The sequence below is a fragment of the Ignavibacteriales bacterium genome (assembly GCA_016700155.1).
GTDB lineage: Bacteria > Bacteroidota > Ignavibacteria > Ignavibacteriales > Ignavibacteriaceae.
Window position 1 is genome coordinate 3,748,221 of sequence record CP065001.1, and the last position, 115,343, is coordinate 3,863,563.

At 36.8% G+C, this 115,343-nt stretch carries 120 protein-coding genes and 3 pseudogenes; 38 read left to right on the plus strand and 85 right to left on the minus strand.

What is annotated here, in order from left to right; all coding sequences use genetic code 11:
- Nucleotides 1-211: 211 nt before the first annotated feature.
- The 5 genes from IPM56_15565 to IPM56_15585 form a co-directional block, all read right to left on the minus strand.
- On the minus strand, nucleotides 212-1,261 hold the full coding sequence (locus tag IPM56_15565) for a class I fructose-bisphosphate aldolase (GenBank protein QQS35642.1): 1,050 nt from the start codon (nucleotides 1,259-1,261) through the stop codon (nucleotides 212-214).
- A 103-nt stretch (nucleotides 1,262-1,364) separates the two neighbouring features.
- Nucleotides 1,365-2,342 (minus strand): YpdA family putative bacillithiol disulfide reductase, encoded by a 978-nt coding sequence (ypdA, locus tag IPM56_15570; GenBank protein ID QQS35643.1) that lies wholly within the window; start codon nucleotides 2,340-2,342, stop codon nucleotides 1,365-1,367.
- Nucleotides 2,343-2,453: 111 nt separating this feature from the next.
- Complete coding sequence (locus IPM56_15575; GenBank protein QQS35644.1) at nucleotides 2,454-2,849, minus strand: hypothetical protein; 396 nt, start codon at nucleotides 2,847-2,849, stop codon at nucleotides 2,454-2,456.
- Between the two features lie 38 nt (nucleotides 2,850-2,887).
- Entirely contained in the window at nucleotides 2,888-3,469 is a 582-nt protein-coding gene (locus IPM56_15580) for a hypothetical protein (protein ID QQS35645.1), read from the minus strand.
- 185 nt (nucleotides 3,470-3,654) lie between these two features.
- Nucleotides 3,655-4,074, minus strand: a complete 420-nt coding sequence (locus tag IPM56_15585; GenBank protein ID QQS35646.1) for a hypothetical protein — start codon at nucleotides 4,072-4,074, stop codon at nucleotides 3,655-3,657.
- Between the two features lie 309 nt (nucleotides 4,075-4,383).
- Between IPM56_15585 and IPM56_15590 the strand changes: the two genes are divergently transcribed.
- Together IPM56_15590 and IPM56_15595 are read left to right on the plus strand one after the other, a co-directional pair.
- On the plus strand, nucleotides 4,384-4,548 hold the full coding sequence (locus IPM56_15590; protein QQS35647.1) for a hypothetical protein: 165 nt from the start codon (nucleotides 4,384-4,386) through the stop codon (nucleotides 4,546-4,548).
- Entirely contained in the window at nucleotides 4,538-5,188 is a 651-nt protein-coding gene (locus tag IPM56_15595) for an HAD-IA family hydrolase (GenBank protein QQS35648.1), read from the plus strand. The genes IPM56_15590 and IPM56_15595 overlap by 11 nt, the downstream gene beginning before the upstream one ends.
- 1 nt (nucleotide 5,189) lies before the next feature.
- Here the strand turns inward: IPM56_15595 and IPM56_15600 are convergent, their stop codons facing one another.
- The 15 genes from IPM56_15600 to IPM56_15670 form a co-directional block, all read right to left on the minus strand.
- Nucleotides 5,190-6,008, minus strand: a complete 819-nt coding sequence (locus tag IPM56_15600; protein QQS38335.1) for a T9SS type A sorting domain-containing protein — start codon at nucleotides 6,006-6,008, stop codon at nucleotides 5,190-5,192.
- A gap of 17 nt (nucleotides 6,009-6,025) precedes the next feature.
- Nucleotides 6,026-6,286 (minus strand): hypothetical protein, encoded by a 261-nt coding sequence (locus IPM56_15605; GenBank protein QQS35649.1) that lies wholly within the window; start codon nucleotides 6,284-6,286, stop codon nucleotides 6,026-6,028.
- Between the two features lie 11 nt (nucleotides 6,287-6,297).
- Entirely contained in the window at nucleotides 6,298-7,518 is a 1,221-nt protein-coding gene (locus IPM56_15610; GenBank protein QQS35650.1) for a PQQ-like beta-propeller repeat protein, read from the minus strand.
- Nucleotides 7,519-7,552: 34 nt separating this feature from the next.
- Nucleotides 7,553-7,699, minus strand: coding sequence for a hypothetical protein (locus IPM56_15615; GenBank protein ID QQS35651.1), 147 nt, complete (start codon nucleotides 7,697-7,699; stop codon nucleotides 7,553-7,555).
- Between the two features lie 273 nt (nucleotides 7,700-7,972).
- A complete protein-coding gene (locus IPM56_15620) occupies nucleotides 7,973-10,669 on the minus strand; it encodes an immune inhibitor A (protein ID QQS35652.1) in 2,697 nt (898 codons plus the stop codon).
- A 57-nt stretch (nucleotides 10,670-10,726) separates the two neighbouring features.
- Complete coding sequence (locus IPM56_15625) at nucleotides 10,727-13,435, minus strand: immune inhibitor A (protein ID QQS35653.1); 2,709 nt, start codon at nucleotides 13,433-13,435, stop codon at nucleotides 10,727-10,729.
- A gap of 124 nt (nucleotides 13,436-13,559) precedes the next feature.
- On the minus strand, nucleotides 13,560-14,798 hold the full coding sequence (locus IPM56_15630; GenBank protein ID QQS35654.1) for a dicarboxylate/amino acid:cation symporter: 1,239 nt from the start codon (nucleotides 14,796-14,798) through the stop codon (nucleotides 13,560-13,562).
- Between the two features lie 17 nt (nucleotides 14,799-14,815).
- The gene (hemW, locus tag IPM56_15635; GenBank protein ID QQS35655.1) at nucleotides 14,816-15,946 is read right to left on the minus strand and encodes a radical SAM family heme chaperone HemW; all 1,131 of its coding nucleotides are present in this window, start codon (nucleotides 15,944-15,946) and stop codon (nucleotides 14,816-14,818) included.
- Between the two features lie 76 nt (nucleotides 15,947-16,022).
- Nucleotides 16,023-16,580 (minus strand): hypothetical protein, encoded by a 558-nt coding sequence (locus tag IPM56_15640; protein ID QQS35656.1) that lies wholly within the window; start codon nucleotides 16,578-16,580, stop codon nucleotides 16,023-16,025.
- Nucleotides 16,581-16,594: 14 nt separating this feature from the next.
- Nucleotides 16,595-17,476 (minus strand): hypothetical protein, encoded by an 882-nt coding sequence (locus IPM56_15645; GenBank protein QQS35657.1) that lies wholly within the window; start codon nucleotides 17,474-17,476, stop codon nucleotides 16,595-16,597.
- Nucleotides 17,477-17,801: 325 nt separating this feature from the next.
- Nucleotides 17,802-18,140, minus strand: coding sequence for a DHCW motif cupin fold protein (locus IPM56_15650; GenBank protein ID QQS35658.1), 339 nt, complete (start codon nucleotides 18,138-18,140; stop codon nucleotides 17,802-17,804).
- A gap of 33 nt (nucleotides 18,141-18,173) precedes the next feature.
- Nucleotides 18,174-19,877 carry a DNA repair protein RecN gene (recN, locus tag IPM56_15655; protein ID QQS35659.1) on the minus strand — a complete coding sequence of 568 codons (1,704 nt, stop codon included), beginning with the start codon at nucleotides 19,875-19,877 and terminating at the stop codon, nucleotides 18,174-18,176.
- A gap of 33 nt (nucleotides 19,878-19,910) precedes the next feature.
- On the minus strand, nucleotides 19,911-20,453 hold the full coding sequence (locus tag IPM56_15660; GenBank protein ID QQS35660.1) for an NUDIX hydrolase: 543 nt from the start codon (nucleotides 20,451-20,453) through the stop codon (nucleotides 19,911-19,913).
- Between the two features lie 26 nt (nucleotides 20,454-20,479).
- A complete protein-coding gene (locus IPM56_15665; GenBank protein ID QQS35661.1) occupies nucleotides 20,480-20,956 on the minus strand; it encodes a DUF1232 domain-containing protein in 477 nt (158 codons plus the stop codon).
- Entirely contained in the window at nucleotides 20,868-22,916 is a 2,049-nt protein-coding gene (locus tag IPM56_15670; protein ID QQS35662.1) for a S9 family peptidase, read from the minus strand. The genes IPM56_15665 and IPM56_15670 overlap by 89 nt, the downstream gene beginning before the upstream one ends.
- A 101-nt stretch (nucleotides 22,917-23,017) precedes the next feature.
- Between IPM56_15670 and IPM56_15675 the strand changes: the two genes are divergently transcribed.
- Nucleotides 23,018-23,764, plus strand: coding sequence for a methyltransferase domain-containing protein (locus IPM56_15675; GenBank protein QQS35663.1), 747 nt, complete (start codon nucleotides 23,018-23,020; stop codon nucleotides 23,762-23,764).
- Between the two features lie 141 nt (nucleotides 23,765-23,905).
- On the plus strand, nucleotides 23,906-25,360 hold the full coding sequence (gene rlmD, locus IPM56_15680) for a 23S rRNA (uracil(1939)-C(5))-methyltransferase RlmD (protein ID QQS35664.1): 1,455 nt from the start codon (nucleotides 23,906-23,908) through the stop codon (nucleotides 25,358-25,360).
- Between the two features lies 1 nt (nucleotide 25,361).
- Here the strand turns inward: rlmD and IPM56_15685 are convergent, their stop codons facing one another.
- The 4 genes from IPM56_15685 to rsmI form a co-directional block, all read right to left on the minus strand.
- Nucleotides 25,362-25,991, minus strand: a complete 630-nt coding sequence (locus tag IPM56_15685) for a hypothetical protein (GenBank protein QQS35665.1) — start codon at nucleotides 25,989-25,991, stop codon at nucleotides 25,362-25,364.
- A gap of 29 nt (nucleotides 25,992-26,020) precedes the next feature.
- On the minus strand, nucleotides 26,021-26,401 hold the full coding sequence (locus IPM56_15690; protein QQS35666.1) for a HEPN domain-containing protein: 381 nt from the start codon (nucleotides 26,399-26,401) through the stop codon (nucleotides 26,021-26,023).
- Nucleotides 26,394-26,717 carry a nucleotidyltransferase domain-containing protein gene (locus tag IPM56_15695; GenBank protein ID QQS35667.1) on the minus strand — a complete coding sequence of 108 codons (324 nt, stop codon included), beginning with the start codon at nucleotides 26,715-26,717 and terminating at the stop codon, nucleotides 26,394-26,396. Before IPM56_15695 ends, IPM56_15690 begins: the two co-directional genes overlap by 8 nt.
- Before the next feature lie 72 nt (nucleotides 26,718-26,789).
- Nucleotides 26,790-27,464 carry a 16S rRNA (cytidine(1402)-2'-O)-methyltransferase gene (rsmI, locus tag IPM56_15700; GenBank protein QQS35668.1) on the minus strand — a complete coding sequence of 225 codons (675 nt, stop codon included), beginning with the start codon at nucleotides 27,462-27,464 and terminating at the stop codon, nucleotides 26,790-26,792.
- Between the two features lie 107 nt (nucleotides 27,465-27,571).
- Between rsmI and IPM56_15705 the strand changes: the two genes are divergently transcribed.
- Entirely contained in the window at nucleotides 27,572-28,411 is an 840-nt protein-coding gene (locus IPM56_15705; GenBank protein ID QQS35669.1) for a hypothetical protein, read from the plus strand.
- A gap of 23 nt (nucleotides 28,412-28,434) precedes the next feature.
- Entirely contained in the window at nucleotides 28,435-30,426 is a 1,992-nt protein-coding gene (locus tag IPM56_15710; protein ID QQS35670.1) for an oligopeptide transporter, OPT family, read from the plus strand.
- Between the two features lie 79 nt (nucleotides 30,427-30,505).
- Here the strand turns inward: IPM56_15710 and IPM56_15715 are convergent, their stop codons facing one another.
- The 7 genes from IPM56_15715 to IPM56_15745 form a co-directional block, all read right to left on the minus strand.
- Nucleotides 30,506-31,096: an indolepyruvate oxidoreductase subunit beta gene (locus tag IPM56_15715; protein QQS35671.1), complete on the minus strand. Its 591-nt coding sequence runs from the start codon at nucleotides 31,094-31,096 to the stop codon at nucleotides 30,506-30,508.
- Nucleotides 31,097-31,168: 72 nt separating this feature from the next.
- The gene (locus IPM56_15720; GenBank protein QQS35672.1) at nucleotides 31,169-32,788 is read right to left on the minus strand and encodes an indolepyruvate ferredoxin oxidoreductase; all 1,620 of its coding nucleotides are present in this window, start codon (nucleotides 32,786-32,788) and stop codon (nucleotides 31,169-31,171) included.
- A gap of 86 nt (nucleotides 32,789-32,874) precedes the next feature.
- Nucleotides 32,875-33,813, minus strand: a complete 939-nt coding sequence (locus IPM56_15725) for a HipA domain-containing protein (protein ID QQS35673.1) — start codon at nucleotides 33,811-33,813, stop codon at nucleotides 32,875-32,877.
- 1 nt (nucleotide 33,814) lies between these two features.
- Nucleotides 33,815-34,144 (minus strand): HipA N-terminal domain-containing protein, encoded by a 330-nt coding sequence (locus tag IPM56_15730; GenBank protein ID QQS35674.1) that lies wholly within the window; start codon nucleotides 34,142-34,144, stop codon nucleotides 33,815-33,817.
- On the minus strand, nucleotides 34,141-34,353 hold the full coding sequence (locus tag IPM56_15735) for a helix-turn-helix transcriptional regulator (GenBank protein QQS35675.1): 213 nt from the start codon (nucleotides 34,351-34,353) through the stop codon (nucleotides 34,141-34,143). Before IPM56_15735 ends, IPM56_15730 begins: the two co-directional genes overlap by 4 nt.
- Before the next feature lie 137 nt (nucleotides 34,354-34,490).
- A complete protein-coding gene (locus IPM56_15740; protein QQS35676.1) occupies nucleotides 34,491-35,093 on the minus strand; it encodes an HAD-IA family hydrolase in 603 nt (200 codons plus the stop codon).
- The gene (locus tag IPM56_15745) at nucleotides 35,090-36,784 is read right to left on the minus strand and encodes a proline--tRNA ligase (protein QQS35677.1); all 1,695 of its coding nucleotides are present in this window, start codon (nucleotides 36,782-36,784) and stop codon (nucleotides 35,090-35,092) included. Before IPM56_15745 ends, IPM56_15740 begins: the two co-directional genes overlap by 4 nt.
- Before the next feature lie 274 nt (nucleotides 36,785-37,058).
- Here IPM56_15745 and IPM56_15750 point away from each other — a divergent pair, with 274 nt between their 5' ends.
- Both IPM56_15750 and IPM56_15755 read left to right on the plus strand, forming a co-directional pair.
- Nucleotides 37,059-38,357: a sodium:proton antiporter gene (locus IPM56_15750; GenBank protein QQS35678.1), complete on the plus strand. Its 1,299-nt coding sequence runs from the start codon at nucleotides 37,059-37,061 to the stop codon at nucleotides 38,355-38,357.
- A 10-nt stretch (nucleotides 38,358-38,367) separates the two neighbouring features.
- Entirely contained in the window at nucleotides 38,368-38,916 is a 549-nt protein-coding gene (locus IPM56_15755) for an inorganic diphosphatase (protein ID QQS38336.1), read from the plus strand.
- Nucleotides 38,917-38,967: 51 nt separating this feature from the next.
- Here IPM56_15755 and IPM56_15760 read toward each other — a convergent pair whose 3' ends face one another.
- From IPM56_15760 to IPM56_15800, 9 genes and pseudogenes are all read right to left on the minus strand, one after another.
- Entirely contained in the window at nucleotides 38,968-39,915 is a 948-nt protein-coding gene (locus tag IPM56_15760) for a calcium/sodium antiporter (GenBank protein QQS35679.1), read from the minus strand.
- A gap of 3 nt (nucleotides 39,916-39,918) precedes the next feature.
- A complete protein-coding gene (locus IPM56_15765) occupies nucleotides 39,919-40,194 on the minus strand; it encodes a zf-TFIIB domain-containing protein (protein QQS35680.1) in 276 nt (91 codons plus the stop codon).
- Nucleotides 40,195-40,277: 83 nt separating this feature from the next.
- A complete protein-coding gene (locus tag IPM56_15770) occupies nucleotides 40,278-41,519 on the minus strand; it encodes a U32 family peptidase (protein ID QQS35681.1) in 1,242 nt (413 codons plus the stop codon).
- A 92-nt stretch (nucleotides 41,520-41,611) separates the two neighbouring features.
- Complete coding sequence (gene pepT, locus IPM56_15775; GenBank protein ID QQS35682.1) at nucleotides 41,612-42,859, minus strand: peptidase T; 1,248 nt, start codon at nucleotides 42,857-42,859, stop codon at nucleotides 41,612-41,614.
- 50 nt (nucleotides 42,860-42,909) lie between these two features.
- A complete protein-coding gene (locus tag IPM56_15780) occupies nucleotides 42,910-43,413 on the minus strand; it encodes an OmpA family protein (protein QQS38337.1) in 504 nt (167 codons plus the stop codon).
- Nucleotides 43,390-43,536: pseudogene (locus IPM56_15785) on the minus strand (thrombospondin type 3 repeat-containing protein). Before IPM56_15785 ends, IPM56_15780 begins: the two are co-directional and overlap by 24 nt.
- Nucleotides 43,537-43,677 (minus strand): annotated as a pseudogene (locus IPM56_15790) (outer membrane beta-barrel domain-containing protein).
- Nucleotides 43,657-44,349 (minus strand): annotated as a pseudogene (locus IPM56_15795) (hypothetical protein). Before IPM56_15795 ends, IPM56_15790 begins: the two co-directional pseudogenes overlap by 21 nt.
- A 219-nt stretch (nucleotides 44,350-44,568) precedes the next feature.
- Nucleotides 44,569-46,176, minus strand: a complete 1,608-nt coding sequence (locus tag IPM56_15800; protein QQS35683.1) for a T9SS type A sorting domain-containing protein — start codon at nucleotides 46,174-46,176, stop codon at nucleotides 44,569-44,571.
- Nucleotides 46,177-46,241: 65 nt separating this feature from the next.
- Here IPM56_15800 and IPM56_15805 point away from each other — a divergent pair, with 65 nt between their 5' ends.
- The 3 genes from IPM56_15805 to IPM56_15815 are packed head-to-tail and all read left to right on the plus strand — an operon-like array spanning nucleotide 46,242 to nucleotide 51,302.
- A complete protein-coding gene (locus IPM56_15805; protein ID QQS35684.1) occupies nucleotides 46,242-46,799 on the plus strand; it encodes an RNA polymerase sigma factor in 558 nt (185 codons plus the stop codon).
- Nucleotides 46,800-46,852: 53 nt separating this feature from the next.
- Nucleotides 46,853-47,818, plus strand: a complete 966-nt coding sequence (locus IPM56_15810) for a hypothetical protein (GenBank protein ID QQS35685.1) — start codon at nucleotides 46,853-46,855, stop codon at nucleotides 47,816-47,818.
- 10 nt (nucleotides 47,819-47,828) lie between these two features.
- On the plus strand, nucleotides 47,829-51,302 hold the full coding sequence (locus IPM56_15815) for a CHAT domain-containing protein (protein QQS35686.1): 3,474 nt from the start codon (nucleotides 47,829-47,831) through the stop codon (nucleotides 51,300-51,302).
- 6 nt (nucleotides 51,303-51,308) lie between these two features.
- Here IPM56_15815 and gmd read toward each other — a convergent pair whose 3' ends face one another.
- From gmd to mgtE, 37 genes are all read right to left on the minus strand, one after another.
- A complete protein-coding gene (gmd, locus tag IPM56_15820; GenBank protein QQS35687.1) occupies nucleotides 51,309-52,436 on the minus strand; it encodes a GDP-mannose 4,6-dehydratase in 1,128 nt (375 codons plus the stop codon).
- A gap of 12 nt (nucleotides 52,437-52,448) precedes the next feature.
- Nucleotides 52,449-53,417, minus strand: a complete 969-nt coding sequence (locus IPM56_15825; protein ID QQS35688.1) for a GDP-L-fucose synthase — start codon at nucleotides 53,415-53,417, stop codon at nucleotides 52,449-52,451.
- A gap of 66 nt (nucleotides 53,418-53,483) precedes the next feature.
- Nucleotides 53,484-55,130 (minus strand): hypothetical protein, encoded by a 1,647-nt coding sequence (locus IPM56_15830; GenBank protein QQS35689.1) that lies wholly within the window; start codon nucleotides 55,128-55,130, stop codon nucleotides 53,484-53,486.
- Nucleotides 55,131-55,137: 7 nt separating this feature from the next.
- Nucleotides 55,138-56,307 (minus strand): DegT/DnrJ/EryC1/StrS family aminotransferase, encoded by a 1,170-nt coding sequence (locus tag IPM56_15835; GenBank protein ID QQS35690.1) that lies wholly within the window; start codon nucleotides 56,305-56,307, stop codon nucleotides 55,138-55,140.
- 143 nt (nucleotides 56,308-56,450) lie between these two features.
- On the minus strand, nucleotides 56,451-56,999 hold the full coding sequence (gene rfbC, locus IPM56_15840) for a dTDP-4-dehydrorhamnose 3,5-epimerase (protein ID QQS35691.1): 549 nt from the start codon (nucleotides 56,997-56,999) through the stop codon (nucleotides 56,451-56,453).
- A 30-nt stretch (nucleotides 57,000-57,029) separates the two neighbouring features.
- Entirely contained in the window at nucleotides 57,030-57,890 is an 861-nt protein-coding gene (gene rfbA / locus IPM56_15845) for a glucose-1-phosphate thymidylyltransferase RfbA (GenBank protein QQS35692.1), read from the minus strand.
- 206 nt (nucleotides 57,891-58,096) lie between these two features.
- Nucleotides 58,097-59,737 carry a hypothetical protein gene (locus IPM56_15850; protein QQS35693.1) on the minus strand — a complete coding sequence of 547 codons (1,641 nt, stop codon included), beginning with the start codon at nucleotides 59,735-59,737 and terminating at the stop codon, nucleotides 58,097-58,099.
- A gap of 402 nt (nucleotides 59,738-60,139) precedes the next feature.
- Entirely contained in the window at nucleotides 60,140-60,532 is a 393-nt protein-coding gene (locus tag IPM56_15855) for a GIY-YIG nuclease family protein (protein ID QQS35694.1), read from the minus strand.
- Between the two features lie 457 nt (nucleotides 60,533-60,989).
- Complete coding sequence (locus IPM56_15860) at nucleotides 60,990-62,648, minus strand: undecaprenyl/decaprenyl-phosphate alpha-N-acetylglucosaminyl 1-phosphate transferase (protein QQS35695.1); 1,659 nt, start codon at nucleotides 62,646-62,648, stop codon at nucleotides 60,990-60,992.
- Between the two features lie 128 nt (nucleotides 62,649-62,776).
- Nucleotides 62,777-63,184, minus strand: a complete 408-nt coding sequence (locus IPM56_15865) for a hypothetical protein (protein ID QQS35696.1) — start codon at nucleotides 63,182-63,184, stop codon at nucleotides 62,777-62,779.
- A complete protein-coding gene (locus tag IPM56_15870) occupies nucleotides 63,177-63,788 on the minus strand; it encodes a nucleotidyltransferase domain-containing protein (protein QQS35697.1) in 612 nt (203 codons plus the stop codon). The genes IPM56_15865 and IPM56_15870 overlap by 8 nt, the downstream gene beginning before the upstream one ends.
- Nucleotides 63,789-64,365: 577 nt before the next feature.
- Complete coding sequence (locus IPM56_15875) at nucleotides 64,366-65,115, minus strand: glycosyltransferase (GenBank protein QQS35698.1); 750 nt, start codon at nucleotides 65,113-65,115, stop codon at nucleotides 64,366-64,368.
- A gap of 380 nt (nucleotides 65,116-65,495) precedes the next feature.
- Nucleotides 65,496-66,044, minus strand: a complete 549-nt coding sequence (gene wcaF, locus IPM56_15880; GenBank protein ID QQS35699.1) for a colanic acid biosynthesis acetyltransferase WcaF — start codon at nucleotides 66,042-66,044, stop codon at nucleotides 65,496-65,498.
- Nucleotides 66,045-66,113: 69 nt separating this feature from the next.
- Nucleotides 66,114-67,037 carry a class I SAM-dependent methyltransferase gene (locus tag IPM56_15885; GenBank protein ID QQS35700.1) on the minus strand — a complete coding sequence of 308 codons (924 nt, stop codon included), beginning with the start codon at nucleotides 67,035-67,037 and terminating at the stop codon, nucleotides 66,114-66,116.
- A 14-nt stretch (nucleotides 67,038-67,051) separates the two neighbouring features.
- Nucleotides 67,052-67,765 (minus strand): methyltransferase domain-containing protein, encoded by a 714-nt coding sequence (locus IPM56_15890; protein ID QQS35701.1) that lies wholly within the window; start codon nucleotides 67,763-67,765, stop codon nucleotides 67,052-67,054.
- A complete protein-coding gene (locus tag IPM56_15895) occupies nucleotides 67,762-68,670 on the minus strand; it encodes a glycosyltransferase family 2 protein (GenBank protein ID QQS35702.1) in 909 nt (302 codons plus the stop codon). The genes IPM56_15890 and IPM56_15895 overlap by 4 nt, the downstream gene beginning before the upstream one ends.
- 1 nt (nucleotide 68,671) lies before the next feature.
- Complete coding sequence (locus IPM56_15900; protein QQS35703.1) at nucleotides 68,672-69,541, minus strand: class I SAM-dependent methyltransferase; 870 nt, start codon at nucleotides 69,539-69,541, stop codon at nucleotides 68,672-68,674.
- Nucleotide 69,542: 1 nt separating this feature from the next.
- Nucleotides 69,543-70,715 carry a glycosyltransferase gene (locus tag IPM56_15905; GenBank protein ID QQS35704.1) on the minus strand — a complete coding sequence of 391 codons (1,173 nt, stop codon included), beginning with the start codon at nucleotides 70,713-70,715 and terminating at the stop codon, nucleotides 69,543-69,545.
- Nucleotides 70,716-70,725: 10 nt separating this feature from the next.
- A complete protein-coding gene (locus IPM56_15910) occupies nucleotides 70,726-71,970 on the minus strand; it encodes an oligosaccharide flippase family protein (protein ID QQS35705.1) in 1,245 nt (414 codons plus the stop codon).
- Nucleotides 71,970-73,079, minus strand: coding sequence for a glycosyltransferase (locus tag IPM56_15915; protein QQS35706.1), 1,110 nt, complete (start codon nucleotides 73,077-73,079; stop codon nucleotides 71,970-71,972). Before IPM56_15915 ends, IPM56_15910 begins: the two co-directional genes overlap by 1 nt.
- Nucleotides 73,080-73,088: 9 nt before the next feature.
- Complete coding sequence (locus IPM56_15920; protein ID QQS35707.1) at nucleotides 73,089-73,814, minus strand: class I SAM-dependent methyltransferase; 726 nt, start codon at nucleotides 73,812-73,814, stop codon at nucleotides 73,089-73,091.
- A complete protein-coding gene (gene asnB, locus IPM56_15925; protein QQS35708.1) occupies nucleotides 73,807-75,669 on the minus strand; it encodes an asparagine synthase (glutamine-hydrolyzing) in 1,863 nt (620 codons plus the stop codon). The genes IPM56_15920 and asnB (IPM56_15925) overlap by 8 nt, the downstream gene beginning before the upstream one ends.
- Before the next feature lie 4 nt (nucleotides 75,670-75,673).
- Entirely contained in the window at nucleotides 75,674-77,083 is a 1,410-nt protein-coding gene (locus IPM56_15930) for a hypothetical protein (protein QQS35709.1), read from the minus strand.
- 31 nt (nucleotides 77,084-77,114) lie between these two features.
- Complete coding sequence (locus IPM56_15935) at nucleotides 77,115-77,471, minus strand: hypothetical protein (GenBank protein QQS35710.1); 357 nt, start codon at nucleotides 77,469-77,471, stop codon at nucleotides 77,115-77,117.
- A gap of 659 nt (nucleotides 77,472-78,130) precedes the next feature.
- Nucleotides 78,131-78,319 carry a hypothetical protein gene (locus IPM56_15940; GenBank protein QQS35711.1) on the minus strand — a complete coding sequence of 63 codons (189 nt, stop codon included), beginning with the start codon at nucleotides 78,317-78,319 and terminating at the stop codon, nucleotides 78,131-78,133.
- 108 nt (nucleotides 78,320-78,427) lie between these two features.
- Nucleotides 78,428-78,574: a hypothetical protein gene (locus IPM56_15945; protein ID QQS35712.1), complete on the minus strand. Its 147-nt coding sequence runs from the start codon at nucleotides 78,572-78,574 to the stop codon at nucleotides 78,428-78,430.
- A 65-nt stretch (nucleotides 78,575-78,639) separates the two neighbouring features.
- Entirely contained in the window at nucleotides 78,640-79,200 is a 561-nt protein-coding gene (locus IPM56_15950) for a hypothetical protein (protein ID QQS35713.1), read from the minus strand.
- Nucleotides 79,201-79,787: 587 nt separating this feature from the next.
- Entirely contained in the window at nucleotides 79,788-80,081 is a 294-nt protein-coding gene (locus IPM56_15955) for a GIY-YIG nuclease family protein (protein QQS35714.1), read from the minus strand.
- 553 nt (nucleotides 80,082-80,634) lie between these two features.
- Nucleotides 80,635-82,497, minus strand: coding sequence for an asparagine synthase (glutamine-hydrolyzing) (asnB, locus tag IPM56_15960; protein QQS35715.1), 1,863 nt, complete (start codon nucleotides 82,495-82,497; stop codon nucleotides 80,635-80,637).
- A 72-nt stretch (nucleotides 82,498-82,569) separates the two neighbouring features.
- A complete protein-coding gene (locus tag IPM56_15965; GenBank protein QQS35716.1) occupies nucleotides 82,570-82,914 on the minus strand; it encodes a four helix bundle protein in 345 nt (114 codons plus the stop codon).
- A 60-nt stretch (nucleotides 82,915-82,974) separates the two neighbouring features.
- A complete protein-coding gene (locus IPM56_15970) occupies nucleotides 82,975-84,258 on the minus strand; it encodes an O-antigen ligase family protein (GenBank protein ID QQS35717.1) in 1,284 nt (427 codons plus the stop codon).
- 114 nt (nucleotides 84,259-84,372) lie between these two features.
- Nucleotides 84,373-85,605, minus strand: a complete 1,233-nt coding sequence (locus tag IPM56_15975; protein ID QQS35718.1) for a hypothetical protein — start codon at nucleotides 85,603-85,605, stop codon at nucleotides 84,373-84,375.
- Between the two features lie 94 nt (nucleotides 85,606-85,699).
- Nucleotides 85,700-86,272, minus strand: a complete 573-nt coding sequence (locus tag IPM56_15980) for a nucleotidyl transferase AbiEii/AbiGii toxin family protein (protein QQS35719.1) — start codon at nucleotides 86,270-86,272, stop codon at nucleotides 85,700-85,702.
- Nucleotides 86,253-86,558, minus strand: a complete 306-nt coding sequence (locus tag IPM56_15985; GenBank protein QQS35720.1) for a hypothetical protein — start codon at nucleotides 86,556-86,558, stop codon at nucleotides 86,253-86,255. The genes IPM56_15980 and IPM56_15985 overlap by 20 nt, the downstream gene beginning before the upstream one ends.
- A 21-nt stretch (nucleotides 86,559-86,579) precedes the next feature.
- Nucleotides 86,580-87,635, minus strand: a complete 1,056-nt coding sequence (locus IPM56_15990; GenBank protein ID QQS35721.1) for a hypothetical protein — start codon at nucleotides 87,633-87,635, stop codon at nucleotides 86,580-86,582.
- Nucleotides 87,632-90,337 (minus strand): SLBB domain-containing protein, encoded by a 2,706-nt coding sequence (locus tag IPM56_15995; GenBank protein ID QQS35722.1) that lies wholly within the window; start codon nucleotides 90,335-90,337, stop codon nucleotides 87,632-87,634. Before IPM56_15995 ends, IPM56_15990 begins: the two co-directional genes overlap by 4 nt.
- Before the next feature lie 385 nt (nucleotides 90,338-90,722).
- A complete protein-coding gene (gene mgtE / locus IPM56_16000) occupies nucleotides 90,723-92,102 on the minus strand; it encodes a magnesium transporter (protein ID QQS35723.1) in 1,380 nt (459 codons plus the stop codon).
- Nucleotides 92,103-92,324: 222 nt separating this feature from the next.
- Here mgtE and IPM56_16005 point away from each other — a divergent pair, with 222 nt between their 5' ends.
- Nucleotides 92,325-93,458 (plus strand): 4-phosphoerythronate dehydrogenase, encoded by a 1,134-nt coding sequence (locus IPM56_16005; protein QQS35724.1) that lies wholly within the window; start codon nucleotides 92,325-92,327, stop codon nucleotides 93,456-93,458.
- Between the two features lie 32 nt (nucleotides 93,459-93,490).
- On the opposite strand, the gene IPM56_16010 is transcribed toward IPM56_16005, so the two are convergent.
- Both IPM56_16010 and IPM56_16015 read right to left on the minus strand, forming a co-directional pair.
- Entirely contained in the window at nucleotides 93,491-94,312 is an 822-nt protein-coding gene (locus IPM56_16010) for a TonB family protein (protein QQS35725.1), read from the minus strand.
- A gap of 18 nt (nucleotides 94,313-94,330) precedes the next feature.
- Nucleotides 94,331-94,846: a hypothetical protein gene (locus tag IPM56_16015; GenBank protein ID QQS35726.1), complete on the minus strand. Its 516-nt coding sequence runs from the start codon at nucleotides 94,844-94,846 to the stop codon at nucleotides 94,331-94,333.
- A gap of 126 nt (nucleotides 94,847-94,972) precedes the next feature.
- Between IPM56_16015 and IPM56_16020 the strand changes: the two genes are divergently transcribed.
- A complete protein-coding gene (locus tag IPM56_16020) occupies nucleotides 94,973-95,821 on the plus strand; it encodes a DUF2911 domain-containing protein (protein QQS35727.1) in 849 nt (282 codons plus the stop codon).
- 63 nt (nucleotides 95,822-95,884) lie between these two features.
- On the opposite strand, the gene IPM56_16025 is transcribed toward IPM56_16020, so the two are convergent.
- Nucleotides 95,885-96,775, minus strand: a complete 891-nt coding sequence (locus IPM56_16025; protein QQS35728.1) for a rhodanese-related sulfurtransferase — start codon at nucleotides 96,773-96,775, stop codon at nucleotides 95,885-95,887.
- Nucleotides 96,776-96,826: 51 nt separating this feature from the next.
- Entirely contained in the window at nucleotides 96,827-98,167 is a 1,341-nt protein-coding gene (locus tag IPM56_16030; protein ID QQS35729.1) for a deoxyribodipyrimidine photo-lyase, read from the minus strand.
- A gap of 98 nt (nucleotides 98,168-98,265) precedes the next feature.
- Here IPM56_16030 and IPM56_16035 point away from each other — a divergent pair, with 98 nt between their 5' ends.
- On the plus strand, nucleotides 98,266-99,552 hold the full coding sequence (locus IPM56_16035) for a T9SS type A sorting domain-containing protein (GenBank protein QQS35730.1): 1,287 nt from the start codon (nucleotides 98,266-98,268) through the stop codon (nucleotides 99,550-99,552).
- Between the two features lie 224 nt (nucleotides 99,553-99,776).
- A complete protein-coding gene (locus IPM56_16040) occupies nucleotides 99,777-102,467 on the plus strand; it encodes a T9SS type A sorting domain-containing protein (protein QQS35731.1) in 2,691 nt (896 codons plus the stop codon).
- A gap of 55 nt (nucleotides 102,468-102,522) precedes the next feature.
- On the opposite strand, the gene xth is transcribed toward IPM56_16040, so the two are convergent.
- The 4 genes from xth to IPM56_16060 all read right to left on the minus strand — a co-directional run bounded on the left by xth (nucleotide 102,523) and on the right by IPM56_16060 (nucleotide 105,134).
- Nucleotides 102,523-103,299 (minus strand): exodeoxyribonuclease III, encoded by a 777-nt coding sequence (gene xth / locus IPM56_16045; protein QQS35732.1) that lies wholly within the window; start codon nucleotides 103,297-103,299, stop codon nucleotides 102,523-102,525.
- Between the two features lie 9 nt (nucleotides 103,300-103,308).
- Nucleotides 103,309-103,923, minus strand: a complete 615-nt coding sequence (locus IPM56_16050; protein QQS35733.1) for a transporter — start codon at nucleotides 103,921-103,923, stop codon at nucleotides 103,309-103,311.
- 391 nt (nucleotides 103,924-104,314) lie between these two features.
- On the minus strand, nucleotides 104,315-104,653 hold the full coding sequence (locus IPM56_16055) for a hypothetical protein (GenBank protein QQS35734.1): 339 nt from the start codon (nucleotides 104,651-104,653) through the stop codon (nucleotides 104,315-104,317).
- Nucleotides 104,646-105,134 (minus strand): hypothetical protein, encoded by a 489-nt coding sequence (locus IPM56_16060; GenBank protein ID QQS35735.1) that lies wholly within the window; start codon nucleotides 105,132-105,134, stop codon nucleotides 104,646-104,648. Before IPM56_16060 ends, IPM56_16055 begins: the two co-directional genes overlap by 8 nt.
- A 98-nt stretch (nucleotides 105,135-105,232) precedes the next feature.
- On the opposite strand from IPM56_16060, the gene IPM56_16065 reads away from it, so the two are divergent.
- The 23 genes from IPM56_16065 to IPM56_16175 all read left to right on the plus strand — a co-directional run bounded on the left by IPM56_16065 (nucleotide 105,233) and on the right by IPM56_16175 (nucleotide 115,334).
- The gene (locus IPM56_16065; GenBank protein QQS35736.1) at nucleotides 105,233-105,400 is read left to right on the plus strand and encodes a hypothetical protein; all 168 of its coding nucleotides are present in this window, start codon (nucleotides 105,233-105,235) and stop codon (nucleotides 105,398-105,400) included.
- 67 nt (nucleotides 105,401-105,467) lie between these two features.
- Nucleotides 105,468-105,938, plus strand: coding sequence for a hypothetical protein (locus IPM56_16070; protein ID QQS35737.1), 471 nt, complete (start codon nucleotides 105,468-105,470; stop codon nucleotides 105,936-105,938).
- Between the two features lies 1 nt (nucleotide 105,939).
- Nucleotides 105,940-107,946: a transposase gene (locus IPM56_16075; GenBank protein ID QQS35738.1), complete on the plus strand. Its 2,007-nt coding sequence runs from the start codon at nucleotides 105,940-105,942 to the stop codon at nucleotides 107,944-107,946.
- Nucleotides 107,946-108,140, plus strand: coding sequence for a hypothetical protein (locus IPM56_16080; GenBank protein ID QQS35739.1), 195 nt, complete (start codon nucleotides 107,946-107,948; stop codon nucleotides 108,138-108,140). The genes IPM56_16075 and IPM56_16080 overlap by 1 nt, the downstream gene beginning before the upstream one ends.
- Nucleotides 108,137-108,352: a hypothetical protein gene (locus IPM56_16085; GenBank protein ID QQS35740.1), complete on the plus strand. Its 216-nt coding sequence runs from the start codon at nucleotides 108,137-108,139 to the stop codon at nucleotides 108,350-108,352. The genes IPM56_16080 and IPM56_16085 overlap by 4 nt, the downstream gene beginning before the upstream one ends.
- 2 nt (nucleotides 108,353-108,354) lie before the next feature.
- Nucleotides 108,355-108,840 carry a hypothetical protein gene (locus IPM56_16090; protein QQS35741.1) on the plus strand — a complete coding sequence of 162 codons (486 nt, stop codon included), beginning with the start codon at nucleotides 108,355-108,357 and terminating at the stop codon, nucleotides 108,838-108,840.
- Nucleotides 108,841-108,867: 27 nt separating this feature from the next.
- Nucleotides 108,868-109,776 (plus strand): AAA family ATPase, encoded by a 909-nt coding sequence (locus IPM56_16095; GenBank protein ID QQS35742.1) that lies wholly within the window; start codon nucleotides 108,868-108,870, stop codon nucleotides 109,774-109,776.
- Between the two features lie 8 nt (nucleotides 109,777-109,784).
- On the plus strand, nucleotides 109,785-109,979 hold the full coding sequence (locus IPM56_16100) for a hypothetical protein (protein ID QQS35743.1): 195 nt from the start codon (nucleotides 109,785-109,787) through the stop codon (nucleotides 109,977-109,979).
- Entirely contained in the window at nucleotides 109,976-110,170 is a 195-nt protein-coding gene (locus IPM56_16105; protein ID QQS35744.1) for a hypothetical protein, read from the plus strand. Before IPM56_16100 ends, IPM56_16105 begins: the two co-directional genes overlap by 4 nt.
- Nucleotides 110,163-110,360: a hypothetical protein gene (locus IPM56_16110; GenBank protein QQS35745.1), complete on the plus strand. Its 198-nt coding sequence runs from the start codon at nucleotides 110,163-110,165 to the stop codon at nucleotides 110,358-110,360. The genes IPM56_16105 and IPM56_16110 overlap by 8 nt, the downstream gene beginning before the upstream one ends.
- Nucleotides 110,347-110,556 carry a hypothetical protein gene (locus IPM56_16115; protein QQS35746.1) on the plus strand — a complete coding sequence of 70 codons (210 nt, stop codon included), beginning with the start codon at nucleotides 110,347-110,349 and terminating at the stop codon, nucleotides 110,554-110,556. Before IPM56_16110 ends, IPM56_16115 begins: the two co-directional genes overlap by 14 nt.
- A complete protein-coding gene (locus IPM56_16120) occupies nucleotides 110,553-111,158 on the plus strand; it encodes a DUF3164 family protein (protein QQS35747.1) in 606 nt (201 codons plus the stop codon). Before IPM56_16115 ends, IPM56_16120 begins: the two co-directional genes overlap by 4 nt.
- Before the next feature lie 10 nt (nucleotides 111,159-111,168).
- Nucleotides 111,169-111,396 (plus strand): hypothetical protein, encoded by a 228-nt coding sequence (locus IPM56_16125; GenBank protein ID QQS35748.1) that lies wholly within the window; start codon nucleotides 111,169-111,171, stop codon nucleotides 111,394-111,396.
- Nucleotides 111,389-111,634, plus strand: coding sequence for a hypothetical protein (locus IPM56_16130; protein QQS35749.1), 246 nt, complete (start codon nucleotides 111,389-111,391; stop codon nucleotides 111,632-111,634). The genes IPM56_16125 and IPM56_16130 overlap by 8 nt, the downstream gene beginning before the upstream one ends.
- 12 nt (nucleotides 111,635-111,646) lie before the next feature.
- Nucleotides 111,647-112,153 carry a DUF1018 domain-containing protein gene (locus IPM56_16135; protein ID QQS35750.1) on the plus strand — a complete coding sequence of 169 codons (507 nt, stop codon included), beginning with the start codon at nucleotides 111,647-111,649 and terminating at the stop codon, nucleotides 112,151-112,153.
- Entirely contained in the window at nucleotides 112,153-112,467 is a 315-nt protein-coding gene (locus IPM56_16140; protein ID QQS35751.1) for a hypothetical protein, read from the plus strand. Before IPM56_16135 ends, IPM56_16140 begins: the two co-directional genes overlap by 1 nt.
- Complete coding sequence (locus IPM56_16145) at nucleotides 112,454-112,624, plus strand: hypothetical protein (protein QQS35752.1); 171 nt, start codon at nucleotides 112,454-112,456, stop codon at nucleotides 112,622-112,624. Before IPM56_16140 ends, IPM56_16145 begins: the two co-directional genes overlap by 14 nt.
- A gap of 1 nt (nucleotide 112,625) precedes the next feature.
- Nucleotides 112,626-113,141, plus strand: a complete 516-nt coding sequence (locus IPM56_16150; protein ID QQS35753.1) for a hypothetical protein — start codon at nucleotides 112,626-112,628, stop codon at nucleotides 113,139-113,141.
- Nucleotides 113,142-113,143: 2 nt separating this feature from the next.
- Complete coding sequence (locus tag IPM56_16155) at nucleotides 113,144-113,536, plus strand: hypothetical protein (GenBank protein QQS35754.1); 393 nt, start codon at nucleotides 113,144-113,146, stop codon at nucleotides 113,534-113,536.
- 1 nt (nucleotide 113,537) lies between these two features.
- The gene (locus tag IPM56_16160; GenBank protein ID QQS35755.1) at nucleotides 113,538-113,771 is read left to right on the plus strand and encodes a hypothetical protein; all 234 of its coding nucleotides are present in this window, start codon (nucleotides 113,538-113,540) and stop codon (nucleotides 113,769-113,771) included.
- Nucleotides 113,772-113,858: 87 nt separating this feature from the next.
- Nucleotides 113,859-114,143 (plus strand): hypothetical protein, encoded by a 285-nt coding sequence (locus IPM56_16165; protein ID QQS35756.1) that lies wholly within the window; start codon nucleotides 113,859-113,861, stop codon nucleotides 114,141-114,143.
- Nucleotides 114,140-114,883, plus strand: coding sequence for a hypothetical protein (locus tag IPM56_16170; GenBank protein ID QQS35757.1), 744 nt, complete (start codon nucleotides 114,140-114,142; stop codon nucleotides 114,881-114,883). Before IPM56_16165 ends, IPM56_16170 begins: the two co-directional genes overlap by 4 nt.
- A gap of 247 nt (nucleotides 114,884-115,130) precedes the next feature.
- Nucleotides 115,131-115,334 (plus strand): hypothetical protein, encoded by a 204-nt coding sequence (locus tag IPM56_16175; protein QQS35758.1) that lies wholly within the window; start codon nucleotides 115,131-115,133, stop codon nucleotides 115,332-115,334.
- Nucleotides 115,335-115,343: the final 9 nt, after the last annotated feature.

Genomic DNA, 115,343 nt, shown 5'->3' on the forward strand with positions numbered 1-115,343 from the left:
TGTGGTGTTAAAGGCAAAGCAAAGAATTATTATGCAGTCAGTAAATACCCGTATATGTTTGCAAAGCCAATCACCCCTATTCATTATTTATACCTATTCAAACGTAAACTGCTTCCGGGTGATTGTCAACGCAAAAAACATATTTATTTTTTATCAATAAAAAACCCGCTAATTAAAGCGGGTTTTTATTACTAACAGTTTCTAAAAAGTTCTATGCTACAGTAATATCCTTTTCAAGATAAACATCCTGAATAACATTTAGCAGTTTAACACCGTCAGCCATTGGGCGCTGGAATGCTTTTCTTCCTGAGATCAATCCCATACCGCCGGCACGTTTGTTTATCACAGCGGTTTTAGCAGCTTCAGCAAAATCATTTTCACCTGAAGCGCCGCCGCTGTTTATCAGTCCTGCTCTTCCCATATAATTATTAATTACCTGGTAGCGTGTTAGGTCAATCGGGTTGTCGCTTGAAAGATCTGAGTAAACTTTCTTATGTGTTTTCCCGAACTTTAACGCATCAAAACCGCCGTTACATTCAGGAAGTTTTTGTTTGATGATATCCGCTTCAATTGTAACACCGAGATGGTTTGCCTGTCCGGTTAAATCAGCAGCAACGTGATAATCTTTTTCTTTTGTTTTGAAAGCATTGTTCCTTGTATAGCACCATAGGATTGTTGCCATACCAAGTTCGTGCGCGTACTGGAATGCTTCGCTTACTTCAATAATTTGTCTTCCGCTTTCCTCGGAACCGAAATAAATTGTTGCGCCGACTGCAGCCGCACCAAGATCATAACATTGTCTTACACCCGCAAACATAATCTGGTCGAATTTATTGGGATACGTAAGCAGTTCATTGTGATTAAGTTTTACTACGAACGGAATTTTGTGAGCATATTTTCTCGATGTCATTCCAAGTACACCAAGTGTTGATGCAACTGCGTTACATCCGCCTTCAATCGCTAACTTGACAATGTTTTCCGGATCAAAATAAGCCGGGTTTGGCGCAAATGAAGCGCCCGCGCTGTGTTCAATTCCCTGGTCAACCGGAAGAATTGAAACATAGCCTGAACCCGCTAATCTTCCAGCCATAAAAATCCACTGAAGATTTTTTAGTGTGTTTATATTTCTGTCAGTGTGTGAAAAAATCCTGTCCACAAAATCAGGACCCGGCAGGTGAAGTTGTTCTTTCGGAAATTTTGCTTTGTAGTTTAACAGCGAATCCGCTTCATTTCCAAGAAGCTCTTTAATTTTACTATTCATTCTTACTCCCTAATATTTTGAATTTTCTATAACAAATTTTGCCAGACAAAAATAGTCTTAAAAAAAGTTGAATTCAATTTGGCGGGTCAAAAAATGAACAATTTTATTTTAATTTTTCACTTTTCCCGATATGATCAAAAATTGATTGAGCGTGGAACCTTGAATTTTCAATAAACCATTTGCCCGTGTCCATTCCGCCGCAAACAACTCCCGCAAGGTAAATCCCTTTTCTGTTCGTCTCAAAAGTATCCGGATCAAAAACAGGGCTAAGATTATCGCCGGGTGAAATTTCAATACCTGAATTTTTAAGAAAGCTGAAATCAGGATGATAGCCTGTCATAGCAAATACCACATCATTTTTAATTTTAATAAGTCCGTCGGGAGTTTCAATTTCAATGGTGTCATCTAAAACAGTTCTTACGGTTGAATTAAAATATGATTTGATACTTCCTTCTTTTATCCTGTTTTCGATATCAGGAAGAACCCAATACTTAATACTTTTTTTAAGATTACTTTCGCGTACAATCATTGTAACTTTTGAGCCTCTTCTATAGGTTTCAAGCGCCACATCCACTGCTGAATTTCCGCCGCCGATTATTGCAACATCAAGTTCAGAATAAGGGTGAGCTTCTTTGAAGTAGTGAAATACTTTACCGGAATTTTCTCCTTCGACATTCAAAAGATTCGGATTATCGTAGTAACCTGTTGCGATAATTATATTCTTTGCCTGGTAGGAATTCTTATCAGTAATTATCCTGAAGCGATCGGTTTCGCTTATGACAGAATTAACTTTTTCATAAAAATTTATTTTCAGATCCCACGTTGTTTTAATACGTCTGAAATATTCAAGAGCTTCTCTGCGCGTTGGTTTATCGCCATGTGAAATGAATGGAACATCGCCTATTTCTAATCTTTCTGATGTGGAAAAGAAAGTCATATTAACGGGATAATTATAAATTGAATTTACAAGACAACCCTTTTCGACTATCAGGTAATTCATTTTACGTTTCACCGCTTCGATACCGCAGGTTAACCCGATTGGTCCGGCACCGATAATTATTACATCAAATAAGTTGTTCATTTATAATCCGAATAAATTTTACTTCAACTAAAGTGATTGCTTTAAAATAAAAAAAGCGGCAATCAATGCCGCAATGATATTAAAATTAACACTTGCTGAAGTATTTATTTATTAATATTGCTCACACATTCCGTACTGAGTAGTGATAGAAACAGAAGTGGGGAATGAAGCCAGTGTAGAATAATAATAGGTAGTACCATTTTTCCACACCCAATCATATTCCCTAAAATAACTCCAATAACCATTATTTGAATAACAACCAAAGTTGCCAAGGCTATTCCAACTTCCACTGCCTGCTTTTTTATATAATGTACTCCAACAATGATATGCAGGTGTTTGTTTCCATTCAATTTTAACTTGTACCTGTGGACAACCATTTACTAATTGACTGTTCCCAGTAAATGAAACACTTGTGATTACTTCCAATATCGGGTCAGCTTTTAGCTCAACGCTCAAAGCAAAAATTACGACAAAAACAAAAAACAATGACAAGAATTTTATCTTCATTTTATCCTCCTTTTTTATGATTCCACTTCAGCAAGTATTTAATTCCAAGTAATTATAATATCTTTGATTGTTTTAAGATTCTTAATAACAAAGGAATAAAAAATCCGATTATCCTTTTCCTCTGTCTTTGAAGGCGGATATGAAATCTTTACATTTAAAAACTTTTTAGGTACAGAAATAATGAACTTTGCATTTAAAACAGGATTTTCCCAATGTTGTGTAGTATATAATATATATTTAGCTGATTTATCATTAGTTTTTTGCTTATAACGAATATCGAAAGATTTAGTCTCACTTGAATCAAAAGCCATAGCCCAAGATACACCACTTTCCAGTGTCTTATAATCAAATTCTTCTAAATATATTTCATGAGGATAGTTGTACTTTTCATCAACTGGGAATGGATAAAATACTTTCGCAACGACCATATTCCCTTTATTATTCCTAAAAGTATAATTACCTGTAACTTCAAACTCACCGCCATAGCAATCAACTTGAACTACTTCGTCTATAAAATCAATCCAAGAGCTATCACTTTGAAAATCCTCTTGAGAAAAAACATTACTTTGTGTCAATAATAAAAATATAAATGTGAAAGGAAAAAAAATTTTGCTTAGCATTGATTCTCCTCTGTCATTTCTAATTAAAAGATTTTTATTTGGTTTTGTTGAGATAGAAATTGCCCCCATTCTGAATTAAAAATAACGATTCACTGATAAAAAACAAAATACTATTTTTAAAGTTATTTTTATTTAAAATAAAAAAAGCGGCAATCAATGCCGCTTTAGAAATTTATATTTTCCTTTTAATCAATAATTTCTATTAAAGCACTTGCTACTGTTTTATCTCTGTCGTCTAGAAGGAATACTCTGTAAAAACCGGGTTCTTCAAACTTCATATCGCTTTCATCATTTTTTGAGAAATAGATATAGTTCATATCCGGCTCAACATTGTAATGGAACTTCTTGTAATATTCGAATTTTTTAGATCTTGCATTGTATTTATCAAACTGAATTGATACGTCATCCAGATCCAATGCGTCATCGCATTTAACCATAACGGTTAAATAGCCGGTTGTAAATCTGTCACTAACACCTACTTCACCATTGTTGCCGTATTTTTCGCAAAAGTAAAGTACAGGTTCATTCTGTGCAAACAGGTTTTGATTAAAACCTATAAGAATGTATAACAGTGAAAGGGCAAAAAACAGTTTCGATACTTTCATAGATCATCTCCTTTTGTGTTTAGATTTTTGTGGAATACTACTCAAAAAATTATGCCAGAATCAGGCAGCAAAATAAAAGTACATTTTAGGATGTTATCCGTTTTCCGGAATAATTTGTCTTTTCTAAGGTATTTATTACTTTAATTTTAAAGTCGCACAATTGCGACACAGAAATTATTGCTCCCCATGTAAGCAGTTAAGATCGGTCTGAGTATAATTTTGTAATTTTTTTTATAAAAAGCACTGGTAGTTCAAAAAATAGTTGAAAATATTTTTTAAGTTAGTAACAACTGTTGAGGATATGTACAAATGAATAAAACCGAAATCTGTCCCTGGTGCAGCACAGAAACAAAGATAATCTGGGTTCATGGGCATGGACAGTGTTTGAACTGCGGAATAAATATCGATGAATGCAGCCGCGGCGAACAATGCAGCGAAAACAACTCACCGGCAGAAAATACTGATGAAGAATAAAATTTTACATGTCTGTTTTGACCTTGACGGAACATTAATAGACTCGCACTCCACCATTTATAAATCAACCACCACAACCCTGGATCATTTTTCTATCAGGCATGATATTGATGAACATAGATTCAACCGGCTGATTGGAAAACATTTTTCAGATATTTTTAATGAGTTCGGGATTGTAGTGGATGATCTTCCATCTTTTATAAAAGTCTATAAGAAAATTTATTTTGATTTTATTGATGAATCAAAATTATATCCGGGCATACCTGACCTGTTAAAATTTCTTAAAGAAAAAAATATTGCAGTAACATTGCTTACAACAAAGGCCCAGGATCAGGCTGATCTGATAATCGATCATTTCGATCTGCGAAAATACTTTTCGCTTGTTGTGGGAAGAAGAGAAGGAATGGCACACAAACCATCACCCGAACCGCTTTTATTTATTTGTAATGAACTGAATATAAATCCGGCAGAAACATTAATGACAGGCGACACTGAACTTGATATTCAATGCGGAAAAAATGTTGGCACAAGAACCTGCGCCGTTACTTACGGCTACAGAACAATTGAAACACTTAAAAAAGAGCAGCCAGATTATTTAATTAACCGGGCTGAAGAAATTATTAAAATATTTCAATGGTAGTTTACTTTATCATCAACATCTTTTTAGTTGAAAGAAACTCACCAGTTCTTAACTGATAAATATATGTACCACTCGCCAACGTAGATGCGTCAAAATTAACAGTATAGTTACCCGCTGTTTTTGATTCGTTAACCAATGTTACAACTTCACGACCAAGTAAATCATAAACTTTTAGTGATACTAACCCATCCGTCGGAATTGAATACTGTATGTTTGTTGTTGGGTTGAATGGATTTGGGTAATTCTGTTGCAATGCAAAATCATTTACATTTTGTGATTCTATAAATTCTTTTTCTAACCCCGTTCCTTGTGTTGTAACTACATTTGTCGAACTTGTTTCACTCTCTGATATCAATATTGCCGTGACATAATAATTTAAACTCGCACCTGTCGGCGAAATATTATATTCGTCATCAACATATTCAAAAACGTTATTAGTTGTTGATGCAATATGAGTGTAATTACCGCCTGCTACCTTTCTGTATATTTTAGAGCTATCTATTGCTTCATTTGGGTAGGGTCCCCAGACAAGTTGTGGATGGTTTCCTGTTTGAGATGGGATTAATACTAAGCAATTTTCCCAGAAATCTTCAAAGCAAGTAAAAACTGGATTGCCTGATTTTATCTCCCAAATATTTAGCACATACTTTGATGGAATCGAAACATAATTATCGATAGCATTGGCATAATAAAACTGATCAGCCTGTGCATCATATTTAATTATAAAATCTGTATTATAGTTAGGTGAATAGTCCTGATTAGCCCATTTACAATCCCTCAGGTTCAAATAAAAATAAATATTACTGTAGCTGTTCGTCATTTTATAAAATCCATGTGCTATTGGATCAAAATAATTATTTGTATTCTCCATCCTCTACCATAACTATTTACGTTACCAACCGTTGTATCTTTAGCAATTTTATAGTTATTCGTAATTGCGGAATTTGCCCAGACAGTTCCAATCGCGTCAAGTGCAAAAATAATTTGTGACTGACCAGGAACATTAGAGGTGTGTAAAGTAATCTCCTCTTCCATTAATGATTCTTGACAATAAATTGCTGATGCAGTTAAAAATAGAATTGTTAATAATTTATTCATTTTACAACCCATTATTTAATTAAATACAGTTTATCCGATCTATATCCGGGATAATAGATAAATCCATTTGCTAAAGCTGGAGCATCTGCCGGGTTAGTATCCTCAAGATTGATTGTCCAGTTCATTTCACCTCTATCATTAACCGAAATTAATTTAGTTCCCAAAGGCGTCCCTAAAGAAACATAAATATTTCCGTTAGCATCACACACTAAATGACTTAATATTTTATTATCCAAAGGTAATTTCCATTTTAATTTACCTTCAAAACTAAGAGCATATAAAGTATCACTTCCAAAATAGATTGAACCATTTTTATGAATTGTAGGTGAGGAATAAAATGTCTCTTGCCCATTACCCCAATAATAAATCCATTCCAAGTCACCTGAACCGTTTAATTTTTTTAAATATGATATTTCATGAGGTGGAATTTCACCTGTCAAATAAATATTACCATAGCTATCAACCATTTGCGGAGATGCTACAAAATATCCAGGATGAATCCATTTAATTTGTTTTTGAGTAATGTCGATTGCATAGAGAAGATTTAATGATCCTTTTACATATAAAACCTTTCCATCTGGAGAAAAAGTAAGAAACGCAGAACCATAACCAAATACTGCCTGTTCATACTGTAATGACCATTGATAATTTCCGTTAGAAGAAATTGCATAAAGTGTCCCGGTAGAATCCACAAAATAAATATTCCCTTGTAAGTCAATGTTTAAATTGCTTGTTATATAATTATTCGTTTCATACCTCCATAAAAGACTTCCGTTTTTATTTAACGCTACTATATCACCCAAATAAAAAGTTGAAAAAATTATTGCACTGTCTTTTGTAATGATGGGTGTAGATGTATTTGAAATATGATTAATATCATATGACCATTCTTCGAAACCTGAGAAAGAAAATCTCTTTAAACCACCAGTGCTATTAATTGTATGACCATTTAAGACATAACATTCATTCAAATAGCCTATAACCACACTATTGCTCATATATAATGAGTCATAGTTCCACTGTATATTGACAGAGTTTAAGCCGGAAAAATTCGAACGTCCAGTATTCTGTGCATCATGTCTATACATAGGCCAAGGACTATCAGCCAAACTAGGCCAGGGTATGTCTTCCTGCCAGCCGGGTGGTTTGTTGTCGGGCGGGGTTATTGTGTTTTCTTTACAACTTAATTGTAAAATTATTATTACAAGTATAAATAAAAATGATCTTTTCATTTTTCGCCTCAGTGCTAATGAGTGTTGTTAAAACTTAATCAATATTTGTTTTAGTTACTGCATAGTTTTTTCTCCTTTTTTTTGTAAAACTGGAATTGTGAAATGATATGAGATTTCTCTGGCTTCGCCATCGAAATGACTGACTGCTGTTTGTCTTAAATGCCGGGATTTTTACAGACATACTCTAACCCCCGTTAAATAAATTTTATCTACCTGCTGTAATAAAGAAAAAAAATAATGAAAGAAGCAAATTATTTTTAATTGCGATCTGGCAAATGATACCATATAGAAACTAATTCAAACCACAAGAAAAAATTGTTAGTAGTATTATTTAAAACTAAAAGAGGCGAATGGTTTCTTCGCCTCTTAATTTTTCTTTTAGATAAATTTTACTTCAACAAAAATTTCTAAGTGATTGCATCAATCCTTGAGGGACTTCTGCTCAAGTAAAAAGTTACTTGAGCATCAGCATTTTCCTCGTCTGTACAAAATCATTTACTCTAATCGAATAAACATATACGCCTGAACTTAAATTCAGATTTTCATTTTCTGAATTAAACTCAACGCTGTGTCTGCCTGCTTCTTTATATTCGTTAATGAGTGTCGCAACTTCTGCGCCGAGAAGATTATATACTTTTAGTGTTACGAAACCGCTCTTTGGTAAAGCGTACTTAATCTGTGTTGACGGGTTGAACGGATTCGGATAATTCTGTTCAAGCTCGTAGTTCTTTATTCCGTTAAAATCTGCTTCAACGCTGTTGAATAGTTTGAATGTTCCGTCAAAATCAATTTGTTTAAGTCTGTAAATATTTTTTCCGTTGAGCGGACTCTTATCTACAAACTTATATTCTTTTGCGTCTGTAGTTGTGCCGCTACCTTCAACATAACCGACTGTCATCCAGCCTGTTTCATCAGATTTTTTTCTGAGTATCTCAAAGCCGCGGTTATTGATCTCTGAGGATGTTGACCACTTCAGTAATACATTGTTCTCCGTAGCATTTGCAGTAAAGCTTGTAAGTTCAACGGGAAGTATTGTGTAATAAATCACCCCGATATCATCCACGTACCAGCCGTCTCTCTGCTGGCTTCCGTCTGTCTTCAATTCAAACCTGAACTTAACTGTACTGCTGATGTATGACGCAAGCGAAATTTCTTCTCTAACCCATTCAGCTCTTGTTCCGTCGTACAATGGTTCACCATTCGGCTGGAATGATCCTGTTCCCGGGTTCATATACTGTCCCTGTAAAGGTATCCAGGTACTTCCGTTGTTTGTGCTTATCTCTACCTGTCCGTAATCCCAATCGCTCTCTATATCCCATTTTGTGTAATATGTCAATCTTGGATTTGTGAATCCCGAAAGATTTATTGGGTTTGTCAATGTCATTGTCACCGTTGAGTTGGCAACGTAATTTCCGGAAGGGCTGTCTGTGTATGAATTTGGGGCTGTGTTAAAACTGCTTGTTGTCGCAGCCCACTTCGGTGCTGTTGTCGGTGTTCCCGCAATTGTCCATAGTGTTAACGGGTTGTTTGTTGTATCTGCAAATACAAATGTTGGTACACCAACTATTAAATTTAGTGTATCGTAATTCATTACCGTTCCATTTGTTCTTGCTGTAAGAAGCAGTTTGATGATTCCTTCAGATGGTGCTGAAGGTGATACGGTAAATGAAAGCGGTGATGAAACTGATGCGGTGCCTCGTGCAGGAATGGAATCAAATGACGCTGTTCCGCTTGTTACTGTTGCATATGAATTAAGTGCAGTCAGTTCGACAGTAATATTGTAACCGGATGATAATCCTTTGTTCTTGAATACCGGATTCATCAATACGTTATCACCGGGATTAAAGTACTGCTGACTGTAATTCCCGTTTACCATACTTACATACTCACCAGCTACCCAGGCATAATAAAGATTTGGCTTCAGGTTCTCTATTGCTAAAGGAAATATCTCAGCCTGGCTTGGCCAGAACCCTGTGCTTCCTACTTCCGGTGTCATTGCAAATATTTTTCCGCTGTTAAGCGCTACATCACCATCATAAAAATAATCATCGCTGTTGCCGCGTGTACTGTAACCTACTGTCTGCATATCCGTTCCGTATGTGTAACCATTGTATGCTGTCATATCAATCGCATACTCTCTGAATATAAGTGAGTCAGATGTTTCGTGACTTAAAGCTCCGTATGGATATATTAATAAATTACTGTATGTGTGATAGTTAAGTGCATTCTTTAATTTTCTTGTTGCAAGAAAGTTTTTAATGTTATTTGTTTCCGGTTCGGAGAATGGTGCAGTACCTCTGTAAGTGTCGCTGCTTGGTGATGTGCTTGAACCGCCGTTTGGAGCGTTCCAGTAAGTCATAGGTCCGTAATTCCTGTTAAGATCAACACCATAACTGCCGCTGTTATTTCTTCTGTTCTTTCTCCACATCCCTCCGCCTGATGGACTTGTTGAACGATTGTACTCATACCCATCCGGATTTACAACAGGAATAAAATATAATTCCCTGTTGTTTACCAGGTATTGAATTGAAGGATCAGAGTTGTAGTTTTCAAGAAGGTAATACATATAATAAATTAATGTCATCATTCCCTGCGGTTCTCTTGCGTGATGGAGAGCCGTGTAAAGAATTTCAGGTTCATTTTCATCAACATCCGGATTATCTGATATTTTAACCATATACATCGGTCTGCTCTCAATCGTATTGCCGATTGATACTTTGGTTGTAATAAGATTCGGGTACATCTGTTTCATACTGTCAAGTTCTGCAATAACTTCGGCAAGAGTATAAAATCCGCCCATTGAACCGTAACCAAAACCTGACACATTCATTTCACGTTTGCTTTGTTCAATGAATTCTGATTTTTCCAAATCAGTTAGCTGAGGGAGATTGTTATAATATTCATACCAGTCATCAATTAGTACCTCATAGCTGAAACCTGATGTTTGAATTTTCGCAAAGTCGTTATCGCTTAAATAAGCAACTACCGCGTTGTCTTTTGAAAGATTCGGATGATCAAATTCAAAGCCTGAATTCATGAGTGACTGAATATCGGATGGATGATTAAGATAAATTTTCACCTGTTTGTAGTTCTGTGAATATGTGGTGAATGAAATCATCAGAGCAAAAAGAAGCGTGAAAAGAGTTTTCATTTAGTTTCCCTATCAGATATAAATTATTTTATCAAAGTTAGTAATATCTATTTGCAATTACTTGAGCAAAATCATCTTTTTTGTTTGAATGAAACTGCCGGCTTTCATTTCATAATAATAAACACCGCTTGTAATGTCAGTTGAGTTGAATTCAACATCATAACTCCCTGCGGATTTATATTCATCAACAAGAGTAGTAACCACTCTGCCAAGTACATCATACACAGTTACCTGAACCCGCACCGGAGAAGCATAATTGGCGTCTCCCACAGTGTAACGGATTTTTGTTACCGGATTAAATGGATTAGGATAATTCTGCTCAAGTGAAAAATCTCTTAACACGTTAAATTCTGCTTCAACCGGACCGTAAACTTTATATGTTCCGTCAAAATCAATTTGTTTTAACTGATAAGAATTTTTTCCGGAGACTGGTGTCTGATCAATAAATCGATAATTATGTATTTCTGATGAAGTTCCATTGCCTTCAACAAAACCAATTGTTTTCCAATCCGTCTGACCATTCACATCTGACGTTTGACTTTTTTGAATCTCAAATCCCTGATTATTTTTTTCTGTTGATGTCTGCCATTGAAGTTCAATACTTTCTTTAGTTGATAATGCCGTAAAAGAATTTAATTCGACAGGTACTATTGTGTAATAAATAATTGATATATCATCAACGTACCAACCATCTGCAACTGTGCCGCCATCAGTCCGAAGTTTAAAACGAAGTTTTATCTGCTGGTTAATGTATGATGAAAGTGTTATTTCCTCTTTAACCCAGTTAGCCATTGTACCATCATAAAGTGGTTGTCCGTTCGGCTGAAAACTTCCTGTCCCGGGATTTGTATACTGACCCTGCAACGCAGTCCATGTAGATCCATTGTTTGTTGATATTTCAACCTGACCATAATCCCAGTTATTCTCAATAGCAAATTTTGTCCAGAAAGATAAACGCGGATTTGTAACTCCGGTAAGGCTAACTGCGTTAGTCAAAGTCATTGTTACAGTAGCATTGTTGACATAATTACCAGTGCGGCTGTCGGTATAAGAATTTGGTGAAGAATAATATGAAGCCGTCGTCGCTTCCCACTTTGGAGATGTTGTTGGAGTTCCTGTGATAGTCCATAAGGTAAGCGGATTGTTGGTTGTATCGGCAAATACAAAATTCGGAGTTCCGACAATAATTGAAATAGTGTCAGACGACATTGCCACACCATTGGTACTGACAGTCATCAGAAGATTAATTCTCTCTTCAAGTCCGGCATTCCCGGAAATACTGAATGAGAATGGTGAAGTTACAGAAACGGATTGCCTTGATTGAATTGAATCAAACTGTGCCGTTCCATTTATCACTGCGGCATTAACACTGAGTGATGTAAGCACGATAGAAATATTATTTCCTGTTACCTGCCCGCTGTTTTTAAATGAAGGAGATAGCTGCACAACATCACCGGGATTAAAATACGGCTGTGCAAAGTTTGTATTTTGAAGTTCAACATATTCACCTGCGACCCATGTATTATAAAGCATTGATTTTACATTTATTTGTGCAAGAGGAAAGATCCTGCTCTGAGGCGGCCAGAAACCGTCTGATGAACTGCCTATTTCAATTGTGTAACCGAATATTTTATTCTTTAATACCTGGTCACCATACAGCCAGTCCCTTGACGAACCATTTGAATTGTAACCAAGTATCTGTGAACCGGTTCCAAAAGCGTAACCGTTTCTGGAACAAATTTCAGAAGCATACTCATAATAAATACTTGAATCAGGAGTCTGAGCATCTATATAACCCCACGGATACAACAATGCATTCTGGTAAGTATGCATGTTGAAATATGTATAAATATTTTTCCCGATAACAAAATCTCTTATAGCCTGTACTTCAGGTTCTGAAAATGCTGCAGAACCTCTGTATGTTTCCGAGCCGGGATCAGGACTTGAACCTGAATTATCATAACCCCATGCAAAACCATAGTTACGATTTAAATCCACACCATAATCCCCGCCGCCGCTGTTGCGCCTGTTCTTTCTCCACATACCGCCGCCGCCGGGATTTGTGCTTCGGTTATATTCATAGCCATCGGGATTGTACACAGGTACGCAGAATATCTGGCGGTTGTTTACAAGGTATGTCACTTCGGGGTTAGTTCCATAATTCTCGAGAAGGTAATACATGAAATACATTAATGTTGCCATTGATTGCGGTTCGCGTGCGTGAATCAAAGCGTCATATCCTGCACCAGGTTCATTTTCAAATACATTTGGATTGTCAGAAATCTTTACCGCCCAGATTGTTCTTCCTTCAATTGAAGTACCGATAGAAAATTTTTGTGTGATTAAATTCGGATAGAGTGCAAACATTGAATCCAGTTCATTAATAACTTCCTGGTATGTGTAGTATCCACCCATTGATCCGAATTCAAAGCCATCAATTCCAAATTCGCTTCTGCTGTTTTCATATATGATAGACTTATCAGTTTCATCCAAAGCAGGTAATGAATTATAATATTCAAACCAATCGTTTATCAGTACTTCTGTTTGTAAACCTGATGCTAAAACAGACTGGTATTCCCCGTCACTCAGAAATAAAATAAGATGGTTGGCTTTCGTCCGTTCGGAGTGTTCTATATCAATACCCTTTTGTGCAAGAGTGATGATATCAGAATCTGAATTAAGTAAGATTTTTACCTGCTTAAAATTCTGTGCAAAGCAAAACGAGCCAAGTAAAACGAAAAACAAAAAAGTATACAATGTTTTCATAATTATTCCTGAAGGATATTTAGCGGACTGATAAAATTTATCTTATTCATATTGGGTTAAATTAGCTCATTCCGGTTTGAATCGGAAAGTATTTTTTAGACTTTTATTGTTAACTAACAAATATTTAATCCTGTACTAATGAACTAACATTCAATTTTTCACCTTCACTTGAGGCAATAATTACTGCACCGCATGAGTCACTCCATACATTTACGGTTGTTCTGCACATGTCAAGTATCCTGTCCACGGCAAGTATCAGTCCTACACCCTCTAGTGGCAAACCGACTGAAGAAAGGACAACTGAAATCATAACAAGTCCAGCCATCGGAATTCCAGCGGCACCGATTGACGCGAGTAAAGCAGTAACCACGACAATCATCTGTTGAACAAAAGAAAGCTCAATTCCGTAAGCTTGCGCAATGAAAATTGCAGCAACACATTCGTATAGCGCAGTACCATCCATATTCACCGTTGCGCCGAGCGGCAGTACAAAACTGGTAATCTTATTTGAAACACCAGCATTGTTTTCAACAGCATCCAAAGTCAATGGTAATGTTGCTGATGATGATGAAGTTGAAAAAGCAGTCAGCAGTGGTGTACTCATTGCTTTGAAGTGAGCCCAGGGGTTTGCCTTGCCAATTAATTTCAGAAATAATGGTAATGTGATAAATGCATGTACAAATAGTCCGGCTAATACTGCAGTCATGTAAAGCGCGAGTCCTTCTATCATCTTTACCAGAGCATCTTTATCCATTGCCTGCTCAGCAATTACTCCGGTTACAATTCCGAATATTCCTATCGGTGCGAACTTTATTACAAGTGAAGTTATTTTCATCATCAGTTCAAATGCTGAATTAAAAATATTTATCAGCAATTGTGATGATTCTTCCTTTAAGCGTGTGATATAAAATCCGGTAAGTATAGAAAAGAAAATTATCGCAAGCATATCTGCAGATGCGAGCGCTTCAAAAATATTTGTCGGAACAATTCTTAATAAAATATTACCCAGTCCGCCGGAAAGTGATTCAAGTTCATCAACATTTTTCTGAAGCCCCAGATCGGCACCAACACCAGGCTGAATTAGATTGACAAGTATAAGTCCTGATATGATGGCGAATATACTTGTTGAGAGATAATACATTATCGTTTTGAAGCCAAGTTTACCGAGACTTTTTGCGCTTCCAATATTACTTACACCGGAAATGATTGAAGTGAGGATCAGCGGAACAATTATCATCTTCAATGCTCTGAGAAAAATGTCCCCGAGCCATTCCACATAATCTGAATGTTCAGGCAGAAACAGCCCGTAAATAATTCCAAGCAACAGTCCAATTAATATCTGCCAGTGAAGTTTTATCTTCATTTTACTTTTTCTTTTTCTTAGTCAAAATTTTTTATGATCTCATCACACACCGCATAACCGTATTTAGTAAGTTTTATATAGTTATCATCTTCCATCAAAAAATTATTCTGCGATAACTGATTTAATTTTACCCGGTTTGTTTTCAGCCATCCCTCACCAAACTTATGACTCATTTCAATTTTATCAATACCGTTGCTTCTTAAAGCTAACATTATATACTCTTCAAACTGTTGATTTGCATCAGGTTCTTCATGACCTGAAACAGCGTTTCCCTTGTTATCTATTTCGGAGATATATTTTTTAAGACTTGAAAAATTCCACCAGCGTTTTCCGTTGACGAATGAATGTGCGGATGGACCAAATGACAGGTAGTCTTTATATCTCCAGTATGCTTTGTTATGCCGGCATTCAAAACCATCAAGAGCAAAGTTTGAAACTTCGTATTGATGAAAACCTTTTGATTCCATTAAATCAATTGTTGATTCATAGAGATCAGCATCGTGATCTTCATCCTGAATTGTCACTTTGCCGTCAATTACCATCTTGTTTAGAATTGTTCCGCGTTCAAGTATGAGGCTGTAAGCTGAAATATGCTTTACAGGTAAACTAACAGCTTGCTTCAGATTTTCAAGCCATAATTGTTTTGTTTGTCCGGACAGGTTGAAAATAAGATCGATACTTATATTGTTAAAACCAGCTTCTGCTGCTGCGTTTACGGTATCAATTGCTGTTTTACGGTCGTGAATTCTTGTAAGAAATTTCAGATCCGATTCTTTAAATGACTGAATGCCGATGCTTATCCGGTTAATTCCACTGCTATAAAAAGCTTTTAGTTTTTCTTTGTCAACTGTGCCCGGATTTGTCTCAAGTGTGATCTCTGCATCTCCTGTTACGGAAAAATTTTTCGAAAGTTCATTCATAATTTCAGAAATATATTCCGGCTTCATCAATGAGGGAGTACCGCCACCGAAGAATATTGACGTAAAATTTCTATCAACTGAATACAAACGCGAATAGTGCTGTATTTCTTTTTTAACGGAAGAGAGAAAATTATTAATATTATCTGAAGTGATGATGGAATAGAAATCACAGTAAATGCATTTGTGATCACAGAATGGAATGTGAATATATAGTGCTGATTCTTTCAAATATTTTTCCACATATAAAAAACAAATCCTTGCGGAGGCTCTCCGCAAGGATCAATTTACGGTTATTTAACTTTGATTAAAACTCTGTTTCCGCTTCAAGTACAAAATCAACAGCACCTTCAACAGTATATGGAGCAGCACCGCCGGATATATTCGATAAAGTATAAGTTGCGTCGAAACACATTGATGGAACCTGCTGGAAAAGTTCCAGATAGCTTCTTATCGCATCAAGTTCAACCTGGTCTAATTGAAGTACAAGCGGAGTACTGATAAAATCCGCAGGGCGAACATTTGGAATTGTATAATTAAATAATGTAGCTCCGCCGGGAATACTAACAATCACACTGATATCAGCAGTTATATTCTGGTTTCCTGTATTTACTGAAACAGTTCTGTATGCTGCTTCAACAAACGTAAGAGAATTAATTTTATCCCTGTATTCCTGGTAGGTTTCCGAATTTGTATCAAGGCATCCTGAACCATTGTCGGTGATCGTTGAACTGTTTCCGGAAGCAGTGAATGTTATTGTAAAAGGCATGTTCAATGGGAATGAATCAAAAGCATCACACCCGTTAGTTAAAGAAAAAATCAGAACAGTAAAAACAAGTACTGCCGATTTAATATATTTTTTCATAAATGTTCTCCTTATTAAAATTCAAAAGTTAATCCGCCTGAAAAAACAGTCTGCGAACTAAGGCTCACATCTGCATTAAGCACAATTATAGCAAGCTTTAATGCGCCGCCAAGAGTCGCGCGGAAGTTATTATCACCATCAATATCAACTGATACCGGTTTATCAACGCGCAGGTTGGGGTCGCCGCTGTTCGGATCGCCCTGTATTGTATACTTAAGTTCTACACCTGTAGATTCATATTGAAGTCCAAAGTAAGGAATGAATACACCGAATGTTTTACTTACGTGTACATTAGCTGCAAAATTATTTGCGTCGATAATATCCTTGAGTGAAAAATTACTGTACATTACCTGAACAGCCATATCCAATGGGAATAAAGGAATGTACTGGCTTATGCTGTGTTTCAATCCTGCGCCAAAAAATCCTATGCTTGTTTCACCTATATCCACACTTGGTAAATAGCGGATCAACAACTCTGTTCCCATAAAACTTCCAGTGACCTGTGGATAAGCTACCGGTACGGCAGATTCATTTATCCCCGGAGGAAAAGGTATATACCCATCGGGTCCTGCATAAGCGCCGCCTTTATTTCCATAAATTGTAGCTGTTGGTTTTGATGCGGTGTATCCGTTAGGTAACGACGGAGAGAATGTTAATTGATCATCAGGCACCATAATATACATCCCTCTGAAACTTAACGAGAATCCGAAAAATTTGGATACGGATGCAGAATGGTATCCGCCGGAATTAAATGCTGTTCCTAAAGTTGTTGCGAACGGCTTTGCATAATCAACGACATTTTTTTCTGTTAGAAAACTGAATCTGTCCTCAACCTGAGAGAAGAGTGGAGCTGAAAGGAAAAAAGAGATAACAATAAAAGTTAAAACTTTTTTCATACGCTATCCTCCTTTGTTTTGAATTTGTTTGATTAGATTATTTAGTTATTTAACTCTAAGGCTGAATTTATCGATTTGCAATCCAAATGCCAATTATTTTATTATGATACGATAAAATAAGCCTGATATGATGATTCAATTATGGAATAACATGCAGTTTATGTCTCATATTAACAGGTCAATTTTTATATAGTCAGCAACAATTTTTACGTGTTAATATTTTCAACAAACAAGGTTTTGTCAACTGAACTGATATCAATATACAGCCAAAAACAACTAATTGTCCATAACGTATTTGCGTTATTACAGGTACTGATATTAGCTGCTATGGCTTGAGGAAATCACCATCAATTATAAGCAGCTTCACTCCATTCTTTGTTGAAGATCGATGCGAACTTATTTCATCAGAGACTATATAGCTCATTCCTTTTGTCAGCAAATGCTTATCACCGTTTTCAAGTTCGCTGACAAATTCACCTTCAAGACAATAAACAATATGCCCCTTCTTACACCAGTGATCTGCAATATAACCTGAAGAATATTCGACCAATCTTATTCTTAAACCATCATAGTGAATTGTTTGCCAATAAGCGAAACCGCTCTTTCCCTCGTGTCGTGTTTTGGGGATCGCGTTCCAATCGATGTTATTATATGGTATATGCAAGTAACTATTCTCCCCGGGATTTTTAGTGATATATTAAAGTCCTATTAATTCTCTAGCACTTTTAAGACTTGCATCAGTTATATTTTCACCACTTAACAATTTTGCAATTTCTTTTACTCTTGATGTTTCATTTAATTTTGTGACAAGACTTACAACTCTTTCACCTATAATTTTTTTCTCAACTGCATAATGATGATCTGCAAGTCCGGCAATCTGCGGAAGATGTGTTATTGAAATTATCTGATGGAACGAGGCTAAAGACTTCATTGTCTGTCCGACTTTCTGAGCTATCTTCCCGCTTATACCTGTATCAATCTCATCAAATATCAGTAATGGAAGTTTATCATTCTTTGCAAGTATAGTTTTCATTGCAAGCATTACTCTTGATACTTCACCACCGGATGCTACTTTGATCAAAGGTTTCGGGTCTTCGCCCGCGTTTGTGGAAATGTAGAACTCAACTGAGTCTATTCCATGATTATCATACTTGAATTTCTTATTCTTTGATATTATAAAATCATTGACATTCTGTTCGGCTGATTGCTGTTCTATTTTTACTTTGAACACAGAATCTTTTATTCCTAATTCTTTTAATACTTCCTGAACTTCCTTCTCAATACTTTTGGAAATTTCAATTCGCTTCCTTGACAATTTTTCCGCCGCAGCACCGCAGGTTTCTCTTACAGCATTTATTTTATCTTCAAGCTGCTTGATTGATGCTGAATAATTTTCAGCAAGTTCAAATTCTTTCCCGATTTTATTTCTCAATTCGATGACTGCTTTTAAAGATCCGCCGTACTTTTTTCTCAGCATCGTGAGTGATGCAAGACGCTCTCTCATTCCTTCAAGCTTCTCAGGATCGAGATCTATTTTAGAATTATACTTTCTTAAAAACTCAGCTATGTCGCCAAGCAATGTAGATACTGTATTGCTTTCATCCCGTATTTCTGAAAATGATTTGTCAATACTTGCAAGTTCATCAAGCTTATGCTTTACTGAGTTGAAAGAATCAAATAGTGAATTCTCTGATTCATACAATTCAGAATATACCACAGATGTTAGTTCAAGCAATTTTTCTGAGTTTTCAAGAATTTTAAGATCATTGCTTATTTGCTCATCTTCATCTTCTACCGGGGAAATGGAATCAATCTCTTTTATCTGAAATGCATAAATATCTTTTTTCTCTTTTAAGGACTGCTCTTTTTGAATCAGCTGATCAAGATCGCTTTTCAATTTATTCAGGGAAGAGTAAAGCCATCGATAATTTCTTAATAGCTCATGTGTATCACCGAATTCATCGACAAATTCAATGTGAGTTTCATTTCTTAAAAGTGATTGATGATCGTGCTGCCCATGAAGATCAACCATAAGATTGCCAAGTTCTTTAATGATGTTCAGATTAACTGGTGAATCATTTATAAAGCACCTGTTGGAACCTTTGAGTGAAATTTCCCTTCGAAGAATTAACTCATTCTGAAAATCCAGTTCATTAGCTTCAAAAAAGCTTTTCACTTTATGATTTGATTCAACATCAAAAAATCCTTCGACAACCGCTTTGTCAGAACCCTTTCTTACAACCTCAGTATTTGCTCTTTCGCCCAGCAGCAAACCCATAGCATCAATCAATATAGATTTGCCGGCACCCGTTTCACCAGTAATAATATTAAGCCCTCCGCCGAACTCAATATTAATTTTTTCTATAAGTGCGTAATCTTTTATGAAAAGGGATTTGAGCATTAATTAAATCTTTGATGTGTTTTATTGTGATGTTTATTTGTTCCTGTTCTTCAAATATAACTGAGCAAGAAAAATTCCGGTTATGGATTTTGAATCATAAAGTTCACCTGTTCTGATCTTCATTTCTATTTCTTCAAAAGAATACTCGAACACTTCCATTCCCGCTTCTCCTTCTTCCCTGTTATGCTCGCCTGCAGTTAAATCTTCTGCAAGAAAAATATGAAGAAGTTCGCTGCAGAATCCCGGGGTTGTCGCTATCACTCCAAGTTTATTAATTGATTTTGCAGTGTAGCCTGTTTCCTCTTCAAGTTCACGTATTGCACAATGTTCGGGGTTTTCATTTTTGTTAAGTTTTCCGGCGGGAAGTTCAATCATATATTTTTTAAAGGGATACCTGAACTGGTTGACCATTACAATTTTATTTTGCGGAGTTATCGCTACGACAACCGCGCCGCCGTAGTGTAATGCTACTTCACGTTTAGCATTATTGCCGGACTCATATTCAATTTCATCAACCTGAACATCAAACACTTTTCCTTTAAAAACAATTTCACTTTTTAATAAAGAATAATACATCTTTTTGAAAGAACTATGTTATCAAATTATGATCTGTAATCCGGTTCATAGTAAGGAACCAGTTCACTGCCAAGATATTTCAGCAAAGCAGTGATAACGCCAAGGTCATCAAGATACCCGATTAACGGAGCAATATCAGGAATTGTATCTATAGGAGAAATAAAGTAAATCAATCCGGCAACAACAATTGCTTTTCTTTGCCATCTGACAAACGGATCTTTCATATAACTAAAGAGCGCAAGAACATCTTTAGCGAAAGATATTTTTTTACCCACTCTCTGTAATTTGGTCCAGAGATTATCTTCAACAAAAACCATTTGTTCTTCGGAAGTTTCTTTCTGCCCGAAATCTAGTTCATCAAGATTTTCAAGTCCGTCGAACTTAAGATCATCTTCAATTTCTTCTTTCATTGTATCACCCTTTTGTGTGTTTTTTGAACCAATCAAAAATAGTAGTCCACCACAATTTAGCATTCTGTGGTTTTGAAACGAAATGTGTTTCATCCGGGAAGTAAAGGAATTTACTTTCTATTCCTAATCTCTGTAAAGAAGTAAATAACTGGAATGCCTGTTCTTCCGGAACCCTGAAATCAAATGCTCCATGTACAACTAGCATTGGTGTTTTACAATTGTGAATATATCTATGCGGAGAAAATTTTTCATACAGTGCTCTGTTCTGCCAGGGAGTTCCGCCGTTTTCCCATTCGGGGAACCATGACTCTTCGGTAGTTCCATACATACTTTCCAGGTTGAAGACTCCTGCGTGAGAAACTAATGCATTAAACCTGTCAGTGTGTCCTGCAATCCAGTTAATCATATAACCGCCATACGATGCGCCAGCGGCAAATGTATTTTCACTATTAATAAAACTGAAATTTTTAACAGCATAATCATAAGCAGACATCAGATCTTCATAAGGTTTGCCGCCCCAGTCTCCGGAAATTTCATCTGTAAACTGCTGACCATAACCTGTGGAGCCTCGCGGATTCGGCGCAACTACAACATAACCTTGTGCTGCAAACATCTGCACGTTCCACCTGTAATGAAAATTATCTTCCCACGCACCCTGCGGACCACCGTGAACTAAGAATATCATCGGGTATTTTTTTGTTTCATCGAAGAACGGCGGTTTAATTAAAATCGATTCTACTTTATCACCATTTGCCCCGACACTCCAGAATGTTTCAACTGAATTCATTTCAAGTTGTGAAAGAAGTTCTTTATTAATGGATGTAATTGGTCGTAATGTATTTTTTCCATCAGTGCTTAGTGCAAAGATTTCACTCGGCAAATCAGAACGCTGTTTTAAGAAGTAAAGTGTTTTACCATCTTTCGAAAGCTGAACCGCCGTATTGTAATTTTGTTCGTGGAATAACGACACTTCTTCATTTGCAATGTCGAGTTTATAAATTGAATTATATATGCGATTACCTGAAGTAAAATAAATTGTTTTTGAATCCGGCGACCAGATCATTTCATCGACTGACATATCTTCATCTTCAGTAAGATTTGTGGTCTCGCCTGATTTCCTGTTGAACAGAATGATATCTTTTTTATCAGCCTCAAATCCTGCTCTTTTCATTGATGTCCAGGCAATCCATTTCCCGTCAGGTGAATAAACCGGCTGGCAGTCAACACCTTTACTTTTTGAAATGAGTTTAGGAGTTTTTAATGAAGTTATACTTGCGAGGTAAATTTCATTATTAGTACTTGTAGCTTTGGAAAATTCCGCGTTGTGAGTATAAGCTATCTCACTGCCATCAGGAGAAAAGTTAAAATCATTTGATGAGCCCAGTGCCGGAGGCGGAACATCTTCATTACTTCCTTCGATTAGGTCAGTAAAGTTTCCGGTTGCAACATCAAGTAAAAATAAGTGACTTCGTTTATGTCCGCGCCAGTCATTCCAGTGCCTGTACATAAGCTCTGTAAATATCTCTGCTTTTACTTTACTTTCTCCAAACGCTTTATCTTTCTGTTCATTACACTCCTGTGTTGTGCATTCAGGATAAACAGAAGAAATGAAAAGCATTTTCTTACCATCGGCTGACCATTCAAAATCAGAAGCGCCGGTATAAATCTTTGTCAATTGTTTTTCGTTTGAACCGTCAAGATTGCACGACCAGATTTGTCCGCCTCGAACAAAAGCAATTAATTTTTTATCTGGAGAAAATTTGGGTTCGCTTTCATTCCTATCTGAATTTTTTAATGGTCTTAAATTATTTCCGTCGGCATCAATTAAATAAATATCCGAGTTGCCTTTATTCAGATCATAATTAAATGAAGTAACGGTAAACGCTATAACCTTTCCATCAGGTGAAACATCATAAGATCCCATGCGTTTCATTGACCATAGATCATCAACCGTCATTGCACGTTTTGTTTGGGCAGTGGTAAGAAAAGAAAAGATTAAAATCAGAAAGAAAATCTTAAATAAGTTGTGTTTTGAATTTAGAGCTTTGATCATTTTTTTCTCCGATGTGTTCTTATTTCTTAATGAAAAATAAGTTAAGTAACAGCGAAAGGCAAAGAAGAAACAGAGAGAATTGAATGTGTTTATAAGTTTTTATGCTAATTTTACAATCAGCAGAAAAAATTTTTATGAATGATACATCACAAATATTTTTACCCGGCGGATTCAGACAATTCCGGATACTCAAAAGTAAATACATTCTGGATGGTAAATCCGTTCTGGTAATAGGTTCAGGCAGCGAACACGTATGCGAAAAAATTTTAGAATCGGGTGCAGCATCTGTTCAAATGATTGTTGATGATTATGATTCTTTATTGAACTCAAGACTGAATCTCAGCAAGACAAATAAAGTACAGATTAAAATAATGGAGTTTGAAAATACGGATTTCGCACCAGGTGAATTTGATTTGATTTATTCACAGGCTTCAATCTCTACTATAAAAAGAAATAAAATACTGAAAGAGATTAAACGTATTTTAAAACCTGACGGAACGTTTTGTGTAAGTGAAATAACAACCTTGCAAACAAAGTATCCGCCTTTTGTAAAAGATATTTTTGATTCATCGGGTATTATTCCCATTTTGCATAAGGAAATAGATAATTTTTATACGGAGAAAAATTTCAATATTAAATATGAAGAAGATATTTCTTCATCTTTAAATAGTTTTTATGAAAACACAATTGATTTATTGAAACAGAATATCGGTTCATTGAACGAAAGTGAAAAAAGTTATTACAAAAAACTTCTGAATAAGCTGAGTCACGAATCAAATGCTTATTTAAATCTTGGTGCTGATAAATACATCGGGTTGAAATTATTAATTCTTCAAAAAAATAATTAGTTATAAATAGATACCGACAGATCACTACAACTGTCAGACTGAGCATGCTCGTCCCCGTGGGACTGAAGTTTGACGATAGGAAAACATTTAAAATTTTATCACTCATCAATCAGCTTTGAGTAACATTGAGAATGGTTAGAAATGAATATAAAAAAAGGCGATGAATTCGAATTAAACATCAGCAGTTATGCTTTTGAAGGAAGAGGAATTGCAAGGATAAAAAGTTCTTTGTTCTTTCCAGATGAATTTCGTGAAGATGAAGAAGCAAACTATGTTGTGTTTGTTGACGGCTCTTATCCCGGCGATACAGTAAAAGCAAAACTTACTGCCATCAAAAAAAATTATGCTGAAGCAAAAGTCGTTGAAGTGATCAATCCATCGACTGACAGAATAAAACCTGACTGCAATTATTTTGAATATTGCGGCGGCTGCAAACAGCAGGATATAAATTACGAAACACAACTCCGTTATAAACAAATGCAGGTCAAAGAAGTTTTTCAAAAAATAGGCGGAGTTGAAGATCCTGTAATCGAACCAATCAAACCTTCTGAAAATATTTTCTTCTACCGGAATAAGATGGAGTTTTCGTTCACTAAAAAAAGATGGCTTACTCCTTCCGAAATAGAAAGCAAACAAAAATACAATGACCCGTTTGCGCTTGGTCTGCATGTGCCGGGTCTATATGATAAAGTAATCAACGTAGAAAATTGTCTTCTTCAATCTGAACTAAGCAACAGGATATTAAACTTCACTAGAAAATTTTTTGTTGAATCAGGAAAAGATGCGTACGATACAAAAACTCACACAGGATTTTTACGCAACCTTGTTATAAGACAATCACAACACCTGCCGGAAGTAATGGTCAACCTTGTTACATTTTATGAAGATGATGATCTTGTAAGAGATTATTCAAAAGAACTGGAAAGAAGATTTAAACAGGTTACAACCGTTGTAAACAATATCAATCTTAAAAAAGCTGCTGTTGCTGTTGGCGATTTTGAAAAGGTATTTATTGGTGATGGGATAATTCATGACAAGATCTGGAATTATAAATTCCGTATAAGTTCAAATTCATTTTTTCAGACGAACACAAAGCAAGCCGAGGTTCTTTATCAGACAGCGGTTGACTTTGCACAATTTAGCGGACGTGAAGTTGTGTATGATCTCTATTCCGGTGCGGGAACAATTTCAATTTTTATTTCAAAACTTGTGAAAGAAGTAGTTGGATTTGAAACTGTTCGTTCCGCAGTTGAAGATGCGCAGCATAATCTTGAACTTAACAACGTAAATAATGTTGAATGTAAGACGGCGGATCTGAATAAATCTTTTCTGAAACTGATAAATGAATACCAGCTTAAACTTCCTGAAACAGTAATCATTGATCCGCCAAGAAGCGGAATGCACAAAACAACTATAAGTGATGTCGTAACACTTTCACCTTTTAAAATTGTATACATTAGCTGTAACCCGGCTACGCAGGCAAGGGATGTAAAAGATTTTATTGCCGCAGGATATAAGTTAGTTAAGATGTGTCCTGTTGATATGTTCCCGCACACATATCACATTGAAAATGTTGCGCTGCTGATTAAAGCTTAAATTATTTTGCGTACAAGCCGCCGGTTTGTTCAAGCCAGTCGGCGATTTTTTCAACTGCGTTGGAAATGTTGTTATCTGAAACATCAACTTCTAAAACCGGAAGAATACTTTCATCAACAAGCCGTTTCATTAATTTTTGTTCTTCTGCAAAGAAAGAAAGATTATCATATTGTTCCGGTTTACCCGATACTTTTAAACGCTCTTCTCTTGCCGATGCGAATGATTCAGGAGTTCTGTTGCAGAATACAAGATGAAATCCCAACGCTAACAATCTCTCTTCAATCCACCTGAAGTCATATTCTTTTTTGTGATACTGAAGCTGATGAGCTTTGGTTGAAATGTGAAACCTGTCAACAATCCACGAATAATATTTTTGCAGTTCAAATAAACGAAGCCATGTGTGATATGTCTCCATTGCTAATGCTTCTTCAGCAGGATTAAAATTAATCAATCCTCTTCCCCAGGGAAAATTCGTGAACGCGCACCACTCAGCAGAAATAATTGGGGAATGATATCTATATTTTCTGGGACCAACAATCCGCGGGTGTTCATTCAGTTCAAAAGCAATTTCAGTTTTAAATGTCAGGCGTGTACCTTCAAGAATAATTTTGGGACAGAGTTTGGGAGGCATGATGTTTCGAAAATATTAGGTTAGTTATTTTAATTTTTCATTCTCAAATAATCACTAATAGTTTGAATGAAATATTTTGCTGAATCTAGTAGTTCCTCAGCTTCTTCTTTGCTGATAATAAATTCAAAATTGTAATCACTCAATTGTCTCCTGTCAAACGCTTTGTTAAAATCCTTGCCCATATCTTTTGAGAAGATTTCCGTTTTCACAAAATTTTCGCCGAATGCTAAAATAGTCATTTTATGTGAAGAATAGCTTAAGCCTTTGGAAAGTAATAATGCTTGTGCACAAAAAAACATTGCATAATATGATCGCGATACGGATGATTCAAAATCACCATCTTTGATTAACATTTGTGAGGATATTAAAAATCGGTCTGCTCTCTTCAGAAGTGAATCAATCTCACGCAACTTTTTTTCCTTCCTTTCTTATATTACATAAAAGTGGACTTTGAATTTTTATGTAATCCTGATAAGAAACCGGAATTATCGAAATCAATGTGTTGTATTTCAAATTGATGTCATAAATTACATCTACCATTCGGTCAATTTCACGCCCGGCAGATTGTAAAGATTTTAGAACAATTAATAAATCTATGTCTGAATTTTCATTCTGGTCACCACGAGCATAAGAACCGTAAAGTACAACTTCAGCTAACTCAGTACCATAAAGTCTTTGTAATACAGGTTTCACCTCTGCTAAAATATTTTTTAGATCACTTTGCATAAAGAATTAAATATTAAGTTTTTATTACTCGCTTATATCAAATTTAACATAAAAAAATATACAACGCATACTTTATTTACGATCTAATATCAAAACAAATTCACCTTTAAGGTTTTCTTTCTCAGCAATACTCAATATTTGTTCTGCCGTTCCGCGGTAAAACTTTTCATTTGGTTTTGTTAATTCGAATGCAAGCACGCAATGTGTGCCTGTGCCAATGATCTTAACCATATCAGAAAGCAATTGCTTTAACCTGTAGGGAGTTTCCATAAGCACAATTGTTTCGTTTCTTTTTTTCAAATGGAATAACTGGTTTCGTCTTTCTTCTTTTTTGGGTGAAAGCCATCCGTAATAGTAAAATTTTTCGAAGTCTAATCCCGAGCCTGTAAGTGCGGCAAGAAGTGAACTTGCACCGGGAACCGGTACGACATCTACTTTATAACCAATACATAAATCAACAAGTAAATGACCGGGGTCTGAGAACAATGGTGTTCCGCAATCTGAAATTAATGCAGCGGATTTTCCCTCCGATAATTTTTGAATAATCTCTTCGGCGGTTTCTTTTTCATTGTGCTCGTTAAGTGAAATTAATTCATTTTCAATTTTGTAGTGAGAAAGAAATCTTCTCGCTTCTTTGTACTCTTCACAAATTATAAAATCGCATTCTTTAAGAACACGAAGTGCGCGTAGAGTAATGTCCTCATAATTTCCAATCGGTGTTGATACGAGATAAAGTTTTCCATTCATAGTTCAAAAATAGTGAAATGATTAATCATTATTGGGGTATTATTATTTATAGTATTCCTCTCATTTTCTTATTAAGTTTGAAAAGCTTTTTTATAATACCGGAGTTTATGAAAAGAACTGTTCTGTTTTGGATTATTGCTGTTGTCATCACGCTTGCCGGAGTTTATTATCAGCGAACTACCGGTCCTACTTATCCTCTTTCCGGTAAAATTAATTTTAGTAATGAAGAAATCAATTACCGCTTTGAGCGCAGCCACAGCACCTCATCTGATTGTCCCGTTGAAATAAAATTTAACAACAATATGATCGGCGGGAAGCTGTTATGGAAAAGATTTAAGACTAATGATGAGTTTACAGAAGTAAATATGATATACAAAGAAGGTAAACTTCAGGCATTGCTTCCCAAACAGCCATCGGCGGGAAAGTTAGAATACTTCATTCAACTAAGTGAAGGTGAAGACGAAATTCAGATTCCAAAAGACGAGCATATAGTTATAAGATTTAAAGATGATGTTCCGATGTTCATTTTAATTCCACACATAATAGCGATGTTCGGAACAATGTTGTTATCAACAAGAACAGGTTTGGAGTTTTTTAATCCGCAGCCAAAATTAAAACGACTTACATTCGTCACATTATTTTTCCTCATCATTGGCGGAATGATACTCGGACCAATAACACAATACTATGCGTTCGGAGCCTTCTGGACGGGCTTCCCATTCGGTACTGATCTGACAGATAACAAAACCCTTATCGCTTTGATAGGATGGGTTATTGCGTTTATTGCTTTGTATAAATCACAAAAACCTGAACGCTGGACTTTTGCAGCATCAATTTTACTGCTTGTTGTTTATCTTATCCCGCATAGCATGTTTGGTTCAGAACTTGATTACAATAAACTTGACCAGAAAAAAACTGAAACTGAAAACATTAATCAACTTAACTAAAATAATTTCTGAAGGAATAAAGTATGAGTCATGACCATACCCCGAATGCAAGCTCAACAGGGCTTCCTTCCAATGCGTACACTGAATTAAAGCCGGGTGAAGAATATCTTCCAATAATGCCAGCAGCACAAACACCACGCGAGATAACACCATACTCCGTTATTTTCGGTTTACTAATGGCATCATTATTTTCTGCCGCCGCTGCATATCTTGGATTAAAAATCGGACAGGTATTTGAAGCAGCTATACCAATTGCAATAATTGCTGTAGGTGTTTCAACGTTGTTAAAGATAAAAGGCTCACTTGGTCAGAATATAATTATACAATCTATCGGACAAAGCTCGGGTTTGATTGTCGCAGGAGCGATCTTTACAATTCCCGCTTTATATATACTTAACCTTAATGTGCACTTCTACCAGATATTTCTTGCGTCCGCATTCGGAGGAATACTGGGAATATTATTTTTGATCCCCTTCAGAAAATATTTTGTTTCAGAGATGCATGGAAAATTTCCTTTCCCTGAAGCAACAGCTACAACAGAAATTTTAGTCGCCGGTGAAAAGGGCGGCAAGCAGGCTCTTGTACTTGTTGTAAGCGGACTAATCGGCGGCGTTTATGATTTTATAATTGCAACATTTGGTTGGTGGAGTGAAACTTTCACAACACGTGTTGTTGGTGTCGGTGAAATGCTTGCAGACAAATTCAAACTTGTTTTCAGGTTGAATGTCGGCGCAGCTGTAATGGGGCTTGGTTACATAGTAGGTTTAAAATACTCGGCAATCATAGCCGCAGGTTCATTCCTATCATGGTATTTACTTGTGCCTGTTGTATCATATATCGGGGCAGGATTAACAGAACCATTTGGAACAGGTGCGACAAAAATAATCTCAGCAATGAGTGCCGAAGAAATTTTCAGGCAGTATGTACGTCATGTTGGTATCGGCGGTATTGCCATGGCAGGAATAATCGGAATTATCCGTTCATCAAAAATTATTAAATCTGCTTTGTCATTGGGCTTTAAAGAAATTTTTGAAAAGAAAACCGGATTGGAAGGCGGCATTCGCACGCAAAAAGATGTATCAATGAAAGTGATAATGATTGGCATTATCGTTAGCGCTATTTTATTATTTGTATTCTTCCATCTTGGTGTTGTTGATAATCTTGGCTGGGCTATTACCGGTTTATTAATCGTACTTATCATTTCATTTTTGTTTACAACAGTCGCAGCAAACGCAATCGCTATTGTCGGTACAAACCCAGTGAGCGGTATGACATTGATGACATTAATTTTATCATCTATAATTTTAACATCTGTTGGATTAAAAGGTGAAGAAGGAATGATTGCCGCATTAATAATAGGCGGTGTTGTTTGTACAGCATTATCAATGGCTGGCGGATTTATTACTGACCTAAAAGTTGGTTACTGGCTTGGTTCAACTCCCAAACACCAGGAACAATGGAAATTTCTTGGTGTGCTTGTTTCTGCAGCAACCGTTGGTTTTGTTATAATGATTTTAAATGAAACTTATGGTTTCACTGGTGAAGGAGCGCTTGTTGCACCGCAGGCAAATGCAATGGCAGCAGTTATACAACCATTGATGGACCAGCAGCCGGCACCCTGGGCATTATACATCGTCGGTGCAATCCTGGCTCTTGTATTAACAATGATAAAAGTCCCTGCTCTCGCCTTCGCACTTGGTATGTATATTCCTCTTGAACTTAACACTCCTTTATTAGTTGGTGGATTGATAGCGCACTTCGTTTCGACTAGAAGCAAAGATGAAAAAGTAAATAATGCAAGAAGAGAACGAGGAACATTAATAGCTTCAGGATTTATTGCCGGTGGTGCGTTGATGGGTGTACTCAGTGCATTCTTGCGTTACCTGGATTATAACTGGGTTGACCCTGTTTGGGTTGAATCACATTCAGCAGAACTTATCGGTTTAATTATGTTCGCTTTACTTTGTGCTTATATGATATGGGATTCGTTGAGAGGTAAACCGGATACGGAATAAGTTGTTTTTAGTGCTCTTTGTGGTGACAATATTTAACCACAAAGAGCACAAAGTTTTTGTTGAAAAAATTATTTTTTGATCAAGAAACTCCCTTATGTTCCAGAGCAAATTCTCTTCCTGCCTTCAAAGCATCGATATTTAACTGAACAACCTTCTCACCTTTTCTTCCGAATATTTTTTGTATTCCGATTTCAAGTGATTCATAAGGAATATCAATAAACGGAGAAGCAGCGCCAAGCATTACAATGTTCGATGAACGGGGCGATTTTACGTGTCTTGCAATTTCATCTGCATTTATTGCAATATGCTGAGGAAGCTTTTCAATTTCTGCAAGTATGTCTTTCATTTCAGGATAGTCAGGAATATTTATGAATGGAGTTGTATTCGTTACAAGCCATCCATTCTCCGAAAGCCATGGCAGGTAGCGAAGTGATTCCATCGGTTCAACAGAAATTATTATATCTGCTCTTCCCTCGGGAATTAAGTCACTCGCAATTTCTTTTTCAGAAATTCTAAGATGTGATTGTACAGCACCGCCGCGCTGACTCATACCGTGAACTTCAGCTTGTTTTAGATATAGTTGATTTTCAAGTGCAGCCATTCCTATTGTTGCCGCAATTGAAAGTATCCCTTGTCCGCCAACCCCCGATAGTATTATGTCTGATTTCATATTAAGTCCTGTAATAACTTCGAATGTCATCCTGAACCTGGTTCAGGATCTATACTTTAAGAAATATATGAATTATTTAACAGTCTCTTCTACTTTTATCTTATTCTCTTTCTTACTTCTGCTAACAGTCTGAATACATTCTCTTCGCGGAATAATAACAGATACACCATCATAGAGCATTTCTTCTCTTAGCACTTTTACCATTTCATCATGATGTTTTGGCAAAGGAGTAAGCGTTCTTACGTGCTCAGGTTTTACACCAAGCCCTATACATATTTCTTCAAGTCTTCCTGTTGCGTGTGATGCCTGTCCCCCGGTCATTCCGGTTGTGGAATTATCAGAGATAATAACAGTCATAGGAGTGTTTTCGATTACGGCATCAAGCAGTGCAGTCATACCGCTGTGTGTAAAGGTTGAATCACCTATAACTGCAACAGATGGACGAACGCCCGCATCAGCAGCACCTTTAGCCATTGTAATTGATGCACCCATATCAACACATGAATTAATTGAATTCCATGGCGGAAGTGCGCCTAGTGTATAACATCCAATATCAGAAAAAACTTTTTGCTTGCCGAAGTCTTTCATCGTTTCATTTAGCGCTGAATAAATGTCTCTATGACTGCATCCGGCGCAAAGTTCCGGTGGTCTGTTTGCAACAATAGATGGAACTTTCATTCCTGTTTTAACCGGCATACCTAAAGCCTTTGCAACTATGTCGGGATTTAATTCACCATCTCTCGGAATAGTTCCATCCAGTCTTCCACTGATCTTGTTATCCTTTGGTAAAAATCCTTTTAACATTTCCTCAACAAGCGGGTAACCATCTTCAAGAACCAGGACACGTTCACATTCATTCACAATCTTTTCTACTTTAGAAAAAGGAAGCGGATACTGACTAAGTTGAAGAACAGGGTTACGTGGTTTTCTGTCAGGATAATTTTCTTTGAGATAGTTATATGCAATTCCGCATGCAATTATGCCAAGTGATTTATCGCGCCCGGGGTAATAGGCATTGTAGTTAGATCGTTCAGATTCCTGTTCCAACATTGACTGAACAGATAACAATCCTTTATACCTTTTTCGGGCATTTGATGGCAGCAATACAAACTGAATAGGGTCCTGAGGGTATGTTAATTTATTCTGATCTTTAACCGGTCTTGTTTCAACACCAGAACGGGAATGTGAAAGACGGGTTGTCAATCTTATCATAACAGGAATTTTATATTTTTCAGAAAGTTCAAAACCTTCGTAAGCCATATCATAACATTCCTGCTGATTGGATGGCTCAAGAATAGGTATCATTGCAAACTTACCAAAGAAGCGTGAATCCTGTTCATTCTGTGATGAATGCATTGAAGGGTCGTCTGCAACCGCGACAATTAGTCCGCCGTTTACTCCTGTTATTGCCGAGTTGATAAAAGCATCAGCGGCAACATTTAAACCGACATGTTTCATACAAACCATTGTGCGTTTACCTGCATAACTCATCCCAAGTGCGGCTTCCATTGCAGTCTTTTCATTTGCAGACCATTGGCTGTGAATTTTTCTTTCATCCGCAAAACTGCTGTGTTGAACATATTCTGTAATTTCAGTTGAAGGTGTTCCCGGGTAAGCATAGATGCCTGACATTCCCCCGTCGATTGCCCCCTGTGCTATGGCTTCAGCGCCGAGCAATAAAAGTTTATCCATAATCCTCTCCTCTTTTTACGCTGAGAAAGTTTTTTATTCTCTTATTCAAAAATAACTAATGCCGGTTTGAGATAGAAGTTAAATCGTTATTGAAGTATTGACAGTCTATCTGAAATAAGAGATTTGTAATCATCTTTCATTTCATCCTTCAGGAAACTTATGTCGATAACATCATCGAATTTTTTTTGAGTCTTAAATAATTTCGAAAAAGTATTATCTCTGACCTTTTCTACAATACCAAGATTATCTGCAAATTTTTCAAAATCTTTTCTTCTTAGATTATTTTTTTTACCATTTAAAGTTAATGCGAGCTCTTCTTTATCCTTAGGCATTAATAGTTTTACAGCCAGCAAATCATACGCAGGAGAAAATTCTGTTTCTCCATCTTCATTTCTTAGTAAGGAAAAGTTTTTCAAATGCATATCTGAATTACCTGTTACAAAACAAAAAAGTGTGAGTTCAAAAAATCTTATCACATCATTTCCGGCAAAGTCAGAATACTTCAGAATAGCTTTACCAATTTTTTCCATTGAGCCTGAATATTTTCGCTCAGTTAATACTTCAGTTATTTGAGCCATATCTTCAAGATGCAGTTTCACTGATTTACGTCTGTCAAATCTTTTTGTGATATAACCAAGTTCGCCTGACTTCATGCGAATTAAAGAATGGTGTGCTGTTTTAATTCCAAACAAAGCCGCAAGATGCATTGTTAAATCTTCATTCTCGGGCATATCAGGGAACCGATTATAAGGCGGTTTGAAAATATAGTTCCCCCAAAGTCCGACAATTGTCAATCTGTTATTTCCTTTTTTTTCTTTCGATAATTCAAGTGAAAGTTTAGGTTGCACACCCGTTACAGAATTCTGTCTGCCTAATACTTTTAATGCAAGGTTTTCAATTTCATCTAAGGAAAAATCCAATTGCGGCGGAGTATCTACTCCAAAAAAATACTTACTACATTGTAAATGAAAATCTATCTCTTCGGTTTTTAGCGGCATGTAACAGAACAGACATTTTTTGTTCATATCATTCATCCCCAACCTCGAAAGGGATAACACTGACAGCACCTATACAATCTTTACAAAATGCCAGGAGTAAACTCATTCTGTCTCTTGGATTTATCTTCCAATTGCTCTCAGCTATATCAAGCAGCCAGCCTTCTGGAATTAATCCATCAAAAAAAGGGAACATCGTTTTACTGTTATAAGTTTCTTCGCGTAGTGGTAAAGAAAAACTAATTGCCTTTGATGAAGTTAAGTTTAGATATTCTTTATCATAACTAAACGAATATCCGTTCTCATCCTCCTGAATTATTCCGGCAAAAAAATCTTTATAAAAAACTTTTCCTTTTTTCATTCATCACCTTCATAATTTTTCCTGATAGGTCCAAGCTCATGTCCAAATAAAAACAAAACCTGGTTCACTTTATCCATTTGAAGCGTCTTTTTCCCCTGTTCAAGTTCACGAATAAATCTTAATCCTACCCCGGCTCGTTCTGCAAGTTGAGTTTGTGTGAACTTTAGTTTTTTCCTTTTTTCTTTTACAAATTTTGAAAGTTGATTCATTTATATACCTGTACGGGTGTAATAATTATTTTCTTGCTCAAAAATATACCCGAATAGGTATAAATGCAAGTAATATTTTAATTTTATACCCAAGCGGGCCAAATTCATATTTAGTGGTGATTGTGGGGAGAGGATATTTATTCGATTTGAGAGATAATTTGAAAAATATTTTTCTCCAAATCATCTCCGTCTTTGAATTGCACGGCAATTATTCCAACCCGTTTTGCTGTTTCAACATTTTTGAAATTGTCATCGATGAACAAACACTCTTCTGCTTTTAGCCCAGTAGAGTTTAGAAAGTGTTGAAAAGTTATTTCTTCTTTTTTTGTTGAACCATATTCATAAGAATAAAACTGTTTTTGAAAAACAGAGAAGAAGTTATATTGTGAATGAATATATTCAATCCATTCAATGCCGTGATCTGATAAAAGATAAACAGGATATTTAGTGCTTAGTTCTTTAAGGAGAGAAATATTTTCATCATAAGTGAAATGAAAATTATTTCTTATGATCTCTTTGATAATTGGTTTTGAAATGTTCCAATTATTGAGAGTTATGATATTATCAAGGTATTTATCTTCAGAAATATTCTTGATAAAAAGTTCCCTAAGATTCGGTCCCCAGAATGCTTTATCAATTATGTCAGCAGGTTGATCGATATGAGGAGTTAGTTTTTCACCAATACCAATAATGCCTTTTATAAGAACTTCTGATAAATCGAAAATAATAGTCTTAATCAAACTTCAATCAATAAGTCGGTTATCTTTTGTATCAGTTCATCAAGACTAACATCAAATCGTTCACCGGATTTTCTCACTTTCACTTCAACTTTATTTTCTTTGAGTTTCTTTTCTCCCACTATTACCTGAATAGGCAGACCAAGAAGATCAGCATCGTTAAACTTTACACCAGCCTGTGCGTCATTCCTGTCATCAAAGAGAACTTCAACACTGTTCAGTTCAAGATTCTTATAAATCTTTTCACAGGTTTTTACAATTTCATCTTTTTTCATGTTGAGTCCTAAAAGATGAACATGAAATGGGGCAAGAGTTTTATCCCAGATAATTCCTTTTTCATCATTGTGCTGCTCGATGTAACAAGCCATAACACGCTCAGCACCGATGCCGTAGCTTCCCATAATGATAGGATGTTCTTCACCTTTTTCATCAAGGAATTTAGCACCCATAGCATCTGAGTATTTTGTACCAAGCTTGAAAATGTGCCCAAGCTCAATGGCGGGAAAAACATCAAGATTACTTTCACATTGTGTACAGCCTTCGCCTGCTTTTACAATTCTCAGATCAGCGTACTCAATTGTTTTTACATCCCGTACTAAATCTATTCCACCAATGTGATAATCATTTTTATTTGCGCCGCTGAAAAGATTGTTTGCATCTTTTAATCTCAGGTCAGCGATTATTTTTCCCTTGAAACCAATTGGTCCTATAGAACCGGCATCCGCTCCGGTAATTTCTTTTAACTCTTCGGGATGCCCGGGTCTTGCTTCACCGCCAAGAATTTTATTCAGCTTGGTTTCATTTACTTCATCATTGCCGAGCATTAAAATTAATACCGGTTGATTATCTAGTATATACACTCTTGACTTTGCACATTGTGTTTCATCTATCTTTAAAAACTCACAAAGTTCATCTATACTTTTTACATCAGGTGTTGAAATTTCATAAAGCTGTTTGCTTTCGGTGTCTCTTTCTTTTGGTTTTACTTTTGAAACTGCAACTTCAACATTCGCTGCATAACCACATGCTTCACAATAAGCTACAGTATCTTCACCAGCCTGTGACTTTACCATAAATTCTTCTGAGCCTGTTCCACCCATTGCACCGCTTGATGCACCAACAACAAAATATTTTAATCCGCACCTGTCAAATATTTTTCTGTATGCCTGGTCATGCAGATTATATGATTTATCAAGCCCTTCCCACGATGTATCAAGTGAATAAGCGTCCTTCATTAAAAATTGACGTCCGCGAATGACGCCGCTTCTTGGTCTTGGTTCATTCCTGAATTTTGTTTGAATCTGGTACCATATCTGCGGCATATCTTTATAAGACTTTACTACATTCCTTGCGTGATATGTTACTATCTCTTCGTGTGTCGGCGCAAGAATGTATTCCCTGTTTTTTACATGAAACATTGTATCGCCGAATGCAGCCACACGGTTTGTTTCTTCCCAAATCTCTGTTGGGTTTAATGCTGGGAAGTGAAATTCCTGTCCGCCGATATTATCCATTTCCTGTCGGATTATTTCCGTAATTTTTTTTATGACTTTATATCCTAGCGGAAGAAATGAATAGATACCTGCAGCCAGCATTCTTACCATACCTGATCTTAACATAAGTATGTGACTTATAACCACTGCATCGTTTGGAACTTCTTTTAAAGTTGGAATGAACGTTTTACTGAATCTCATATTATGTGTAAAATGATTAAGTGAATATTATGTTGAAAAATGTGGCTAAAAATACATATTTGAAGAAGTTATTCAAAGTTAACACAGGCAGATCATGTTAAAGAATTAATAATAATTTCTTATATCCCATGAGTTTTTTGAATTCTTTTTTCAATAAGTTTGTTGAGCAAAAATTTTGTTGCTTAATTATTCAGACTGTTAGTCTTCATAAGCACTAAGGGGATAAGCAGTGCGGATAAAATGTAAACTATTACTTTAAATATTCGGACTTTATATGGAAACAACAACTCACGAGGTACATCTTCTCAGTCTCTTACCTTTTGTTCTTATGCTTGGATCAATTGCTGCTTTACCACTTTTTATGAATCACTTCTGGGAAAAAAATAAAAACAAACTTATCATCGCAATAATACTCAGCATACCGGTTATTATTTATCTTCTTGCAAACGGATTAACAGAACGATTAATTGAAACAATAGTTTTTGACTATGTTCCATTCCTTATTCTTCTTGGTGCTTTGTTTACAATTACAGGAGGAATTTATCTTACCGGAGATATTGAAGCCAAGCCAACGATAAATACCTTGTTCCTTGGTATCGGCGCTGTACTTGCATCAATAATGGGAACAACCGGTGCGGCAATGCTTTTGATAAGACCCGTTATACAAACCAACAGGCAGCGAACATTTAAAGTCCATACGATATTATTTTTCATTGGAATAGTTGCAAACTGCGGCGGACTTTTAACACCACTCGGCGACCCGCCGTTGTTTATGATGTACTTACGCGGTGCGGATTTTACATGGTTCTTAAAACTATTTCCTGAATGGCTGATTACAAATTTGATTTTGTTAATTGTTTACTTCATAGTTGATAGTTTCTATTACAAGAAAGAACCGGAATCAGCAATTCAACGTGACGTGAAAAACGTAAGACCAATTAAGATAGAAGGGAAATTAAATTTTATCTGGCTTGTTGGAGTTGTACTTGCAGTTGCCTTCTTAAATGAACAATACATTGGTTTGATTCATGAAAGCCACTACTACAAATTCATCAGGGAAATTGCGATAGTACTTATGGCGGTTTGTTCATTGCAGTTTACAACAAAACTTGTTCGCACTTCAAATAATTTTACCTGGGGACCAATTGAAGAAGTCGCATATCTTTTCCTTGGAATTTTTATCACAATGGTTCCATGTCTTTTATATCTTGAAGCTAACGCAAAAACACTCGGGGTAACCTCACCACAACAGTTTTATTATTACACGGGATTGCTAAGTAGTTTCCTTGATAATACTCCTACTGCAGTAACGTTCCATTCACTAGCTATGGGATTAGGAGTTACATCCCCTGAAATGATTGCGGGAATTCCAGAAGTATTACTTAAAGCAATCTGTACCGCGGCAGTATTTTTCGGTAGTATGACTTACATCGGCAACGGACCAAACTTTATGGTTAAAGCTGTTGCAGAAGAAAATAATATTAAGATGCCTGACTTCTTCAGTTATATGTTTAAGTTTTCACTGATAATTCTTCTGCCGATTTTTATTATTGTTCAATTCATTTTTATTTAGACAAAGTATGATGACAAATTTTAATCCATGGCACAGTGTAAGTCCGGGGAAAAATATTCCCGAGATTGTTAATTCAATAATTGAAATTCCAAAGGGTTCAAAAGGGAAATATGAACTTGATAAGGAAAGCGGTCTGTTAAAATTAGACCGCGTTCTTTATTCATCGGTTCATTATCCGGCTAACTATGGATTCATTCCACAGACCTATTGTGACGATAAAGATCCGCTCGATATACTTGTAATCTGTTCGATTGATGTTGATCCATTATGCCTTATTGAATCAAAAGTTATCGGCGTTATGAGAATGGTCGATGATGATGAAGAGGATGATAAGATAATCGCAGTTGCTAAAAATGATATGGCAGTCAATTATATAAATGATATATCAGAACTTCCGCCGCATACTATTGTTGAACTTAGAAGATTTTTTGAAGACTACAAAAAGCTTGAGCATAAACACGTAATAGTCGATGAGTTTTTGGGGAAAGAAGAAGCTTACCGCATAATTAATGATTCCGTCAATTTATATTTGAAGCATAGAAAGGAATTAATCTTATAAAATATTTTGAAGGAGATTGTAAAGCCATCCTATAGAAAATTTGAATTCTTCTTAAGGAAGCAAATAATAAATATAAAACAAATAACCCGCTAATAAGAAACCACCTTCAAGACGCGTGATGGAAAATCCACTTTTACTCAGCGGAAGTAAAAGAATTGCAGTAAATAACATCATTCCTAAATCCAGATAACTGATTCCAGCTGAACTTATTGGAACTATTAGTGCAGTGATGCCCAGTATTCCCAGAATATTAAAAACATTAGAGCCAACAACATTCCCGATTGCTATATCTGCTTCCTTTTTATATGATGCTACAATCGAAGTAATTAATTCAGGCAGGCTGGTGCCGACTGCAACTATTGTCAATCCTATTACAGCGTCACTTACGTCAAATTTCTTTGCGATTGCAACCGCGCTCCGAACAAATAAATCTGCGCCAACTATTAATAAGCCCAACCCGCCTATCATAAAAAGTATTGAGACAGAAATTCCTAGTTTGCTTTTTAAACCTTCATTGAATTCAGAATTTACTTCCGCATTTTTTTCTTTGAGAGCCATTATCACATTAACAAAAACATAAACCAATAATCCAATCACAAAAATTAACCCATCTGTAAAACCTAATTCACCATCAAGTAAAAGCAGCATCAGCACTAAACTTATTCCAATCATAACTGGAATTTCTCTTAGGATAACACTTGTATGAACATCCAAAGGTTTAATGAGTGCAGCCACTCCGAGTATTAAAGCAATATTAGCTATGTTTGAACCGACAACATTTCCAAGTGAAATTGAGCCGTTACCAATCAAAGCTGCTTTTAAGCTAACTACTAATTCAGGCGTACTGGTTCCAAAGGCAACCACAGTCAGACCAACAACTAATGGTTTAATTCCGATTTTAATTGCAAGATTTGAACTACCGCGGATCAATCCCTCAGCACCAACAAACAGCAGCACTACACCAGCTATGAAAAAGAGTATTATGTCACTTAATGGCATGGATTAAAAATCAAATATGTCACCCAAAAAAGATCTGCGTTTATTCTTTTTATAATATTGATCGTTCTCATATCTCTGCTTTTTGTAGAAGTCATCGTCTTTATCATTATGGAAACTTTGCTGTTTATTTAAGTCTTCATCATATGAGACAGATCGTTCAATTATTTTATCGAGTTCGCCCCTGTCCAGCCAAATACCTCTGCACTTTGGGCAATAATCGATTTCAATTCCCTGTCTTTCTGACATTGTAAGTTCAACTTCACAAACCGGACATTTCATTATCTAACCTCCTGATTTTTATTATAAAACATTTTTATGTTTAAAAAGTTCCTTGAAACATTGTGGAAAATTATGATGTATGTTTAATCTTCGTCTGTTGCCTGGCGAACAACATAAACATTATCGTGAGGACGAACTAAAACAGAACATGGGAAAGTTACTCTTTCCCCCTTAGATGCAGATGAGACATTTTTATCTTCATTCAAAATTATATCGGGTTTTACTTCCACTACACCTGTAGTAGGACCAATAATCAAAATATCATCACCTGTATAAACTGCACCTGATTCAATTGATATATATACTACTTTGTTTTTTTTGTAATAGTTTATAACTCTTCCCGTATACACCTTGCGGGTGGCTGCTTTGCTTCCGTAAATATCCGCATATTCTTCCGAGCTTGGTATCCCAAAATAAAAGCCCGATGAAAACCCCCTGTTAAAAACTGTTTCAAGCTTCCCTAAATAATTTTTTTTCTTTTCATCGTTCAGTGAACCATTGAAGTAGTCATCAATCGCATTCCTGTAAACACTTACTGTTGTCGCGACGTATTCCGGACTTCGTTTTCTTCCTTCAATTTTGAATGAGTTTATTCCGGCTTCAATAAGTTTATCAATAAATTCAATTGTACAAAGATCTTTGGGCGACATAATATAATCTTCACCGACTATCATCGATTTTTTGATGGCAGCATCATAAACTTCATACTCGCGTCTGCATGGTTGAATACATTCTCCCCGGTTTGCGCTTTTGCCGAACAGGTGGTGACTCATAAAACATCTGCCACTGACCGCAATACACATAGCCCCGTGAACAAAAGCTTCAATTTCCAGATCAGTTTTGGTACGAATCCTCTTTATTTCTTTAAGGGAACATTCTCTTGCCAGAACAATTCTTACCGCGCCGAGTTTTTTATAAATATCCGCTGCTAATGAATTTGAAATTGAACTCTGGGTCGAAATACAAAAGGGAAAATTATGTCTTGAACAAATATCAGCTACTGCTAAATCTGAACAGATAATTCTATCAACCTGATTTTTTTTTGCCGCAATAATAATTTCATCAAGATCATTTAATTCTTCTTCAAATACAATTGTATTGAGAGTAAGATAAGTTTTAACTGATTTTTTTTTACAAAGTGAAATTATCTCGGGTAATTCTTCAATAGTAAAGTTTGCAGCCTTTGCCCGCATGTTAAGTTTATCCAGACCAAAGTATACAGCATCAGCACCAGCATTAATAGCGGCGTTGAGCATTGTCCAATCACCGGCAGGAGCCATCAACTCTGGTTTGTAGAGACTCTGGTTTTTAAACTGTTTATTCATCGAATCAACATTCCAATGGAACACAGACAACACAGATTATCCTGATCAGCGCAGATCAGTTTAATCGGTGTCATCTGCGTGCTATTAAACTCTTACGCCTTCTCTTCCCACACTTTTGCTACTTCTACAATCATCTTCACAGCCATTTCCATATCCTGAATTGCTACCCACTCAAGCTGTGAGTGGAAGCTATGTTCGCCAGCAAAAATATTTGGTGTTGGTAATCCCATAAAACACAAACGTGAGCCATCAGTACCGCCGCGTATAGGATGCATGATCGGCTTTATGTTTAACCTGTTGAGTGCTTCCACTGCGTGGTTTGTTACATTTGGATAATTGTCGAGTACTTCTTTCATATTCCTGTATTGCTCGATAACCTGGAATTCCAATTTTGCTCCGGGATATTTTGCTACAGTTTCTTCTGCAAGTTTTTTCAAAAAATCTTCATACTCTTTTAGTTTAGCAGTAATGAAATCACGGATAATAAATTTCATAGTTGTAACTTCTTCGTTACCATTAATGGTTGTGCAGTGAACATACCCTTCTCTCTTTTCTGTAGTTTCGGGTGACAGAGTATCTTTCGGCAGCTTCTCAATAAATGCAGCAGCAATTTTAATTGAGTTTATCATTATCCCTTTTGCGTAACCGGGATGAATATTTTTACCGAGGAATTTTATAACAACAGCATCAGCGGAGAAAGTTTCAGTTTCAATTTCGCCGCGGCTCGAACCATCAACTGTATATGCATACTTAGCACCAAGTTTTTTAAGATCGATTTTTTCTGTTCCTCTTCCCACTTCTTCATCAGGAGTAAAACAGATTTTTATATCACCATGTTTTACTTCGGGATGTGTCAGCAGATAATTTACAGCATCCATTATTTCCGCCACACCGGCTTTGTTATCGGCACCGAGCAGTGTGGAACCGTCTGTTGTTATAATGTCAAAGCCCTTCATGTATTTCAAATCAGGATTTTCACTTTCTTTTATTACCCAACCACCGTTCTCAAGTTTTATATCACCGCCCTGATAATTTTTTCTGATTACTGGATTAACATTCAACCCGGTTACTGCGGGAGAAGTATCAACGTGTGCGATGAATGCAACAGGGTCAACTTTTTTTGTTGTGTTGGATGGAAGTGTTGCCATTACATAACCCCACTCGTCCATGTGCGCATCTTTCAGTCCGAGTGATTTTAATTCATCGGCTAAAACCTGTGATAATATTTTTTGTTTTTCAGTACTCGGAAAACTTGTTGATTCTTCATCTGACTGAGTATCATATTTTACATACTTCAGAAACCGGTCAACACAAGTGAATTTATATTTTTCATCAAACATTTTTTAACCTCATTTTTTAAGGTGCGAATTAGGCAGAAAATAATCTGCAATTAATTAATTTTTATTATTACAACTCTTCTGTTTTGTGATCTTCCTTCTTCAGTGTCATTACTTGTTACAGGATATTTTTTACCCAATCCGGCAACATCAAATCTTTTTCTATCAATTCCTTTTGAAACAAAATAATTGACAACCGCTTGTGCTCTGTCCAGAGATAATCTGTCATTGTATTTATCCGAGCCTACATTGTCTGTATGACCTTCAACTCTCCATTTGGTTTCAGGTTTTAGTTTCATCACTTCTGTAATATTATCCAGGACAGGGTAAGCGCTTGGGAGTAAATCCCATTTACCAAATTCAAAATTTGTGTTGGCACTAAGAACTGTTTCGGCAACTTCATCAAATATTATACAGCCCCTTGAATCAACTTCACTTCCTTCAGGTGTACCGGGACATTCATCCAAATAATCAGGCACACCATCTTTATCCGTATCCAAAGGACAGCCGTTCTGATCAACTTCAACTTTTGCGGGGGTGTTTTTACATTTATCAATATAATCCGGCACTCCATCCTTGTCTTCATCGCGCGGACAGCCATGTTCATCAACCAATACTCCTTTAGGTGTGTTGGGACAAAGATCCAGATAGTCAGGCACACCATCAGTATCATAATCCAGCGGACATCCATTCTTATCAACTTTTACATTTGCAGGCGTATTAGAACATTTGTCTAAATAATCTGCAACTCCGTCTTTATCGGTATCGAGCGGACATCCGAATTCATCAACCACAACTCCTTTGGGTGTTTCGGGACACATATCTTTTGAGTCGAACACACCGTCTTCATCAGTATCTTTTTCAGTAAAAAAAGCATACGATACTCCCGCACCAGCTACCCAGAATACATCATTATGCTTACCTGCTTTGATATCATCCAGGTAATCATCGGGGCTTGCATGTAACGCAGCATTTATATTTAATGACAGATTTTCACTAAGCATTGTCCGTATTCCGATCTCACCTACATAGTTGATCTCTTTGTCATCGTATCTTCCGGCTCTGTTGTTGGCAAGATTGATTCCGTTAACACCTTCGGGATCAAACCACATATAAAGCGCACCTGCTGAGAGGTAGGGGAAGAAATCATCGGTCACCGCCAGAGTGTATATTAATCCCGCTCCCCCGTAAATCATTCTTGTTCTGAAATACGGCGGACGTTTCTTAGAATTGTCTCCTGATATGAATCCGCCTCCACCCATTAGTCTTATACCGAAACTGCTTCTTGATATTGCGGGAAGAAAAAAATCTACTGATGTTTTTCCCATATAATCTATTTTTGTTTTTGAGTAATCGGTGTACTCAAGTGTAAGACCGCCTTCAAGCGTTACAACCATGGTTCCTGAAAACGGATTATATCGCAGTTTACTTTGTGGATGGGATTGAGTAAGTGTGATCAGCACAGCAAATAACAATACTAAAAATGACTTCATTTATACTCCCAGTTTGGTGTTTCGACAATTGCAAAATTAAGGCTAAATAACCTTTTACCAAAATTGGAGAGAAATGAAAAATGTTATGGATGGCTTTTGTAATTGAAAAATGCCCAATGTCGAAATCAGGAGAGAACTAATTTGATAGAGTCAGAAACTGAATTTTTGGGGAACTACCGGATATTATAAATCCAGCGAACCAGGATTTCTTTGATATAACTACTTCAATAAAAGAATTTTCTTTGTCAACCGTGTCATTCCTGCTTTAAGATGAACAAAGTAAACACCGGAACTTAACTTTGAACCGTCAAGAAAGAACTTGTGTTTCCCTGCAGGCAGATTTCCGGAATAGATCAAACTTGTTTCTTCACCAAGAATGTTGGTTAAAATTAAATTTACATTCTGAACTTCCGGAAGTGAAAATTCAATTGTGGTGGATGGATTAAATGGATTCGGATAGTTTTGATATAGTTCAATACTATTTGGAATAGTGTAATCCTCTTTAACTTCTGTAATGTTAAAGTTTAGGTTTAATCCTGTTATTTCCGGATTGAGACTATCAATGACAAACTCATTACTATATGCATCAGGATATCCTATGCGTTGAGCAACAAGTTTGTAAGTTCCATAAGGTAAAAAGGGTAGTTTGAATGTGCCATCTGTATTAGAGAACACATAATTGAATATCATTGAATCAAGATTTACGTTCCGTGCAAAAAGCACAACATCTGATGGAATTCCTGCAAACCGCTGATTAATTGTTACAGCTCCGATAGCCGTTCCCCCGCCGTAGGAAGAATCTCTCGGCATTGCAATGTGTCTTGAACCAATATGTGAATCAATAAGAATTGAATCGGCATTCTGCCAGAAAGGCGGTGATATATTATTCAGTGAATAATAAGTCGGAATAAAATAATCAGAAAAAGACTGAACGAAATAATAATCCGGCTGGATTATATTCCTGATATTATAAGTACCATCATCCTTGATAAATGCGGTGTAAATTCCTTCATCAACGACAGAGGACATCTTGCCGGGAAGCAGTTTTGGCGGAGTGTGCGTACCTTTACGTACAACTACAATTCCTTTTTTTAAAGGGTAATGTGTCAGTGAGTCAGAGATCCTTCCGGCAACCGAGTAGCCTGTCTCCGTCATTTTTTCCAGAGTAAAATCGATGGAAATAGTTGAATCATCTTCCACTAAAACCTGTTGGGCATTAAAAGGATCAAACACATCATCATGGAATGCAACATAATATGAATCCTTTTCAGCCGCTACAGTAAATAAACCGGGAGGGAGTTCAACCGAATAAAAACCATACTGGTCTGTTTCAACAGAGTTTACTGTGTATGTTCCTGAATATAGAAAATGAACCTTTACTCCTTGAAGGGGCAACGTACCATCGGTAACATAGCCGTTAATAATCCCGTCACCATAATTATCATCAAAATATTTTATATCTATTTCAAGATCTTCAACCGGGTCTTCTCCATTGCTGTAAACATACATTGTATCGGAAGTATCGGCTGATGGAACTATATAATAACCTGAAAGGATACAATCCATCAACAAAGAATCCCCTGGTGCTATGTAAATAGGATATTCACCACCCCACCCGTCAAACCTGGTGAAATAATAATTGTTATTGTAACTCAGTGAATCTATTATAAGAGTCTGATTGCCTTCATTAACAAAGTAAACATTTTTAATTCTGTTAAAAATATTTGTAAACTCAATTTCATCCGGATATAATTTTAGATCGGGTTGAGACACAGCCTGAGAAGTTAGAATAATCAAAAACAAAAATACTATGAGGATTCTTTGCATATTGTTAATAAGGTTAAGAATATTTAATATATCAGTGAAAATAATACAATATTAGTGACAAACTCTTGAGCTATAATAAATTAAATTACATAAATTTTACGCAAAAAGAATTAGAACAACTCTTCAACTCAGCCCGCGAAGGAGATTCGAAGGCATTTGAGGAGCTATCAGGTTACGTCAGACATATTTCCTACAGCTACTTTTTATCTAAACATCGCCAGGGCAAAATTTTAAATAAAGATGATGTTGATGATCTCACCAATAATGTCTTTTTATCTTTTGCCGAACAATACCATAAAGTAGACAATATTGAATTCTGGCTAAGACGCGTCCTTTTTCTGACTTTTGTTAACTGGTATAAAAAATCCCGGGCTAAAAAAACATTTGAGCTTGAAGAAGCATATTACATTCCGGACAAGGAATTGAATCCCGGTGATAAAGTTGATGCAGGAAAAATACTTGAGGTACTTGATACTTTAAGCTCTGACAAACAGAAAATACTTAAGATGCGTTTCTGGGAAGACCTTAAGTTCTCTGAAATTGCTGAAAATCTTAATAAAAGTGAGGATGCTGTGAAAAAAATGTTTTATAGAACAATAGAGGAATTAAAAAATAAGCTATAACTGTCACTTTCCTGTTTTTCGATTTACTATACTTTTGAAAATGAAATAAAAATATGAATAACACTGAGAAAATATTTGAACTCCTTCAAAAGAAGGAACTGAATAAGGATGAAAATGAACTGCTTAATCAGATTATTGCTTCTGATCCGGAGGCTGGTTCATTCTATAAAACTTATCTTACTACAGGAAAAATAATCAAACAAATTTCGCATCCTGACATTGAACAGCTTGCGGAGTATGTCCTTTTCAAAAACGGCAATAATCCTGAAAACAAAAAAATAATTAATGAGATACCTTCAATCGAAAAACATTTAAGAAGCTGCACTCAATGTTCTGAAGAAATAAAAGTTCTGTTTGCCGAATATTCTGATGTTGATCAGTATGTGGCGGGAGAAATTAAAGACGCAGTCACGGAAAACAAAAATACAGAAGCTCCCGTCAATGTCAGAAAAAGTAATAGTTCTTTCAGATATATGTTTATGTCGGCAGCAGCTGTAGTTTTAATATATATTGGACTTGTATTTTCGTCATCAATCTTTACCCCAGACGCTCAAAAGCTGGCATCATTAGATCAGGACACTGACTATTATGTAACACGCGGTCGTGTAACCACACATTTTCAGGAAAGCCTTAAATCATTAGAGTCCGGTGATTTTGAAAATGCCATTCAGAATTTAAAAGCAGACATTTCAGAAAATCAAAACGACGAAACCGTTTTTTACTCTCACTACATACTTGGTCTTGCTTACCTCGAAACAGCAGGAAACAGTGTGATAGGTTTATTCCCATCCTACAATGGTGAGCAAGCAATACTTGGAAGAGATGCATTAATTAAATCTGTTGAACTTAATACTTCAGGAAAATTTCCAAACATAACTTTAAATGCTTACTACTATGCCGCAAAAGCAAGTCTTATGATTGAAGATATTAATTCCGCAAAGAAATATCTCAATATGGTTATAAGCGGTAAGGGCAGTAAAATGACAGAAGCACAAAAGATACTAACTGATCTGGAGTAGAAAGTGTTAAATGATTACTCAAAAACTAATATTAGCTTTACTGCTCTTTGTTTCTGCTTTTCAGCCCGTTGAATACAAATCAAACAACTCTAAACAGAAAAGCACTTCATACAATTTTCAACATAGTATAGATTCCTTAAAGCAGATCATTTCAAACTTCGGCTGGGATCATTCTACTCTTAAACTATACGAAGAATATTTAGCTAATCTGAATGTCGATATGATTAATTCTGAAAAAGAATTTATCGACGAGCTGCCTGAAGGATTTACAAAAAGTTTTTCTTATGCACTTATAGAGAAAAAACTCGGACAGTATCAGTCAATGTTTGACACCTTGTTTAACTACATTGACTCATCCGTGACATATTTTCCTTTCTATGAACATCTTATTTTTTCCGCTGCAGCAACTGACGGCTTGCGACTTCTTGAAACAAAAATTGAAAAAAGTTCAAATGTCGATAAGAAATTTTTCCCATTCGCTTTATCACTTATCAGTTCTGCAAGAGGAGAATATAATTCTTCACTTGAACACCTGAATAGATTTAAAGATAATAATGATTCTGAAGAAGTTTTGTTTCAGTACGTAAAAATTTACAGGAACCTGGGCGATTATGAAAAAGCATATTCAGCAATCAAAACTATATTTGAAAAATATCCCGACAATGTTCTTGTTCAGACAAAAGCACTTATTGCTGAAGGTGCTTTACTCCTTCTGTCAGATAAGCTGAAAGAAGCGGAACGCATTTACTTAAAGGCTAAAATTCATTCGCAAAAAATCAACAGCAGTCAACTGCTTGCTGCAAGTTTAATTTCACTTGGTATTTGCGATGATATGTACGGAAGACTGGATGATGCTAGAAATAAATTTACGGAAGCAATCACACTGGCAGATAAGATTGGTGATGAGGATATTAAAGCACTGGCGTACTCTGAACTGGGGGTTTCATTCTCCTATACAAATAATCTTATAGAAGCAAAGTATAATTATGAACAAAGTTTTATGCACTATAAGAATACCGGGAATAAAAGCAGACTTTCGTTTCTTTCTGATAATATCGGCAAAATATATATAACGATGTATGACTACAGGTCTGCTCTAAAATTTTACGAGGAAGGTCTTGAACTTTCTGCTGAAAATAAACGCGCAAGAATTTTAAATCTTACCGGTCTCGCGGATATATACACAAATATGTCAAACTATTCCAAAGCTCTGAAGTATTATAGTGAAGCTAGAGAACTTGCAAAGGAAATTAAAGAAGTTTCACTCGATGCAGAAATTGAAAAGGGTTTGGGTTCATTAAATTATAACCTTGATAAATTTTCAAACGCGGTTCAGTATTTTACATCGGCATCGGTAAACAGTGAGGCAGCCGGAAATATTTATCTCAGCGCTGATCTTTTCCAGAAGCTTGGTTTAACTTACCTGAATCTTGACAGCCTGAATCTTGCAAGAAAATATTTAACTGATGCACTTGAAGTTTCAAAACGAATCGGCGACCCCTATACAGAAATTAATTCCGGACTATCACTCGCTTATCTTTCTTTAAAGAAAAAAGATATGAACGAGGCATTTCAATTTATCGGGAAAGTCAGAAACACCGCCGTACAATATGGATTCGAATATGAATTAGCTGAATGTGATCTGTTGGCAGGAGAAATAAATCAGGCTGCAAATGATTTTGATGGAACGACTGCTTTTTACAAACAGGCTCTTGCCCGTGCAAATAAAATAAATTCATTCGATCTTATGATAGAGGCTAATTACAGGCTTGCACGTGCTTATGAAGAAAAATCTCTTGATGCTCTGGCAGAGTCATACTATTCATCTGCAGCAAAACTGATTGAAGACAGGTCACGGTCATTATTTGAAGATGATGAAGTTCAGATATCCTATTTTACTTCTAAGCATATTGTATTTAATTCGTATGCTGAATTTTATCTCAGGCAGAAAAAATTCAAAGAAGCATTTGAACTGATTGAGAAGTCCAGGTCCAGAAATACAATGCAGAATCTCGTGAATCTTAAATTGCAATCGGAAATAAAAGATAAAAAAGAACTGAAGAATATTTATGAGTATGATTGGATCATTCAATCGGGATTATATAGTGAACGTCAGCTGGACTCGGTGAAATTTTTATTCAATGAACTAAAAACAAAAATTGTTGATGATGATAAAACCATAGGAAAGTATCTCAATCTTGAATCCGGCACATCTCTCAAAGAACTTCAGAAAAATCTTGAGAAAGATGAACATGTTGTTTCATATTTTTCTGCTTCTGAATTAACATATGCGTTTGTTGTTTCAAGGGATGATTTTGCTGTATCAGAGTTAACTGTATCAAGACAACAGCTTATTAAATTACTTTCTGATATCTCTCCTTACTATGAAACAAGTAGCACCGGTGTCTATTATAACCAGGATCTGTTTTCTTTCAATGTTGAAGCAGCTTATAATTTTTATTCACGAGTAACAGCTCCGGTTATAGAAAAAATTCCCGAGCATGATAATATTATTTTTACAACATCAGGATTACTTGAATCCTTCCCGTTTGAATTTCTCGTCACTGAGTTCAACAAGGATCAAAGTTCGTATAAATACACAGGACAGAAATACCTTTTATACAGGAATAGAATTTCATACTCGCCATCAGCTTCAGTTTATGTTGAACAAAAGAACAATGAATATAAAAACAACAACGAGGTCTTGATCGTGGGTAATCCATCAATAAACACCAGCTCGGAAGGTTATGCTGAGAGAAGAGGATTGCTTGAGGAGTCGCCCGGGTTACCAAGAAACATCGCACTTCTACCACTTAAGTATTCACTTGAAGAAGTAAACCAGATCGGTGAGGTTATCGATGCAGATAAAGTTCTAGTAAGCAGCAATGCAACCGAAACGAACTTTAAACAGAACGCTGAGTACGCAAAAGTTATTCACCTTTCAACACACTCATTCCTTTTCAACAAACAACCGGTCATTTTCTTTTCTAATTCCTATGATGCTGAGAATGACGGTTTTCTTGAAGCATCGGAAATAGTTCAGATGAAACTTAACAGCGACCTTGTTGTTTTAAGTTCGTGTATATCAGGACTTGGTCAGGTGGATGAATCAGAAGGAATTATCGGAATGACAAAAGCATTTTTTGAAGCGGGTTCAAAAAGTGTTGTGGTTTCTTTGTGGGATGTTAATGATAAATATACTTCAAAGCTGATGGGCTTGTTCTATCAAAAACTTAGTGAAGGATTTGATAAGTCGGAAGCGTTACGATTGGCGAAAATAGATTTTATAAAGGAGTATTCGCCCAATCCATATTACTGGGGCGCGTTTGTATTGGCGGGAAATACAAATGAACTAACACTAAAAGCCGGAACAAATTCATACACGTACCTGATTATAATAAGCCTGGCTGTGGTAATTTCAATGTTATATTTGGCAGTAAGAAAAAGAAGTGTAAGGGAACGAAATCAATCCGTTCCCTCATAAAAAAGATTAATAACCTCTCTGAAGAACTTTCTGCATATCTGATTTTATCATGATCTTAACAAGATCTTCAAACTTTGTGCTGGCTTTCCATCCCAAAAGTTTTTCTGCTTTTGCAGGATTACCAATCAGCAGATCAACTTCAGTTGGTCGATAATAGTTTGGATCAACGGCAACAATCACATCACCTGTTTTAAGATTTTTTGTAAACTCATAATTGAATTTAAGTTCACCTTTATCTTTGTTAACAAGTATTTCGGCTGTTTTCCAGTTGATTGACTTGACGTGACCTTTTTCCTCAGCGCCTTTGCCTTCCCAGTCTATTTCAATTCCCAACTCTCTGAAAGTCACTTCAACAAATTCACGTACTGTTCTTGTATCACCTGTTGCAAGAACAAAATCATCTGCGTCTTTATGCTGGAGTATTCTCCACATACCTTCGCAGTACTCAGGTGCAAAACCCCAGTCACGTTTTGCATCAAGATTACCAAGAGCTAAAACTTTATCGATGCCGGCAGCTATTCTTGATGCAGCGCGGGTAATTTTTCTCGTTACAAATGTTTCACCTCTTCTCGGTGATTCATGGTTGAACAATATTCCATTCGATGCAAAAATATTATAAGCTTCACGGTAGTTTACAATTATCCAGTAGCCGTAAAGTTTTGCAACTCCGTAAGGTGAGCGTGGATAAAACGGTGTTGTTTCTGATTGTGGTATTTCCTGGACCTTTCCGTATAGTTCGCTTGTAGATGCCTGATAAAACTTAACCTGTCTCAACCCGACTTCTCTTATCGCATCAAGGAATCTTAAAGTACCAAGCGCGTCAACCTGTGCTGTGTAATCAGGAACTTCAAATGAAACTTTAACATGACTCTGTGCAGCAAGATTATAAATTTCATCCGGTTCAATTTTTTCAAGTATCCTATTCATATTACTGGTATCAACAAGATCACCATAATGCAAAAACATTTTTTTATTCAGTATATCCTTGTTGCCGTAAAGATGATCTATTCTTCCTGTATTGAATGAACTGCTTCTTCTAATAATTCCATGAACTTCGTACCCTTTGTCAAGTAGTATTTCTGTCAGGTAGCTGCCGTCCTGACCCGTAATTCCGGTGATAAGAGCTTTCTTCATTATTCTCCCAGACTATTGTTTATTTTTTTGTTTATAAAATTCGTATGTCTTTGATATGCCGTCACGGAGTTCTGTTTTATACTTCCATCCGAGATTATTTATTCTTGATACATCCATTAGTTTACGCGGTGTTCCATCAGGCTTGGTTGTGTCGTAAATAGTTTTACCGTTATATCCGACAACATCCGCAATTAGCGATGCAAGTTCTGATATTGAAAGATCCTTTCCTGTGCCAACATTTATCTGTGATATTCCTTTATCATAAAGATCGGAAGCATTTATTTTTTCCATTAAGAAATGGATTCCGTCCGCGAGATCTTCAACATATAAAAATTCTCTTAACGGTTTGCCTGTTCCCCATATCGTTACATCATTACTTCCGTTTACTTTAGCTTCATGAAATTTTCTTATCAATGCAGGTAGAACGTGCGATGTATTCAAATCAAAATTATCAAAAGGACCATAAAGGTTCGTCGGCATTGCGGAATAAAAATTAGAACCATACTGCTTATAATAATTTTCACAAAGTTTAATGCCTGTTATCTTCGCGATTGCGTAAGGCTCGTTTGTATATTCAAGATAATCCGAAAGTAAATACTCTTCCTTCAAAGGCTGCGGAGCCAGCTTGGGATAAATACACGAACTGCCAAGGAATATTAATTTTTCAACTCCGCTTTTATACGCGGCGTTAATTAAATTCGCTTCGATCATAAGATTGTCGTAAATGAACTCAGCGCGGTAAGTATTGTTAGCAAGTATTCCACCGACCTTAGCTGCTGCTACAATAACAAGTTCGGGTTTTTCTTTCGCGAAAAATTCTTCTACATCTTTCTGACGGGTAAGATCAAGCTGCGAAAGATCGCGTGTGATTATGTTGCTGTATCCTTTTTTCTGAAGGTCACGGAAAATTGCAGAACCAACCATACCGTTATGACCGGCTAAATAAATCTTTTTATTCTGATATTTTAATTCGATGCTCATATAAACCGAAATTATTAATTAAACGGGTTGAAAATTGTATGGGACAAATTTGAGGGCAGTAACTTACTAAAGCCCATAATAAAATGCCAAACGAAATTCCTGTGCTGTTGAGTTCATTCCTTCAATATCTGATTTTATTTTTGTGTATTGATATCTTCCCCTGACAAACAATTCATGAGTTATTTCATACCTTGCTTCAGCTTCTGCAATTGAATAATAAGTTTTGTCGCCAAAAAGAAACGGCGGCTGAATAGGTGAAAACTGCTGTACTTCCGGTGTACCTCTTTCACCTTTGCGTATGTACTGCGCGGAAACATGAACATTCAGTCCGCGCAATATTCTGTACTGCGCTGAGAAATAAGCCTGGTCTCCGTTGTTGCCTATCCAGTGTCCCATTCCGTAAGATGCATTTGCATAGCTCTGAGTCTGGTTAAAATGATCATACAAAAACGGATAAAGTTTTGCGAACTCAAGTGTCAGTTTTAAATTTTCAATTGGAAGATCTGTAACAGAACCACCGACAGAAAAACCCATCTGGTAACGTTCTTTACCTTTGTTAAACAACTGTCCAATCGCTATTTCATCAATAATAAGAGATGAATACAGGTGAGTATTCTTCAAATGATTTTTTGAACTTACCGAAGCAAAAAATTGTGAATTGCTTCCAACCGAATTGTAGTGTCGGCTTATATAGTGATCGGCAAGACGGAAAAACATAAACGGCATTAAGTAAGAAATCTCCAACCTGTCGCTGTAAACAATTGATTCGCCGATTGAAACATCAAGTCCGGCAAGTGGTGTTACAGTAAGTGTGTGCGAGGCAATAAATTTTTCCCTGAATAAAAATCTGTCTGAACCAACCCGTGTTTTATAAATAGATGATGAATCAACAACATCTGAACTAAGCCATCCATGAAAATAATTGAAGCTTAACCAGTCAACAGGTTTTAAATCCAATCTGACAAAAGGAAATGACGGAGCTTTTTGTGAAAGAACTATTTTCCCGCCTTCACCGTAGCCCCATTCCATAAAATCTTTCCCGACTGAAAAACTTCCCCAATTCCAATTAGCTGTTATCATCGTTCTTACTTCACTGTATTCAGCTTTATTGGAACTATAATTATAAATGTTCGAATCTGTCCTGGCATTCACACCTGTAACCGGGGAGAATGATTTCGTTTTATCAATCGTCTCACCAGTTTCAGTATTATCCCTGAAGTTGAAACTGAAACCGATCGCATCTGTAACATAACCATAAAGCGAAACTCCGTTCCATAAGTGGCTTACACGTTTGCTTTTATTGACACCTGTTTCATACCCCAGAACAGGGCTTACATTCAACTTGAATAAATTATCGCCGTAAGAAAACAAACGGTATCTTCCAGCAACATCTTTTGAAAGATAGCTCATGTGTTTTTCATTCAGCGGAAGATCTTCATTCATAATCTCTTCATAAAAGAAATCTTTCCTGTAAAAATTAATCTCTTCTTTTTCCAGTTCTGTAAGATCCGTGTATTTCTCTGCGGCTTCGAGAAGTTTTTCAGCAATGTAAGTTCTCGGCAGCGGTTTTATGTGATCATCAAAATCAATAACACCTCGCTGACTTAGCCTTGAAAGAAAATCATATACATCACTGAATAAAGGTTCATATACAACCTGAGATGAAACCTGTACCGAACAGAACAACAGAAAAAGAAGAGCAATTTTTTTCATCTGAGTTTTAGCCTTTAATGAACTCTTTAAATTTGCTTACAACAAAGGTTATCTGCTCTTTAGTCAGTTCGGGAAAAACCGGCAGCGCTATTGATGTTTCAGCAGCAAATTCTGAAACAGGAAAATCACCTTTCTTATAACCAAGTGAAGCAAAACATTCCTGTAAATGGAAAGGAACAGGATAATAAATTTCATTAGCGATCTGATTATCTGAAAGATGTTTTCTCATCTCATCTCTTTTTTCAACACGAACAATGAACTGGTTATATATGTGTGAATTAACAAGAGAATTATCATCACCATAAACCGCTTTAGGCAGAAGCACTTTATTCTTCTCATCAAATTTTATTTTACCATCGGTTTCAGCGAGACCAGCCTCAATAAAAAGTTTTTTATACAATGCCGCGTTGTCTCTTCGCTGCTGCGACCAATTGTTAAGATGAGGAAGCTTTACATTCAGCACACCGGATTGAATAGCGTCTATCCGGAAATTTCCTCCGATAACTTTATGATAATATCTCTGTTCCCCTCCGTGAACACGCAGTATTCTTAACCTGTCTGCCAGTTCTTTATTGTTAGTCGTAACAAGACCGCCGTCACCGAAACATCCTAAATTTTTGCTGGGGAAAAATGAGAAACACCCAATGTCACCGATGGTGCCGACACATCTTCCGTCCTTGTACTGTGTGCTGATTGCCTGTGCGGCATCTTCAATAACATATAATTTATGTTTGCGGGCAATTTCCATGATCTTATCCATCTCACAACTTTGCCCGTAAAGATGAACAGGAATAATAGCTTTTGTTTTTGATGTTATCCTCTTTTCAATATCATTCGGATCCATATTGAAAGTAACCGGATCAATATCCGTAAAAACGGGAACTGCATTCATTCTTGATACAACACCTGCGGTTGCAAAAAATGAATATGTAGGAACAATAACTTCATCACCCGGTTTTATATCAATTGCCATTAACGCAATAAGAAGCGCATCGGTACCTGACGAAACACCGAGTGAATATTCAGCTTTCAAAAACTCGCTGAATGATTTTTCCATTTTGTCAACAACCGGACCCAGAATGAAATACTGAGACTCGGCAATATTTATTAAAACTTCATCTAACTCTTTTTTTAGAGATTGGTATTGAGGTTTTAAATCTAACAGTGGGACTTGCATATAAACTCCATAAAATTGAGTAAGAAAATTACTCAGATTTGTCCTAATGTTGAAAGAAAAAGAAGTGTCAAAATTGTTCTATCATAATTAATCATAACAATCATAATACACAGCTATTACGGGCGGATCAGTGTACTATTTCCTTAATAGACAAAATCCTTTGCGATATCCTTAAATAAACCAGCCTGAAGATCTTTTTCAGATACAATCGGATTTTTTACCTTCCAATCGATATTAAGCTGTGGATCATTATAAATTACTGCCCGCTCGTGTTCTTTGCTGTACAACTCGGTGCATTTATAAAGAAATATTGCTGTCTCTGACAGAACCGAAAATCCATGCGCGAATCCCGGCGGTATCCATATCTGGTTATGATTTTCTTCAGATAAAATTTCAGAATAGTATTTGCCGAAAGTCGGTGAACCGAACCTCAGATCAACAGCAACATCAAGTACAACCCCGGATATTACCATACATAATTTGCCTTGAGCTTTTTCACCAACCTGGTAATGAAGCCCGCGTACAGCACCTTTTTTTGACATTGAGATATTATCCTGCACAAAATCATAATTGATTCCGTTCTCTTTATAATTCTTCCTGCTGAATGATTCAAAAAAATATCCGCGGTCATCACCGAAAACTTTTGGCTGAAATACTATCAATCCGTCTATAAAAGGTTTTGTTACGTTCATCTGTCTCTGTAAGTAATGTTAAGTATCTGTTTATTCGTTAATTATTCTTTCAAGATATTCACGGTAAAGTGATTTGGGCATGCCGTTGACAAGTTTTACAAAATGGTCTTTGTTGATATACTCCATGTGATAAGCGATCTCTTCAATACAAGCAACCTTTAACCCCTGCCTGTCTTCAATTACACCAAAAAAGTTTGAAGCCTGCAATAAAGCTTCCGGTGTACCTGTATCAAGCCATGCAATTCCTCTTCCTATTTTTTCAACCTGTAGCTGACCTTTTTCAAGATACACTTTGTTAACATCTGTTATCTCGAGTTCACCCCTTGCGGATGGTTTAAGATTTTTAGAGATGTTAACAACACTATTGTTATAAATGTATAAACCGGGTACAGCAAATTGTGATTTTGGCTTCAGAGGTTTTTCTTCAATTGAAATTGCTGTGCCTGCTTTGTCAAACTCAACTATACCGTAGCGTTCAGGATCGGTAACACGGTAACCGAAAATAGTAGCGTGAACATTGTTCTGAACGGCTTCATAAAAGAAATCAAGATTGCCATAAAAAATATTATCACCGAGAATTAATGTTACGGGCGAATCACCGATAAACTTTTCACCGATTATAAACGCCTCGGCAATTCCGTTTGGTGCTTCCTGAAGCGCATACTGAATATTCAAACCTAAGTGTGAGCCGTCACCAAAAAGCTGCTCATACCACGGAATAGTTTCTTTGTTTGAAATGATAAGTATATCCTTTATTCCGCCTAACATTAAAATAGAAAGCGGGTAATAGATCAAAGGTTTGTCATAAATTACAGTAAGCTGTTTGCTGTAGATTTTTGTTATCGGGTAAAGCCGTGAGCCTGAACCTCCGGCGAGTATTATCCCTTTCATTAAAATTCCTTTTCCTTTTCGGGTAATTGATTAGTTAAAGTACGGGGAAAAATTTTTGTGTGATATTTCTCCAAAAGCGATGCCAAAAATAAAAACTTTTAATAAAAGCGCCATAAAGAACTATGTTATTTAAATAAAAAAAATCTTGGGTTTTTGATATAACAAATTGATACACATTTTATTCTGGTGTTTCAAATTATAATACATCAAAGACCATAAAATAATCTTAAACCAAATGAATTTTTACTGCCTTTCATAAACTCCAACAATCTTCCCTGCTCATCATCCTTTGTGCTGCTGTAAATAAAATATACTTCACCTGAAATATTATGACTGGAAATATACTTCAACGAAACATCAACTTGTGTTTGCGATAATCTTTGTCCGTATAAAAACTCGGGATATGGAAGCTGGTACTGTTCTTCGGGAAGTTCGGTTTGTCCCTTACGAACGTGATGTAATTTTATTTTTCCATTTAAATGGGAAAGGATCTGCTGTACATATTCAACATAAAACTGATCCGCGTTACTGCCTATCCAGTGACCAAGCTGGTAACCATGATTTGAATAAAGATGGAGCGGATCGGAGTTCATATACACAAAAGGATTTAGTCTTGTGTATTCCAATGTTAGAGAAGAATTATGAATGACCGGATCAGCAATTGTTCCTCCGAGTGTAAATGCAACCGCCGAAAGATTTTTTCCTTTTAACAGATTTGTGATTGAAAGCTCATCAATAAAAGCTGTTGAATAAAACTTTGTGCGTATTGACGGAACTTTATACTGAACATCAGCGAACAATTGCGCGTTGTCTCCCGTGTTGCTTCCCTGTTTTGCAAGATAATGATCCGCTAACCTGAAGAAGATAACGGGAATAAGATAAAGCGGTTCAATCTCATCTCCGTAAATCATTGACTCACCGATTGAAACTGTAACATCATTCGTTACATCGGCTGAAAGAATATGCGCTGCGATAAATTTGGGAATCTGTGAATAACTATCGCGGTCTTCCACGAGTGATGTGCGGTATGTTGATGAATCGATCAGATCAGAATGAAGCCAACTATGAATATATGTGAACCGCAGCCATTCAAGCGGTTGAACATCAAGCCGTATCATAGGGAACGAAGGTGCTTTGTCAGAAAATATTAGCTTACCGCCTTTGCCGCTTCCCCAATTAATATTTTCTTTACCTAATGAAATTGTTCCGAAATTCCACGAATAACTCAATGAACCATTCACCTCACTGTACTCAAATGAATTCTCTTTCGTTATCATCCTGTTGATGCCTTTGGCGCGTGTGAAATTTTTTATATTGTCAATATTCTTCCCGCTTTCTTCATTATCGCGGAAGTTCATTGAAAAGCCCCAGCCGTCGCCCAGATAACCTGAAAACTCCGCACCGTTCCAGCGGTGTTTGAAGTCACCGTTGTAGTGATCTGCATAGTCGATGCCGATTACCGGCTCAACATTAATACTGAATGAAGAACTGCTGTAATTATAAAAACGGAATCTCTGTCTATCACTCATCTTAAAAAATCCTGATTCGATTCCGTCAAAATTATCTGTAAGTCTTGCAGCTTCATCAAAATATTCTTTCAGAAAAAAATCAAGCTGCTCATTTTCAAGCTCACCCAACTGATTTCTTTTCTCCTTCAGTTCAAGAAGTTTTCCTGCAATCTGAACTCTTGCAAGAGGCATTACTTCTGTATGAAATGTAATGATACCCTTCAGGTTCAGTCTTTCAAGGAACTCATAAACATCATGGTTGTAAACCGGCTCGGTTACGGATTGAGAATAGGCCAGACCACAAATAAAAATAAATACAGTAAATATTTTTTTTAACATTGTTTTGATTATTGCTTGCTAATTAATGTAAATGATGTGTCGTCTCAATTGTATTTCTTACCGTGTCATCCTGAACCATGTCATGCTAAAAAATGTCATCCTGAACTCGTTTCAGGATCTGTATTTGTTTCAGCATCTGCATTCGTTTCAGGATCTTCCTTCTACATTCTAGATTCCGAACCGAGTTCGGAATGACAGGTTGTTTTTGAAGTCACGTTAAACAATGTCATCCTGAACAATGTCATGCTGAACTTGTTTCAGCATCTTCATTCGTTTCAGCATCTGCATTCGTTTCAAGATCTTCCTTCTACATTCTAGATTCCGAACCGAGTTCGGAATGACACCTTGTTTCTTCGGTCACACTGAACCACGTCATGCTGAATAATGTCATGCTGAATAATGTCATCCTGAACTCGTTTCAGGATCTGTATTTGTTTCAGCATCTTCATTCGTTTCAGCATCTGCATTCGTTTCAGCATCTTCATTCGTTTCAGGCTTCGTTCTTGTTTCATCATCGTACTCTGTAGATAAATCCTTCCATTCCCTGTTTATGGATTCAATCAAATTTATTTTCCACGGTCGATGCCAATTCTTTAACTGTTTTTCCTTCTTAATAGCATCATTAATATCATTGAACATTTCAAAATATACTAGTTTGGTTAGATTGTACTTTTTACTGAATCCATCAATCAGTTTATTTCTGTGCTCATACATTCTCCGTTCCAGGTTATTAGTAACCCCAATGTAGAGTGTTTTTGAATTATTGGAAAGAATATAGACATAGTAGGTTTTCAATTTTTTGCCCAGCTCATTAAGTGTTCTTTACAATTCCTTCAATGTATATCTTAGATTCCGAACCGAGTTCGGAATGACACCTTGTTTCTTGAATCATCCTGAACCCTGTCATGCTGAACTTGTTTCAGGATCTGTATTTGTTTCAGCAACTTCCCCCTGATTTCTAGATTCCGAACCGAGTTCGGAATGACACCTTGTTTCTTGAATCATCCTGAACCCTGTCATCCTTAAAAATGTCATCCTGAACCTGCCTTGCCGTCAGGCAGGCTTGTTTCAGGATCTGCATTCGTTTCAGGATCTTCTTTCTACATTCTAGATTCCGAACCAAGTTCGGAATGACAGGTTGTTTTTGAAGTCACGTTGAACAATGTCATGCTGAACTTGTTTCAGCATCTGCATTCGTTTCAGGATCTCTACTTGTTTCAGCATCTGCATTGGCTTAAGCCGCACTAGTATGTTACGAAAAATACAGCAGCAGCAGTGAAAGCAGCGGCAATGCAAACGACATATAAAACAAATACCGCGTGTAAGATGAATTGAATAAAAGAATGATCTTATACCACAAATAAATTACAAACCCGAGTATAAGATTAGCTCCGAGGAAATCGATCTTTATAGGACCGATAAAATTCTGAATTATAGTAGCAAGCGAAATTAGCACAAGCATTATCAGATCAATACCGCTGAGCAATGTAAGCTTCTCGCTGAATATTTTTTCCTTCGACAAAAGGAAAAAGATTATCGCCGCAAACAAAACAATAAAACTTCCCTGCGCGGTTTTCTGGATTATATTCGAATTCACCTGCAGGTCGGTGATAAGCGGGATTGACAGATTTGTAAGAGAAATGAATATCAATATGTTAATCAGCACATATACGTCGCTGAACAACCTCGTCTGAAGATTCTGGTAAAAAGAAATTGAAAGCAGAAGCAGCGTAATAATGATAAGCAGAAGAATTATCTGCTGACCTATTTCAGTCTTTCCCGGAAGAAGAGACACAAACAGGATAAGCATTACAATAGTCGAAACAGGCACAAAATACTTTTTATAAAAACTGACTAAGTCTTCCGGAATATTTGTTATAGCTCGAAGCGAATTAAGAAAAGCGGGTTTCCGTAAAATCACCTTAAGCAGCGGCTTGACGAATATCAGTAACAGCGACGCAAGTATAAACGCTATCACCGCAATTGACTTCGAATACTTCACATAATAAAATGCGGAACCGACATATATCAATGTGAAACTCTGTATAATAAACACGGTGGTTTTGTGACGGATATTGTTCTGCAGTATTATATGATGAAGGTGACTCGCATCCGCAAGAAACGGGCTTTTCCGCTCTATCATTCTTACTACCATTACTTTTAATGTGTCGACTATAGGCACACCCAGCAGTATCACAGCAAAAGTAAGATCAAGACTGCCATGATTAAAATCCGTCGTAACAAGCACAGCGGATAGCACTAAGAAAAACCCAAGCGTAAGCGAACCCGTATCACCGAGAAATATTCTCGCCGGGAAAGCATTGAACTTAAGGAACCCTAAAAGACTTCCAACCAGGCTAGCAGTAAGCACCATTAAAAAAGTATTATTCACTGAAAACGCTATTGCAAAAACAATCAGAGAGATAAAAAGAGAAAATCCGCTTGCAAGCCCGTCCATTCCATCAAGAAGATTTATTGAATTTATCACACCGAGTATAAACACACCCAGCACAATATGATCAAAAGGATAAGGGAAAGAGATACCGAATAAAATTATTTCATTAAAGAACGGCTCAAGGAAAAATATCAGGCAGCCCGCCGACAAAGCCTGCAGGAAGAACTTTACAGTCCATTGCAGACCCACCATATCGTCAATAATTCCGCAAATAGCGATAAAAGTCGACGCGAAGATCACCATCCTCAGGCTGTTCAGGTCACTCGAATAACTGAACAATGAGATAACAACTATAAAATAAATTATTATCCCGCCCATACGCGGTATCGCTTCTGTATGGATCTTACGTGCACCGGGATTATCAACTATTTTTACTTTCTTAAAATAGCTGATTACATACGGTGTAAAGAAAATCGTAAGTATCAGACTCGAAAAGAAGATGAGTAAATAGGTCATTACTTATTTTTTATTTGAAAAAGAGCCCGAACTGAAAAATTTTTTTATTGACATACCTAATTTATGCTTTTTTTACTTTGATTGTAATTCTTTCATAAAAGAAAATCATCATTTATTTTTTTGATTTTTTAAGTCAGAAGAGTAACAACCCATTCCTTAAATGAACCATAAAGTCTCCTGATTTTTAATATATCCTTTTTACGATAAACATCCCCAGTATAAGAAATAAGATTTTTGTGATCGATGAGTGACTTGAAACAGTCCATTGCCTTTTTATTAATTTTTCCTGAAGGGACAGTTTCTTCCATCAAATGGATAACATTATAGTGATTGTCTCCGCTGCTTTTCTTCCCGGTCAGTTTAATTGTAAGAGCATCGGCATAAGCAATAGCTGAAAGAATATAAAGAACACCCGATGAATTAAAATATTCAAATTCTTCTGCCAGCAATGCAGCATCGTCAAAATTTTCAGCGACTGTAATAAACCGCCTGTATCCTGCTGCATCAAATTTTTTGGCAGAAACTTTTTTAACCATTCAATATCCTGACCGTAGATTTACCATAAACAACCCTCCCCTCTTTTAAAATTTCCTTTACAGGATTTTCTTTCTTCACCGCCATTTCCCGGAACTTACCAATATTAAAATATACAGGCGCAAACGTAACCCCGTAAACTTCATATAATTTTGTTCTAACCAAAGATGCCTTTTCTTCCAGGATTTTCTTGTCTCTTTTATAAATAAGACATACATCCAGATCGCTGTTCACACTATCATTTCCCCGCGCCGCACTGCCGAATAAAATAATACTCTCAACATCCTTGATAAACGCTTTTTTGATTGTTGAAAGTATCCCGCTGCGGAACTCTGCCTCCGCATCAAAAATTTTTTCTGCCAGCTTTGCTGAAAAAAAATTTTTCCTGTTAATTACAAATAAATGTTCACGGTTGCCTGCAAATCTTTTTACAATTCCTGTACTTTCCAGGTTTGATAATGCAACCTGTACAGTTCGCAGCGAAAGCCCGGTGAGTCTCGCAGCCTCCCTGCCTGAAATACCGGCATTGCGCTCATTCAAAACACGCAGCACTGATACATTGCTCGGTGCGCTGAATAAAAGTTCGAGTGGCTTGTTGAATTTCATTTATTTTTTTCGGCTACTATTTAAGTCAAATGACTATAATTATAGTCATAAAATTACAATTAATAACTGCCCTTCCAAATTTTTGTTAGAGATTTTTTCACCGCATCGTAATTTCTGTCCGCCCTAATTCCGGATTCCGAATGACACTGCCATCGGAATGACATTTTGTATTTACCGTCATGCTGAAAAATGTCATCCTGAAAAATGTCATCCTGAACTCGTTTCAGGATCTGTATCAGTTCCAGCATTTTTCTTCTTCATTCAAGATTCCGAAATGAATTCGGAATGACACATTGCTATAGTGGTCTCGCCAAACCTTGTCCTCCTCAACAATGTCATCCTGAACCTGCCTTGCCGTCAGGCAGGCTTGTTTCAGCATCTGCATACTTAACAGAATACTTTTTCACCACTAAGTCACTAAGAGCACTTAGAATCACTAAGCCACTTCCATTCCGCGTTTCCCACTTCAACGTTCAAAATTCAAAACTCAACATTACTCCACTTTTCCTTCCAGCATCAGGTATCCTGTATCCGGCATCGACCTCCATCCTACCTCTGACATTTGACCTCTCACGTTTCACCTCTTAAAAAACTGCGGCAGCTTCCTAACATTCTTAAAAAACAACGTAAGCCACGGAACCGAAAACCCGTTCAACATCAGCGCCCGGTAGTCCTCACTGCTTTTCCTGATAATATTCCCCGCGCTCTTATTACTCGCACCGCCCGTTCGCATCTTCACAAAAACCTCAGGGACGTACTCAGCGGATACTTCACCCTTATGTAAAAACCGCAGCACAATATCATAATCAGCGGCTATACGGAAAGAAGTATTGAACAACCCCAGCTCGTCATACACCTTCCTCCTGACATAAAACGCCGGATGCGCCGGCATCCATCCGAAGAACAGACTGCTGTGACGGTAAACACCCGACTTCCAGTACCGTACAACATTACCGGTATTATCCCTGGAAACATACAACAGGTCTCCGAACACACAGTCGCAGTTTTTTTTATTAAAAACATCAGCGGCTTTTTGAAGCACATCATCCGAAGCAAGCATATCATCCGAATGAACAAACACGATCACATCACCCGTTGCGAGTTTTATTCCCTTATTAAGAGCGTCATAAATTCCACTATCCTTTTCACTCACCCACTTGCTCAAACGGGATTCATACCTTCTTATAATATCAACAGTACCATCAGTCGAACCGCCGTCGACGATTATATACTCAACATCGCCGTAACTCTGCGCCGTCACACTTTTGATGCAATCCTCAATGTGCGCTTCGTTATTATATACCGCGGTGATAACTGTAAACTTCATTAATAATGTTAAAGGTTAAGTGTTAAATGCTGAATGAAGAGTTGAGAAATTATAGTTAATTGTAAGTGTTGAATTAAAACATTAACGACTTAGATGCACTAAGTTTAAAAAATCCTTTGCGGCTTTGCGTCTTTGCGAGAAACTTTCCCTCACCATTTTCCCTTTCACATCAACAATCCTCCCTGTCATATCGAATCCCCATCAATGCTATTACATTCAAGGGGTGAGATATCTCCTAATCTATTCATCCGGATTTCTCCTCACCTGACGAAAACTTTGGTTCGTTCGAAATGACATTTACCTTCCCAACTTTCATTTTACATCAACCATCTTCCTTCCCAATCATTAAGCACTTAGCATTCAACACTAAACATTATACATTACTCTATTACTCGTGCTTTCACCTTCACCGCCGGATTTCCCTGGTATATCATATACGGTTCCGTATCCTTTGTCAGCACACTGCCGACTGTCAATATACTGTGCGACTTTACCGTCACACCCGGACAAACAACACACTGCGCACCTATCCACGCGCCTTCCTCAATCTTTATCTTCCCGACTATCAGATCAAAAGTTTCCTTCTTGTAATTATGATTTCCCGTTAACAGCATCGCGCCCTGTGATATACTTACATTATCCCCTATCTCCACTTCGGCAAGATTATCAATCCATACATTCTCACCTATCCACACATGATCACCGATCTTCAACAGCCAGGGATATTTTATATTTACACAAGGTTTGATATTAACACCCTTACCGACCTTAGCTCCGAAGAACCTTAACGCCATAACCTTAAAAGAACTCGGCCATGGCAATGAAGACTTTAATAACAACGCGTTCTTGAAATACCACACAAACCGTTTGAACACACTCCCCGGCTTGTACCAGCTGTTATCGAATTTATTTAGAGCTACTTTTTTCATTTGTTTATTCCTTAGCGGCTTTGCGACTTTGCGTGAAATTTTTTTTCTCTCTCGCCAAGACGCGAAGTTTTATTTCTTATTCATTCTTGAAATTAAAAACGACCCCATTCTCAAATTTTTAGTCATGAATCTGGAGACTGAATCCGGAATAATAGATAGCAATTTTGATTTAATTCCACTTGCCGGGATTGGAAGTATCTCCGCTTTATTTCCGTTTATAAAAGTTTTCTCAACCCGAAAATACTGCGAGACAAATTTTTCCCAGCTTGATGGAGTATAAAATCTTGCAAGCGCCCCATCACAAAAATTCTGAACAGTTTTGTGCAATGATTTGGTTTTAAATATATCGCCTTTCAATAATCCCAGGAACAGGAATCCAACCAGATAATAATTAAACCAGCCGCGGTGATAAACCATCACAACCGCTTTTCCTCCCGGTTTTAATACTCTGTTCATCTCCTTTAAAACATTAAATGTGTTTGCCGTATGATGAATAACACCCCAGCTCCAGATGAAATCAAATGAGTTATTTTCAAATTTCATCTCCTCCGCATTCATTTGAAGAATATTTCCGTTTAGCTTATTTATTTTCAATCTGGTGGATGTGCTCTTAATTGCATAATCGGTAATATCAATACCCGTGTAATCGGCACAGTATTGTGAAAGTAACTGAGCATGACTTCCGTTCCCTACTCCAATTTCAAGAACCTTTTTATCCCTTAGTTCATTAAAGGGTATAAGATCATCAAATGGAATATTCTTCCAGGGAGCAAATGGTTTTACATTTTCAAAAAATCTTTTATCTATCTCATCATAAAATTCTTTTGTGAATTCTTTCCGCTCTATTCCGTCATGCCAGTCATAACGCATCGGATTGTTTTCCCAAAATTCTCTGTCGGCTTTTAACCATTCATCCCTCTCTTCTTGTGATTGAGGTAGTTTTTCCGGATTGTTAAATGAGTTTGGATTAAATGATCTAAATGTGTTATTCATAATTGTTAATAATATTACTTTTCAAATCTTCCCAATATATTTACTCTAAGAAAAGAAAGAATATTGTATCTGTTTACTATTCGTTCATAGGCAACTCCAATAAGAAACGGAACTATATGGAATTTAAGATACATCGGTTCAGTTTCTATTAGTTTAATTTCGAATTTTGAGAAACCAACCTGCTTTGATAGAGACATTAGTTTATGTTTTGAATTCATTCTATAGTACGTTTGGTAAGGTTCATGAGTCTCTTTGGGGAGTCCCCTTACTTTATTAGATACTTTTACGTGTACCCAGTGTGGGGTTAAATATGATATCAGAGGCACATAATGATTTCGATTAGGTGTTCTGAAAAAAAAAGAACCATTGGGTTTCATTACTCTATGAACTTCACTTAAAAAAATGAGTGGAGTTTCAATATGTTCTAATACAAAATCTGAAATTACAAAATCAAATGTTGCATTATTAAATGGAAGCACACCATTTTCTATTACATAAGCTTCATCGAGATCAGAATTCCCTAAAACTAAAGGATCAATATCTGCGCCAACATATCTTTTTACTTTACCCTTCAATTTTCTGTTTTCTTCAATCGAGGTTGGCCCAGCACCAAGATTAAGAACGACGCTTTCATAGTTCAAATGAGAATTAATTAATTCATAAAATATTCTCGTTCCACTTTTTGCTCTATCAGAATAAAACTTTTTGAAAACCTTTTCCGAAATCATAAATCAATGTCATAATGATTTTTTATAATCTGGGAAATACTTTTTTTCTCCTTCTTTGAGAGAGATTCAAGCTGATAGACTTTTACATCAACTAAGAACCTATACCAAAATGCATGCAAATAGTGAAAAATAAATCCTTCTTTACCGTCAAGAAATCCGAATTTAAAAATGTACCTGTGTATATAGTATAACAAGGGGCGAACAAATAAAGGAACTTTGAAATAAAATTTTTCCTTTAGCCAGCGTTTTCGCTCAGTTTTGTTGCCGAACAGATTTGCAACACTATCCAGTTTATTAAGATTGTGCTTTGCGATAAGGAACTCAACCGCTTCACGCGTAGAGTAATTATTATGCTTCGTTGTCCATAATGTAATATTCTGCTGCCTGTCATAATTCGCCTCAATTACATCTATGCCTGAGATTATTGTTTTACCTTCAACCTTAATATGTTCATCCATCCACCTGTCTTCCATTCGTCCACGCGACTTTTTATAAACACGCAAAAAATAATTGGGATAAAATCCGCCGCGTTTTATCCACCTGCCCATAAAATATATTTTCATCTTAACATAAATGCCGTCATATGAATCACTGCTTATCAACTTGCCGAGTTCTTCAAATCCTTCCTTTGTCCAGCGTTCATCTGCATCTATTCTTAAAATCCACTCATTACTTATCTCAGTGTTTTCTGTAGCCCATATAAATTGTTTTGCCTGGTTTATAAATTTGTTCTGATAAGTTTTACAACCATAATTCTGTGCAATTTCAATTGTTTCATCAGTTGAAATCGAATCAACTACAATTATTTCATTAACATAATCTTTAATCGATTCAATACAGGCAGGCAGATTGCGTTGTTCATTAAATGTTAGAATTATAGCAGTAACTTTTAGAGGCATTTCCATATCAATTCTTATAAGCTGCAATTTGAATTAATTTTCCGATGGGCCATTTGGATTCTTTCTTCATAGAATTAAAACCAGCACTGCCTAGTAAAGGTCTTAGCAAAACAAACGAACCAAAACATATCATTATATGTCGTACGTTCTTTACAAATCTTCTTAAAGAATTTCGTTCAAAATTCCGGTTAACAGATTCGATTCTAAATCCGGTGTCCTTCAAAATTTTTCTTAAACCTTCTTCACTATAAACAAACAAATGCTGCAAAGCATCATACCACTGTGAATGACCTGACAAATATTTTTCTTCCTTCACATTACCCATACCTGTATCGAGAATAAATAAACCGCCAGGTTTTAAACAAGAATAGATTGACTTCAGTAAAGTGTAAGGCTCAGGAACATGTTCAATTGTTGCCCATAATGTAACAACATCAAACGCAGACTTATATTCAGGTTTGCCGACGACTTCTTCTATTGCTTTACACTCAGCCTTTACTTTTAAAACTTCTGTTGCATACTTTATCCCGGACTCAGAAACATCAATACCTTGGGCATGCATTCCTGCTTTAACACACTCCTGCACAAAAAAACCTTTACCGCATCCCACATCAAGCAGCTTTATATCTTTATTATTTACCTGTTCACTTATTAAAACTGCTTTGGTACCAAAATCGGCTTTCATCCTTTCTTCAACCCAATCATACGTTCCGCCCTGCGTATCAGAAAGATGGAATGAATTATAATAGTCATTCAATTGTTTTGTTGATGGCTGTGGTAAAACCTGTGAAGTATTACAATTTGAACATTTATAATATCTGTATGTATTGCTTGTAACCTCTTCAGAAACGTTGTTACCGCAAATAAGGCATTTCAATTTATTCTCTTTCACTAAGCATTTCTTCGAATGTTGTTTTGAATTGTTTTGCTATAGCTGACCAGCCGAATTTTTCTGCTATCAATCTTCTTCCGTTATTACCCATCCCGGCAACATCAGAACCGAGTAATTCTTCAATAGCCTTTTGAAACTGTTCACTTGTATTTTCTACCCACTTACCGCAATTAAATTCCTCTACTATCTCCCAGGGTGTTCCGGTACTTGCAACAACCGGAGTCCCTGCGGCAAGTGCCTCTGCATAAACAATCCCGAAATTTTCATTGTGGGACGGTAAAGCAAAAATATCAGCGTTTGAAAAAAAATCTATTTTCTCCTGAACATCATTTATCTGACCTGTGAAAAATACACTATTCGACAAACCATTTTGAATAGCTGTTTCCTCCAGGTTTCTTTTTTCACCGTAATCTTCACCTGCAATTAATAACGCAGTGTCCGGATATTTTTCAGTAACACCTTTAATAGCTTCAATAAGAATATCAAATCCTTTTTTAGAATGAAGCCTTCCCATAGAAACAATAATGTTTGAAAAATTTTTACCCGAAGTATATCGTTTATAATACCTTCTATCCTTAAAACCGTTAACCGATTCAAACTGATTAAGATCAATTCCGTTTGCAATAACATTCACTTTTGAACCGGGGAATACAGCAAGAACCTCGTTCTTTTCCTGATCAGATGTAACATGCCAGTGAATTTTATCAGCATAAGGTTTTATAAAAAACCTTAACCACAATTTCTTAAATGAACTACCGGCATTTAAGCACCACTCACCAAGCTGACCGCGAGGTGAGAATATTAACGGTTTTAAACTTTTTTTTGAAAAATAAAAAGTTAAAACTGTGCTTAATGAAAATACCGATTGTGTATAAACAATGTCTGAATCCTCAATGTCCTTTTTTAGACCGCCAAACATTTTATATGAAAAACCATTCTTAGTCGATGGAGAATAATATTTTATAAAAAAGTTTTTCGTATGCTCAATAAACATATTTGTTTTAACATCAAGACTTTCATCGCCGTTTGCGTCGGTTGTTGAAACATAAATCTCAACACCTAACTTTGATAATTCCAAAGCATTGTAATAAGTGGAAAATATGGGACCACCATAGTAAAAAGCAGGATAAAAGGATGGACTTATGCATGCGATTTTCATTTGTCTTAAACTACAACTTTTGCGTGTTAAAATACCGAGTGGCTGTTAGTGTTGCTACGGATGTCAATATTAAAGCTGCAAAACCAGTCGCGAAACCTGCACCCCAAAAACCGAAAACATTGTACAACGGAAAGATTATTGATGAATAACCTATTATCTGCATAATGCGCGGTAAAATCATACGACTATGAATTCTTTCTGACATTGTAAATACTTTTATATTTTCAAACCAGATTATAGAAAAGAAATAAATTGCAAATCCTGTTAACAGCGCGTCTCCTGTCCGGTATTTCAATCCTAGTAAGGTGGTGATCGCAAAATCCTTTAATAACCATACCAATAATGTAAACGCAAACGCCAAGGGGATGTAGATGATTGAAATTTTTTTGATAAGATATAGAAAGTAACCCGAAGTTTTTCTAAGCTTTGTGTAGTAAGACAAAAGTACCGTTTGAACAGGATTCAAAATAAAACCGAGCAGTCCTTCAACTATATTACGTACCGTAAAATAAATACCTAGGGAATCCTTACCGGCAAGAAATCCGACTAAAGCATAATCTAACCTTGTTATTGAATGTTCAAGAAAGTTTAAAACCCACATTGAAGATGAAAATTTCCAAAGTTCTTTAAAACTAGATCGGTTAAAATTTAATTTTAATTCCGGTTTTACCTGTGAATATGTAATCGTTATGAATATAACAGCTACAGTGAAATCGCGTAGTATAAGTGTATATAGATCAGCAAATAGAAAAAACCAGGTATATGCAAACCCTAATCCCAGAATCGTAGAAACAAATCTTGATGTACTTATTTTTTTATAATTGAACTCTGTTTCAAGTTTTGAATAAAACATCAGATTGAACAATGATAATATTTTTGAACACATTATTAGGAAAAGTGGGACAATAAAATGTGATGTCCATTGTGGTTCTATAAAACTTAATACAAAGAAAAACAGACAAAATAAAATCACTAAAAACACAGATTGGAAAACTATCGCTGTAAGTGCAACATTGTAACTATCATCTTCATATTTTTTTGAGATAACAAACTGGTTAAAGCCAAAACTCAGGAATGAAAAAGTCAATTCGAAACTTACTATGATAGTAGCATAATCTCCCATTATCGAAGGCCCAAGATGGCGCGCAAAAAATATTGCCGTAAAAAAATTTATCAGCCCGATGATAAGGTTTATTACAAAAACCCAAGAAAAATTTTCCTTTAATTTTCTTTTAACCGCTAAATTATCTTGCATTAGTCTATAATTTGAGAATAAATATTTTTCATCCTGCTGTAATCATATTCACTTTTTATTTTTTGCTGGGCTTTTTTTCCGAGTTCTTTTCGCAATTCCGGATCCGCTGCCAGATTGATAATAGCTTCTGCAAGTGCTTTGTAATCTTCAACAGGATAAAGTATTCCTAGTTTGCCCATTTCTGTAATTTCAAAAGGACCTGTGTGACAGTCAGCCGCAATACACGCTTTCCCGCTTCCCATAGCTTCAACAAGAACATTAGGAAAACCTTCGTGCCGTGATGAAAGCACACATATATCAGCCCATTTATAATATGGAAATGGATTACTTTTGAATCCTTCGAACGTAACAACATCATTTAGTCTAAGTTCTTTTTGTAAGTCTTTCAACTTTGTTTTTTGCGATCCATCACCAACTATAATTAATTTTAGATTGATCTTTTCTTTAACTAAATGAATCGCTCTTAACAAAAGATCAAATCCTTTTTGCAATTCAAGCCTTCCAACCGCAAGAACTTTTAAGATATTTTCTCCTGTGTTTTCGACACTGAATTCATTTGACTTGTTTTCGATGTCACTTAGATCAATTGAATTGGGAAGCAGTTCATATTTAGGTCCTTTACCAATAAATAATCTGAGAAACCGGACATTTATTGATGAGTTTGCTGTTATGATATTTGCTTTGGGATATAGTTTTTTTATAGCAATTAAAGTGAGTTTATATTTTAAAGTTGTGAGTTTATTCTTTTCAAGTTTAAATCCTGTCGGGAAATAGTTTCGTTCACTGATTATGATTTTCGAATTTATTTTCTTCGGACTTAGAAGTAAAGCTGCAAGATTAGCATATAGTGACCATCCAAATACAACATCTGCTTTAATCTTCTTTAAAACAAAATATAGTTTCATCAGGAAAACAGGATTTGAAGTTTTGCCATTTAGCTTAAAGACTTTAATGTTATCATTCAGATGACTCAGTAAATTGAGTCGTGGACTAAAAATAATTACAGAGACTTTGTTACCAGCTTCTGCGATAGAGTTTGCAACTCTAAGAAATGATTGTTCTGAACCGGCTGGTGCTAAAGATGGTACAAGAAAAACTACAGTCTTCAATTCAATTTCTCATATTTTTTTTGCGATAACACAATAGCCTAATGTCCACTGGGCAAATGATCCCATAACACCTTTCAAACCATCACCCGTTTTATCTGGATTGAGTGACTTAAAATCTTTCACAATCAAATAATGAATTTTGTTCGAAAATTCAAGTAGCTTTTTGATTAACCAACTCACAGGAATAAATATCTTCCCTACAATCGGAATTCGTATTAAAAATTCACTGATGTTAAGTCCATATTGAAATCCTATTGTATGTAGAATTGACCAGCTATTACCTCGTCGTTTCAATCTTATAATATTTATCTCATTGTTCTTTAACAATCTCTCCATTTGAAATTCTGTATAGCGGAAATGATCATTAGGTATTTCATGCATTGGATAATTAAATGGCCACGTAATAAGTAGTGTGCCGCCGGGTTTAAGGATACGCGAAACTTCCCTTATCGCAGTGAAAGGGTCAGGAATATGTTCAATTACTTCTGTGAAAAGTACTAAATCAAATTGTTCATTCTCAAAGGGCAGAATTTCAGAAGTAAGCATTACATCCGTTTTTCCGCTTCTGTTCTCTACATCTGCTGTGATGATTTTAGAAAAACGAGATTCATAGTATTTCCGGTAAGGTTGCATACCACAGCCGAGATCCAGTATTGTTCCGCTGGGTTTTTCAAGTGATGTAAAAAAATCCGAAAGAAAATTGTCTATGTAAAAATCATTTATTGAATTAATCATTTATTGTTTCAAGCCATTTCGTAAAAACATAAAAAGTCCATAACAGACGCCAGCTAATTTTATTTTCACGGTGCTGCTTCCACAGCTCTTCTACAACTGAAAGATTCCAGTACTTCGAATTCGAACTATCAAGCACAGTTTCCCGGAATGTTTCTTCAAATTCATCCTTCATCCATTTATCCAATGGAAAATCAAAACCTTTTTTTGGTCCATAAAGTGTTACGTCCGGTAATGGAATTGGCACCGCGTCAGCCAGTAGTGATTTAAGATATTTATTATAAACTTTTTGTTCTTTGGTAAGATTAAAAACAAATTCAAAAAGATTGTGCTCTAGGAATGGAGTACGAACTTCAATTGAATGTGCCATTGAAAAATTATCTATTGATGGAAGAAGTTGATTCATTAAATAGAACTTCGATTCAAGATAACTGGCGGCCTGAAAATCATCGTTCAAAAAATTTGTATAAGGAAAAATTCTATCAAGGTTTTCAGTCTCAAGTTTTAACTGACCGCTTGGTAACAATGAATTGGAATAATTAAATGGTAATAGGTTTCTTGAAAACTGGTAAGCCCTGCTGTATCCGTCGCCTGAACTAAACATTTGTTTAACTCTTCCGTGTTTTACATTGAAACTACCATTTATCAGCAGACCAGCTTTAAGAAAACTTCCAACCCTTGATAAAATTTTAAGGAATTTAAATCTTTGGAATGAACGATAACCTCCAAATAGTTCATCACCGCCGGTTCCGCTCAGCCAGACTTTTCTTCCAAACCTTTGCGCAATATCGCTTACAAAAAAAGTGTTATAACCATCTATTTGGGGCTGATCCATCACATTAAAATACGTTGGAAGATTTTTATGAAAATAATCCGCCTTTAAGTTTTCAGAATAGAATATTGTCTTAAAGTAAATCGCGGCACGTTCCGCGTCCTTTGCTTCGGCAAAAATATTTTCATCGAAATCTAATGTAATGGGATAGATGTCATGTTTATCGAGAAATGTGATTACACTTAGTATTGCATTGGAATCAAATCCCGCGCTCAGGAAAATGCCTAATGGTACATCGCTCACCAATCTTGACTTAACTGCTTGCTCGAATAAAAATTTAGTTTTCTCAATTACTTTTTTTTGATCCCAGTTTACTGTCTCCGGCGTTTTATGAAAAATTTTATCCAGTGACCAGTACACCCCTTGTTTTACTTCACCGCCATTTTTTATTTCCATCCAGCTGCCAGGCTCCAACGCAAATAAATTTTTTATAATCGTTTTGGGTTGTGGAATTATTCCAAGTATATTAAAACAGGCAAGTGATTCTAAATCAATTTCATAGTTTCTTCCAGAATTTTTGATTATTGTTTTTAACTCTGATGAAAATTCAAGGGTTTCATTATCGAGACGATAGTATAGTGGCTTTTCCCCGAATCTGTCCCGCGCAAGAAAACAATCTCCTGTCCGAACATGAATAATTCCGAATGCAAACATTCCGTTTAAAAGATCAAGACAATCTTTGCCGTACTTAAGGTAAAGATAAAGCAATACAGACGTATCGCTGTGTGAATTTACACCGGGAATATTCTTAAGATGCTCTTCATATAAATTTTTGTAATTATAAATTTCTCCGTTAAACACCAATGCGTATTCATGATTAGAATCAAAGTAGGGTTGTCTTGCTTGTAAGCTTGTATCAATTATTGAAAGACGAGTATGAATAAGTGCAATTCTTTCATTTAGAAAGAAATCATTTTGATCTGGTCCTCTGTGGTTTAAATATCTTTTAGCATAATCAATTCTTTGTCTGATTTTACCTTCTTCAAAGATATTTTTGTATTTAATTACACCTAAAAAGCCGCACATATTATCATTTCTTTGAACAATAATAACCAATGAGATAGCTGAATGGAACTAGCTTGATCAAACCACCGAAATACAAGGTAAATGTTCCGCCAAAGTATAATAACGTCGGCAGAATAGTGAGGTATACAAACAACCATGTCAGATAGTTCTTTGAAGAAAAGATAAGTTTATAAAAGTATGCGAAGAAAATTCCAAAAAAACCTATGACAACCACTCCGGCAAAACTAAAATTTAAATATGCTTCTCCTATAAAAGTGACTGAGATTGATGTTATGTCATCGCGTGGATATAGTATTCCAACAGCATGTCCAAATTCGTTCCCATAATGAAATTCGGGTTTGCCTGGCCATAAAAATCTTGGTACTATAGAATAAACTGCGGAAACATAATTTTCTCCAGGAAATGACTCCCACTTACCATGATTTTTTATACTCACCGCTCCGGTGATAGATTCCATCAGATTTATTCGTTCTAATAATCCTCCGCTTTCATTCTGATTCATATCCTCAAATTCTGTTAACTGTCCTAAAAATTCAGGATTCGTCAATACTTCAATTGGATTGACGGCACCTAATCCACCTGCTTGCAAGAGATAGCGGTAATAAAAATTGAAGGGAAAATAGAGCATTAAAAATATTATGAAAGTTAGGATTACTTTTTTAGAAGGCAATTTTAATGTCATAATATTGTAAACAATAAATGGGTATAAGAATGCCATTATTGTCTGCTCTTTTCTTCCCGAGATCAACCAGTATAACAACTCTGACAACCCTATAGTTAATGTTATAAAACTCCATTTACGTTTTGTGCGACTTTCTCTTTTTGCCCATAAGGCTATAGCTGCGAGACAAAGAGCATATAATGGAAACTCTTCGACAGTGTAGAAGATACTGTAAAATGGCCCCTTTAAATCTTCAACTTGTGTTGCCCGGGAAATCTGAAAATAACCGCCACTTATAATTATCAAAAAACGTGATATGTAACCAGCAATTAAAAGCCCAATAATTGTCTTTGTAATTCTGGTTTCATTAAAGCTTGGGGTTACATCAGCAAGCTTTAGATGTTTTGTTTTACCATATACATATTTATATCCCCAATAGTAAAATAGAAGTGAAATTAATACCATGAGAATAGCAGAATTGATATCTGCGTACATTGCTTTATTAACAAAACTATTTTTATATGAAAGAAGTATCGAAGGAAATCCAAAATGAAGTATCGTTAAACCAGAAAAAATTGAACGCGGTGAAAACAAATTCTTTTCCAGAAAATCTTTTTTAAAAATCCATCCGGCTGTAATTATAACTGCATCTGCAGTAAATAATAAAAACCAATTAAGAACTGGTTTCTCTAGCACAGCAAAAGGATATATTGAAGCCAGTACTACTAATACCCCAATAACCAACATTAACATTTGTCTACTAAACTCTCCGGCTCATTCGTTTTTAAATATGACTTTTCCACAAAAACAGCTTGTTTTCCTCATTTCCGTGTTTACACGTCTCATTTCCGGACTTACTTTTATTGTTTCCATAATTTCCTCTCTCATTTCCAAACCTACTCATCTCATTTCCATACTTGCGCGGTTCATTTCCACAATTACTCTGTTCAAATCGGCAAATACTAAGTTCATTTCTGCAATGACTTGGTTCAATTCCCAAACTTCCCCTCTCATTTCCGGCTTTCCCCGTCTCATTTCCAAAACTTCCAGCCTCATTTCCATTCTTCCCAACCCCATTTCCAAACTTCCCAACTCCATTTCCAGGTTCTCCAATTCCATTTCCATCCCGTATTTCCTCCATTCACTCATTCATTCTTCTTGTTCTTTTCCTTCCTGCATCCAGTATCCGGTATCCAGCATCTTGCATCCAGCTTCCTCTTCCCTTCCTTCAACATTCATTATTCCTTGTTCGGTACCTGTCCGCCATGGCGGATTCAATATTCACTTCTGTAATTTCTCATTCATTCTTTTTTTTCCCTTCCAGTATCCTGCATCCAGTATCCGGCATCCGGTATCCAGCACTATCATTCATTCATTCAAACATTCTTTCTCTTCCCTGAGATTTCTCTCTTCGTTCGAAATGACAATACGCTTCTGTTTTCTCTCTCCGCCTTCGCGTCTCTGCGTTTAAAACTCTTCTTCCTTTTCCTTCCCTCCTAGTCCTTCAACATTTCACTTCTTCGCAGATTCCGGACTCCACCAGAGGCGGATTAACAAAGCCGGAATGACGGGCTGCTTTTGTTTTCTCTCTGTGCCTCCGTGTCTCTGTGGTAAACAATTTCTTTCTCTTTCCTCCTTGTCCTTCAACATTTCACTTCTTCGCAGATTCCGGATCGTTGTCCGGAATGACAAAACGCTTTTGTTTTCTCTCTGCGTCTCCGTGTCTCTGCGTTTAAAATTCTTCTTTTTCTTTTCCTTCCTTCAACATTCATCATTCCCTGTTCAAGATTCGATATTCAATTAAACTTTTCTTTCACTTCCCTGAGATTTCTCTCTTCGTTCGAAATGACAATGCATTTCTGTTTTCTCTCCGTGTCTCTGTGGTAAAAAATTTCCTTCTCTTCCTTCATCATTCATCATTCCTTTTTCTCTTTCCTTCCTGTATCCGGTATCTTGCATCCGGCATCCTCTTCCTTCAACATTCATCATTCCGTGTTCAGAACCTGTCCGCCGTGGCGGATTCGATATTCAATCATTCATTCTTCTTTTTCCCTTCCAGTATCCGGTATCCGGTATCCAGCACTCTCCTTCATTCATTCAATCAAACATTCCTTCTCTTCCCTGAGATTTCTCTCTCCGTTCGAAATGACAATACGCTTCTGTTTTCTCTCTCCGCCTCCGCGTCTCTGCGTTTAAAACTCTTCTTCCTTTTCCTTCCTGTATCCAGTATCCAGTATCTTGCATCCAGCATCCTCTTCCTTCATCATTCTCTTTCCAACTCAAAACTCATAACCATTAATTCTCAACTATTAAAACTTTTCCGCTGCCTCCCATTCAGATCTCAATCCTGCGGCGTCGATATGTTCACTAAGAAAATCAAAATTGATCAGCTCACTTGAATTATTAAGAATAGATTTAATATCCGAAAGATGTTTCTGTGCATTGCCCTCTCTGAAAAACTCTAACTTTTTTATGATGACATACTCAGGCGGCGCGACGAATATCATACTGCCGGCAAACTCAATCTGCTTTCTGTTCTGCATTGCCCAATGCTGCAGTTCTTCCTTTCCCGTAAAATAAATATCAGCTTTAAACCCGGTTTCAAGATGGATCAAATTAAAATGTCCCCTTGAATACCTGTTCAACTCAGTAATGATCACATCCTGCGGTGGACAATAAAACTCTTTTGACGGAAATGCTTTAACAAAATCCCCAACCTGTGAGATGCTGAGATTCACAACGAGATCAATATCGTGAGTCAGCCTCGGATCACCATATACTATTGACGCTACAGAGCCTGTTATAAAATACTCGATATTATTTTTAGTTAATACCTCGGTGTATAATGCAAACAGGTTAATCTCTTGCATGGAGAAATATCCTTCTTAATTTTTCCTTTAACTCCGCCTCCGACAACTCCGGATGAAATTTTTTAAGAGAATTCATCTTAAGTTCCTTTGCGGAATGATAAAGCCTCAATGACAACATCAGTTTTTTATCTGCTGATAATTGTTTCATATAATTCTTCATAAATAATTTCTCATCCGGTTATATTAAAAGCCTTTTGCTGTTCAAAGTTACCTGTTCTTTTTCTTTGCTGAGATTTCTCCTCACTGGGTGAAAACTGTTGTTCGTCGAAATGACAGTGTGTTTCTGTTTTGTCATATTGAATCCCCGTCATTGCTATTTCATTTCGGGGGTGAGATATCTCTTACACATCGGCATTGAGATTTCTCCTCACTTCGTGAAAACTAGGGGTTCGTTCGAAATGACAATTTGTTTCTTCTTTGTCATATCGAATCCCCTTCATTGCTATTTCGTTTCGGGGGTGAGATATCTCTTACACATCGGCTTTGAGATTTCTCAGTCTATGACTCCTACGAAATGACAGTGTGTTTCTGTTTTGTCATATCGAATCCCCGTCATTGCTATTTCGTTTCGGGGGTGAGATATCCCCTCAGATTAAACCACCCGACAGATCCTTCCATTCTGGGTTCATACTTAAGACCAGCCAATTCTTCTTTTCTCTCCTCCACTTTTTTATTTCTTTCTCTCTTCTGATTGCCGCATTAACATCCGAAGTCATTTCAAAATACACGAGTTTATCAACATTATACTTTTTTGTGAATCCTTCCACCAATTTATTTTTATGTTCATATACCCTTCTGTTTAAATCGTTCGTCATACCTGTATACAGAACTGAATTGTTCTTATTTGTTAGCAGGTAGATGTAGTAATTATGATTTTTCATCTCTAACCAACTGCTTTGAGATTTCTCCTCACCTCGTGAAAACTCTGGTTCGTTCGAAATGACAAGTTGTTTCTTTTTTTGTCATATCGAATCCCCTTCATTGCTATTTCATTTCGGGGGTGAGATATCTCATCACTTTTCTTTTACTTTACCTGAAATTCTTTCTTCATTTGAAATGACAATGCACTTCCTTTTTTTCTCCGTGTCTCTGTGGTAAACAATTTCTTTCTCTTCCTTCCTAGTCCTTCAACATTTCACTTCTTCGCAGATTCCGGGCTCCACCAGAGGCGGATTAACAAAGCCCGAATGACGGGCTGCTTTTGTTTTCTCTCCCCGCCTCCGCGACTCAGCGTTTAATTTTCTTCTTTTTCTTCCTTCTTCATTCATTATTCCTTGTTCGATATTCGATATTCAATCAAACATTCTTTCTTTCACTTTCCTTCCTGCATCCAGTATCCGGTATCCTGTATCTGGTATCCAGTATCTTGCATCCAGCATCCCCTTCCTTCATCATTCTCTTTCCAACTCAGAACTCATAACTATTAATTCTTAACTATTGAAACTTTTCAATAACGTTCACCGCCCACAACCTCGACCAGTGTATTCTTCCCGACTCAAACCTGTTAAAAAGATTCTCCACACCTTTTTTGTCAAAGTACCTCAGCTTTCCCGTAAGCAAAGAATCCTTCATCATCACACCAAGCTTCCCGGATTTAATCCAGTCTACGAAAGGAAAAGTAAAACCCATCTTCGGTCTGAACACAAGCTCATTGGGCAGATCGCCCGTTCCCTCAACAAGCATTCGTTTAGGGAAGCGTGTGTCAAAACTTTTATCAAGATAAGGCAGCACCGTTTCATAAAGCTTATGATCCACGAACGGCACTCTAAGCTCAAGTGAGTTAAGCATGCTAAACACATCCGAATCCCGCAGAAGCATACACCCCATATACCACATCGACTCAAGCTGCGATATTTTCTGCAGCGCCGTCAGTCCCTCCGACTCTGTGGCAAATATCATATCCTTCGATGAATTACCGTTAAAACTGAAACCAAGCTCTGATAATTCACTGTCGGTAAACAACCCGCGCTGCATCTTGAAACCCGCATTAACAGTTGATGGGTTGTTCATAACATCAAGCGCTTTTGCGGGCAGACGCTTTTTTAATAAACCCGCGCCCGTACGCATCATCATTCCCGCGAAGGGAATGGTGTTAGCCATTTTAAGTATTCTGTCATACTTCGGCACATTCTTAAAAGACGGGTATCCTCCGAACAACTCATCCCCGCCAAGCCCGGACATTACCACCTTCAAACCAAAATCCTTTGCCGCGTGTGAAATAAAATATGTATTCACACCGTCAATCGTCGGCTGGTCCATCATTCCTATCAGGTCATACATTCTTTCAATTACTTCACCCTCCTCAAGATTGTATTCATAATGCGCGGTGAAATAATGATCCGCCGCAAGCCTGGAGTACTTCGATTCATCCAGCTTGTTGCCCGGGAATGAAATTGAAATTGTTTTTATTTTATGATAACCCGTCTGCTTCATCAGCGATACGATGGAAGTTGAATCAATACCGCCCGATAAAAACGCGCCGACTTCAACATCAGCAACGCAATGTGCTTTCACCGCGTCACATAATGCCTCACGAATAATTTCCTTAGCGTTGTTATCATAAACCTTTTTCTGTGTGTTGTTCTTAACAAGATCAGTAAACGACCACCATCTTTTTATTTCCGCTTTACCGGATGCGTTTACCTTTATCCACGAACCAGGTTCAAGTGATAATGTTTCATTATAAATTGTAAGCGGTGCGGGAACTGAACCCGTCCGGAGGAATGCGTCAACCGCTTTATATGAAACTGTTAAATTATCTTTGTAATACTTTATAGCTTTTAACTCGGAAGAAAAAACAAACTCACCATTGTTATGCAGATAATAGAACGGCTTTATCCCGAACCTGTCCCTTGCAGCGAACAATGTTTTTTCCTTTTCATCCCACACTGCAAATGCGAACATTCCTCTCAGCAGCTTTAAACACTCAGCGCCGTATTCCGCGTAAAGATATAACAGCACTTCAGTATCACTATGTGATCTGAACTTGTTCTTATCTTTGCCTATTTCCTCCTCATTCCCTGTTCCCTCCCCGCTTCCCCCCTTCCCCATACCTTCCCTCAGCTCCTCATAATTATAAATCTCCCCGTTGAAAACGATTGTATAACGTCCGTCACCCGTACTCATCGGCTGATGTCCGTGTTCACTAAGATCAATTATCGACAAACGCCTGTGCGCAAGCACGGCTCTCATATCCGCCGAAGTAAAAATACCGGAATCATCAGGACCGCGGTGCGTAATAATATCCCGCGCTCTGATCACTGCATCGATATCAGTCTGCCGCCCGTTAAAATTCACCGCACCAAAAATTCCACACACTTTGTTAGTTAATGTTTAATGGTAAATGTTAAGTTGTAAATTGAAGACAATTCATTTTGATTGCGCAGTTTTAACAATTGAAGTAAGTATTTTAATTATTTCATCAACTGAAAAGATATAATTAGAATAATCGTCTTTTACCAGATTACTTTCCTGCAAAAGACGTAACCAATACCGCGCTTCTCTTGCCTCTTTGGAGGCGATAGACATTTTGGTCACAAAATCTTTGTGTGTTTGTGCAGCACCGGCTTCTTCCACATTCGCGCCAATACTTGTACCACATCTTAGCAATTGTTTAGAAATAATAAATTCATTTTTTTGATTTAACATTTTATAAAGCTGAATAATATCCAGGGCAAATTGAAATGATTTATCAGCTATCACATTCTTGTTCATTATTGACCTTCACTAACCATTTAACATTCAGCCTTTACTTATTCTCCTACAATTAAACTTTCATATTTGCACTTCATTTAGCATTGAACATTCAACACTCAACATTAAAAAAAATTCCGGCAGTTGCACCGATCCCACTCCCACCCACCAGCCTTCAATCTGCGCGTGAAAAATGAGTGCGGCAAGTACGGCGATAGCGAATGCTGCTTCAGTCCGCCTGGTAAGATCTATTGATGAAGAAAGTTTTTTTGATTCGGAATATCTTTTAAAGAGTTTTATGAAGACGAACATTATGGGCAGAAGAAACAAAGTGAGTCCCACATAACCTGTTTCTTCAACAAGTGCCAGTGAGCTTATCATCTTTTCCCTGTCGAATCTTTTTTCATCACCGAGTATTCTTCCGCGTGTAAGTGAATCTGAGGGTGTTTCACTTATACCGTAACCGATACCGAAAAGTCCGCCGTGCTTAGCCGCTTCAATTGTAGCGTTGATATTTATCTTTCGTCTGTCACCGATTGTGTTTTCAGTTTTAAATGTAAAACTTCTTACCTGTTCACTTGAGAAGTAGAGAACTGTAATAAACACTGCGGCAATCAGTATTGTTACTGCGATTGTCCTCATCCTGAAATTTAAAAGAACAAATACAGCTGCCAGTACAAGCAGAGTTAGTACTGCTCCACGCGAAACTGTGATAATCGTTAAACAAAGATTAAGAATAAGAAGTGAGACGAAAAAGAATAAATGAACTGCTGAAATCTGTTTAACCGGACTGTTGTCATTTTTCTGTCTTCTATCTGAAAATAATTTTATCAATGGATATATTACCGCGGGCATAGTAAACACTAACGCTGAAGCTAATGTGTTCTGATGACCGGCGTATCCCATAAACCCCATTCCGTGCCCACCAGTCCATGCATCATCCGGACTTGAAGTTAACAGTGAATATATACTCACTATCACAACCATAACGTTAGCCGGCAGCAAAAATCCGAACAGGTCATTTTTATTTTCTCGTTTCCAGAAATAACCGAGCAGCACAAGCGGTACAGAGATCAATATGAAATATCCCGCGCGCGTAATTGATACAACCGGATAGGATGACCAGATAGAAGTGAGTAATGCCCATAGCGCAAAGGACAAAATCATTAATGAAATTATTTTAATCTCTTTAGTGAGATGCAGTTCTTTCCGGTAAGAGTGATAAACCGTAAATGCAAGAGTAAGAAAAAGTATTACAGGGAGTATATAATAAAAAAAACTCAGCACAGGAAATGCCCTGCACATAATCAGCATAGCAGTAAGAGGAACTATGAAGGAGATTATTTTATTCAGATTATTGTTCATCGAATGAATAGTTTGAAATTTATTTCCCGCAAAGACGCTAAGCCGCTAAGAAAAAAATAATTATAAAACTTTGCGTCTCTGCGACTTTGCGTGAAATGTCTTTTTGTTTCATTCTCATTTAGTAATAACCACCGCTTTGGGAAAGAAAACCACTAATGTTTTTACTATCGCGAGTGAAAAAATGTATGTCCAGATAAGCAGCAACAGGGTCTTATAGTCGGTAACAACAAAACTTCCTTTGATCAAAAAGAATGACAGCGGGACTATTGTGAGTATCAGAACATAGGACGCCGCAATCTTTTTTTGTTTTGATACTTCGGCAAATTTAAAAAGGAAACCGTTAACCGGGAAGTTGATAACACAATAAACAGCATAGCCTGTTATCATAAAACTGATAATACCAATGAACAATTCCGTGTTGACGGAGGCAGGTATTATCTGCGGTAAAAAATTAACTGCACTCAACAAAGAAACGGAATAGGCAGCAACAAGCAGAAAAAGAATTATAAAAGCTTTTCTAAAAACCTTCATAGAATCTTTTGAAGTTGAACTGTATATCATTTTCTCTACAAGGTTTCCGATGTAGAATATCGGCGCAATCAGTCCCCACGAGAATGTATACGCGTTAGCGGTCTCTATCGGGAAAAAATGATTTACGATATACTTATCAGCGACCAGGGATAACGAAACCGCACTGTTAATTATAAAAGTTGTTAGTCCCAGTTTATAAAGTGTAGCAAGCTTTTTATCAGTATCCGGCTTTTCATATCCTGTTTTCAAACTGCCGGTCTTATGGTTAAAACTTATAAATCCTTTTAGTCCAGCCATAAACCAGATTAATGTTACAAACGGCAGCACTAAAAAAATATCAGCATCTGATATTTTCACCACCGGAATGATTGAGATATGTAAAGCGGCGTTTGTGAGCATCATAACCACATACATTTTTGTGTTGCCGCGAAAAAGATATTGAAACGTAAATATGCCGCCGAGACTTGCAAACAGCGCGTACACAAAAACTGACACTACCTGGTAAAGTTCAGTAAACGGTTCGGATAAAAGATAAAGGATGGTAAAGGTGACACAAACATTTATCAGTACACCGACTGCAACTGTTTTTAACTTTATATCAATTCGTGTGAACGCGTATTCAAATCCAAGCGTCCCGAAAATTATTAGAATCGAGGCAGTGTAATAAGCACGGTTAAAAGTATTGTACTGTAATGATGTAAAGAAGTACGCTATAAGGAGAAGAATAATTTTTTGCGAGACGATGGTCGTCCCGATTAAAAAAAAATTGGGTATAGTAAATATACCCTTATTGAAACCGGAACTAAATTTTATCAAAGATGCAGAAATTATGGAGTGAGAAAAAATTTTTTAGTTTTTCAGATAAACTTCCTAAGACTATCTTCAAAATGTTTTTGAATATCACGTAAACTTAAATCGTATCGGGGGAAAGGTGCTTAATATTTTCATCTTCGATATCATCGATATACGAAAGCTGCATGCCAAAAATTTTTTTTGTCATTCCCGGGATATAGTTAACAGAATGATTGTAAATTTCTTCAATGCTGTATCTTTCTTTATTCAACACATACAAGTCATAATAGTCACGGAATTTTGCTCTGAATGAAAGTACGTTTACCTTCATTGCACAAAGGACCTCCAAATTAGCGGCAAATATATTCCCGAGTATATTCTTTCTGCTATCCTTAAGTACCTGCCAGTCATTAGCAAATAATGTTATCTTCGTACCATTAATAAATAAATCGATATACACAGACGATAAATTGCCGAATTCAACTTCTTTATTCCTGGAAAATTCTTTAATGAATGTATCTGTATTATCGGGCAATTCCGATTTCCAATAAAAAAAATCCAGATCTTCAGATAAGCGATGATTTAAATAATATGCCATTGCGCTTCCGCCGACAAATGTAAACTGCTTTATAAAATTATAGCCCGCCAGTTCAGAAAAAACAGGTTTTGTTTTATCCGTTAAAAAATTCATTTATTCTTTCTGCTCTTGTCTTACCGTGAAGCAGTAAATATTCACTTACCGAGTGGTCGTCGCAAGCTACCTTAAAAATAAATTTTGCCAGGAAATAATTTAATTTTCTTATTCGGACGTCCGGAATCATTGTCTTTTCCCAAACCGACACGCATTTCTCAAACCCGTATTTGTCTATGCCATCTTTGATTCTATCAACATCATCGTATCGCAATAAGTGTTCAATTACAATACTGTCCTTCATGGGAATTTCTTCGTAACTCCAGTATCGGGATTTTGAGTTCATAAGTTTGACCCGGTAAACTTTTTACTTTTTGATCGCATTCCGCAAAGCAGTCAATTGCGGCTTGAACATAAAATATAACGCAGATGCAGCAAGGGATAGGAACATAACTATCATAAGGGATCTTGCGCGGCTCGGACCTGCTTTTATTACAGGATCCTTCGCTTCTTCTTTAATGTTTACAACGGGTGTTTCTTTTATCTCATCTATCTTTGCTATCTCAAGCTGTTTGGTCAGTTCAATATAAACTTCCTGCTGTATTTCAACTTCACGCAAAAGTCTTGCCTGCTCTAATAAAAGCTGAGGTGATTGTGCCACCAGCCTGTTTTGTTCACGGAATACTTTCAGCGCAGTTTCTGATTTGGTTAAAGAATCCTTCACCTGCTCGGTTCGTTTTTCAAGATAATATCTCTGCTCTGATGCAAAAGATTTCCGCTTGGTTCTTATATAATTATCAAGTGAACTTGTAATTCTGTTTGCAAGCGCTGCTGCTAATCCTGATTCACCTGCCGTAACTGTCACAGTCATTATCCCGGTCAGTCTGTCTCGATCCGTTTTGATAACTCTTTCCGTCAATGCTTTGAATGCTGATAAGAACATTTTCCTTTTGTCGAGTTCAGTCGGCGGATCATTTTCAGATTCAATTTCATAATACTGAAGCAGGTTAACTGAATCACCCAATTTCTCTGAATAATAATTTGAATAGATAACTGGTTCCAGTACGGCTTCACTCATTATAAGGTTCTGATAAATTTCAGTCGGTGCGCCTTCACCAACATTAACACCGGCAAGTGCCGCAAGACTGCTCAGTCTGCTTAGTGTTGTGGATTTATTTCCGTACTCAGGAAGTATTGTTACCGAACTTGAATAATATGGTTTGGTAAGGAACAAAAGATAGCCGAGCATAAGAACAAACACGATAGAATTAAAAACTACCAGTTTCTTTCGTGACTCTTTAAGTCTTGTAAGATATGGACGGATTTTTTTTACTGAATCTGAAATCTTCTCTTCAGTTGTGCGGTTATCCTGCTGTTCAGCAGCATCGGTATTTTCGTTATTTGGGTTTGTATCTTCCATCATTTCAATTGGTTTGCTAATACAATTATTGTTACTGCACTTACAACTATTGCAAGTACATCCTTAATAGTTCCGCCAACATCCACAGGTAATCCTTCGGGCGGAGGCGGCGGAAGTTTTGTTACATGAATTTTAGAACCGTCATAAACATCCGGGTTACTTGTAAACCATCCGAAACCAACTTTATCCGCTTCACCATTTGCTTTGGTGTGAATGATATAATTTGCACTGTCGGTTTCGCCTCCGGCTTTATCAATATAATCTTTCACTGATTCACCTGGCACAAATTTGAATAACCCCGGGTTGTTTACTTCACCAGTAAGCAGCACTGTGTTTGGTTTAAATGGGATAGTAATGTTATCGCCGTCACGAAGTAATACGTTATCATCCGCATCTTCACTTTCAAAAAGTTCTTCAAGATTTACATTCAGCCTGGTTCCGCCCCTGTTAAAAACTGCACCGTATAAAAATGCTTCCGAAGTCGGACCACCGCTCATTTTTATTAAATCAAGTACTGTTTGATTCCTGGTTTCAAGAACATATACTCCGGGGTATTTCACTTCACCTGAAATTGTTACTCTTCTTTGACTTTCATAATCCGGATTTTTCCTTATCACAACAACATCTTTATGCTGAAGTACAAAATCATTTTCTCCGGTTTCAATTTTATTGTCACTCATATCTTTTACAAAACCAGGCTGCAATGTAATGATGTGGGTTTCGGATAATTTATCACCTTCAAAACCTCCGGGTCTTATCCTGTTAACATACGCAGTTGTTCTTAACGATTTTTCAGTAAATCCTCCGGCTTGTAAAATCAGGTCAGTAACCGTCATGTTTGTGCTTAGAGGAAAGAGTCCTGGTTTTCTCACTTCACCTTCAATTGTTACAAACTTATCAAGTTCTTTTTCAACATTTGCACTGTAGATATAAATTTTATCGCCGGGCATCAACTGCATATTAAAGGACTGATCCTTCAAGAGTTTTTCAAGATCAAACGGAATTATTCTTGTTGAGACTCCATCAGGATTTACTCTTATAAGATCACCGCGAACAATAAACGCACGTCCCCTGAAGAACGGATCCTGCAGTCCGCCGGCGCGGAAAACCATATCATAAAGTGTAAGACTATCAGCGTATGGAAGTGTCACCGGCTGTTTAACAAAACCTGAAATGGAAACAAACTTTTTGTCAACGAGTTCGTACACCGAGTATATTTTTACTTCATCACGGGGTTCAAGCGTAATGTTATTTTCGGAATCGCCTTCCAACGCTTTTGCAAGATCAATTGAAATAAACTCAAAACTTTCATCGGGACGCGTTCTGATAATATCAGCTTTTCCAAAATAAGTTTCAGGAAGAACTCCTTCGGCTCTTTCAATCAGTTCACTTATGCTGCTTACAGTTGAAAGTTCAAACGTACCCGGGCGATAAACAGAACCGGAAATCGTAACATAGTTTTCAACTTTATCCAGAATAGTGAAAATGGTTATAGCATCTTTGTCATACAGATCAACATCACTTTGTTTTTTTATTACTGATGAGAGATCCACGTCAATGAATTCCTTATCAAGAAAATTCTTATCCCGTTTTTCAAATGGCACAATCCTGTTGATCTGGGCACGACCGGTGTAAGCAGTCGCATTTAGCCCGCCTGCAAACTCAAGCAGTTTTGATAAGTTTTCATTTTCTTTCAATTCATAAATAGCGGGTCTTAATACCTCGCCGCTTATTGAAACTGTTTTCTTTCTCGGCGGAATAAAAATCATGTCATTATTCTGTAAACGTACATCACCGATAAGCTCACCTTTTAGCAGGTAATCATATATATCCACCGACGCAATAACTTTGTTGTTCCTTACCACCCGAATTTCTCTTAGACTTCCGGTAGTACGCGGACCTCCGACAGCATATAACGCGTTAAATACAGTAGCAAAGCTGCTTATGTTATATCCTCCCGGCTGGTTTATTTCTCCCATCACGAAAATTTTGATCGGTTTTAGTTTTGCGAGTGAAATGTCAAGAAATATTGTCGGTGGATCGGAAGCAAGTCCCTCATAAAATTTGGAAAGGTATGCAGTCATCTTTTGCTGGAGTGATTCATAAGATGTTCCGGAAACAAAAAATTGTCCCGCGGTCGGTATAAAAATATTTCCCTGCTGATCAACCGTAAGCTGGTATTGAAGTTCAACAGCACCCCAAACAGAAAGACGCAATACATCTCCCGGACCAATAAGATATCCCGGATCAATAGGGCCTATTTCAGATGGTTCAAATGATGAAGGGATGTTCTTAAAAATATTATATCCAAAATATTCGAGACCATTTTCACCCGGAACAGGGGTACGATCAACCTGAATCTCCTGCTCTGGTTTTGAATCCAAAATAACCGGTTGGATCATTACGTTAGTTACTGATTTGGTGGTGTCCTGATCAGTATTTGAAGTGACCGGCGGTTCCGTTAAAACAGAACTGCCTGTTATATAAGTAGCGATAAAGGTGTCGTAATCCATTCCATATTGTTTTGCGAGACGGCGTGCGTCATCCTCAGTCATGTTTCTTTTCCTGAGAGCTTCAAGAACATCAGCTTTGGTTGATATGCCTTCCTGCTGCAGTTTATTTTTTATTTGTTCTGACTGCGGAAAAGTTTGGAGTGAAATGAAAAAGAACAACAACAGGCAGATATAAACAAGTTTATGGTTCATATTTTTATACTTTTTTGTGAAGCAAAAACAGTCCGGTCTACTACCGGATTTAACAATGTTTTTTAAAGGTGAAAACTCACAGCTTCGCCATGGTGAATCACATTTTTCGGGCGTTTAATTTTAAAAGACTTTTGAGGCGAATAAATGACGATAAATCACAAACAACGTCACGCCCTGACGTATTTATTTATGATATTTAATTATAAAGAGTCACTGCAAAAAAGCAGTTTTCAGAAGATGCATATATTTATAATTAAAGCTTTAAACTTCTGTTAAAAAAAGTTCAACTTTAAGCTAAATTTAATGAGTATTGAGGTTAAAACAAACGGGTATGACTGAATTGCAGTCTGCTGTACACTATATGAAATTCAACCTTAATGCCGGTTCAAAGTAATGTGCCGCTAAGGAAAAAAATTGCGAAGCCGAAGTAAATTACAATACCTATCACATCAACAAGTGTCGCAACAAAAGGAGCGGAAGATGTTGCCGGGTCCGCACCAAATCTTCGAAGCACAAACGGAAGCATTGAACCGGTAAGTGTTCCCCACAGTACAACCCCGATTAAGGAAAAGCTAACTGTTAATCCGATTTCAACCCAGTGAGAACCAAAAGTATCACTAAAGGTTGTCCATACAAATATTCTCAGAAATCCTACTGCACCGAGTATGCAGCCTAATAAAAATCCTGAAATAATTTCTCTGCGCATTACAGTCCACCAATCCTGCAGAGTAATTTCACCAAGAGCCATTGCGCGTATCACAAGTGTTGCCGCCTGTGAACCGGTGTTTCCCCCGCTTGAAATTATAAGCGGAACAAACAACGCGAGTATTACCGCTTTACTTATTTCATCTTCAAAGAATCCCATTGCGCTTGCCGTAAGCATTTCACCAATAAGAAGTATCACAAGCCATCCTGCTCTTTTCTTCACCATCTCCAAAAGCGGAACGGAAATGTAAGGATCTTCTAACGCTTCCATACCGCCGAGTTTGTGTATATCTTCGGTCGCTTCTTCTTCCGCGACATCTATAATGTCATCAACTGTTACTATCCCAAGCAGTACACCAAACGCATCTACAACAGGGATAGCCACACGATCATATTTTTTGAATAACTCAACAGCAGTTTCCTGGTCATCGGTAACATGAAGAGCTATAAAATTTTCATCCATCAGGTCTGCAACAACACCATCAAGCGGAGCCAGCAGAAAATCCCTTATTCTTATGTCGTCAATTAATTTTCCTTTGGGATCTATAACATACACAATGTTTAATGTTTCGCTGTTGTGCCCGTTCACTCGTACAAAGTCGAGTGTTTCTTTGATTGTCCACTCCGGTCTTACGGCAATGTAATCCGGCGTCATCAACCTTCCGACGCTGTTCTCAGGGTAACCAAGAAGTGCCTGGGCAATTTTTCTTTCTTCTGCTGAAAGAAGTGTAATTAATTGTCTGGCAGCAGCTCCGGGTAATTCTTCGAGAAGTGCGGTTCGATCATCAGGTGACATTTCATTAAGTACTGTAGCAACTTCTTCTTTGCCCATTGCTTTTAACAGGCTCATCTGGGGGTCGAATTCAAGATACTCAAATGTATCGGCGGCGAGATCTTTGGGAAGTAACCGGAAGATTATTACCTGTTCATTTTCAGGAAGGTCGGCAAGCAGTTCTGCAATATCGGTTGGAGACCAATCGCTTAAAATTTCTTTCAGCGTGCTAAGCTCACGCTCTTCTATCAGTGATTTTATTTCAGGTTGAAGCAACTGGCTTAGCATTTGCGTCTCCTCTAATTAAAGTACCGGGGATGTTTATCTACATAGCTTGCAGTATTTATTTAATATAAAATTGCGTTCCAAAATAAATTTTAATATCAGAAAAAACAATCTGCATTTATGTTTATATCATGCATCACGTGGGGACAGCATATTATGCTGTCCCTACCTGATGTGATTTGTAATCATATAAAATTTTCGAATGTTATTCCTTAGATTTGCAATATGAAAATTGTAATAGATGAAAACATAACGTACGCTGAAGAAACATTTTCAAAATTAGGCGATGTGGTTTTATTACCCGGCAGAAAAATCACAAACAAAGATTTAACTGATGCTGATGCGTTGATAGTCCGTTCAGTTACAAAAGTTGATAAGACGTTTCTACAAAACACAAAATTAAAATTTGTTGGAACCGCAACAATCGGGACAGATCATATCGACAAAGATTATCTTTCATCACAAAAAATTTCCTTTGCTGATGCTGCCGGTTGTAATGCCGATGCTGTAACTGAATATGTTTTCACATCGATTTACCACCTGGCAGCAAAGAACAATTTCACATTAAAAAATAAAACTATCGGTATTGTTGGTGTTGGCAATATCGGAAGCAGGGTTTCGCATATAGCCAAAGCACTTGGAATGAACGTCCTGCTGAATGATCCTCCGTTAAAAAGAAAAACAAACAATCCTGATTTCAAATATTTGTCCGAAGTGCTTAAAGCCGATATCATAACGATTCACGTTCCGTTAAATTTGGATGGCATTGATAAAACATTTCACTTGTTTGATAAAAAAACTCTCTTGTCTCTTAATGATGGCTGCATTCTAATCAACGCTTCGCGAGGTGAAGTTGTTGACAATAAAATTCTGAGCGAACTAATTCCGCAGAAAAAATTTTCTGTTGTGCTTGATGTCTGGGAAAATGAACCTGACTTAAATTCTAGTTTACTTGAAAAAGTAATAATGGGTACTCCCCACATCGCAGGCTATTCATTTGAAGGTAAAGTTAACGGAACAAAAATGATGTATGATTCATTTTGCAGGCATTTGAATATACCATCGAACTGGAAGCCTGAAATGCCGCGTGTTGAAAATGAATTTATTGAAACGGAAACTCTGGATAGTTATGAGTCTACATTAAATAATGTGTTAAGCAAGGTTTATAATATTGAGAATGATGACAATGATCTTAGAAAAGTTTTGATGATGAATGATCAAGAAAAGTCAAAACACTTTGATTTGTTAAGAAAGAATTATCCGTTCAGACGGGAGTTTAATAATTACACAATAAAAATTAGAGATGAAACTTCCGAATTAAAAAATATTCTTGCGGCATTGCGATTTAAAGTTATTTGACTGTTAAGAGATGACATCTTTTTTAAGTTAAGTCAATTCGCAACCTTTTCTGTCAATTTAAACTCAACAGGAATTGTCATTTGTACCTTTACAGGTTTGCCTCTTTGCAGTCCGGGTTTAAACTTTGTATAGTAAACTGCAATCCTGGCAATCTCATCACATCCATAACCTAATCCCTGTACCACTTCCGCACGTTCAACATCTCCGTATTCATTAATAAAAGTCATCACTTTTACTTCACCCTGAATTCCTCTTTCAAATGCTTCTTGAGGATATTTAATTTTCTTTTGAATTTTTTCAAACCCGCCGACAGGTTCAGGCATAACTTCGACTGTCATATAAAATGCAGGATCATTTTCTAATTCATCTTCAACCATTAATGGAGGAGGAGCGATTTCACCATTATCATTTTTCTTCTTTTCTTTTTTTACGGGTGTTTCATCCGGAGCTTTTTCTTCTTCAACCTTTGCGATTACCGGTTCCTCAATTATTTTTTCTTCCGGGATAACTCTTTTACCATCTGAATAATTTATGTCGGTCAGATAATTTCCTTCTTCATCAAATAATGTAGAAGGTCCTTCCCGTTTCCCGTTCTCAAGATTTATCAGTTCTTTGATCTTTCCGTTTTCGTTAAAAACTCTTACTAGCCCTTCTACTCTTCCGTTAACATAAAATCTTTCTTCTTTTAGATTCCCGTTTTCATAATAAAATTTAGCTTCGCCTTCGCGAATATTTTTATTGAAATTAATTTCCGATTCAACTTTACCGTCAGGAAAGTAATTTTTAATTAAACCGTCCTGCGCTGAAAGATTATAATGAACCAGAAATATTATGATGTATAAAATAATTTTCATTTAGCTTTAACTTAAAAATTAATCGTGGATAAAGAGAGGCATTAATAAGATCACAATAAAAATAAGAATCGCAATTCCATAGAATAAATAACCAACTGCATAATCATATTGAAGAAGATTAATTTCTTTTAAAAGATAGTGCCAGTCGTGATAAACTTTATTACCGCCAAGCAGCGGCAGTTTGCGTGCCTGAGCATCGGCAGCATATCCACTTATATTGATAAAGTTATGTCCAAGCCACAATGCTGAAAACTGAACTCCGGTTCTGTACGAGTTCCTGAAAAAGTACCAGATAATTATTGAAGGAAGAATAATCTGCATCAATGTTCCGCCGAGAGTGTAAATATATTTCCCGAAGAACATGAAGAAAAAATGTCCTGCTTCGTGAATTATTAGATCTGCTGTGTCAATTACTGTATAATCACCTCTGTTCAGAGTAAAGTAAACAGCAATAGGAAGAATTATAACCGATGCAATCCATTTTTTATAAGCTGGTTCATCAGGTTTTGCTTCCTGCAGACTTTCTTCAATCATACTTTAAATTGACTTTATGAACATTGATTTATAATTTCGCTGGCAAATTTACTAATACACTATCCTTATTCAAATTCATTCCAACGCGGAATAATATTTTTCATCAATAATCAAAAGGAAGATGCTATGACTGTATCATTCATTAAAGTCCGTTTCGTTGTACTGGCTCTGTTTCTGATCACTATAACAACTGCAGGATTTGCACAGCAGTTTCAGCCGCCTAGATCAAGCCCCAAAGCAGTTATTACACAAACCGTCGGTGTTACGGATGTTACAATTAATTACTGCAGACCCGGTGTTAAAGGAAGAGTAGTTTGGGGTGAACTTGTACCTTACGGACAGATCTGGCGTACAGGCGCAAATGAAGTTACCTCAATCGTAATTTCAGATGATGTAAAAGTGAATGGAAATTTATTAAAAGCCGGTACTTACGGAATTCACACGATGCCCGGCAAAGATGAGTGGGATGTAATATTCAGCGGGAACACAAAAGTCGGAGGCGGTTCAAACTTCGTAAAAGAAAATGAAGTGCTGAGATTAAAAATAAAACCCCAGATGAATCAACATGTTGAAAGAATGCAATTCACATTTGATGATGTTGATGAAAAATCTGCAATAGTTTCACTTGCCTGGGAAAAATTAAAAGTATCATTTAAAATTGAAACTGAAACACAGGAACAAACATTAGCAAAAGCCCGCAAGAGTGTTGATTGGGGAACGCCGATGTCTGCCGCACAATACTGTTTACAAAATAATGTTAATCTTGATGAAGCGATGAGCTGGATCAACGCATCAACTATGATTAATGAAAACTACTGGAATATGAGGATCAAAGCTCAATTGCAGGCAAAGCTTGGAAATAAGAATGATGCTGTTGCAACACTGCAAAAGGCTATTGAGCATGGCTCAAAAATGGAAAGCGCCCCGTTTGATTTTGATGCGATGAAAAAACTTCTGGCTGACTGGAAGATGTAGTTACTTAGCGTTCTCTGCGTCTCTGCGGTAATTTTTTAACGCAGAGGCGCCAAGACGCAGAGTTTATCCGTGAAAAACTTTTCTCTTATTTAGTGAAGTTCTGCATTCATCACTGCAGCAATAGTCATTTTCAATTTTACAGTCGTGGCAGGAAATAATAATTTTATCGCAATCAACATTATGACAGTTGATATAATATGTGGTTGGCTTTCCGCAGAAATGACAATCCGATACAAACTTTAATTCATCAATTGTGTTCGGCTCGACAACTCTTCTTTCGTCAAACACAAACATTCCGCCCTGCCAGTATGTGTCGGGATATTGTTTTATATAATTGAAAATACCGCCGTCAAGCTGGTAAACATCTTTAAATCCTCTTTCAACAAGATAAGCTGAAGCTTTCTCGCATCTGATCCCGCCTGTGCAGTATGTAACGATTGTTTTGTCTTTTTGTTTGATAAGTTCTTCGTCAGCAAATTGAGTCCATTCTCGGAAATTTTTTAACGGCGGAGTAACAGCGTTTTTAAACTTCCCGATTTTACTTTCATACCAGTTACGCGCATCAACGATGACAAACTCTTTTTCTTCATCATAAAATTTTCTTAGCTGTTCGGGAGTTATTCTCTTCCCTCCGTTTTTTATCGAGACTTCCTTCAGATCACCGTTAACAATTTCATTCTTTAATCGAACGTGCATCTTTTTAAATGCATGTGAATCGGAATCATCTTCTTTAAACCAGATATCTTTGAATTCTTCAAACCCGGTTAAGTGATTTTTATATTTATGAATATTTTCAGTTGTGCCTGAAACTGTTCCGTTAACACCTTCACTCGCAAAAAATACTCTTCCTTTGATTTCGTTTTGTAAACACCAGTCAAGGTGTGTATCAACAATCTCTTTCGGATTTTCTAATCGGACATATTTGTAGAACAACAAAACTTTGTACGCGCTCATGGAGTAATTTTTCTTCTTTAATTGGGGTGGCAAGATAATAAAATAATTTGTTTACCCATTATGCATTTTTATATACCTTTCCACATCAAACTTTTTTTCTGCGCCGTTACGATTCATATACCTGACTTTTCCATAAACCGGTCTTTCAAACCATGCCCTGTCGTGCACACCGCCAATTGACCACGCAATGCCCGTATAACCATTCGGGTCTCGTCCATCAAGTTCATATTTGTCGTTCAAATAAATTGCAGTCTTCATTGCATCTTCAGGTGATTTACTCCACTCAAGAATTTTTTTTGCCCAATACATTCTCATATAGCTGTGCATCTTTCCTGTTCTGACCACTTCATTCTGAGCGGCATTCCATAAACTGTCGTGTGTAATGGCAGATTCAAACTGATTTAATGAATAAATAAAATCCCGTTTATCTTTTCTATGTGAATTTAATGTTGATTTAGCCCAGTCATGAAATCCGTCAAATGAATCATAGTTATGATTGAAATAACAAAAATTATCCGCTAGTTCTCTTCTCACTATCAGTTCTTCAAGAAAAGATTTTTCCGATTCCTTATTCCCGTTAAACTTCTGGACTTCAATTGCTATCCGCTGTGCTGATATTTGTCCGAAGTGAAGATACGGTGACAAATTTGATTGACCGTTTTTTGTGGGATCATTTCTCAACTCATTATACTTTTCAAATTTATTCTGAAGAAAATGATGAAGAGATTTTTGTGCTTCTGCTTCACCGGGTTTTATCCAATCAACTTCTGTTACATCACGATTTATTTTCAATGAATTCTCAATACTTATCCAATCAACTTTATCTAAATCAATATCACTCTTTTTCATTTTTGTTAATTCGGGATACTCATCAAGAAACTCCATTAACACTTTATGTATTTTGGGACGGATTGTGTATGCCCCGTATTCTACTTTGTTTGAAACAAATAAACACGGAACAATATTGTGTGCATCAACTTCATAAAACGGAATTGAAATTTTTTTAGCTATTTCCCGTTTCCATATTCTCTTAATTCTTAATGGATCAAAGTCGGATAAAAGAACAGAGGCATTTATATGTTTTAAAAATTCCGGGATTTCATTTTCCGGTTTTCCCGTCAAAAGGAAAAACGGAATGTTGTATTTACTCAATTCTGCTTCGAATTGTTTTAATCCTTTAAGCATAAAAACATATTGACGGATTGTTGCTTCAAGAAAATCAGGAACTAAATTGAAAACAACAGCGAGCGGTCTTTTTTTTTCGACAGCAAAACGTTGGGCGAATAATAAAGCCCAATTATCGTGAACACGTTGATCACGGCTCATCCAGTAGATTACCGGTCCGTTTGTTTCTGTCCCGGATTGTAAGATTCTTATTCTTTCCTGTTTCATAAATTTATTTTAAATGATGCTTGCATGTATAACTATTTTTTAAGAAAATAAGTTCAGTTTTTAACCCGCCATAATAACTTAAATCTTTAGGAGGTACTATGAAACAATGTTACAAGGTGCTTTTCCTCTTCCTGTTGTTCGCAGGTTTTTTATCCGCTCAAAACTATGATGTGCCTGAAATACTTTATTATAAGTTTGATTCAGGAACAACAACAACACCAAATTATGCATCGCCGGGTGGTGGGACAAATCCCGCAACATTATTGAATATGACTATGGGTCCATCCGGTCAGTTTGATAACGCTCTTTTAGGCAATGGAGGAACGGGAACAAGCACTCATGTTAATTCAGGCTGGAATATGGATCTTGGAACTTCAAGCTGGACAATATCTGTCTGGATGAACAACTTCCCTACTGCATCTTCAACCACATATTTATTTGGTAACGATATAACAACAAGCTTCCGCTGTTTTACCAATGGCGCTGCAGGAAATACTAACATAACACTTCGCGGTACAGGAATAACAAATGTAAATGTTCTTGGGGTGTTACCTGGACCAACAGTTGTACATTTTGTTTATGATTCTGCTTTAACAGAAATCAGAACGTATGTTAACGGAGCCTTTCAGAGTGCAGTAACACAAGCACCTCTGAATCTAAACGCTGTTATACCCTTTAAAGTTGGAAGTTACGGAACTGCATCCAGCATTCCTGTTGGAACAATGTTAGATGAATTCCGATTTTACAGAAGAGCACTCGGTGTTACTGAAATAGCAGATACATGGAATCAAACACTGCCTTATGCTGTTCCTGTTGAATTAACAAGTTTTACGGCTGTAGTTAATGATAATAGCGTAACGCTTAACTGGAGTACAGCAACAGAGTCAAACAACAAAGGATTTGATATTGAAAGAAAAATATCAAACGGAACTTTTGAGAAAATAAGTTTTGTCCCCGGATTCGGTACAACAACTGAAAATAAAAGTTACATCTATAAAGATGAAAATGTACAGCCCGGAAATTATGTCTATCGTTTAAAGCAAACTGATTTCGATGGAACATTCGAGTATTCACCTGAAGTTGAAGCAGAAGTAAAAGCACCCGCTGCATTCGGTCTTGAGCAAAACTACCCTAATCCTTTCAACCCGTCAACGACAATCAGCTGGCAGCTGGCTGTTCAAAGCAGGGTTACAATAAAATTATTTAACTCGCTTGGACAGGAAATTTCAACTCTCGTCGATGAGGTACAGGAAGCTGATAAGCATTCTTTACAATTTAATGCCGGCTCTGATTTACCAAGCGGAATTTATTTTTACAGGATAGATGCTTCGGGAATTGATGGAAGTGTTTATTCTAAAGTTATGAAAATGAGTTTGATCAAATAATATTTTTATGTGTTCCGGACTACCTGTTGATGGTAGTCCGGATTCTTATCAACGACTAATTTCTTTCCCGCCACAAATATTTACACTAAACTTCCTGAAAAAAAATCCGATAATAGCCTGCGATACCTATGTCCGGATTGAATCATGATTTGGATATTGATTTGAATAGAAAATATAATGTATTCGCATAACTTTTATTATTTATCCAAGCAGGGGAGGATAACATGAATAAATTTGTACTTTTTTTATTGTTCTTATTTTCAGCCGCACTGGTTACAGCGCAGGAAATTGGTGATTACAGATCAAATCCATCAGGCTTCGGTGGTACAGGCGACTGGAACAATGTAGCTGACTGGCAGCAATGGGATGGCGGCGGATGGATAGATGCCGAGGATTATCCAAACAATACAACAGCCAGTGTCACCATACAATCAAATCACTCCGTTAACCTGAACACAAATGCATCTGTTTATAATCTTACCATTGAAAATGATGGAGGGCTGCGCAATTCAGGTTCAACATTATTTGGTATCTATATGAATGGTGATCTCGATTGCGATGGAACAATAGGCAGTCCAACCGACAGGATAGCACTATCTTTAAGCAGCAGCAGTGTACAATCGTCCACAGGAAACGGAACTGTTTATCTTGAGTTCATAGCTAAACTTCAGAACACTTCAAGCACCTACAACCATGGTGTTGATATGAAACTCTATCGAACTTCCAATGTGGTTTATTGCACCTCAAATACTTTGACGTTTAACATGGGGACAGGACTTCTGGAAATAGTTAATTCAGCATCAATCGGTGGAAGTAATGTAAGTTTTAATTTTAACGGAGGAACAGTTAAGTATTCTTATACCGGAAATCAAACTGTATCAGCAGGAACTTACAATAATCTTACTTTAGCCGGTTCAGGCAACAAAACTTTGAATGGAAATATCACCGTCAATGGAACATTGTCACTTCAAGGTGCAGCTTTATTAAATGTCAGTTCTTCTTCAGTAACATACGGTGGTTCTTCAACTCTTGAATATGCCGGTTCATCCGCACAGGTGACTTCATCAAATGAATTCAGCTCTGTTGTAAATTTAAGCGTTAATAACCCGGCTGGTGTTTACCTCAATTCTGCAAAAAGCATTTCAGGCACTATCTCTGTTTTTTCAGGAAGTACTTTGTTTAATGAAGGTCATAATTTTTTAACAGGAAGCTTTGTAAATAACGGATCAGTACTTGGATCAGGTTATTTCACTCTGACAGGAAATTCGGGAATGATTTCAGGAACCGGACTTGTTGAATACCTTGAGATCAACTCTCCCGGTACTATCAATAACTCAAGCAGCCTTCTAACAATAAGCAAAGGACTAAAACTTACTGCGGGAACATTTACTAACAGCGGTTCAATCAATTTTAACAACAATGCAGTCATAATAAAAAATACTTGTGCATGGTCAACTGCGGGAACAATAAACTATGCAGGGACAATTGATCTGAACTATACAGGAGCATGCACAACAAGTTCTGAACTCCCGTTGTCAGCAATATCGTTAAACAATCTTACCGTGAATGCAGCAGTAAGCCTAGCCGCAAATGTCGTGGTTAACGGCATACTAACACTTAACGATGCGTTAACTGTCGGCAATAGAACTTTAACATTAAAAAATCCTGTTGCCGGCACACCGGATAATCTTATAGCTTCATCAGGTGCCGGATCAAGAATTACAATTGCAGGAACGGCTTCAGGCATTACAATACCTCAAAGTGTTGAAAGCCTGCATACTCTTATTTTAAATAATGTCAATGGCACTTTGCTACAGGATAATCTTACGGTTGAAAATACTTTGACTTGCAGTAATGGCTTTTTGAAAACGAATGGTTTTGTTCTCACCTGGAATGGTTCATCGCTTACTGAATCTGCCGGAAGCTATGTTCAGGGTATACTTCAAACCAGCGCCTCTGTCGGTACTGGTTCATCCTCATTTAAAGGAATAGGATTAATACTTTCATCCGGTTCAAATGATCTTGGAAATGTTACAGTTAAAAGATACTCTGGACCGGGAACAGGAGTTAATGTTGGAATCAATACAGGAATAAACAGGAAATGGGAAATTACTCCGTCAAATAATTATTCGACCTTGGATAGAACACTTACTCTTTCGTGGGTATCAACAGATGATAACGGAAAAACTTTGAATGCGATGAGAGTATGGCAGTTCAATACATTGATATGGAAAGATATAAGCGGTTCAAGTCAGGATGCTGTTACAAGAACTATAAACACATCGTTACCGGATGTAATTAATTCAGGTTATACATTTATCTATACTGTTACAGATGAATTTTCTCCGCTACCTGTTGAGCTGACTTCCTTCTATGCAAACACATCAAAAAATAGTGTTAAGCTTTTGTGGGAAACCGCAACCGAAGTACAAAACTTTGGATTTGAAGTTGAAAGAAAATCAGAAGCAAATAGCGAATGGAAAAATATTGGTTTTGTTGCAGGTAACGGAAATTCAAATACTGTAAACAAATATTCATTCACAGATAACGAAATTGTTTCCGGTAAATATTCATACAGGTTAAAACAACTTGATAACGATGGCGGGTATTCATACAGCGATGTAGTTAATGTTGAACTTGGAAATCTTCCTACCGAATTTTCACTCGGGCAAAATTATCCTAACCCGTTCAACCCGTCAACCACATTTACATTTGATTTGCCTGTTGAATCACAAACCACACTTTCAGTTTATAACTTGCTAGGTGAAAAAGTAGCAACGCTGATCGATGGAATGATGAAAGCGGGAACACACCAGATAAAATTTGATGGAAGTAAATTATCTAGCGGTATATACATTTATTCTTTAGAGGCTGGAGATAAGAAGTTTACTAAGAAGATGATTCTTACTAAATAATTTTTTCCGGTTGACTCAATACGAAGCCTGCACTTGTGCAGGCTTTTTTATTTTATCAAAGTGAAAGTTCAATTCCTACCGGGCAGTGATCTGAACCCATCACATCGGGCATTATGAACGCGTCTTTAACATTCTTCCTGAAATTTTCAGAAACAAAAAAGTAATCGATTCTCCAACCGACATTCCTTTCACGTGCGCGCGTTACCTGGTCCCACCAGGAATAATGACCCGGCTCGCTGTTAAACATCCTGAATGTATCGACATAACCGTTCTCAAAAAATATATCCAGCCATTCTCTTTCAATCGGAAGGAAGCCTGATACTTTTTCATTTTCCTTCGGACGTGCGAGGTCGATCTCATTGTGCGCAGTGTTAACATCACCGCAAATAACAAGCTTCTTTCCTGCTTTAACTAACTTGTTTGAATACTCAAGAAAGGCATCATAAAAATCCATTTTATACTGAAGACGTTCTGCACTTGCTTTGCCGTTCGGGTAATAGATGTTTATCAAAACAAACTTTTTATAATGAGCAATAACAATTCTTCCCTCATCATCAAATTTCGGAATACCAAACCCGTGTTCAACTTTTACCGGTTCTTCTTTGGTGTAGATCGCAACACCGCTGTAACCCTTCTTGACAATTGATGAAGAGAAATATGATTTGTAACCATTGATGTTCAGCAATTCATCTGATAGTTGTTCCGGACTTGCTTTTGTTTCCTGAATGCAAAGCATATCAGGGTTTTCTTTCAACAACCATTCGACAAATCCTTTTTTTTGTATTGCTCTGATTCCGTTAACGTTCCAGGAAAGAAGTTTTAATTTATTCATAATTATTTATTACCTCGGGATTCTTATTGATATGCCGCTACTAAAATACCAAAATTTTGATTTATGAAATAATCCTTTGCCGCCGGAAATATCTAATTGAATATTCTGCAGTAACAAATATGTAAACCCAGCATCAAGTGACATAAATGGTTTTGCAGAAGGATACAACTCAGAATAGATTTCGATAAAGGAACCAAGTTTTTCTGCCAGACTAAAACCTGATGTTAAAGTATAGATATAGTTTATCTCTTCATCACTGCTGTTATATTGCCCGCCAATGTTTGTCCCCAGTGACATAAAATCAGTTAAGGACTTTGCAATAGATATAACTGTCTGCGGTTCTGTTTTAGACGGTTTAATTTTTTCTCCGCCAACAGGCAGGAAAAGATGAAACAGTAACGCAATATCCGGAATTGACTGATGTCCATTTACAAAATTGTATTTGGCACCGGCCATTAAATCAGCAAGGCCATTAGCTTTTGTTTCAACTCCCATAGTTTTAATTTTTTCAATCAGAAACGATCCACCTATTCTAAGTTCCAGTTTATTAGCAACTCCAAACCTGAAAAGAGTTCCTGCAATGTTAGTTGAATTTAATTCTGAATAATCATTATTATTAAGCAATGGGATTGAGAAACAAAACAAGACTGAGAAAAGAGCCGTAAGTGTTTAATGTTGAAAGGGTTAAAAGAAAAAACGGCATTTTTTGGATTGCTGAGAAATTTACCCGCAAAAGCAAATTTTTTGCAACTATTTTGAGAAACGCAACGCCACATATTTTACTGCCTTACCTTTAACAATTACCACTTAAATACCTGTTAAACAGCTTGTAAACTGCATTTTTGCATAGTTTAAAGACTTTGCATTGACTGCAAGCATGAGGATACAGCATTAATCTAAAAGGTGTATCCAAAGGTGTATCCTGCTAAAAACAAGGATACACCCAATTAAATATGTAATAAATAAAGACTTATAACCCATTTCTTTCTATTCAGCAATAACAAAGGTGTATCCTTTATTTGTTTTCGATAAAAAATATGTAGACTGCTAAACCTACTGCAGCAATCCCAACAATTGCAGTAGTTACTATATCCATTGAATTTTCATCTGCAATTCTGGCTCTGTCGTCTTCACATTTTTTCTTCAATAAAATCAATGAATCAACTTCCTCACGGGTTAAATTTTGTTTCGATTCCAGTTCGATTAGTCTTTTATCAAAGCAGGGAGAATCAGGATAATCACTAACTGATTTATAGGAACTTGAACAGCCAGTAATTAAGAAAGAAATTATAATTAAAATCAGTAAAAATTTTGTAGATGCGGACTCACTTTTTATAATGGAAATTCTATTCATCACTCTGCCCTCTTATAAGTTTATTAATGTTTTGAAGTTTAGCTTCGGATTGTTCGAATTTCTTTTTGTACTCTGCTACCTGCTCTTTAAGCGAAATGTTTTCTTCCGATAAATTTCTGAGTCTAATTATTAATTCAGCAAGTGAACCTGTTTGTTCACGGACAACGTTGTTAACATCGTTTGCCATTCCCGATATTGTATCAAGTGTTGTCTGGAGTGCGTCTTTATCAGCAGTTAGTATTTTTATTTTTTCCTGCAGTAGTTCATCAGATTTTATTCCGGTTAACAACCAGCCGACATCACAACCATCCTTTATCAAGCTAATGAGCAATTCTCCACCAGGAACACTTCTGCCATTCAAATAGCTGCTGTACAATGTATCTGCTGATGTGTTCAGCACTTCAGCACCGGCTTTAATTGTTCTGTATTTGTCGACTAAATATTCTTTTAATCGGGATGCAATTCCAACCTTATCAATCATAAAGGATAATTTCTTGGTAATTACTTGACAATAATCTTGTTAATTACTAAGTTCACGTTAAGAAACTTTACAAGTATTCATAAAAAAAAGGACATTCAATGACCGCATTACAAAACTTCAAAAAGATTCCTAAACAAAAAGAACTCGCATTAAAACTGGGGTGGACTGAAGCCTACATCAGTTTATTGCTTGCAGGCAAAAGGAACAATCCCAAAGCACTTGCGAAGTTAGAAAGAGCAATCAAACAATCACTCTCAAATGCTTAATCAACTCAATGATAACTTACAAAATCCATCAGGCATTCACCACTAAAATTTTTAATGGAAATTTATAATGCAAATTCCACGCACATTAAATGAAGCAATTTACAGAACGCTTCACCGGTCAAAGAAAAACATAAAAGAGATTGCTGACGAAATCGGGAAAAAGGAAGTGACTCTTTACCGATGGGCGTCTCCAGATCAAAACTCTTCTCATTCCAATCTTCCTATAAAACATTTACTCGCATTACTTAACTCTTCCAACAACGATGCAATACTTGATTACTTTGAATGGAAGAGAGGCAGGGTAGCTGTTAAAATTCCGAGAGCCGCAATTTCAAGATTAGAGGAAACAGAACTTGTTGAACACTACCAGGAATCAACATTGAATGCTGTTAAATCATTGAGAACATTTCTAAACAATCCAACTGCAGAAACTTTCAAAGCAGTTGATGACGCATTAAGATCAGTAATGAGTGAGAGTGCATCAATAGACAGGTATGTTACTAAAAAAGCTACCCGTCAGATTGAAATGGAGATGTAATATGGGATTAGCTGTTCATCAACTTGTACCAGTGCAGGAACAGATATGGTTAACAGTGAAAGATGTATGCTCATTACTTGAGATTCAGAAAGCGGGTTTTCATAAGCGCAGAAAAAAGGATGAATTTCTTGTAAAGGAAGTGACAGGCAATGGCGGGATGCAATATCAGATATTACTTGACTCGTTACCGCAACATATACAGGTTAAGTACTGGGAGTCTCGTTCGTCATCAACTTCAACTGCTTTAGTAACTACTTCTCAAACAAATAATAATCCTGCAACAAAATTAAACGACAAACAAAAGAAGGTCGCACTCGCAAGATTTGAACTGCTTACTGAATGGCTGAAGCATCGTGATAAATCAAGTTTGAGTAAGATGAAAGCTGATAAAAAGTTTAAGCTGTTATACAATGAAGTAAAGCAGTGGCCGCTGTTATCTAATATTCTTGGTGAAGTATCATTAAAGATAATATACAAGTGGAACCAGGTTGAGGGATGGCAAAAAGATGCACTTAAACTTGCACCGAAATATCACTATGGAAAACAAACGAAACTCTCTGCCGTCCAGGCAAATTACCTGCTAAAGTATATAAAACTTCCAAACACAAAATTAAGAATATCTGAAATCATTCGGCGTGCAAAAGATGATATGTTGATTGATGGTTTTGACTGCCCGAAAAGTGATGCTTCGCTTCGCAGATGGATACAGAACTGGGCAGACTTGAACGCTGATGAATGGACTTACTGTCGGGAAGGACAAAAAGCTTTAAACGATAAAATACTGCCATCACTGATGCGTGATAAAGATAAGGCAGAGGTTGGTGATATGCTGATTATTGACGGGCACAAAACCAACTTCCAGATTATTCACCCGGCAACCGGCAAGCTTATAAGAATGGTTTTGATAGTTGTATATGATTACCGATCTGACCTGCCATTAGGCTGGGAGTTGATGCCTACTGAAAATGTATATTCAATCAGTTCAGCCATGCGACACGCATTATTACGGCTTGGTATGAAGGGAAAGGTTGTAAACATTGATAACGGCAGAGCCAACAAGAGCAAGTGGTTTATGGGTGATTTAGAACAATGCGGGATAAGAGGTTTGTTTTCTAAATTATTTGATGACGTACTTATATCTCAACCCTACAATGGGCAGGCAAAAACTGTGGAGAGATTCTTCGGTACAATGGCTGACCTTGAACGTGGAATGATTACTTATTCAGGAACATCAATAGCAACCAAACCCCCTCGTATGATGCGTAACGAAAAATTCCACAAACAAATATTCGACCGCGCGACAGAGACAGTAGCATTCGATTTATACCAGGCTCACCACCAGATTGCAAAATGGTTTGATGAATATTCTAACCGACCGCACCAGGATGGCTTCTATAAAGGTTATACACCTATTGAAATATTTAACGAATCCTACGAACGAGTAAAACAGCAGGAAGATTTCAAGATACGTTCGCTCAGTTCTGGCGAATTAACATTACTAATGATGTCGCAGACAATAACAAAGCTATATCCCAATGGAATAAGGTTCAGGGGAAATTATTATTTCCATCACGAGTTATACCGGTTCTCAAAAGAAAACAAAAGAGTATCCTTTGAAATACTATACGATGACCAGGAACTTGATTCAATAATTGTGAAGGAAATGAGTGGGAAGTTTTTGTGCGAAGCATTCAAAAAAACATTAGTCCATCCGCTTGCAAAATATACAGGAACTCCTGAAGACGTAGCATTAGTCTCACAGCAACTTGCAGAGAAAAATGAACTGAAAAAATTAACGATAGGGAATTATAGGGATTACTGTGAAAATGTTATTACTCCACAGATTGAAAGAACGGTTGATGTTATAAAGAATAAAGAACTAAAGAAACAGGCAAAGAAAACCCGGAAGTTGTTGAACTCTGCAAATGATGTTAAACTGGATTTGAGCACACCAAAACCACTAATGAACAGCGATGAATCTCCCGACTTTTATATAAAGGAAGATTAATGAAATTATTCACATTCAAATATCAGGACAATGGCGTATTTGCTCTTTTCGCAATCCAGGCTGAAAATAAAGTCATTGCAAGAGCATTACTTATCAGCTTCTTACAAGTACCCAATACAGATTACCCCATAACGAAATGGAAACTAATTTCAATCCAATATGAAAATGGAAAAATTGAGGAGGTGGAAGAGTGAACCAAGTAATTAAACGTGCAGACAGGGTTTACCTGATGTTATTAGTGTCGTTCTTTTTATTGCTGATGCTCAGTGGTTGTTCAACTGCTATTCAGAGTAGTTGTAACTGCAGCACAATCAGTAAGTGGATTAACAACAAAGAACTAACTGCAGATGAAAAGATTTTTTTAATTAAAGCACATTGTCATTCACATCAAAAAAAGGAGAAGTAAGTATGAAATCGAATGTCTTAGTGGTCAAATCAAGAATTGTGTTAGAGATTATCGAGGCAAGAACAAAATTCAAACCCTTTAATTCCTGGCACGAAGCATATGCTGTTATCAAAGCGGAAATAGAAGAACTGTTTGAATCTCTCGGTCGGATGACCGGCATTGATGAACGGGAGTTGGTACAGGTAGCCGCAATGAGCGTTTGTGCGATAAGTGAGTGTAATGGTATTCCCCAAAAATGGAACGAAGTTCTTGATGAAGCTGCAGCAAGCAGTTTGCTTGATCAGGAAGCGGGACCAATAGATGACCCGGGTTATCTCAGTGCATTCGTGAGACATAACTTTTTTAATCAACTGCAGATTTTTTGGGAATCAGTTAAGAAGGATAAAGGAGCAACACAACCGCTTTACACAATAGTGTCTCTGGCGATTTTATTATTAAATGAATTAGAAAATAAAAAAGGACTGTGTGCTGATACCACACAGTCCTGAGTTAATCAATAAAAAAAGGAGAATCCAATGTCTAACATCAACATCGATCAGGTTATCAAAGAATTCAACTCTCTTATTGAAAACGGTAAAGTAAAAAGCATCAATACGGGAGCGCAGGCAATCGGTATATCACCCGCCAGGCTTAATCAATTCCTGAATAAAAACTACAAAGGCAATATACAGGAAACAGCAAAGATTGTAAATGACTGGCTGGCACTTCACCGTGAAAGAGAAGAGACCGCGATAGATGATATTCCGTTTGTTGCCGGCGTAACTAATTCAGATTTAGTGATTGATTTATGCAGGCTATGTCACGTTCAAAAGACAATCGGACTTGTAATCGGTCGTTCAGGTTTATGCAAAACCAAAGCACTTCAAAAGTACGCATCAGACCATAAGGATGTAATCTACATTGAAGTTGATGCCGCTTATTCAACTAAAGAACTGATGGTTGAAATACACGAGAGAGTTGGCTTCAATGCGAAGGGACATCTTAACTCACTAAAGAAGGACATAATAAAAAAACTGAAGAACACAGGCAGAACGATAATCGTTGATCAGTTTGAATACCTTCCGGACAAAGCAATAGAGCTGTTAAGAACAATTCACGATAAAGCGGGAGTTGGTTTAGTGCTTGCAGGTCTGCCCAGGGGATTGAAATTAATCAGAGGTATTGACGGTGTACACGAACAAATATATACACGCATTGGTGCGGCAGTTGAATTGCAGCCTCTTAAAGATTCCGATATTGAAAAACTTACTAAGGTATTTATCCCGGGCTCAAACGGTGAGTTTAAGGACTTCATAGAGCCATCCAGACGCAATGCAAGGGTGCTCAATATTCTTACACGTGAAGCACAGCGAATAGCAAAGAACAAAGGCATCAAGATCAACCCTGATGTAATTGCTAAAGCTAACAGACAGTTAGTGAGTTGAGGTGAATGATGGAAAATGAATTAAGGAATGCTTACAGAAATTACTTCTCCGGCACTTACACTTTTGAAGTGCTTGTTGCTGAGGTGAATAAAATAATCAGTCGCGGAACCGGCAGAAGTTATGTGTTTCTCTGGACTCCGGAAATTGAGTCAAACTTCTATCACAATATTTCAAAATCACTTTACAAGGGAGGCTACAAATGAAAAAAGAATATGCTCTTCTTGTTGGTGAAAAGGTAATAAGGAAGTCAGAACATCGCGGCGAATTAGTTACAGCACGCAATGAAATGAAAAATCCTGATGCTCACGTAGTTACCTGGTTAGGCAGAATTAAGATTACTGATGACGGATGTAATACTCATTCTGACAGCGAAAGTGAGGGCGATAATGAGTAAACACATCATTCGTATTGCCGGCAGTAATCAGTCTGCAAAGTATGTTAAAGTTGAAACTGCCAACAACAAGATTGTGAAAGCTTTTACATACGAAGCTGAACAGAAGGAATTAACCGGGCGTGATGTAAATGAATTTCAGAGTATGCCGGTTGAATCAAAACCCTGGGAGGTGAACAGTGAACGCAAGTGAGTATGAAATCAAAACAATCAATGGTGAAGCGTTTATTGAAATAACCTGCGGTGTATGCGGCAGGAAAAAACTTATGAAGCTTCAGAAGTATTGTTCAGCGCCATGTTCGGGAGCTGCACAGGCAGAGACGCATCAAAAAAAATATTTGAGGAAGTCTCTGGAAATAAAACTAAAAAAACATAAAGGTCAGAAATGAAAAAAGAAAAATGGTTCGACGAAAGCGGTAATGAGATACCGGCAAGCAGGATAACTGCTCTTGAAAAAACAATGGAAGCTGCATCTGCCAGGATACTGAAGAAAGCACAGAAGCTTAACACTGAGTTGGTACAGTTAAAGAATGAAGTGCATTCCGTAAGTGAAGGTCTGTTTGTAAAAGTAATGAAACAGAATGATGTGGATATCAGCAAGCGCAAGGGAAACTTCTCCTGGTTCAACTTTGACAGGTCAGTTAAAATAGAAATAAGTGTTAATGAGCGTGTAGTGTTTGATGATATGCTGATGAAAGCAGCTAAAGAAAAGCTGTTCACATTCATTGATGAACAGGTGCCTGCAGATATTTCTTTCATCAAGGATTTAATAACTGAAGCATTCCAGACACGCAACGGAAAGCTTGATACCAAGCGTGTAATGCAGTTGGTAAGGTACAAGAAGAAAATCAAGCATCAGTTATTCCGTGATGCCGTTGATTTGATTGAAAGCAGTATCAGGAAACCCGACAGCAAGATTTACTCCCGCATCTGGGTTAGAAATGACCAGGGAGAATATGAAAATGTTGAACTGAATTATTCATCTATTTAACAGGTGTAAAATGGGTAATGTTGAATTAAATGGTAATGCAGAAGAAAATAAAACTGTTAGCCTGGCAGATATAGTAATGCAGATTGATGATCTGCATACAAATCTACGGACCTACAGGAATGAAAACTACAAGGCTCTTATGAAAAAAGAGCTTATGCAGAAAGTTCAAACAACAATGTTCGATCTTAATAACGCAATGTTAAGGTTGAAAGATTTGAACGAGGCAATGAGTGAGTGAATTTCTTAAACCATTCCGCTGTGGTCATTGTAAGACAAGACTTGTTGTTATGAAAACCAATAACGACAGCGTAATACCGGTTGAGATTGCTGAAGGGGAACTGACACTGAAAGATGACTGCGTATTTAACAGCAGAGATTTTGTTAGTCACCTGAAGAATTGTAAGAAGCTGCAAGCGGAATGGAATGAGAAGAAAAAACAGTTCCTGCCAAAAATAAATCCGTTCAAAAAAAGGTAAGGAAGGAATGTTATGGAAAAAGCTAACAACCGGCAGAAGTGGTTTATACATGACGCACGAAAATTTTTCGGATTGAGTTCTGCAGACTATGAGTCACTGCTTGGTGGATATGGAGTTAAATCCGCAAAAGACCTTAGCTATAAGGATGCTGAAGATATGCTTGCAAAACTGCAGGAGCGCGGATGGACTCCACCGGAAAAGAAAACAGATACAGTTAAACCGGTCAGCAGATCAGTAGAGTTATATGGATGGGGAAAAAAGAAATATGAAGCTCTCCGGAAAAGAGGTTATCCATATCCCGAACCGCAAAAGTTAAGAATGATTGAAGCGCTATGGAAAGATTTAGCTCGTAATAAATCTGATGAATCACTACAAAGGTTTATTGAGAACCTTACGGGCATTTCAGATATAACTATGCTGTATGATGAACATGCAAAAATAGTTATAACAGCATTGCAGTCAATGAAAGCTGCAAGGGAAAGAAAATCATCAACTAACAAAAAAGCAGCGAGCAACTGATGCAATGCCCAGACTGTTTATACGAGTATAAGGACCCGAATGAGGAACAGAAAGGATTAGTGACGCAGCAGAATGATCACTTCTTTCGTCCTTACCGCACGTTCGGAGTTATGTGTCCCAAGTGTGGTCATCATGCTATGGTATTCAGCATTCCAACTAAAGTTCCTTTTGTGCGCTCTTCACGGACTTATGATGAATTGGATAAGATAGTTAAGGACTTCCAGGAGCGGGTGCGGGAATTTTTTGAAAAGCGTAAGCATGTAAAAGCACAGTTGTCTCTTAAAATGTTTGAGGAGAGTGATGAAGAGAAGTAGAGGAATGGAAGTAAGCAAAAATAAATTTGTTTGGTTGAAAGATATCACCGGGAAACCAGTCAGGGTTTTAAAAGAATCACTGCACAAATATGAATTAAGTTTTCTTGCTGCAGGTAATGATGTTGCGTTTGATAGTAAGCGGCATGTCAGGAGATAATATGTTTGACTTATCAAAGGCTGAACAAATAGCAATTAAGTACTGGAAATTATTCAAACCTCTTTGTGTTGATGGTAAAATAAAAGTTGCCGGGTCAATTCGCAGACGCAAACCTTTTGTAAAAGATATGGAGATAGTTTGTGTTCCTTTAAAGACGCTACAGTCCAAAGATTTATTTGAAGCTGAACTTGCACGTAAGCCTGAATTTGTTTCACTGGTGAACTCGTTTGAACGTGTTAAAGGAAATGGCAACGGGAAGTATGCACAGCTTGTATTGCCTGAGGGGATTAAGTTGGATTTATTTATGGCAGATGAAAACAACTATGGTTTGATTCTGCTCTTACGCACCGGACCTGGTGAATACAACATAAAAATTGTTGAAGCAATTAAACCAGAGCACTATGTACAGGGCGGATATCTTCACAGCGCATCAGGAAGGATTATTCCCTGTATGAATGAAGTTGATTTTTACACAATCACAAAACAAAAATATTTAGAACCGGAAAGGAGATTTTAGTGGTGGAAAATCTCTTAAAGGATAACAAGGTTTATTGTCCTCTCTGTAAAAAATACTTTCCTGAATCAACTTACCTTGCATCAAACATCACCGACATGAAAGTATTGTGGCTTGCGAATATGGTTACTCACTACCGGCATACTCACATTACGAGTTGGAATAAGTGCTGGGGACACGGCGGACACAATTACAGAAGCGGATGGTTTGGTGATTATGAAACTGAAAAGAAAAAAGTTAATGAAAGAGCAAAGAGACAGATATTCAGGAAGTGTTGGAGATACATGAACTATCATTTCATTTTAGTTGATCATGTCCTGCAGCTTCAGAACAATGATAAGAAAACCATTGCGCTTGCAAATAAAATGTTAGCTCAGGAAGTACTGGAGTTATTCTGATATGGGAAGAGAGAACGGGGTAGTTGGTTTAACAAAGGCTTCATTTTTATTCGATGATGGTTTTATAGTCCAATGGGAAAACGACAATAAGATAATCAAAATAAAAGACCCGCTTGATAAAGGAATATATGTGTACAACAACGCTGGGAAATCTTTTCCTGATGCTATGAATGCAATGAACTTCAAACGTGAACACATTAATAACCCGCAACTATTATTCAAAGGATTTGAATGACAGTTATATACTTAACTCCACCAAAAAATCTTAATTAAAGTTAACCGGTTATGCTTAATTATAAAAAATCATAATAAAGGAGAAATCATGATAAAATACTTAATCGATCTCGGTATGGTTTATCAGCCTAAAAACAAACTGCATAAAGCTGTGCAGGAATTTTTCAAAGAGCAAAGAAGAAAAGTAATTGCAGGTGAGTCAGCGAAAGATTATCAGTATTATTTTGAAGCGCGTATTAATGCACTTAACAAACAGTTCCCGAATTGCACTCCAGTAAAACTTCACGTTTGGAGTCCTGATAACAATGATATCTGCATACAGGTTGAATCAGTTGTTAGTCTATCAATGCTTCAGTACACAGACCAGTTATGACTCCACGACAATCGATAGAAGAATTTAAGATTGAGTTTCGTTCACTGCTTGAACAGGATGTACTGCAGTTAAAGAAGGCTGTGATTAGAGAGTTAGATGCATTGTGGCGTTCATACAAAATGCAACATCCGGAAGCTGATTATGATTTGTTCGCTGATGAATTCCTGAAGCTGTTTAAGTTACCCCGCAACCAGGTGAACGAAATTAAAAGAGAGCTGAAGAAAACTCAAACTAAAATTGCTGAATTACACGAACAGTTTTTTAATACAGTCACTCCGGGTGTGATAGAACTGAAGCCCGGACAATATGAAAGAATTATTGCCGCTTATCAGGTTGACTTTCCCGGTATTGAAGAAACAACGAGATCTTCTATTGTTGATGAAATTAAAAAAGCATCGATAGCAGGGTATGGTTTTGAAACCATCAGAACAAATTTAGTTACTAAAGGTTTTGGAACCGGTGAAGCATACACGCTTGCTAATACTGCTGTAAGCCAGTTTGATAATGCAACAATGTTTGAGTTTGCCGCACAGGCAGGATTGAATGAATTTAAGTACGGCGGTGTACTGCAGAAGGACTCAAGAATATTTTGTGTTGAACTGATTACTGCAGATGCTGTTTATACTGTTCAGCAAATTATGGCAATGGATAATAAACAGGGACTGCCTGTTAAGACTTCCTGCGGCGGTTACAACTGCACACATTACTGGTACGTGTTCGTAAAGAAACTGAAAAAATAATCTCGGAAAAATAAATGCCTGTCAAGCCCCTGTTAAACAGGGGTTTTTTATTTTATATTTGCAACGCTTGAAATAACACCTACTGGTTGGAAACGAACCGTTTTCCAATAGTCGATTCCGGTATTAATAGTTCCGGCCGACTATCCGGTAGTCGTGAGGTTATCGGGGCGTTCTTCCCAGTGGGTGTAACGTCAAGCAATAGTCGGCCAATATTGTTGGGTAACTAAAAAATCGCGGGGCATTGTTGATGATACTAACACTTGATTTCACCGACACATCAGACTTCGTAACGAAACTAAGAAGTCTTACAAATTCCTTAAATCACACAGCACAAAAAATTGAAACCGAAACCGGTAACGATTATGGTTTAGCCGGTTCGATTTCAATTATGTATTTACTGATTGATAGTTATGAGAAGAAATTAACTGAAGGAAGCGGAGAGACAGCATAATATGCTGTC

What these genes read in the sequence shown, in the direction of transcription:
- IPM56_15565 (QQS35642.1), bottom strand. Translation starts at nt 1,261, where the DNA reads ATGAATAGTAAAATTAAAGAGCTTCTTGGAAATGAAGCGGATTCGCTG.
- ypdA (QQS35643.1), bottom strand. Translation starts at nt 2,342, where the DNA reads ATGAACAACTTATTTGATGTAATAATTATCGGTGCCGGACCAATCGGG.
- IPM56_15575 (QQS35644.1), bottom strand. Translation starts at nt 2,849, where the DNA reads ATGAAGATAAAATTCTTGTCATTGTTTTTTGTTTTTGTCGTAATTTTT.
- IPM56_15580 (QQS35645.1), bottom strand. Translation starts at nt 3,469, where the DNA reads ATGCTAAGCAAAATTTTTTTTCCTTTCACATTTATATTTTTATTATTG.
- IPM56_15585 (QQS35646.1), bottom strand. Translation starts at nt 4,074, where the DNA reads ATGAAAGTATCGAAACTGTTTTTTGCCCTTTCACTGTTATACATTCTT.
- IPM56_15590 (QQS35647.1), top strand. Translation starts at nt 4,384, where the DNA reads ATGAATAAAACCGAAATCTGTCCCTGGTGCAGCACAGAAACAAAGATA.
- IPM56_15595 (QQS35648.1), top strand. Translation starts at nt 4,538, where the DNA reads ATGAAGAATAAAATTTTACATGTCTGTTTTGACCTTGACGGAACATTA.
- IPM56_15600 (QQS38335.1), bottom strand. Translation starts at nt 6,008, where the DNA reads ATGACGAACAGCTACAGTAATATTTATTTTTATTTGAACCTGAGGGAT.
- IPM56_15605 (QQS35649.1), bottom strand. Translation starts at nt 6,286, where the DNA reads ATGAATAAATTATTAACAATTCTATTTTTAACTGCATCAGCAATTTAT.
- IPM56_15610 (QQS35650.1), bottom strand. Translation starts at nt 7,518, where the DNA reads ATGAAAAGATCATTTTTATTTATACTTGTAATAATAATTTTACAATTA.
- IPM56_15615 (QQS35651.1), bottom strand. Translation starts at nt 7,699, where the DNA reads ATGTCTGTAAAAATCCCGGCATTTAAGACAAACAGCAGTCAGTCATTT.
- IPM56_15620 (QQS35652.1), bottom strand. Translation starts at nt 10,669, where the DNA reads ATGAAAACTCTTTTCACGCTTCTTTTTGCTCTGATGATTTCATTCACC.
- IPM56_15625 (QQS35653.1), bottom strand. Translation starts at nt 13,435, where the DNA reads ATGAAAACATTGTATACTTTTTTGTTTTTCGTTTTACTTGGCTCGTTT.
- IPM56_15630 (QQS35654.1), bottom strand. Translation starts at nt 14,798, where the DNA reads ATGAAGATAAAACTTCACTGGCAGATATTAATTGGACTGTTGCTTGGA.
- IPM56_15640 (QQS35656.1), bottom strand. Translation starts at nt 16,580, where the DNA reads ATGAAAAAATATATTAAATCGGCAGTACTTGTTTTTACTGTTCTGATT.
- IPM56_15645 (QQS35657.1), bottom strand. Translation starts at nt 17,476, where the DNA reads ATGAAAAAAGTTTTAACTTTTATTGTTATCTCTTTTTTCCTTTCAGCT.
- recN (QQS35659.1), bottom strand. Translation starts at nt 19,877, where the DNA reads ATGCTCAAATCCCTTTTCATAAAAGATTACGCACTTATAGAAAAAATT.
- IPM56_15660 (QQS35660.1), bottom strand. Translation starts at nt 20,453, where the DNA reads ATGTATTATTCTTTATTAAAAAGTGAAATTGTTTTTAAAGGAAAAGTG.
- IPM56_15665 (QQS35661.1), bottom strand. Translation starts at nt 20,956, where the DNA reads ATGAAACACATTTCGTTTCAAAACCACAGAATGCTAAATTGTGGTGGA.
- IPM56_15670 (QQS35662.1), bottom strand. Translation starts at nt 22,916, where the DNA reads ATGATCAAAGCTCTAAATTCAAAACACAACTTATTTAAGATTTTCTTT.
- IPM56_15675 (QQS35663.1), top strand. Translation starts at nt 23,018, where the DNA reads ATGCTAATTTTACAATCAGCAGAAAAAATTTTTATGAATGATACATCA.
- rlmD (QQS35664.1), top strand. Translation starts at nt 23,906, where the DNA reads ATGAATATAAAAAAAGGCGATGAATTCGAATTAAACATCAGCAGTTAT.
- IPM56_15685 (QQS35665.1), bottom strand. Translation starts at nt 25,991, where the DNA reads ATGCCTCCCAAACTCTGTCCCAAAATTATTCTTGAAGGTACACGCCTG.
- IPM56_15695 (QQS35667.1), bottom strand. Translation starts at nt 26,717, where the DNA reads ATGCAAAGTGATCTAAAAAATATTTTAGCAGAGGTGAAACCTGTATTA.
- rsmI (QQS35668.1), bottom strand. Translation starts at nt 27,464, where the DNA reads ATGAATGGAAAACTTTATCTCGTATCAACACCGATTGGAAATTATGAG.
- IPM56_15705 (QQS35669.1), top strand. Translation starts at nt 27,572, where the DNA reads ATGAAAAGAACTGTTCTGTTTTGGATTATTGCTGTTGTCATCACGCTT.
- IPM56_15710 (QQS35670.1), top strand. Translation starts at nt 28,435, where the DNA reads ATGAGTCATGACCATACCCCGAATGCAAGCTCAACAGGGCTTCCTTCC.
- IPM56_15715 (QQS35671.1), bottom strand. Translation starts at nt 31,096, where the DNA reads ATGAAATCAGACATAATACTATCGGGGGTTGGCGGACAAGGGATACTT.
- IPM56_15720 (QQS35672.1), bottom strand. Translation starts at nt 32,788, where the DNA reads ATGGATAAACTTTTATTGCTCGGCGCTGAAGCCATAGCACAGGGGGCA.
- IPM56_15725 (QQS35673.1), bottom strand. Translation starts at nt 33,813, where the DNA reads ATGAACAAAAAATGTCTGTTCTGTTACATGCCGCTAAAAACCGAAGAG.
- IPM56_15730 (QQS35674.1), bottom strand. Translation starts at nt 34,144, where the DNA reads ATGAAAAAAGGAAAAGTTTTTTATAAAGATTTTTTTGCCGGAATAATT.
- IPM56_15735 (QQS35675.1), bottom strand. Translation starts at nt 34,353, where the DNA reads ATGAATCAACTTTCAAAATTTGTAAAAGAAAAAAGGAAAAAACTAAAG.
- IPM56_15745 (QQS35677.1), bottom strand. Translation starts at nt 36,784, where the DNA reads ATGAGATTCAGTAAAACGTTCATTCCAACTTTAAAAGAAGTTCCAAAC.
- IPM56_15750 (QQS35678.1), top strand. Translation starts at nt 37,059, where the DNA reads ATGGAAACAACAACTCACGAGGTACATCTTCTCAGTCTCTTACCTTTT.
- IPM56_15755 (QQS38336.1), top strand. Translation starts at nt 38,368, where the DNA reads ATGACAAATTTTAATCCATGGCACAGTGTAAGTCCGGGGAAAAATATT.
- IPM56_15760 (QQS35679.1), bottom strand. Translation starts at nt 39,915, where the DNA reads ATGCCATTAAGTGACATAATACTCTTTTTCATAGCTGGTGTAGTGCTG.
- IPM56_15765 (QQS35680.1), bottom strand. Translation starts at nt 40,194, where the DNA reads ATGAAATGTCCGGTTTGTGAAGTTGAACTTACAATGTCAGAAAGACAG.
- IPM56_15770 (QQS35681.1), bottom strand. Translation starts at nt 41,519, where the DNA reads ATGAATAAACAGTTTAAAAACCAGAGTCTCTACAAACCAGAGTTGATG.
- pepT (QQS35682.1), bottom strand. Translation starts at nt 42,859, where the DNA reads ATGTTTGATGAAAAATATAAATTCACTTGTGTTGACCGGTTTCTGAAG.
- IPM56_15800 (QQS35683.1), bottom strand. Translation starts at nt 46,176, where the DNA reads ATGCAAAGAATCCTCATAGTATTTTTGTTTTTGATTATTCTAACTTCT.
- IPM56_15810 (QQS35685.1), top strand. Translation starts at nt 46,853, where the DNA reads ATGAATAACACTGAGAAAATATTTGAACTCCTTCAAAAGAAGGAACTG.
- IPM56_15815 (QQS35686.1), top strand. Translation starts at nt 47,829, where the DNA reads ATGATTACTCAAAAACTAATATTAGCTTTACTGCTCTTTGTTTCTGCT.
- gmd (QQS35687.1), bottom strand. Translation starts at nt 52,436, where the DNA reads ATGAAGAAAGCTCTTATCACCGGAATTACGGGTCAGGACGGCAGCTAC.
- IPM56_15825 (QQS35688.1), bottom strand. Translation starts at nt 53,417, where the DNA reads ATGAGCATCGAATTAAAATATCAGAATAAAAAGATTTATTTAGCCGGT.
- IPM56_15830 (QQS35689.1), bottom strand. Translation starts at nt 55,130, where the DNA reads ATGAAAAAAATTGCTCTTCTTTTTCTGTTGTTCTGTTCGGTACAGGTT.
- IPM56_15835 (QQS35690.1), bottom strand. Translation starts at nt 56,307, where the DNA reads ATGCAAGTCCCACTGTTAGATTTAAAACCTCAATACCAATCTCTAAAA.
- rfbC (QQS35691.1), bottom strand. Translation starts at nt 56,999, where the DNA reads ATGAACGTAACAAAACCTTTTATAGACGGATTGATAGTATTTCAGCCA.
- rfbA (QQS35692.1), bottom strand. Translation starts at nt 57,890, where the DNA reads ATGAAAGGGATAATACTCGCCGGAGGTTCAGGCTCACGGCTTTACCCG.
- IPM56_15850 (QQS35693.1), bottom strand. Translation starts at nt 59,737, where the DNA reads ATGTTAAAAAAAATATTTACTGTATTTATTTTTATTTGTGGTCTGGCC.
- IPM56_15860 (QQS35695.1), bottom strand. Translation starts at nt 62,648, where the DNA reads ATGACCTATTTACTCATCTTCTTTTCGAGTCTGATACTTACGATTTTC.
- IPM56_15865 (QQS35696.1), bottom strand. Translation starts at nt 63,184, where the DNA reads ATGGTTAAAAAAGTTTCTGCCAAAAAATTTGATGCAGCAGGATACAGG.
- IPM56_15870 (QQS35697.1), bottom strand. Translation starts at nt 63,788, where the DNA reads ATGAAATTCAACAAGCCACTCGAACTTTTATTCAGCGCACCGAGCAAT.
- IPM56_15875 (QQS35698.1), bottom strand. Translation starts at nt 65,115, where the DNA reads ATGAAGTTTACAGTTATCACCGCGGTATATAATAACGAAGCGCACATT.
- wcaF (QQS35699.1), bottom strand. Translation starts at nt 66,044, where the DNA reads ATGAAAAAAGTAGCTCTAAATAAATTCGATAACAGCTGGTACAAGCCG.
- IPM56_15885 (QQS35700.1), bottom strand. Translation starts at nt 67,037, where the DNA reads ATGAATAACACATTTAGATCATTTAATCCAAACTCATTTAACAATCCG.
- IPM56_15890 (QQS35701.1), bottom strand. Translation starts at nt 67,765, where the DNA reads ATGATTTCGGAAAAGGTTTTCAAAAAGTTTTATTCTGATAGAGCAAAA.
- IPM56_15895 (QQS35702.1), bottom strand. Translation starts at nt 68,670, where the DNA reads ATGGAAATGCCTCTAAAAGTTACTGCTATAATTCTAACATTTAATGAA.
- IPM56_15905 (QQS35704.1), bottom strand. Translation starts at nt 70,715, where the DNA reads ATGAAAATCGCATGCATAAGTCCATCCTTTTATCCTGCTTTTTACTAT.
- IPM56_15910 (QQS35705.1), bottom strand. Translation starts at nt 71,970, where the DNA reads ATGCAAGATAATTTAGCGGTTAAAAGAAAATTAAAGGAAAATTTTTCT.
- IPM56_15920 (QQS35707.1), bottom strand. Translation starts at nt 73,814, where the DNA reads ATGATTAATTCAATAAATGATTTTTACATAGACAATTTTCTTTCGGAT.
- asnB (QQS35708.1), bottom strand. Translation starts at nt 75,669, where the DNA reads ATGTGCGGCTTTTTAGGTGTAATTAAATACAAAAATATCTTTGAAGAA.
- IPM56_15930 (QQS35709.1), bottom strand. Translation starts at nt 77,083, where the DNA reads ATGTTAATGTTGGTTATTGGGGTATTAGTAGTACTGGCTTCAATATAT.
- IPM56_15935 (QQS35710.1), bottom strand. Translation starts at nt 77,471, where the DNA reads ATGGAGGAAATACGGGATGGAAATGGAATTGGAGAACCTGGAAATGGA.
- IPM56_15940 (QQS35711.1), bottom strand. Translation starts at nt 78,319, where the DNA reads ATGATGAATGTTGAAGGAAGAGGATGCCGGATGCAAGATACCGGATAC.
- IPM56_15945 (QQS35712.1), bottom strand. Translation starts at nt 78,574, where the DNA reads ATGCAAGATACTGGATACTGGATACAGGAAGGAAAAGGAAGAAGAGTT.
- IPM56_15950 (QQS35713.1), bottom strand. Translation starts at nt 79,200, where the DNA reads ATGCAAGAGATTAACCTGTTTGCATTATACACCGAGGTATTAACTAAA.
- IPM56_15955 (QQS35714.1), bottom strand. Translation starts at nt 80,081, where the DNA reads ATGAAAAATCATAATTACTACATCTACCTGCTAACAAATAAGAACAAT.
- IPM56_15965 (QQS35716.1), bottom strand. Translation starts at nt 82,914, where the DNA reads ATGAACAAGAATGTGATAGCTGATAAATCATTTCAATTTGCCCTGGAT.
- IPM56_15970 (QQS35717.1), bottom strand. Translation starts at nt 84,258, where the DNA reads ATGAACAATAATCTGAATAAAATAATCTCCTTCATAGTTCCTCTTACT.
- IPM56_15980 (QQS35719.1), bottom strand. Translation starts at nt 86,272, where the DNA reads ATGAATTTTTTAACGGATAAAACAAAACCTGTTTTTTCTGAACTGGCG.
- IPM56_15985 (QQS35720.1), bottom strand. Translation starts at nt 86,558, where the DNA reads ATGAACTCAAAATCCCGATACTGGAGTTACGAAGAAATTCCCATGAAG.
- IPM56_15990 (QQS35721.1), bottom strand. Translation starts at nt 87,635, where the DNA reads ATGATGGAAGATACAAACCCAAATAACGAAAATACCGATGCTGCTGAA.
- IPM56_15995 (QQS35722.1), bottom strand. Translation starts at nt 90,337, where the DNA reads ATGAACCATAAACTTGTTTATATCTGCCTGTTGTTGTTCTTTTTCATT.
- mgtE (QQS35723.1), bottom strand. Translation starts at nt 92,102, where the DNA reads ATGCTAAGCCAGTTGCTTCAACCTGAAATAAAATCACTGATAGAAGAG.
- IPM56_16005 (QQS35724.1), top strand. Translation starts at nt 92,325, where the DNA reads ATGAAAATTGTAATAGATGAAAACATAACGTACGCTGAAGAAACATTT.
- IPM56_16010 (QQS35725.1), bottom strand. Translation starts at nt 94,312, where the DNA reads ATGAAAATTATTTTATACATCATAATATTTCTGGTTCATTATAATCTT.
- IPM56_16015 (QQS35726.1), bottom strand. Translation starts at nt 94,846, where the DNA reads ATGATTGAAGAAAGTCTGCAGGAAGCAAAACCTGATGAACCAGCTTAT.
- IPM56_16020 (QQS35727.1), top strand. Translation starts at nt 94,973, where the DNA reads ATGACTGTATCATTCATTAAAGTCCGTTTCGTTGTACTGGCTCTGTTT.
- IPM56_16025 (QQS35728.1), bottom strand. Translation starts at nt 96,775, where the DNA reads ATGAGCGCGTACAAAGTTTTGTTGTTCTACAAATATGTCCGATTAGAA.
- IPM56_16030 (QQS35729.1), bottom strand. Translation starts at nt 98,167, where the DNA reads ATGAAACAGGAAAGAATAAGAATCTTACAATCCGGGACAGAAACAAAC.
- IPM56_16035 (QQS35730.1), top strand. Translation starts at nt 98,266, where the DNA reads ATGAAACAATGTTACAAGGTGCTTTTCCTCTTCCTGTTGTTCGCAGGT.
- IPM56_16040 (QQS35731.1), top strand. Translation starts at nt 99,777, where the DNA reads ATGAATAAATTTGTACTTTTTTTATTGTTCTTATTTTCAGCCGCACTG.
- xth (QQS35732.1), bottom strand. Translation starts at nt 103,299, where the DNA reads ATGAATAAATTAAAACTTCTTTCCTGGAACGTTAACGGAATCAGAGCA.
- IPM56_16055 (QQS35734.1), bottom strand. Translation starts at nt 104,653, where the DNA reads ATGAATAGAATTTCCATTATAAAAAGTGAGTCCGCATCTACAAAATTT.
- IPM56_16060 (QQS35735.1), bottom strand. Translation starts at nt 105,134, where the DNA reads ATGATTGATAAGGTTGGAATTGCATCCCGATTAAAAGAATATTTAGTC.
- IPM56_16065 (QQS35736.1), top strand. Translation starts at nt 105,233, where the DNA reads ATGACCGCATTACAAAACTTCAAAAAGATTCCTAAACAAAAAGAACTC.
- IPM56_16070 (QQS35737.1), top strand. Translation starts at nt 105,468, where the DNA reads ATGCAAATTCCACGCACATTAAATGAAGCAATTTACAGAACGCTTCAC.
- IPM56_16075 (QQS35738.1), top strand. Translation starts at nt 105,940, where the DNA reads ATGGGATTAGCTGTTCATCAACTTGTACCAGTGCAGGAACAGATATGG.
- IPM56_16080 (QQS35739.1), top strand. Translation starts at nt 107,946, where the DNA reads ATGAAATTATTCACATTCAAATATCAGGACAATGGCGTATTTGCTCTT.
- IPM56_16090 (QQS35741.1), top strand. Translation starts at nt 108,355, where the DNA reads ATGAAATCGAATGTCTTAGTGGTCAAATCAAGAATTGTGTTAGAGATT.
- IPM56_16095 (QQS35742.1), top strand. Translation starts at nt 108,868, where the DNA reads ATGTCTAACATCAACATCGATCAGGTTATCAAAGAATTCAACTCTCTT.
- IPM56_16100 (QQS35743.1), top strand. Translation starts at nt 109,785, where the DNA reads ATGGAAAATGAATTAAGGAATGCTTACAGAAATTACTTCTCCGGCACT.
- IPM56_16105 (QQS35744.1), top strand. Translation starts at nt 109,976, where the DNA reads ATGAAAAAAGAATATGCTCTTCTTGTTGGTGAAAAGGTAATAAGGAAG.
- IPM56_16110 (QQS35745.1), top strand. Translation starts at nt 110,163, where the DNA reads ATGAGTAAACACATCATTCGTATTGCCGGCAGTAATCAGTCTGCAAAG.
- IPM56_16120 (QQS35747.1), top strand. Translation starts at nt 110,553, where the DNA reads ATGAAAAAAGAAAAATGGTTCGACGAAAGCGGTAATGAGATACCGGCA.
- IPM56_16125 (QQS35748.1), top strand. Translation starts at nt 111,169, where the DNA reads ATGGGTAATGTTGAATTAAATGGTAATGCAGAAGAAAATAAAACTGTT.
- IPM56_16135 (QQS35750.1), top strand. Translation starts at nt 111,647, where the DNA reads ATGGAAAAAGCTAACAACCGGCAGAAGTGGTTTATACATGACGCACGA.
- IPM56_16140 (QQS35751.1), top strand. Translation starts at nt 112,153, where the DNA reads ATGCAATGCCCAGACTGTTTATACGAGTATAAGGACCCGAATGAGGAA.
- IPM56_16145 (QQS35752.1), top strand. Translation starts at nt 112,454, where the DNA reads ATGAAGAGAAGTAGAGGAATGGAAGTAAGCAAAAATAAATTTGTTTGG.
- IPM56_16150 (QQS35753.1), top strand. Translation starts at nt 112,626, where the DNA reads ATGTTTGACTTATCAAAGGCTGAACAAATAGCAATTAAGTACTGGAAA.
- IPM56_16160 (QQS35755.1), top strand. Translation starts at nt 113,538, where the DNA reads ATGGGAAGAGAGAACGGGGTAGTTGGTTTAACAAAGGCTTCATTTTTA.
- IPM56_16165 (QQS35756.1), top strand. Translation starts at nt 113,859, where the DNA reads ATGATAAAATACTTAATCGATCTCGGTATGGTTTATCAGCCTAAAAAC.
- IPM56_16170 (QQS35757.1), top strand. Translation starts at nt 114,140, where the DNA reads ATGACTCCACGACAATCGATAGAAGAATTTAAGATTGAGTTTCGTTCA.
- IPM56_16175 (QQS35758.1), top strand. Translation starts at nt 115,131, where the DNA reads ATGATACTAACACTTGATTTCACCGACACATCAGACTTCGTAACGAAA.